The following is a 115,343-nucleotide window of genomic DNA, read 5'->3' on the forward strand; positions in this document are numbered from 1 at the left end:
ATCTTTACTGGAGAAAGCTATCGATACCGTAATTCTAGTATTCGAAAATAAGTAAAAATAGTGTTGGCAAGTGGTCGCAAAATTAATGACCATTTATTACATTTTTTGATTGCCAAATGCAATTTGAGATACTTCAAACATACAATTTACAGATTCTAAATAGTTTTCACTTATAAGCAAAATTACATGATCAGTTATTTTTATTTTTTTCATAAACTCCATAATATCAGATGAATGAGTGAGTTTATCGCGGTCGCGTATTACATGTTTCAAATTGTTCTAATTTCCTTTGAACTAAATTAGCTTCCTCACTATCATTCCAACTATAAGATAGAAATATTTGCTTAGATTCAACCACGTAGAACACCTCATTTTTTTGTTTATCAAATAATTTTCTCAATAGTTATCAGAATCGGCTTCAGCAAAAAAATCGCCTCAATTTTGACTATATGTACATTGTAGCTTGCTTCTACCTAAATTACAAAATAAGGTAAAATAAATCCAACGAAATTCACTACTAATATTCCAACATAATAGCGAAAGGATATGATTCAATTGAAAATTACTCGAACTTCACTTTATGAAAAAATCTGGACCATTGGCGTTTCTAAAACCGCTAATGAACTACGGGTACCTTACAATAAGCTAAAAATCGCCTGTACAGAGCACAATATTCCACTTCCAACGCAAGCTTATTGGGGACTACTGTATATGGGGAACGAGAAACCCGATAGAACGCCTTTACCGAATCCAGAATATGATTCCGTCATCTTTATAGAAACTGTAAGAAACGCCATTAAAAAAGATTTTATAGCTCCAGCTTCTGACGAACAAACAGTAACTGTGCCAGCACCACCAAAAGAAACCAAAACTAATAATCCATTACCAATTGCATTTGAATATTTTACACCCGAAGAACAAAATGTTTTACTGACTGCATACCATTCATTAAAAATGACAAAGTCACTATCTGCAAAGCCTCATAAGGAAATCATTAAATATAAAAGTTTGATTAAAAATAGAGGTAAATTTTATAATCGCCAATCATTTAAGGCATTAATCCAATCTGGAGCTGATGATATTTTTCCAGAAGCCCTGATTTTTATAGATAGCTTATTTAAAGCACTTGAAAAAGCAAATGCAACGATTGTTGTAAACGGTAACGAAACTAAAGTTCACTATAAACACTATTTATTTACATTAAGATTTAGAGCACCTTCTACAAAAGTCACTCTAACACCTGATGACAAAGAATATGAATCCCGTAGAACTTTTAAATATGTTGTAAAAGGAATCTTAAACATCGAAATCGATCGAAATGAGCGTGGGCATACAAACTTTCCTCGGACTACTACTGTTACACAGAAAGTTAATGAGCCTTTCGATGAACTACTAAAAAAATTATTTATTAAAATCTTTTCTCTTGCACCAATTGACGATGAAGTACGACGATTGCGTTTAATAGAAGATGCGGATGAACAAAAATGGTTAGAAGAAAAAGCACGTCTAAAAGCAATTCATGCAAATGAATTAGCTAAAACAGAATCACTTATTACTAATAGCATAAATTATTTTTTATTCAAATTAATCAAATCTTACATTAATGCTGAGATAGACACCGATTCAGAGGAATATGATTGGGCCGTTAATAAAGCCAATTGGATTAAAAATTCTGCTGAGCGACCTGATAAAATCCTTGGAGAAGAAGATAAAATCAAATTAATAAATCTATTTGTAAACGGTGGATTAAAATAAAATCTTCATCTCAGAAAATTTCTTAATCTTAAGGTTAGTGGCATTTATCTGTCTGGTTTCTGTCGCTTTTCTGTCCTTAATTTATATTCAATATGCTTTTACAATGAAATCATCAAATTAGTTAGGAGGAAAACAACAATGAATATTGGCAAAAAAATTCAAGCATTAAGAAATTCAAAACTTTGGACTCAAGAGCAATTAGCAGAAATGGCTGGCGTTAGCGAACGTACAATTAGTAGACTGGAGAACGGTGAAAAGATTGGAAAGTTCAGCCTCCAAAAAATTATGGATACTTTGAACACAACATTAGAGGCACTTGAAGAAATGACAGTTGAAAATGAGCAACCCACTATTCCAACTGAAGTTAATATTTCATACCGCATAAATAACGCAAGAGAGCTAATGCGTCTTATACCCGATACGCATATGTATGGGTATGATTATCACGACTGCATCACAGAAGAACAAGTTGAAATAGCGCAAAATTTTCTAACATCTGTTGGAGATGCAATCGATATTTGGAGCATGCTTGAATTAGCAGAACGATTCAATCTTGAAAATCTTTTAGGTGAATTAATGACTGATTTGGAGAAATTAGACCTTTGGGTATTCGGAAGTAGAAAGGTTAATAAAGATGATTGGGCTACTACAATTATAGAAATTTACTCTAAAGATAATCCATTAATTCAAAAAGCGCATTTAGATGCAAGTTTGATTACTAAATAAAAATATTCATGTAAATAAAAGCAGAAAGTTCATTGAAATTATCACTTGAATTTTCTGCTTATTTTAAATGAAATCAACCTTTTGTTCTATTTAATCTAAAATGAGGTTAAACATTGGGAATTTATATTTTTCTCCCACCAGCAAATATTTCTACTCTGTTCCTATGTTTTAAAATTTGCGGGTTAGATTTCTTTATTTCCTCAATTAATTCAAATTTTTCTTCGGAAGTATAAATTTGTTTATAAGAATCTTTTATTTGTAGCCAGTTATAGAAATTCACATTTTCACCATTGAGTTCAGTAAAAGTATTCTCTATATCCTCAAAATCTTTAAAGTATTCTCTTTCTCTGATAATAATAATTAACTCTTCACTAATTGGAAAAGCAATTTCAATTCCTTGTGATGCAATTCCTGAATTACTTCTAAAAGACTCATTCTTATGAGGATATCTGACAACAGGATTATCTGACGTGTAAAATGGCGTATTACTTCTATTTATCCCTATAAACCATATATGTTTATTTAAAGTCAATGATAATTCTGGTAAAGCATCACTAAAGATGAAAGAAGCATGAGTTAAACTATTATATTTTTCATTTCTATCTACTTGAAATGATCCTAACTTGTAATCAGGAATATCATTTTTAGCAAATTCATCTACTAAATATTGTGTAAATCTTTGCTCCATATCCAAATAAGTATCTCTAAAATCTCTCGTTCTCATTAATTGAAAAATTAAATGGTGAGATAGCTTAAATTTTTCTAATAAGTTAATTGCAAGCGATTCTTCTGGTTTAGGACAAAGTTTAAATCTACTGCGAAGATTATTTAATAAGCCATGGAACTCACCTTCTAATTCAGAAAAATGTTTCTCTACAGGCTGTTCGTCTATTTCTCCAAGTTCTGTAATCTTTTCATTTGCAGTTATTTCATCCATTTCTTCCATTAGATCTTCTTTAATTTCTTCTAATTCAGGAAAATCATAAAAAAATCGAGATGAAGCAACACCCTCTATATTTGAAGAAAAATATTTATCGTTCTCTTTATCGTATACATTAATCTGATAAGCCTTATTCTTTTTATTCGCAAAATATTTCAAATAAGACCTTGGCACATAATGTTGATTTTTAACTTTCCCCATATTATCACCTCATTTTTTATATGTAATATTTTTACATACAACTTACACTTTCACCACAAAATTGTCTATATGTAAAATCTTTTTTCTTAATTCCTACTATGTATTCCTGTAATTAAGTCCTTCCCTCCCCCAAAACCCCACCAACCCCTTACCACTACAGGCTTCAAGGCTATTTTTCTTACATTTAATCTGTAATTAAGTTCGTACCCGAAATAGGCTTAAGATTGAAGATTTTAGAGCTTAGCACGGTCATTTTTAGGGGCAAAAATGATATTAAGTTCTTCCCTGAGTATGGATAAGATTTTAGCGCTTAGATAATAGCAGAGAGCTACGCTCTTGCACCTACAATCGTTGATATACCAATAAAAAAAGGACCACACCGCGCACAATAAATTGTACGAGTATGATCCTTATTTTGCTTCCAATCTAACCTCTTACCCTTACTTCGGGTACCAACTTAGTATCAGCAGGTACCAACTTTAGAAGATGGGGAAAGACTTAGTTACGGAAAGATACTTATTATTTCGCAGCAGCAAATTTTTCTGCTACAACATCCCAGTTTACTACATTCCAGAATGCAGAAATGTAGTCAGGACGACGGTTTTGGTAGTTTAAGTAGTAAGCATGCTCCCAAACGTCTAAACCTAAGATAGGTGTTTTACCTTCCATAACAGGAGAATCTTGGTTTGGTGTTGAAGTGATAGCAAGTTCGCCACCATCTACTACTAACCAAGCCCAACCTGAACCGAAACGGCCAGCCGCTGCTTTAGCAAATTCATCTTTGAATGCATCTAAGCTACCGAATTTAGATTCGATTGCAGAAGCTAATTCGCCAGAAGGTGTGTTAGAACCACCTGGAGCTAGGATTTCCCAGAATAATGTGTGGTTAGCATGGCCACCACCGTTATTACGAACTGCTGTTTGTTTGTCAGCAGGAAGCGCATCAATATTAGAAATTAAATCTAGTAAATCTTTGCTAGCAAATTCAGTTCCTTCTACTGCTGCATTTAAGTTTGTTACATAAGTATTGTGATGTTTAGAGTGGTGAATCTCCATAGTTTTAGCATCGATGTGTGGTTCTAATGCATCATATGCGTAAGGTAATTGTGGTAATTCAAAAGCCATAATATATTTCCTCCCTTAAATAAATCAATGTTGATTACCTTTCTAGGTTATCAAACTTTAGTAATCCATTCAATTATTTTACACCGAACATTAACAATTCAGCCTTTTGACGGAAAAGATGGTGTCTATTAACTGGATGGTCTCTAATGAATGACACTCCCTACATAATTTAGGCTGATATAATTAAACTTAAACCTTTAAAATGTCAAATTGTAATAAAAAATATAACAATCATGATGACTTGGATTACTCCCTTGGTTGCAACTGAAGTTAAAAAACCGACAAGTGATCCAATTCCTGACTTTAGTGCAGCTTTAAACTCAGATTTTGTCACAAATAATTCTCCAATGACTGCACCTAAAAATGGCCCAATTAAAATACCTACAACCGGGATAATAAATGGTCCTACTAATAAACCAATTGTGCTTCCCCACATTCCGGCTTTTGTTCCACCAAATTTTTTTACTCCAATTAAGTTGGAAATTGAATCTGCTGCAAATAAAAGTATGACAAATAAAATTTCAACGGACCAAAATAACCAACCGAGTTCTGTAAATGAAAAGAACATTCCATAAACAATAAAGCCTAATAAAATAAATAACACAGATGGAATAATTGGGTAGATTAATCCTACAAAGGCAATGACGAAACTTAAAATAATAATTATCCAAGCGATTATTTCCAAAAAAACATCTCCTATTTTAATTTACCACTTATTTACGAAATAGTAAGAAGAAAAGATTCATTCGATTATTTATTTAACCTTGCCATTGTTCATGGTACACTTCTTTTTGGAGGAGAATTTATGGTTAAACATTCACAACTTTTCATTGATAGCTTATTACATCCCAAAAAATTAGCAGCTTACCGGCTATTATCCATTGGTAAAACCATTCAATATGTATTTTTATTAATAGCATTAGTTACTATTTTTTCTTTTATTCAATTTCTTACTGGTGTTTCAACTATTTCCTATAGTATAGAAGGTTTAACAGAATACATAGAAGATATTCAGTGGTTACTCTATCCATTTGCGATTTTATTTTTAATTTTAACTACTACTGTTCTATTATTTGGAAGAATTAGTATTTACGCCTTTGTTGGAGTAGTTATTTTAAAAGTAACGAATCGCCGAGGGGAATATCGTCACATGTGGCGAACTGCTGCATTGGCGAACACTTGGTCAACACTGTTATCCATTATATTTACAACCCTACAATTTACTGGCACGATCCCTACTTTAATAGGAATCGTAATCACGATTATCCTACTGTTTATCGCTTCTACTAAATATCCAAAAATACCAAAAAAATAGTATGCATGAATCCCCCTTCTCTTCATATAGTGAGAGAAAGGAGGGATTTTAATGAGATTTCTAATATTTACAGTTGTTTTCTTTCTAGTAGCAGCTGTGATTAAAATAGATTTAACAGAAGGAACTGTTCCTCTTGCAGCTTTTGATGACTCGCAAGATTTAATATGTAATGAACAAATCTCAGTTCAATCCATTTCAGTCCTTACAACTGAAGGTGAATCCGTACAAAGTTTATTTGCTGCATATCCATCAGAAGTGAAAATCTCACTTCCTGAACGTATGGCGCATTTTTATAAATTAAACCCACATCTAAAAAAACAAGCGATGGTTCCAGGTGAACTAGTAAAAGTCCCTATTTATCATCAACGTGTTCAAGAGTGCTCCAGATAGCGAAACTTTTATGAATTAATTAACGTCCTTTATTTTAAATTAATATGACAATAGTAACTTTATAGCGAACATTATTATGTTACTTTTTCTTCATAGAAAAAAATATAGCGTTTCTTCCTTGTCCTTGTTTACCTACACTGATAAAATAACTAAAGTGTGGTACGACATTTCTTTAAAATACGTACCTTTATAAAAGGAGAGAATCTTCATGAGTGAACTAATTCACCGTTCAAAAACGCGTCCTGTACGTGTAGGTAATTTAACGATTGGTGGTAGTAATGAACTATTCATCCAAAGTATGTGTACAACAAAAACACATGACGTTGAAGCAACGGTAGCTGAAATTCTTCGTTTAGAAGAAGCAGGTTGTCAAATTGTTCGCGTAGCTGTTCCTGATGAACGTGCTGCAGATGCAATTGCTGAAATTAAAAAACGTATCCATATTCCGTTAGTAGCGGATATTCATTTTGACTATAAGCTAGCTTTAAAGGCAATTGAAAATGGAATTGATAAAGTACGTATCAATCCAGGAAATATCGGTCGCCGTGAAAAAGTTGAAGCAGTAGTAAATGCTGCAAAAGCTAAAAATATTCCAATTCGTATTGGTGTAAATGCTGGTTCATTAGAGCGTCACATATTAGAAAAATATGGTTACCCTACTGCTGATGGAATGGTAGAATCAGCTCTACACCATATTAAAATATTAGAAGACTTAGATTTCCACGATATTATCGTATCAATGAAAGCTTCGGATGTTAACTTAGCAATTGAAGCTTATGAAAAAGCTGCAAAAGCTTTTGATTACCCATTACACTTAGGTATTACAGAATCAGGTACTTTATTTGCAGGTACAGTAAAATCTGCTGCTGGACTTGGAGCAATTTTATCAAAAGGTATTGGTAATACATTACGTATTTCCCTATCAGCTGATCCAGTAGAAGAAGTAAAAGTTGCACGTGAACTATTAAAGTCATTTGGTTTAGCTTCTAATATGGCAACATTAATTTCTTGCCCTACTTGTGGCCGTATCGAAATTGATTTAATCTCCATTGCAAATGAAGTAGAAGAATATATTTCTAAACTTAATGTTCCACTAAAAGTTGCTGTTCTTGGTTGTGCCGTAAACGGACCAGGTGAAGCACGTGAAGCAGATATCGGTATTGCTGGTGCTCGCGGAGAAGGACTTTTATTTATGAAAGGTAAAACTGTTCGTAAAGTTCCTGAAGCAACAATGGTAGAAGAATTGAAAAAAGAAATTGATAAATTAGCAGCAGAAATGGCTGAAAAGCGAGCTGAAGAAGAAAAATCTCTAAACTAGGAGGTTTTTATTATGTCACAATTTAAATCTCGTTTTGGTATCGATATTGATGGTACTGTGACAACACCTGATACACTTATTCCACATATTAACAAGCAATATAATACAAATATTGTGTTAGACGATGTGATTGAATATGATTTTCTAAGTGCTTTCCCTCATCCTGTCGATCGAAAAGAATTTGCTAAATGGTTTAAGGAAAATGAAGGATATATGTACTCCGTTAGTCATATCGCAAAAGATGCCAAAAAGATTTTAGACCAATGGCAACACCAATATGAGCTAATTTATATTTCGGCCAGAGATACAAGTGTTTTTCCAATTACACAAAAATGGTTTGAAGATCATCAAGTACCTTTCCATCATATTGATTTAATTGGTAGCCATGACAAACTTGAAGCTGCAAAAAAGCATCAAGTTGAAGTGTTTTTTGAAGACAAGCACGATAATGCTGTCATGTTAGCGGAAGAGTTAAAAATCCCAGTTATCTTATTTGATACACCATATAATCGGAAAGCTATTCCCAATAATGTCGTTCGGGTTAACAATTGGCTCGAAGCGAATAAATGGATTAAACAACATTTCTAATAAAAGGAGGTGTCCAAAAAGTAATAATTTTTTGGACACCTCTTTTCTTTCTTGATAAATATCTCTTATGAATTATTGTTCCTGCGGTGGTTGTCACCATCCTCGTCGCAATTTATCTGTGACGAAAGCGGTAGCGTCAGTTACAAAGGAGTTGTCTCAAAATGACTTTTCAGACAACTCCTTTTTCTATGCCTCTATATATTCCTCTAATATCCCTTTTTTCCATCGTTCTACAAACGTTTCAAATGGTATACCGTAAAGATTATAAATATCAAAATAGACAAAATACACACCTAATTTTTCTAAAACATCATCATCAATTTTCATTTCATCTTCCCTTCAAAACCTTTCTAAATTCTTTAAAGCTTGTACTAATTGCTGTTACAAAAAATTCATAATCGTCGATAATTCGATTCATTTAAAGTGGTACATTTCCGATAAGATAAAATTAACTTAGGATACTTTGGAGGTTTTAGTTATGCGAAAATTAATATCAATACTATTAACATCTATTTGTCTATTATTTCTAACAGCTTGTACTAACCAACTAACCGAAATAAAGAAAGCGATTTCAGGTATCGATTCTACTGCTAATAAAGCTGCCAATGCAATTTCAAAGGATGCTCATACTGTTCGTGCGATAGAAATTGAATATAAAAATGAAATATTTACAATCAATGATTTATTTGAATCTATTTTACGCGACATACAATGGGAATATGAAAATTTTAATGAACTACAAGAATTAAAAGTAAGAGGAACATGGAAAGAAAATCTATTCGAAAGTTATCAATTTACCGAAGAACAAAAGTCAAAATTAATAACAGAAGGAAAAGTTACAGTAGAATTTCAACTTATTGATAACCAAATCTCTTCTGATTCAGCAGTAGTAAAATTATCGTTAAATGGGGAAAAACTCGTAGATGAAACTGGGGAAAAAGCGCTAGAATTATTATATGATTCATATATTTCTACCCATTAAGTCTTAGTACCATAATTATCTATAGTTGATAAAATTTAAACTATTTTCAAATAATTCCCCTTTCCAATTACTAATTCTGATATACTTACTATACAATAGTTTAGCCTGTTTTTTGGGAGGAGAAGAATAATGGGTAATTCATACATGCCATTAAACAAGGAACAATTATTTTCATTCCTCTGTAATATTAGTGAACAATATCATATTGGAATAGCTATTGTTGATATAAATGACCCAAACTACCCGATTGTTTTTCTCAACAATGCATTTTTACACTTAACTGGATATGATAAAGATGAATTAATTGGAAGAAATATCACAACCCTTAAAGGTCAAAAAACGAGCGAGGAATCGCAAGAAGAATTTGAATATCATTTACTACATAAAAAACCATTCCGTCTTAATATATTACATTATCGTAAAGATAAAGTAGCCTTTTGGAATCATATAGCCTGCGAACCAATTAAAGATAATAAAGGGCACATTCAATATGCAGTACTTCATTGTAATGATATAACAGAATCGATGCTAGGAAAAATGCTCTCTAAATTAGAGCATGAAGTATATACTGATTTAGAAAAAGGCGTTGAGTTAGTAAATATATGTAAATTGATTACTAAACAAGTAGAACGTTATTATATCCGAGATATATTTAGTTCCATACATTTTGTTACAAGTCCTGATGAGATAAACCCGATTGCGAGTGGCTCTTTGTCATTAGAATGGGTAATGGAAAATCATAAAATGGACATTAACTCCACAGCGAGTTGTAATGAACGTGCCATTTACATTCAAAAACTAACAAATCATTCGAATCAATATATTGAAAGCGATGTAACATGTTGGACAAAACCCATCTATAATAATGAACAACAATTATTAGGGTACTTTTCAATGTATTTAAAAAATCATTCTGAACTTAGACAAGCTGATATTGACTTTTTAAATAAACTTTCTCCAATCATAGGATTATCGATAAAGTATGCTGAACAAAAACAACAGCTACAGAAACTTGCTTATTTCGATCTTTCTTCAGGAATCCCGAATTATAATTATTTTTATACAAAATTAAAAGAATGGGCAGAAGAAGGTATTAAAGGACATATTTTATTAATTCAACCAAGAGAGTATTCAAGCATAGTAGATTTATTTGGTAGGAGTATTGGTGATGAATTAATTGGTCAATTAATTCAAAGGCTAGAAAAGCATTATAATATCGATAATATCATTTATGGGCGTTTTTCTAATTCTACCTTCATCATCGCAACAAAATCATCATCAGAAGAAATTGATAACTTAGTTAAGAGACTATTTGAAATTACAAGTACGCCCTTTTCAATTGCGAAACGAGAGATTTTCATTTCCTTAAAAATTGGAATTGCTAATTTTGATGAAACAATTTCAATTGATGAAAGTATTCGTAGATCAGATATCGCCCTTACAAAATCTCGAAACCAAAAAGATGTAGAGGTTGCATACTTTGAGCCAGAAACTGATGAAAAAATTCAAAGAGAACTTGAGATTGTTAACCAACTAACATATGGACTTCAAAATGATGAATTTACTATCCATTTGCAACCTAAAGTTAACTTAATTACAGCTGAAATCGAAGGGTTTGAAGCGTTAGCACGTTGGTATTCTCCTGTATTAGGACCAATTTCACCAGCAGAATTTATTCCAATCGCTGAACATACAGGGAAAATTAGCCAACTCGATAATGTCATACTTAAGAAAGTGTTAAAGTTCCAAAATGAACGTAAAACAAAAGGTCTAAAAATAGTCCCGATATCCGTAAATATTTCTCCAGTCCATTTTTATCGCGAGTCTTTTGTAGAGGACTTCATTTCTTACGTTAATAAGTATGAAATAAGCCCAGAGTTCATAAAAATCGAAGTAACTGAAAGCGTTGAATTATTCGATTATCAAAAAGCGAAGGAAATATTAAGTGAGTTAAGAAAATTTGGATACGAAAGTTCGATAGATGATTTCGGTGTTGGTTTTTCAAGTTTGAGTTACTTACAACAATTACCGTTTTCTGAAATCAAAATCGACCGGAGTTTTATTAATGGCATTGAGGATAATGCCATGTATGCTGTAGTGCAAACAATTGTACAACTTGCTTCCAACTTAAAAATGCATGCAGTTGCTGAAGGAATTGAAACATTAGAACAGTATCAATTACTGCAAAAAATGGGTTGTCGCACTGGACAAGGCTATTACTTCCATAAACCAATGGCTATTAATGAAGCAGAAAGATTATTAGATACTATTAAATAAATTAAAACCGTAGTGTGATCGATTTCTCACTACGGTTCTTTTTCTAGTTTTTCAAATCTTCCTGAATAAACGTCACAAAGTCTGTTAAATTTTCTGGAGTAACCCCATGACCATCTGGGTAGGTTTTATACGTCACTTCCATTCCCTGTTCTTCAAAGAAGTTTCGACTATTTTCTCCCCAAGTAATTGGATAAACATAGTCAAATTCACCGTGAGAAATGAAAATTTTCGATTGCTGTGACGGCATTTTTGCATATTCAGACGTTACAAAGTCTGGAATAAACCCACTTAAAGAAACAGTTCCTCGGATAACATTTCCTAAAACGACAGTTAGAGTTTGTGCAACTACTGCCCCTTGATTAAATCCAACTAAATAAATTTTATCTTTATTTAAGTTAAACTCTTTAATTGCCTCTAAAATAAAATCCTTAGTATAAACAATCATCTGATCGAATACTTTTCGTTCAGGTTTTCCTTCTTCAGCAAATGTATAAAATGCGTAACCTGGAGAATGAGTAATCGGTCCTCTTAAACTAAAAATATGACATTTACCTTTAAATTGTTCAACTAGTTGAAGTAAATCATCTTCATTACTTCCTAAACCATGAAATAAAAAAATAGCAGGTATATTTCCCTCATTAGTATTAGGTTTTAAATGTTTAAATGTATATGGTGAATTCATTTGAGTAAACTTCCCTTTCGCTTTTAACTGAACTAATATTTCTATTTTAACAAAATAAATCTATTCATGCGATGGAAAACAAACTCGTTGAATAATGAATAAAAAGTAATGAATTCCTCATCATAAAATACAAGAAAAAATTAGGGGGATGGCTATTGTTTACTATAATCAATGTAATAGTATTATTACTAATCATATTATTTTTACAATATTTAAATAAAAAGCATGTTAAATTTTCGAATCGAGTCTTCATTGCGCTTATTTTAGGTATTATTTTAGGCCTTGTCCTTCAACTGATTTATGGCGCAACCTCTGAAGAAATTACTAATACCGTTGCGTGGTATAACATTATTGGAACTGGCTATGTAAAATTACTTCAAATGGTTGCAATGCCACTAGTTTTTATTTCAATATTATCTGCATTTACAAAATTAAAATTAGGTAATAATCTTGGAAAAATTGCGGGTCTCATACTACTTATTTTAGTTGGTACTACTGCAATCTCTGCTGGTGTTGGAATAACATCTGCATCCATCTTTAATTTGAATGCTTCAGAATTAGTGCAGGGAGATGCAGAAAAAGAGAGAGGTGCTTCATTAGAAGAAAAGTCTGCTGAAGTGACAACTTTACCTGAGCAAATTATTGAACTATTACCTGCTAACCCATTTTTAGATTTAACAGGTGCGAGGTCTACATCTACCATTGCAGTTGTAATCTTTGCTGCCTTTTTAGGATTCTCCTATTTACGTGTTGTTCGAAAAGATGAAGAAACATCTAAAACAATAAAGAAATTAATTGAGTCAATCTACTCATTAGTTATGGGTGTAGTTACGATTGTTTTACGTTTAACGCCATTTGGAATCTTGGCAATTATGGCTAGAACCGTAGCAACAAGTGATTTTGCTGCCATTTACAATTTAGGAAAGTTTGTTCTTGCTTCCTATGTTGCTCTGATCGTAGTATTTTTCATACATTTACTAATTATTTCACTTTCAGGATTAAGTCCAATCATGTATATTAAAAAATCCGCAGAAACATTATTATTTGCATTCACTTCACGCTCTAGTGCAGGGACATTGCCTTTAAATTTAAAAACACAAATCGATCGTTTTGGGGTACCCGATGGAATCGCAAACTTTGCAGGTTCCTTTGGATTATCAATTGGTCAAAATGGATGTGCAGGTGTGTATCCAGCAATGTTAGCGGTTATGATCGCGCCAACTGTTGGCATTAATCCACTTAATCCTTCTTTTATACTCACGGTTATTTTTGTAGTCGCCATCAGTTCATTTGGTGTTGCAGGAGTTGGTGGAGGGGCTACATTTGCAGCGATTATCGTGCTTTCCGCTCTCGATTTACCTATTGCATTAGCAGGTGTATTAATTTCGGTTGAGCCGTTAATTGATATGGGACGCACTGCACTGAATGTAAGTGGATCAATGGTTGCTGGAATTACGACATCCAGAGTAACTGGCGAATTAAATAAAGAAACGTATCAGAACCCCGTATTAAAGGAACTTGGAGAAGCGTAATTATTATAGAGCTGTTTAAACACTTTTTTCTAAAATGTTTAAACAGCTTTTTCACTTACAACCATACTCCCTCTTAAAAGAATCTCACAAAATTATATGAGTTAAATTACATAGCGAATTTTTGCTTATCATATTCTTTTCGATTAATTACTACATAAAATCACATTTTTACAACATTCATTTCACCCATATTTAGTTTTTTACTACTATATTTATCCCAATTTTTATTTAACGTGATTTCAAACTAGTTATTTAGTCTATATTTTGGTTTTTATGATTGTCAACCAATATCTATTTTAGGTAAACTGTTTAATAGATACTAAAATATTACATTTTTTAGATTTATTACTTACTATATAAAGGGGTGTTTATGATGTATCACGAAATCACTGTTGATAGAAGTCTATTTTATATCGAACAACATCATGTTGACACTTTCCTATCAATAGCAGAGAAATTAAAAGACTATTCTTATATCGTTAAAGACGGCGCAATGCCTCAGGAAGATGCTTGGATAGTAGCTTTTAATGCTTGGTTATTGTTACTTCCTGATGATCATATTATTATTCAATCCGTTGAAAAATCTCTTTATTATACATCAAACTATATTATTTATAATGCTTTAATAAAAGATGTTCATTTTCAAAATTTAAAACAACGGAAAGATGCTACCCCTGAATTTCTATACATAGTCTCTTTATTCTTGGCCTCCTCCTTAAACGATTGGATTTTATTCGTTATGGATAAATATAATTTATCCTACATGGCAGAGAAGAATAGAGAATTAAAATATTTTGATGCACTACAAGGAACAGAAAGTGAGATTCAAGATTTCTTAAAGGATCAATCCCTTTTTGTGAAAGCAGCGATTTTAGAATTGAAAACGGATTCTTTCTCTCAAATGCTAAAAAAATGCTCAGATGATGCTTATTTCTTTTATTTAGAAAATCTAATGAAACAAAAGATTTAAATTAAAAAGTCGCCTCAAAATGAATTGAGACGACCTTTTATTTTTATTTTGAAATTGTAGACACAATCTCTGCTACGACGATTTGGCTACTAATTACTGGGCTATTCGGATTTGGTCCATCAGAAGGACGTTTATGTGCTTCTTTAAAAGCATCACTATTTTTCCAAGCTTCAAAACCTTCCATATTTTCCCAAAACATCATTACACTTAACTCATCGTATTCTTCAAATTGAGTACTTACATGAACTTCTACTTTAATAAATCCTTCAAATTGTTGTAATGGACCTGGTTTTGTGAAATTAGGTGCCATTTTATGAGCCATTCCTTTTTTAACATTTATACGGTTAGTTACTGAATACATTTCATTCTCTCCTTAGACGATGATTATTTTATAATAAGCTTTTCGATTGGTGCTGTAATTGTATCAAAAAATTGACCTAGTTGTTCTCTATCAACGGCTACAATAACACAAGTTGATGGACCACCTGATTTTTCTAAAGGCAATGCACATTCAATTTCATTGTTTTTAAAAATTTTCTTACATTCCGCCTTAATTCCTTTAGAACCGACTGGCCATACATGTTTAATAATCCCGATTTTGATTAGTAGAATAAGTTCATTTAACTTTGCCACATCGGCCGGATTCATCACAACTTCTTCCCCTACTAGAGGTCGTCCAACAATAAACCAATCACAGTTTTCCTCATTTATTTCAAATGCTTTTTTTCCCACGACTGTTAAACTTAGTCCAGATTGCATTGAAGTGAAATTCGATTCTGTGGAACCATTTAGTGGGGGCATTTTTTCGCCTATTTCTTCAAACGCCTTTGCGAATCCTTTTTGATAATCAGCCCATGCGTCTTCACTTGTAAAGTTAGCTAAAAACAAATGTGTGGGCTGTGCTCCCGCGCACCATTGCTCTAATATTGAGACGCGTGCGGAGTAGTAGGCCGCTAATTCGTTAGGAACCTTAACGCAATCATGCTCTTTTTCACCGATACAACCAGAATTATCAATGGTTATTATCGTATCCCTATCAATTTTAATTGCATTTCTCATATATGTTTTACCTTTCCATTATTCAAAATTTTAACTAAAATTGGCATTATGATTAATACAATTATAACATTAATAACTGTTGCAACAAGTAAACTAGGTAATGCTGAGAAATAAAAAGCAGGTGAAATAATAAAGTAAAATGGCAATGGTGAGAGAATCCCATTGGCAACAATTAAAAAGATCCACTTTAAAATGGTGAAACCTTTTTTATGTAAAACATTAAATAAAGAAACAATGATAAACATTTCGATTGCAATTAAGATATGTAATGGCCCAAATGGAAATCCTGATGAATAGGCGGTTGCAAGGTGTCCTAAACCTCCAGCTAACCCAGAATAAATCGGTGGTAGGAATGCTACACTCATAAATGCTGGTGCCGAGTCTAATGCAGCTGTTGTAATAATTCCAGGCACTTTTATAAAGCTACCAATTACTGATAATGCTGCAATTAAAGCGGTTAATATCATTAATTTCAATTTCGAATTATTCATTAACATGACACTCCTTTATTATTTGTGGTATCCCGTACCATATACGAACAATTGAATTACTTTCTTCAAATAATCTTTGATATAATCTTCCACACGTATCCCTTAATTTACGTTGTTCTTTTTCTATAGGGACAACTCCTCTGCCAAGATCATTGCAAATACAAATGACATTCGTCTGTTTATCCAATTTTTTAATTGCCTCTAATAATTGATTTGCAATTTCATCCTCATCGAAATCAGTCATTCCTAAAATAATTTTCTCAAAATTACTTATTACTACATAGGCTTCTTTCGTGAATTGTGTTGAAGGTATTTCCCCATCAAAAAAATGAATAAATTTTTGATCAATATGTAGCAACGAATTTTTTACATAGGCCTTTTTTCCATTATAGGCTCCACCAATAATGACTCGCATCGTAGCCCTCCTTTTATTAAGTTAGGATTTGACCATTTTAATGTATAAATTGTGCGATGATTAACAGCAATTTCATTAAATGTTTGTTTAGATGGTCCAAATTCAGATAAAAGCAGTCGAATAACTCCCCCATGAACAACGAACGTGTATTCATGAGGTTGATTAACGATTTGTTTAAAACAAGCTAACACTCGATGTTTGAAATGTTTGAAGTTTTCTCCATTAGGTGGTGTAATTTGTTGTGGGCAATCAATCCATTCACGGTAAATAAGTAAATTTTTCAACTGATCATAAGTTTTCATTTCAAAATCGCCAAAATTAAGTTCACGTAATGGTGAAAAAGCTTTATATTCTGCAATAGGAAAATATAATTTTGCTGTCTCAACACATCTTTTTAAATCACTGCCATACACCAATTTAGACTGAAATGGAATGTGAAACGATTCGTGAATATCAAGTATCGATTCATCCGTCCATCCCAAATATTTTCTCATTGTATTTGCTTCCGTTTTCTCATGACGAATTAAATGAACAATAACAGAATTCCCCACAAAATTAACTCCATTCCTTCATATAGTGCACCCATTAAATCACCAGTCATGCCACCAAAATTCTTTAGTGTCCAAATTCGATAGATTGCTATAACACCAATCATCGATAGATATAAAATAAAGACAAGAGGCATTGAAAAATATGTAAAAATTGCAACTAATAGAATCGTATAAATTACAATTGCAGTCCACACATGTTTATTAATTACTTGCGACTTAAAATAAGCAGCTAAACCTGTTTGTTTGACGTTTTTCATTGTTAAGAAATAAATTAATATAGATATTCGACCTAAAAATGGAATGACTACAAAATAAACTAAATGATTCTCTAAATCTCTATTAAATAATTCATATAAAAAAGCCACTTTAAGAAGTAGTAACACAACTAAACAAATTGCCCCAAAAGCACCCACTCTGGAGTCTTCTAAAATTTCTAATCTCCGCTTTTGATCTTGGTAAGAAAAAAAAGCATCCCCAAGATCAATCCAACCATCTAAATGCAACCCACCAGTCATTACAATATTAGCTACAACTAGAATGATTGCTAAAAATAATGGTGAAAAATGAAAATACGAACCATTTAAGTAAACGATAAGTAAATTTGTACATCCCATTAATACACCCATAACTGGCATTAAAGCATACATCGAAGTCACTGTTTGTCGATCCATTGTCAATTGTTTTCGAACAGGTATTGAAGTGAAAAATTGAAATGTAAGTAGTAGACCTACCAAACTATTTTTCATTTAGGACACCACCTTATTTCCAACGTCTTATAATACTATAATCAATCTCATAAGCTTCATCACTTTGTGAGACAATCCACTGATGAAGTTCCCCTAGGAGTTTGCGGAACATGTTTACTTCTGCAAAATTAGATTGGGGCTCATCTAATACTTCATTTGACACAATGATTAATTTTATTTGTTTCTCATTCCAATGGGTTACATAGGACTTGAACCGATTTATATATTGATTAATTTTGATTATACGTTGTTGTTGTGAATGTTCGGTTTTAAATAACACGTTAGTCACCCATGTCGTAATGCAATCCCATACAACAACGTCATTTTGTTTGAATCCCATCATTTCTGGAGGAAAATCATCGGGGACTTCAATGGTTTGCCATACTTCATTTGACTTTGATCGATCTTCTTGATGACGCTTGATTCTCTTTTTCATTTCATCATCAAAGGCTACTCCAGAGGCAATATAAAAAAGGGATGCTCCCTCTTGCTTATTAAAAATTTCTAAAGCATATTTTTCTGCAAATGCACTTTTTCCACTTCTTACGCCACCTGTAATAAAAATAATTGTCATTGTTATCTCCTAAAATTTCCTTTGAATAGTTCTGCAAAAATATTATTCCTCAAATAAATCAGGATAAATGGATTTTGCAATAAGCTCGACTGCTTCGCCAATACGTGGACCTGGTCGATCTACAATATCTGCATTCAAATAGTATACTTCTTTTTTCTGTACAGCAGTAATCACATTCCAACCTGAACGAGATAAAATTTCAGTTACAGGATCTTCAATGTTAACTGTCGTAATTATTGCTTCTGGATTGCGATGTATTAAATCTTCTTCACTTACTGCAAACCAACCTTGTTGATCCCCATATAAATTTTCAACACCAGCACTTGTAATTAGTTCTTGTTGGAATGTTCCAGACCCTATCGACCAAATATCTGGTGCAGATGAAATTTCGAAATAAACTTTTTTCTTATCATCTATATTAGCTGTTTTCTCTTGAACAGCAGTTATTTTTGATTGAATAGTATCTACTACCTTCTGCCCCTCTTCTTCAACATCCATGACTTCAGAAATTTGTTTAATATCACCATAAACATCCTCTATTGTAGATGCAGCATCAATAACGAATACTTTCATTCCAACACTTTCTAATTGTTCCACTTGTGCATCATCACCTATTGAATAAGCGAAAATAACATCAGGGTTTAACTCTATAACTCGTTCATTATTTACAGTCAGTGTATCAGATACCCGTTCAATTTCTTTTGCTTGTTCAGGATATGTATCATAATCTGTAACACCGATTACTTTATCCCCCACACCTAATTCAAACAATATTTCTGTATTGCTCGGTTGAAGTGAGATAACTTTTTCTGGAACCGTTTCAAACGTTACATCCACACCACGGTCATCCTGAACAGTATAGGAACTTTCATTAGATGTAGATGTTGAGTCATTTTTTGCATTTTCATCAGTCTTTTCATTTGCACATCCTGCTAAAACTAGAGAGATGGCTATAGGAGCCAGCCATTTTTTATATTTTTTCATATTCAATTCCTCTTTCTCTTTTACTACATAATAAAAAAGCCACCCAAGAATGGATGGCATAACTCATAGAATATTTAAATGGTAATCTATATTCGAAAAATTTGCCGTACATTCTCTTTAGTTCCGAAGAGGGGTGTTACGATTAGAAAAAGGATGGTCTCCTGGCTCGTGTTTTTTTGAGAAATTTTTTATCTTTCTTATAATAAAACACATACAGTTGCGGACACAGCTTCGGCATCTCACCGAATTCCCCATTAAGCATGATTGTGCACCTTTTTCCTGCAAGAATATTCAATTATTAACTACTGTAACATATGAATTTTCAAAAAAATATAATTTTAACACAACTAATCATATTACGGTACTTTCGAGTAATTACTGGCACTCTGGACATTTACCGTAAATTTCAAACTTGTGGGATTCAATCGAATAATTTGGTAATTTTTCGTTCATCATCTCCATTGGACAAACTGGAATTTCTTTTACATTTCCACAATCCATACAAATAAAATGGTGATGATGATGCTCTGATTCACACTGCATACGGAAATTTCGTTCACCGTTTAATTCCGTTTCTTCTAAGATTCCTAACTCAACAAATGTAGCTAAATTTCGATAGATTGTATCAAAACTCATACCAGGATAATCTTTCTTTAAAACCGTTAACAAGTCCCGAGCCGTTAAATACTTATCGGATTCAGCAAACATATTTAATATTAATTCTCTTTTATCTGTTTTTTTATACCCGTTATTTTTTAAGATTTCCCATGCCCGTGTAATATTCACAATAACTTAGACCCTTTCTGCTTTCATTTTCATCGCTGCTTTTTTACCTAGTATCACAATTAATAAGATAAGGATGGATGTTACAACAATTGTTCCTCCTGGAGCGAGATTTAAATAAAACGCACTCACTAATCCTAAAATCACCGCGGCCTCACCAAAGAGAATGGAAAAAAGGATGGTTTGTTTAAAGCCTTTTGCAATACGCATACTTGCAGCTACTGGTAAAGTAATTAATGAAGAAACAAGCAAAATCCCCACAATCCGCATACTTGCAGCAATTACTAAAGCTACAACGACCATAAACAACAGATGAATCGTTTTCGCTGGTAAGCCACTTGCTTTTGCAAATTCTTCATCAAAAGATAAAACGAACATTTCTTTAAAGAAAGTATATAGAAAAAGAAAAACAACGATTGTAATGGCAATTACTACCCATAAATCTTGCCTCGATACTGCCGAAACAGAGCCAAATAAATAGCTCATAATATCTGTATTAAATCCACTAGCTAATGAAATGAAGATAGCACTTAATCCAATACCTCCTGACATAATAATCGGTATTGCAAGCTCTTCATAATGTTTGTATAACGTTCGAAGTCGTTCAATTAAAATTGATCCACTTACTGATGCTACAATACCTAAATAGATAGGATTAATAAGCGCTAACACAGTGAAGGTTTGACTTAAATATAAACTTCCTGCTATCCCTGCTAATGTTACGTGGGAAAGTGCATCTGCAATAAGTGACATTCTACGAACAACAATGAAAACTCCTAACAATGGAGCAATGATTCCTATAAGAAGCCCGGAGAAAAAAGCGTTTTGTAAAAACTCATAATTTATTATCGCATCTATCATATTGCCTTCTCCTCTTTAATGAATCTTTCTAACTGCATGGCCTTGCCATTTGTCTAATTGTTCTTGCGATATTTCATCAAACTCTTGTTTATATCCATGGAAATGTATTGTTTGATTTAAACATGCTACATGGCTTATTCGATTTGAGACTGTGTCAACATCATGTGTTACTAAAATAATTGTTATATTTTGTTCCTTGTTTAAGGAGTACAACATATCATAAAACGATTGGACATTTTCATGGTCAATTCCAACAGTAGGTTCATCCATTACTAAAATCTTAGGCTTAGCAATTAATGCTCTTGCAATAAAAACACGCTGTTGCTGACCACCAGAAAGTTCTCCAATATTTTTCTTGCTGAATCTTTCCATCCCAACTGCTTTTAAAGCATCTTGAACTTGTAATAGCGCATCTTTCGGGATACGTTTAAACATACCGACTTTTTTAGTAAGCCCACTTTTTACAACTTCTTCAACGGTAGCAGGAAAACCTGAGTTAAATGCATTGGACTTTTGTGAAACATAACCGATCCATTCTCTTTGACGAAAAGTTTCATTTGGTTGTCCGAAAAGTTTAATCTCTCCGGATTGGGGCTTTAATAACCCTAGTAATATTTTTAATAGAGTCGACTTCCCAGATCCATTTGGTCCAAGAATTGCAAGAAAATCCCCTTCATTTACCTTAAAAGAAATATTATTTAAAACTTGCGTATATTCATATTGAAAAGATACATTTTTCATTTCAATTATTGGTTCGCTCATTTAATCGCTTCTTTCTAATTCATAATCATTACGATTTACATTTTGATAGTATAGTTGATTATAAATTAAAAGTAAAGTATAGTAACTTGAAATTTTTGGCTTTCTTGAATTTTGCTTATTTTGAAAGGATGAAAATGTGAAGCAATTCGAATTAATTGAAGCTTTTTTATCGATGTCAGATAGGGAGATTGTCAAGTTTGCACGGCAATATGATGTGGATTTAACCATTGAAGAGGTAGTTAAATTACGTCCATTAGTAAATAAAGCAAATATTACTTGGGTTTTTACAGGTATCCCAAAATCCTTTTTAAAAGAAGTTGAAAAAATAATCGGAAAGAAAAAATTAAAAAAACTTCTACAATATTATGATTTATATAAACAAAGTTGAGGTTTACCTAAAATGGTAAACCTCAATTCTTTTTAATACAGTTGATAGATTTTCTTTACAACTGTATCAATATTACTTATTTTACTTGATGATTGATTTTGAGTCATAATTGCAAAGGCAAATGTACGACCGCTTTTAGCAGTAATATAGCCTGCTAGTGTATAAACTCCTGTAATGCTTCCTGTTTTTGCATGTACTTTACTTATGTAAGGTGCTTGAGTAAAACGTTTTTTTAGAGAGCCTCCAACTAAGCGTTCTTTTTGTCCCCCTACTGGTAATGCATTATAAAATATATTGTAATTTTGTTCATCGCGTACTTTTAGTAATAAAGATGTTAACTCATTGGTAGAAATACGGTTTTTATGGGACATCCCCGAGCCGTCTTCAAAATTCCAATTCCCCATATTTAAACCAAGTGTATTTCCATAGTCATTTAATACTTTCAATCCATAATTGATATGGCCTTTTCCGTATACTTCATGTCCCATTGTTTTCACTAAAATATCTGCAATACTGTTATTACTTAGCTTTAAGAATGGATTCATTAAAGTTTTTAATGGAATAGACGATTTTGTATAAAGTAATGTCGCATTTTCTGGAACTACTTTTCTCATTACATTACTTCTCTTTGAAAATTTTAAACCCGTACTCTCAAGTGCAATTTTAATTGAATGCAATGTATTGATCGTTGGGTCTTGTAACGATACCCAGTCTTTCGCAGAACTTCCAACAGGTAGACTACCAGTAATAACGATTTGATTTGTACGATATTTCCGTACGATTTTCACTGTATTTTTTTGACCTTTCCCAACCGTTTTCGCCTTATTTACAACTTGCATTCCACTTAAATTAGGCTCTGCAGATACAACTGGCGCACGGCCTACACTCGATGCTTTCACATTTACGATGATCGTACCAGAGTCATAATCGTCATTCGGTGACATGGTTAATGCTGATGTCCGAGCTCCATAATAATAGGTTTCATCTTCAGCTACTACACCAGGTGAAAGCTGAGACCCTGAAAATAGTGTGTCGTCTCCATAAATATTACCATTAATTGTTCGAATTCCATGACGTTTAAGTGTAACGGCAAAAGTCGAGAAGTCTTTTTTATTTAAAGTTGGGTCGCCCCCACCTTTTATGTATAAATTACCATTTAATACGTTATTATTTACTTCACCATCTATGTAAAGTTCTGTTTTAAACCGGTAATCTGGGCCCAATGTATCTAGTGCTGCTGATGCAGTTAATAGTTTCATTGTGGATGCAGGCTTTCGACCAATATCTCCGTTTCTTTCATATAATACTTTTCCTGATTCCAATGATCGTAAAGTAACACTAATGTTTGAGTTTCCTAAAGTACTTTGAACTGTAGCATCTAAACTACTTGCAGCTTGTGCATTATTTGCAAAAACTAAATTGCTTAGTAAGAGTGCAAATATAAGCATGTACATGGTAAGTCTCTTTTTCATAGCAACCTCCTATTTATTTAATATGACAGGGTTAAAAAATTTGAAATTTCATCTTTTTTATAAGAAGATTCCAATAATTTTTATAGCATAATATTACCATAGTTGATAGATTATAAATCTTTTTTACAAAAATTTGCATAAAAAAAGACCTAAAAGATAGTTTATTCAACATCCTTTAGGTATCAGTACTTAGCAATAATAGTTTTTACAACTTCATCAATCGAGTTTAGTGCAGGAGTAGATTGATTTTGCGTCATAATTGTAAATGCGTAGGTTTTCCCACTGTTTGCTTTTACATACCCTGCTAATGTATAAACTCCCGAAATACTACCCGTTTTTGCAACTACATGATTTTTATAGGGTTCAGTCAGAAATCGTTTTCTTAAAGAACCACCTATTAAACGGTCCTTACTACCTCCTACTGGTAAGCTATCGTAGAAAATTTTAAAACTTGGTTCATCTTTTACTTTTACTAGTAAGTGTGAAAGTTCATTAGCCGTAACTCTATTTTCATGAGAAATGCCAGAACCATCTTCTAAATACCAACGCTCCATGTTAAGCCCCATGGCAGTACCATATGCATTAAGAGCCTTTACTCCGTAATCCGTTCTTCCTTTCCCATAGGTTTCTTTTCCTATTGTTTTCACTAAAATATCTGCAATACTGTTATTACTAAGTTTTAAAAATGGAACAATTAAGTTTTTTAATGGAACTGAATGTTTAGCATAAATCAATTGTGCATCAATTGGTACCTTTCCCCTTTTTATTACATTTTGTGAAGTAAAGGTTATTCCCTTTTCCTCAAAAGTTTCTTTTATAGCATATAGTGTATTTATAGTTGGATCATATAAAGTGACCCAATCTTTAAATGGTTTTCCTAAAGGAATATTACCAGTGACGACAATTGTATCAGTTCGATATTGCCTTTCAATCTCGATGGTCGTTTCTTCACCTGCTACTACCGTTTTAGCTTGATTAATAAGATTCATTCCACTTAAACTTGGATCTGCTTGTATAATGGGCGCTTTTCCAATTGCAGAAGGTGTCACATGAATAATAATTGATCCAGCATCAAAATCATTATCCGGTGACATCGTTAACGCAGTTGTCCGCGCTGCATAATAATAGCTTTCATCTGAAGTTGCAACACCAGGCGTTAATTGTGAACCCGAAAAAACTGTGTCATCGCCATAAAGATTTCCTGTTACACTTTCAATTCCATAATGTTTTAATGCGTCTGCAAAGGCTTCGAAGTTGTGTTTTTGTAAGGTTGGATCCCCTTCACCTTTAATGTAAATATCCCCTTCTAACATCTTACCTTTCATTTCTCCATCAATATAAAGTTTCGTGTGAAAACGATAATTTGAACCGAGAATATCTAAGGCTGCTGCTGCAGTAAGCAACTTTAATGTGGATGCAGGTTTCATCGCTACTTCTCCATTTTTTTCATATAGAATTTCACCAGTTACTACATCCCGAACTGAAACACTAATATCGCTATTGCCTAATTGATTTTGAACAACAGGTTCCAAGTTTAATTTTGCAAGAGTAATGTTACTAGGTACGGTCAAAAGAAGTAATAAGCAAAGTATTATAATGCTCTTTTTCATCTATACCTCCTACAATAAAAAAATGCACTAAGCTTATTGTGCTCAGTGCATTTTTTATTAATCATTTAAGCTTTCAATTTCTTCTGGTTTATAATTTCCAGTTCGTAGCATTTCGATTTCGTATTTATATGGTGCTTTTTTATTTTTTGCATCCGATCCAACCCATGGTGTTTCTAAAATTTTTGGTATATCTTTAAACACTTCGTGGTGAACAATATTGTGTAGAGCTTCAAATCCGATATGACCAAAGCCGATATTTTCATGTCGATCTTTTCCTGCCCCACAAACGTTTTTACTATCGTTTACGTGAACCACTTTTATTCGGTCTAATCCAATAATTTTATCGAATTGCTCTAATACACCATCAAAATCGTTCACAATATCATAGCCAGCATCGTGGGTATGACATGTATCAAAACAAACAGAAAGACGTTCATTATGTGTAACACCGTCTATAATTTGAGCAAGTTCTTCAAAAGTTCTCCCTATTTCAGAGCCTTTTCCTGCCATCGTTTCTAAAGCAATTTGTACTGGGTGTTCTGTTGCTAACACTTCATTCAATCCTTCAATAATTTTGGCAATTCCTGCTTCCACTCCTGCGCCAACATGTGCACCTGGATGTAGAACGATTTGAGTTGCACCGATTGCGGCTGTACGTTCGATTTCTTTCTGTAAAAAATCTACACCTAATGCGAAAGTTTCTGGTTTTGTTGTATTTGCAATATTGATAATATAAGGTGCATGAACAACAATATTTGATAAGCCATTTTCTTTCATATGAGTAAGGCCAGCTTCTATGTTTAATTCTTCTATTGGTTTACGGCGAGTGTTTTGAGGTGCACCAGTATAGATCATAAAAGTAGATGCACCGTAAGAAGCAGCTTCTTTACTTGATCCAAGAAGCATATCTTTCCCACTCATCGAAACGTGTGAACCAATCAACATTCTCATTTCCTCCTATTACTTCATACGATTACGTTTTTTACGTTCTTTCTTCTTAATTTTTTCCATTTCCCATTTCATTGCACGTTTATAGCCTGGTTTAACTTTTTTAGGTTTATGAACTCGGATTTTAGCGATTTTATCAATTTCATTTTCATGTTTTACTCGATTTTTACGCGCATGACGTTCTTTTAGTTCAATCCATTCACCTTTTTTTACATCTTTTTGTTCAAAAGGAATGCCCATTTTTTCAATACGAACAATTGCATCTTCGTCTTCTGGTTCAAATAATGTTATTGCTACACCTTTATTTCCTGCACGGGCAGTACGTCCTACACGGTGAACGAAAAATTCCAGGTCTTCTGGTATTTCATAGTTAATGACATGAGAAATTCCTTGAATATCAATTCCACGTGCAGCTAAATCTGTCGCAACAATATATTGGAATTCTAAATCACGAATTTGTTTCATCATTTTTTTACGATCACGTGGGCTTAAGTCGCCATGAATTTGTCCTGCACGAATACCTTGTTCTGCTAAATATGCTGCAACAGACTCTGCATTTTTTCTCGTGTTACAGAAAATAACAGCTAAGTATGGATTAATCCCTTCAATTACATCAAGTAATCGTTTATTACGTGATTTTGAACGTACTGGTACTAATACAAACTCAATGTTTTCTGCTACAGGTCGTTTATCGTTCATTTGAATATGGATTGGTGATTCCATATATTTTTTTAAGAATGGTTGTAATTTAACTGGAATTGTTGCCGAGAACACGTACATTTCTAATGTTTCTGGCATAACCGATGCAAATCCATCAATATCTTCAATAAATCCCATATCAAAAGCTAAATCAGCTTCATCAACTACTAAAATGGAAGCAGTGTGAACTAATAATGCGCCTTCTTTCACTAAATCACGAATTCGTCCTGGCGTACCAACTACAATTTGTGGTTGCGTTTTTAACTTGTCAATTGCACGTTGTTTATCTGTACCACCAATAAATAATTTAGCTTGAATAGAAGTTTCTTCAATAAGTTGATTTAACGCATCAAAAATTTGTTGCGCTAATTCACGAGTTGGTGACGTGATTACTGCTTGCACTTCTTGTTTTTCTTCTACGATTCTTTGCACAATTGGTAATAAAAAACTATGTGTTTTTCCTGTGCCCGTATGTGCTTGTCCAATCGCACTTTTACCCTTCAAAATTAATGGAATCATTTCCTTTTGAATTGGTGTTGGTTCTATAAAGCCAAGTTTCTCAATTGCTTCTCTCAAAAATGGCTTAAAATCATAATCCGAATACTTCGACATTTTTCGTACCTCCTAATATGTTTCATATTGTACCATTATGGAAATATAAAGCACAACAAAACACCTGTATAACTCCACCTATATCAAGGGTTTTAGAAAATTCACAAAACGATGCATTTACAATTTAAAAATTTTTATTTAACCCAACAAAGTAAAAAACCAGGATAAAATCTATCCTGGTCGTTTAACAGTTTTTAGTTTGGTAATATTTTTTCAACAGGTTTTGGCTCTTTAATTTTTGGTAAAATCTTATCTAATGTAACGGTACGATTAATTTCATGGGTAGCAGGATCTTCAGGATTAAATTTTTCTAAAAACGTAATGACTTCCTTCACAATTGGTGTTGGCGTAGAAGCACCAGCCGTAACAGCAATTGTATTTATTCCTTTTAACCATTCAATTTTCAGCTCGGAAATATCAGCAATTCGATATGATGGCGTACCTGCAATCTCCTCTGATACTTGTGTTAATCGATTTGAATTGTTAGAGCGTGGGTCGCCTACTACAATCAATAAATCCGCTTTACCAGCTTGTTCGGCAACGGCTTCTTGACGTACTTGTGTTGCTTGGCAGATTTCTTCATGAACTTCAATGTGTGTGAATTTCTCTTTTAGCATATCCATTAGATGTTTTACATCCCATTGACTCATCGTTGTTTGATTTGTAACTAATAATTTATCATTCTTTAAATCTAGCTTATTAACGTCATCTGCATTTTGAACTAAGTGAACATGGTCAGGTGCAACTCCGATAGCTCCTTCAGGTTCAGGATGCCCTTTTTTACCAATGTAGATAATATCATAGCCTTTTGCAGACTTTTCACTAATCAAGTCGTGGGTTACCGTTACGTCAGGACAAGTTGCGTCAATTGCAACAAGACCTTTCTTTTTAGCAATTTCTCGAATTTCTGGAGAAACACCGTGAGCCGTAAAAATAACCGTCCCCTGTTCAACTTGTTCAATAATTTCTCTGCGATTCTCACCATCTAATGTAATAATACCTTCTTTTTCAAAAGCATCGGTTACATGTTTATTATGAACGATCATACCTAATATATAGATTGGTCTTGGTAATGTTTTATCTAATGAGGCATTCCGTGCAATGACCATGGCATCGACAACACCATAGCAGTAGCCTCGTGGATTTATTTTAATGACTTGCATCATGCCAACTCCTTTTGTTGTTACATAGACATATTATAACGGAGTGACACGTTTAATACAAAACATCATTCTACTTTTCTAATCAAAATGGTAAGGAGGTTGGAATATTCGTGGCATGGATGGTTGGGAAGTGATTGGCTTTGGTTTTGGCCTTGATTTTGACCTAGGTTTTTGTTCTATTTGTTCAGCACGTTGTTCAGAACGCACCCTTCTAGCAGATTTTTCTCGTCTTCTTTTTGGTCTTTCAGGTTCAACGATTGGTTCATCTTCGAATTCTTCATCATAATATTCATCATCTAGTTCATCATCAACAAATTCTTGTTCCTCATTTTTGGGTGAAGATTGAAATCCTTTGTATAATTTCCACAAAGCCGGTAAATTTTGAAGCATCGGTGTAGCTTGTTGTATTAGAGGTTGAAAGCTTTGTGCTGTAGCTAACCATTTATTCGCTGTATTCATAAATGAGTCCAATTTCGGAGTTTGGGTAGGTGCTTGCTGTAGTCCTTGTTGTAATGCTTGCTGAAAACCAGGTTGAGGTCTAGGTTGAAATCCTGGTGGCGGCATCATTCCTGGTTGAAAAGCTCCTGGTGGTCGATACCCAAAGTTTGGCATCGGACCACGTGGCATAGGTCCTGGTACGTTTCTAGGGAATGGAGGGAAATTTTGACCACGCGGTATATTATTAAAACTGGATGGACGCATACTAATCTCCTTTCTTGCAACTTAAACGTAGGTTGTTCTAAAATCTATCATATGCAAATAGGCTAATAAATGTACGAATCGTTCTGCGCAACTTATTATGAAGAATTTGTTTCTAAAAAATAAAAAATACACCCGCTTTATACAGGTGTAAATGTTAGAAAACATATTTAAACAAAATAATGATTTATTGGACGTCCAACACCGCCATAATGAACATCAACTTTAATAAAATTCTGTTTTTCAAGGAAATCTAAATATCTTCTTGCAGTTACCCGCGCAACGCCAATTGCAGCCGCAACATCATCGGCAGATGCTCCTTCTTTTGAATCTTTGATATAAGTTAAAACTTTATTTAGTGTAGAACGGTTAAAACCCTTTGGTAATTCCATTCTTATATTTATATCATTTTCGTTGTTTTCTTCTACTTCACGATAAGGATGAATCATCTCATCTAATTCTTTTTGAGTTACATCCTGTGCACCATTTGCTAGTCGTTTAAAATTTTTATAGTTTAAAAGTGTCTGTTGCATTCTTTCAAAAGTGAAAGGCTTCATTATGTAATCATACACACCTAAATGTAAAATCTGATGAATTGTTTGCATATCATTAGCTGCAGTTACTGTGATGACATCGACAGGTAAGTTATTTGTTCGTATTTTACGTAGAGTTACTAATCCATCTTGTTCCGGCATAAAAATATCCATTATGACTAGATCTGGTTTTAACTCAATAATTTTGTTATATCCATCAACGCCATTATTACCCATTGCAATCACTTGAAAATCTTCAACTCGTTCAATAAACTGTCGATTCACTTCTCTCACCATAGGATCGTCTTCAACTAATAAAACTTTTATCATGACGTCCCCTCCTCTCTATAATTCAAATGTAATTAAAAATGTTGTCCCCTTGTTTAATTCACTAATGACTTCTATTGTTCCGTTCCCTTTATTTACAATTTCATTTACTAAGAATAAACCAATTCCTCGATTTTCTTTCGATTTTGTTGAGAACCATTTCTCAAATATTTTTTCTTTTACATCATCAGACATTCCTGTACCATTATCACTTACTAAAATCGCTAATACCCCATCGTTATCATCGATAGAGATAGTTATTTCCTTATCCTCTTTATCAACCTGAACTAAGGAATCGAAGGCATTCTCTATAAGATTCCCAAAAAGTATAACAAAATCGTGGTGGTCTAGTTTTTCTGGGAACTTAGTAAATCTGCTTTCTTTATCGATATTTACCGTTATCCCTAGTTCTTTCCCTCTACTAATTTTACTTAATAATAATCCCGAAATATTTTCGTTATAAATTCGTTCATTTAAAAATTTTGTAACGTTATCATGTTCCTCTTTTACTTGGGATAGGTATTCTAATGCTTGTTTTGTATGTCCAAGATGAAGTAATCCTGCAATGGTATGTAGTTTGTTCTTGTATTCATGTGTTTGAACTCGCAAAGCTTGTACAAATGCTTTTACACCCGTTAATTCCTCGGCAAGTTGTTTAACTGTAGTTAAATCCTTGAAAACAGCTACTGCTCCCACTTTCTCACCATTTACTAGAATCGGAACACGATTACTTAAAATGCTGTGTTCATTAACGAGGATTTCTTGGTCAAAAACAGGTTTTCCTGAAAAGAAGATTTCAGGTAATCTTGTATCTGGTAAAACCTCATAAATATTTCTACCAATCTTTTCAGACGGATTTCCAGATACACCTAAAATTTCGCTCGCTTTTTGATTAAAAACGGTAATAATTAAATCTTTATCAACTGCAATAATACCATCATGCATTGCATTGAAGGTTTCTGATCTTTCTACATAAAGTCTCGAGATTTCTTCTGGTTCTAGGCCAAACATTTGTTTTTTTATATGTCTACCTAACGTCAGGGCTCCCCAAATACTAAATACAATCGTCAATGCAATTGTAATTAATAGTTCCTTTTGAAATTGCAAAATAAATTTTGTAAAAGATGGTAATTTAAACCCTACTAATGCGACACCAATTTGAACATTCTTTTCATCCATTATTGGTACAAAAGCCCGTATTGTTGTTCCTTTATCCCCTTTAGCTTTTGATATGTAATAATGTTCTGCAAATGCAGCATCCAAATCAGATGATTTGCTTATTTTTCCTATTTCCTTTTTGGATGGATGTGAAAATTTTTTCCGTTCCATATTCATTATAACAATGTAATCTGCTCGATTAATAAAACGTATTTCTTCAACGATTTCATTAATTTTTGTTGATCCAATTGTAAAGTCGTCATTTCCTAAACCACTCCTCACTTCTGGTAAGTTAGCAACTGTACGAGCAACTAACATTGCTTCATAACCTATATTTTCCTCTTGTTTTTTTAATACACTGCCAATAACAAATGTTCCAGCTATTATAAAGGATAAGGCAATAATGAAAAACGTTAACAACATAATTTTCCCATTCATAGATAATTTTCGTTTGTACATGTAACCCCTCCTTTATAAAATCTGTGTCTATTATCATTTTTTGTTTATAATAAAAAATAAAAATAAAATGGTGAATATGTTATGAAATATTTTTTATCTGGTTCCGTTATTATCATCCTAATATTAATCGCATTATTTGGATATCGTCAAAATATTTTCTCATATAATACTTTACCCTATGATGACGAACAGCATGGTTTAGATGACCAAATTATTATTAACTTTAGTCATGTTGTGGCAGAAAATACGCCAAAAGGGATGGCTGCTGAAAAATTTGCTCAGTTGGTTGAAGAAAAGAGCGAAGGCCGTGTAATTGTTAAAATTTATCCAAACGGAATGCTTTACAATGATGAAACGGAAATCGAAGCCCTTCGAGAAAATGAAATTCAAATGATTGCCCCAACTTTCTCTAAAATGACCGATTTACTACCTAATTGGCAAGTTCTTGATTTACCTTTTATTATTGATAATAATGAAGAATTAAAAACTGTCTTAACCGGTCCATTAAGCAAAAAATTATTACAAGAACTAAACAGCATTAATATTAAAGGTCTGACATTTTGGAATAATGGTTTTAAACAAATTGCTTCGACTTCCCCAATTTTCAAAGTTGAGGATTTTTATGAAAAAAGAGTTCGTATGATGCCGAGTAATATTTTGAAACAGCAATTTCTACTTCTAGGAGCAGAACCAATTCCAACTTCCTTTGGTAATGTTTATTATGATCTACAAAACAAGCAAGTTGATGCCCAAGAAAATACAATCTCAAATATTTATTCAAAACGTTTTTATACGATGGAAAACCATATTACCCTCTCAAATCATGGAATACTTTGCTATGCTGTAATGATGAATGAAGATTTTTGGAATAATTTAGATGAAGATATTAAAGCGATTATTCTACAGTCTTTAGAAGAAATTCAAGATTGGCAATTTGAGCAAGCTCAACAGATGAATGAAAAAGAATTAAACAGTTTAATGCAAATGAAGGATGTTAAAATTTACAAATTACAAGATTCAGATAGAAAGCAATGGAAAGCGAAGATTCAACCAATATACGAAGTTTATAGAAAACAGTATAATGAAAACTATTTAAATGAATTTTTAGAGGAACTAAAAAAAGAACAAATTATCAAATAATGAACAAAACGAACAAAAAAGAGTTATCTATGAAAATAGGTAGCTCTTTTTAATTTTGTACTACAACAACTTAACCTAATAATAGAACAGTAATATAACAGGTTAAACGTTGGTATTATTGGATTTTCAATATAAATCACAAGAAAATGAACAAAATGAACGATATATTCTTTAAAAACTAAACAGCAATTTCAGAAAATTTTCCGTTATGATAGTTTTCAAGTGAAAGCGATATCATAAATTGCTTACTTTAAATAAATGGAGGATGTGAGAATATGAAACTAGTAAAAAATCTAACTTTCCAAGTTATTTTCGCAATTGTTTTAGGTATTATTGTTGGGGCTATTTGGCCAGAATTTGGAGCAGGTTTAAAAGTTTTAGCAGATCTATTTATTAAATTAATTAAAATGTTAATTGCTCCTATTATCTTCTTAACAGTCGTAATCGGTATTGGCGGTATGGGAGATATGAAAAAAGTCGGTAAAATTGGTGGTAAAGCATTATTATACTTCGAGATTGTATCAACAATCGCATTAGCAATTGGTATTGGGGTAGCTCTAATAGTAAATGCAGGTGATGGTATCGATACATCAGCAGCAGGTGACGCAGATGTATCTAAATATACAACTGCTGCTTCTGAAACGGAACACGGTATTGGAGCATTCATAGGAAGTATTATTCCTGATAACTTTGTAGGTGCTCTTGCAAATGGTGAATTATTACCAACTTTATTTGCAGCGGTATTATTTGGTATGGCTGCAGCAGCACTTGGTGAAAAATCTAGACCAGTCATTTCTTTCTTTGAACAAGTTTCTGAAATCTTTTTCAGAATTGTAGGAATGGTTATGAAATTCTCTCCAATTGGTGCCTTTGGTGCGATGGCTTACACAATTGGAAACTTTGGTTTGAGCACTTTAGGTAACCTTGGTCAATTAATGGGTGCTGTATACATTACTATGTTCTTATTTATCGTATTTGTCTTAGGTTCAATCGCTGCTTATTATCGTGTAAATATCTTTAAATTTATCTCTTATATAAAAGAAGAAATCTTTTTAGTAGTTGGTACTTCTTCTTCTGAATCTGCATTACCATCTTTAATGCGTAAATTAGAACGTTTCGGATGTTCTAAACAAACGGTTGGTTTAGTGGTTCCAACTGGGTATTCATTCAACCTTGATGGTACAGCAATCTATTTATCAATGGCAGCTCTTTTCATTGCACAAGCATACGGTGTTGATTTAACTTGGATTCAAATTTTAACGCTTCTAGGAATCTTAATGATTACTTCTAAAGGGGCTGCAGGGGTAACAGGTTCAGGTTTCATTACGTTAGCTGCAACTTTAGCTGCCTTCCCTATGATTCCTGTTGAAGGTATCGCATTATTAATTGGGGTTGACCGCTTCATGTCTGAGGCTCGTGCTGTAACAAACTTAATCGGAAATGGTCTTGCTACAGTTGTTATATCAAAATCTGAAAAAGAATTCGATCAAGCTCAATACGAAGCATTAAAAGCTGAGCGTGCTCATTAATCAAACGAAAAGAATATTAATAGGGCTGTGCGTTGTGCACAGCCCTTAAATTTATTTATTACATTTAAATTCATATGATGTTGTAATGATGAAGCCACCTTTTTCAACAATAGCTTCTCCCCCATCATTTTCACAATTTGTTACGAGTTGATTGATTTGTTTTTCTGACACAATCGAGAAGATAATTTGAAATACAACTCCGATTATTACCATTAAAACACCAATCATAACCCACACTTTTCCGTTATTACTCACTTTTACACTTCCTAAAATCACCTATAAAAATATAAACGGCTCTGTATTAATTTCAGATTGGATAAATTGTACTGCCAATTTCTTTTCGAAGCATAACTGCTCCATCTTTTCAGCCACACCTTTAATCATAACCTTTTCCACATGATGACCTGGGTCGACAATATTTAATCCAATACTTTGTGCATCCTGCGCGACGTGGAAATACATATCACCTGTTACAAACACATCTGCTCCCGCACGTTTAGCAGAGTGGATATATTTATTTCCGTCTCCTCCAACAACAGCTACTTTGGAAACGATCTCATCTGTATTACCTACGACACGTACACATGGCACATTTAAACTCTTTTTTACATGCTCAGCAAACTCACGTAAAGTCATTGGTTGTTGTAAGGTTCCAATTCGACCTAAGCCCATTATGTTCGTCTCAACGGCTAACGTGTAAATGTCGTAAGCAGGTTCTTCATATGGATGTGCATTTAATAAAGCTTTTAACACTTTATTTTTAATAGAATGTGGGAATACGACTTCAATTTTTTCTTCATCAGTTTTTTCCATTTCACCTATATCCCCAATAAAAGGATTTGCTCCTTCCAATGCTCTAAAACGACCTTGTCCGTTCGTTGAGAAACTACAAGAATCATAATTGCCGATTTTCCCTGCTCCAGCTTTTGAAAGTGCAACACGAACCTTATCCGCATAGTCATCAGGAACGAAAACAGCAAGCTTCATTAAATACTCATTATACGTTTTCTCTAAAATTTCTCGATTTTCAAGTTTTAAAGCGTCTGCTAATAAGTCATTTACTCCACCTACTGCAACATCTAAGTTCGTATGTGCAGCATACACCGCAATATCGTTTTTAATTAATTTCTCGTATAACTTACCAGCCGGTGTGTCAGTACGTAAATTAGAGAGTTTACGGAAGATTGGTGGATGATGGGCAATGATTAATTGACATCCCTTGTTAATCGCTTCATCCGCCACTTGTTCATTGACATCAAGAGTTACAAGTACTTTTGTAATTTCTTTATTTAAAGTACCAATAGCAAGGCCAATTGGATCATTCTCCATACACGCAATCTTTTTTGGAGACCAACTTTCAAATAGCTGGATTATCTCATTTCCATTTGGATTCTTCATTACTTAATAGCCTCCTCAACAAGACTTATTAAATGTACAAGCTCTTTCTTTTTTTGGACGATTTCTGGTGTTTGCTCTGCTTGTTCAATGGACTGTAGTACACGTTTCCAATTGTCGATTTCTCTTGTCCATTTTTTCATGAAAGTATTAGATTTTTGAGCCACTAAATGGGGGCCTAAAATAATTTGCTGTTCATTTAATTTCATTTTGCCCCGTTGCAATACTAACACTTCATAAATTTTCTCATCTTCTTCCAAAATCACTTCATCTAATATTGCCCACTCATTACGCAATGCCCATTCTCTAATTACTTTTGCATGAATATTCGGCTGTAGAATGAGGCGTGTCACCGATGTTAATGCTTCTGGATTTTTCTCTAAAATCGATACGATTAATGGACCACCCATACCTGCAATTGTAATGGTATCAACTTGATCATTGTCTTCTATCGCTTGTAGACCGTCTGCTAAACGAACAATAACTTTATCTTCTAATCCTTCAAGTTTAACTTGTCTTAAAGCCGATTCATAAGGACCTTTTACTACTTCACCAGCAACAGCTTTATTCACGATATTTTGATGAACTAAGTAACATGGTAAATATGCATGGTCACTCCCGATATCTGCAACAATTGCGCCAGTTGGTACGAAAGAAGCTACAGTTTCTAATCGTTTTGATAATTTTTGTGCGTTCATAACTTACCGCCTTTTTCTATATTTGCCACTCTATTATATAAAAAAACAAAGGGAGTGTCTGATATCTTGTTTAAGACACTCCCTTTGCGACGAGGATAGTCGAAATTTAGTTCGACTACCACAGGAGCAAAGCTATTATTTAAATTTTTATTATATGAGAAGAAGGCTGTTCAGTAAAGTTTACTTACTAAACAGCCCTTTGCGAAAAAATTATTATTCTAATGAAGAAATGTACTCAGCGATTGCTTGTGCTTCGTCTGGAGTTTTTAGACCTGGAGTCATTGGAGTACCTTCAATACCGTTTGTTAATACGTCAACGATATGATCAGCTTCTAAACCAACAAGGCTTGGCCCCACACCACCAGTTAAGTCACCACCGTGACATCCGATACAAGCGCTTACTAATGCTTCACCATCAGCACCACCAGCTGTTTCGCCGCCTTCTTCAGTTCCTTCGTGTCCGCCAGCGATTTCTTCTTTGTTCCCTACACCTTCTAATGACATGAAGAAGATAAGTCCGATACCGAATACCATGATTAGAATATAAGGAATAATTGGATTGTTTTTCATTGGTTACCCTCCCTTTTATTATCAATTTTTCTACATCTATTAATATAGAATCTAGTCAACAATCATTATTGTACTGCATATTTCCAAAAACGAAAAGACCTAAACGACAACTTTTACAGGGTTTGACACAAATTCGACAATTAAAAGTCAAAGTTGTAAAATTTGTCTAGCTATTACCAACTTTTGGACCTCTGAAGTGCCTTCACCAATCTCTGTTAATTTAGCGTCCCTTAAATATCTTTCCACTTCATACTCTTTAATATACCCATAACCACCATGAATTTGAATAGCTTCGTCACAAACTTCCATCGCAATTTCTGATGCATAGTATTTGGCCATGGATGCTTCCTTACTAAATGGTCTACCTTGATCTTTTAACCACGCTGCTTTATACATCATATTGCGAGCTAGCTCAATTTTCACTGCCATATCAGCTAATTTAAATTGTGTGGCTTGGAAATCTGCTAATGTTTTTCCGAATTGTTTTCTCTGCTTAGAATAGCTAATTGCCTTATCAAAAGCCGCTTGTGCTATTCCTACAGCCATTGCAGCAATCCCTATTCTTCCCCCATCTAACGTTATTAAAAACTGTTTAAATCCATCGCCTCTTTTTCCCAAAAGGTTTTCTTTTGGAACTTTCACATTTTCAAATACTAATTCAGTTGTATTTGAAGCATTAAGACCCATTTTTTCATAGTCACTTTTAATTGTGAATCCTTCAGCATCGGTTGGTACAATAATTGCACTGATTTCTTTTTTTCCATTATTCATGCCGGTAATTGCTGTAATCGCAACATGCTTTGCAAAACTCGCATTCGTAATAAAAACTTTCGATCCATTAATGAGATAGTAATCACCCTTATCTTCTGCTTTTGTCTCTGTTCCCCCTGCATCTGACCCTGCATTAGGTTCTGTTAATCCAAAAGCACCAAAGGATTCTCCTGTACAAATTGGCACTAAATATTTTTCTTTTTGTTCTTTTGTACCGAAAAGGGATATAGGCGCACCACCTAGCGATATATGTGCCGAATAAGTGATTCCTGTTGAAGCACAAGCGCGGCTTAACTGCTCCGTAACAATGGCAAAACTAATAGTGTCTGCCCCTGCTCCACCAAATTCCTCAGGAAATGGTAGACCCATAATCCCCATTTCAGCTAACTGTTTAAAAACTTCAATTGGAAATGTTTTTGTGCGATCTCTTTCAGCCGCACCTGGAGCAACGACTTGATCTGCAAAATCTCGAATCATTTTATATAACATCGTTTGTTCTTCTGTCAGGTCGAAATTCAATATAAGTCACCCCTAGTTAAGGAAATTTTTCAATATCATAATAGATATATTCTTTCAACTATCGAAAAATTAGCTTAACATTTGGGGAACTTAAGAAGTTTGAATTTAAACAAGTATATAAATTTGATATCCAATTAAAATGACTAGTCCTAAAACACCAGATAGTGTAAAATACATCAATTTTAATTTAATACCTGAAACAAGCCACATTACACAATTCACAATAAGTAGTATATACAGAATGACTAATTGATCCGTAAAATATGTAAGACTTACCTTTATAGAGAGAGCTAAAATGAGCAATGCGGCTATTACTTGCAAGATGGGCGTAATAAGAGCATTTTTCTTTGCTAGGAGATATGCACTAATGATAAATGCACATGCAGCAACTCCAGTTAATAAGATAATTATCCAAACATAACTCGTAATGAACAATACGAGAGCAATAAGTACCAACGCGATAGTAGACAAGGAAATACTTAGTGTAATATGTTTGCGTTTCTCCTTAGCTTTTACTGCCTTTTTATGGCTAATTTCCTCTTCAGTTTCAACCTCATTCCCTTCTGAGTAGAGAGTCATGAGAAAATCACAATAGTGCTCAGGTAACAGTTTATTTTGTTTCCAAAAAAGCACTTCATTTAGAATAATTTTTTTTCTATTATTTGGCATAATCTTTTTCTCCAAATATGTTTAATTATGTATATTAATTATTTTATCTTAAATTTTCCATCTACACATGCATATAAAGTCGTGGTCTGGAAAATTTTACAGCAACATTTCCTATTACCATTTTCACTATAAATGTAAAAAAGAAAGGCATCCAAAATTTTGGATGCCTTCTCAATATTATTCTAAGAAATCTTTTAGACGTTTACTTCTAGATGGATGACGAAGTTTTCTTAATGCTTTCGCTTCAATTTGGCGAATACGTTCACGCGTTACACCGAAGACTTTTCCTACCTCTTCTAATGTACGAGTACGACCATCATCTAAACCAAATCGAAGGCGAAGTACATTTTCTTCTCGATCCGTTAAAGTATCTAGCACATCTTCTAATTGCTCTTTTAGTAACTCATAAGCAGCATGATCAGAAGGTGATTGTGCTTCGTGGTCTTCAATGAAGTCTCCTAAATGTGAATCGTCTTCTTCCCCAATTGGCGTTTCAAGTGAAACAGGTTCTTGAGCAATTTTTAAGATTTCACGAACTTTTTCAGGAGTTAAATCCATTTCTTCTCCAATTTCTTCAGGAGTTGGTTCGCGCCCTAAATCTTGAAGTAATTGACGTTGCACACGGATTAATTTATTGATTGTTTCAACCATGTGCACAGGGATACGTATTGTACGGGCTTGGTCAGCGATTGCACGAGTAATTGCTTGACGAATCCACCATGTCGCATACGTAGAAAATTTAAATCCTTTTCGATAGTCAAATTTCTCAACAGCTTTAATAAGCCCCATATTACCTTCTTGAATTAAATCAAGGAACAACATCCCTCTACCAACATAACGTTTCGCAATCGATACAACTAAACGTAAGTTCGCTTCAGCTAAACGTTTACGCGCCTCTTCATCGCCATTTTCAATACGTTCTGCAAGACTAATTTCTTCTTCTGCAGATAATAAATCAACTCGACCTATCTCTTTTAGGTACATACGAACCGGGTCATTAATTTTAACACCAGGAGGAACACTTAAGTCATTTAAATCAAATGCTTCTTCACTTTCTTCGTGTTTTGCAAGCACTTCATCTTCAAATTCTTCTTTTCCTTCAACTTGAATACCATAGCTTTTCTCTATGTCTTCAGCAAAGTGGAAAATCTCCTCATTCTCCAACTCATATTGTGCAAGATTATTTGAAATTTCCTTCATTGAAATTTCATTATTCATTTTTGCTTTTTCTTGAAGAATTGTTTTTACTTCTTCAACTGTAAGTCCATTCACAACTTCTTTTGATTGTTCTGACTTGTCCGCCATAAACCTTCCTCCTTAAACAAAACGAATCGGTTTAAATTGCCGATAATGATTTCTTTAATTGAATAATTTGCATTGCGATTTCAAGAGCGCGTCTATGCTCGTGCAATTTTTCCGCTTCTTGGGATTCATGAAGTAATTTTTTAATTTGCATTTCAATTTTATGTTTTTTTAATTGTTTTAGACAGTCTGCAATTTCAGCTTCAGCATGTTCAGGATCTCTTTCAACTAGTGCTGCTTCCATCGCAATTTTCCTTAAAGCAGGGTCTTCGATAATTTCCAAAAACCTTTGATAATCTGCTGATGAATGTTCTTCATAAAATCCAATTAGTCGTACAAATACTGCCGCATAATCATCCTTTGCAAAGGGCTGCGGGTCTTCACTTTTTAAGATTTTATCTACAACTTCATAATTACTTAACATATGAGACAATAATAATCGTTCAGCGCGATCTGTAGCAGATAAGGTTTTTTTCTGCTGTATTTCAAATGGTTTTGTTTGATTTCTTTGTTCAGCTCGTTTAAAATTTTTCTCATTATCAGCTGTAAATTTTCGAAATTGTGCTTTAATTGCTTCTTCGGATATATTAGTTTCACTTGATAGCTGTTTTATATACAAATCACGTTCAATTGGAGAAGATCTCCCTACAAGTTGCTCTAACACTTCCTGAATATATTGAAGAACATCATTTTCAAACTGAAAATTTTTATTTCGCCTTGCATGCATCATCATAAAAGAAATATATGCATGAGGTTTTTCTAAAATTTGTTTTGCAAAAGATTCTGATCCAAATTTTCGGATATATTCGTCTGGATCTAATTCTTGTGGTAATACAGCGACTTCTACTTTAAAGTTTTCCGTATATAGCATCTCTGCAGCTCTTTTTGCAGCATCCCAACCTGCATTATCACCGTCATAACAAATAATAATTTGCTCACTTAAGCGTTTCAACTTTGTGATATGTTGCCCGGTTAACGATGTACCCATTGTTGCTACAGCATTGTATACACCAGCTTGATTTGCTGCCAGTACGTCCATAAAACCTTCCATCAAGATAGTTTGACGCTTTTTACGAATATAAGTTCTTGCCTTATCCAAATTAAAAAGAACTTGGCTTTTATGAAAAATTGGTGACTCGGGACTATTTAAATACTTCGCATCATCTGAAGAATCAATTATTCGCCCAGAAAATGCAATTACCTTTCCATTTTCATCCCGAATAGGAAACATGACTCGGTTTCTAAATCGATCAAAGTAAGTATGGTCACTTTCCTTCTGTATGATGAGTCCGCACTCAGCCATTTCTTCTAAGTCATAGCCATTTCTTTTTAACAAAACTGACAATGTATCCCACGATGGCATTGACCAACCTATACCATTCGTTTCGATAAGTTCCTTAGTAAATCCTCTTTTTAGGAGATAATTTAGCGCTTTTTCACCGTCTTCCGTATTCATCAACAAATGATGATAAAATTGCGCAGCAAATTCATGTGCCTCAATCATTTTTTCTTCTTTTTTTGAATAAGTTTGGCTATCTTTGTTCATACTATCGTATTGGATGTCTAAATGAATACCGACACGTTCCCCTAGTTTTGCAACGGCATTTGGAAACGGAATGTTCTCAATATCCATAACAAAAGTGATAGCATTTCCACCCGCGCTACATCCAAAGCAATGGAAAATTTGTTTATCTTGAGACACAGAAAATGAAGGTGTATTTTCTCCGTGAAATGGGCATAATCCAAACCAGTTACGTCCTCTTTTTGTTAACTGCATGTAATCACTAATTACATCCACAATATCTACTTGAGAACGAATTTGTTCTATCATTTCCTCAGGTATTTTCCCGTTCACTTTAACCACCAACTTCATTTGCTAATAACAATATTCGCGATGAATTTTAAAAATCCTCTATTTTACGACAAAAAATAGCGAATTAAAAAATCATGATTTCTTAATAATATTTTTACCACAATTCTTTTATTATAAAACAATTTCTGCATATTTTCCACTTTTTTATGAAAAAAATTAATAAATACACGTTAATTCACAACAAAAAACCCCTCTTATGTTATAAGAGGTGGTTTTTGTCATTTATTATGTTCAATTCGTTCAATAATATCGTTTGCAGTTTCTTCTACCGCTTTATTCGTTACATCAATTACTGCACAACCAATTCGTTCTACCACTTTATTAAAATGTGCTATTTCTTGTTTAATCCGTTCTTGTTTAGCATAAATCGCATCATCATTTAAACCTAGTGCAATTAATCGCTCTTTTCGAATAATATTTAATTTTTCAGGTGAAATCACTAACCCAAAACATTTTTTAGGATCTACTAAAAAAAGTTCTTCGGGTGGATTTATTTCTGGAACGAGTGGAACATTTGCAACTTTATATCGTTTATGTGCTAAATATTGGGACAGTGGAGTTTTAGATGTTCGTGAAACACCTACAAGAACAACATCTGCCAATAATAATCCCCTTGGATCACGTCCATCATCATATTTCACGGCAAACTCGACTGCCTCGATTTTTCTAAAATAGTCATCATCTAACTTATGGACAAGTCCCGCTTCTTCTAATGGTAGTTCCCCTATTTTATCTTGAACTACTTGGATAACTGGACCTAATAAATCCACTGATTGAATATTATTTTGTTGACATTGCCCATGCATTTTCTGTCTCATTATTTCTTCAGCCAATGTATAAACAATTAGTGCATCTTGAGCTTTAGCAATTTCGACAATATTTTTAATCTGATCTTCGTTTTCTATATGAGGAAATCTTCTAATTACTGTGTCTTCAAAGTTAGGTCTAAATTGGGCTACAACAGCTTTTACAACATGCTCTCCTGTTTCACCTACAGAATCCGAAACAACAAATACTTTTAAACTCTTCAAATTAGCACTCCTTATAAGTCATGGGTTTCAGCTAAAGAAATAAATGCTTTCGTTATATTGGTTTTTGTAAGTCGGCCTACAATTTCTAAACCTTTATCAGTCTCATGAACTACTGGTAAGGAGTCGACTTGTCGTTCAATTAATTTTTTAGCAGCAACAATTAATGAATCCGTTTTTTTACAATAAACAATGTTCGGCATTCTAGTCATAATAATATGAACCGGTATTGTATTTAAGTCTTGGCTCCCTATACTTGTTCTTAATAAATCTTTTCTGGACAATACACCCTGTAACATTGTGTTTTCATCTACAACAAACAAAGTACCGACATCTTCTAAAAACATATGTACAATCGCATCGTACACAGTCATATTTTCAGAAACAACTACTGGTAATGACTGAAAATCCTTTACTTTTAAGTTCATCATCGACTCTGTAACCGTAGTCATCGTTTTCTTACCAGAGTAAAAATAACCGACACGGGGCCTTGCGTCTAAAAAGCCAGCCATTGTTAAAATAGCTAAATCTGGTCTAAGCGTTGCCCTAGTCAAATTAAGGCGCTCAGCTATTTGCTCACCCGTTATTGGACCGTTCTCCTTAACTATTTGCAGAATTGTATCCTGCCGTTTATTGAGTTCTATTGGACTCACCCACTTCAAATAGTGTTATACTGATTACCTAATTATTATATACTATTCTGCGTAATATTGCGAAAAAAAGTGTTGGTGCTACAATATTGACACAGTTACAATACTTAACATAAAATATCATATAGAACTTAATATTAGGCAATGAGAGGAAATATAAGTACCTTTTCAACAAAAGCGAGTAGGAACTGGTGAAAGCCTACAAGAAAAGCGAAACGGCACCCTTGAGCCAATTTTTATAAAAGAGGTTTAAAACTGTTTGTAATCGATTAGCATTTGGATAAACGCTGTTCAGGAATCAAAACTGATTGAAAGCGTTTGTCAATCAAGGAACGAGAAACAGCACAACCGGAGCGAACATTATAGTTCGTGAGGATTGGGATGATTCGAGTGACGCAGAGTGCGAACGCTTGCTAACAGTTTTGACAAGCGGGGTGGAACCGCGGGTGTGAGCACTCGTCCCCGGGCATTCAAACGCCCGGAGACGGGTGCTTTTATTATTAATACATGGAGGAATTATTATGACACAAAAATCAATGGAAACAATCGTAAGCCTAGCAAAACATCGTGGTTTTGTATTCCCGGGTTCTGAAATTTACGGTGGTCTTGCAAACACTTGGGATTATGGTCCGCTAGGTGTGGAATTAAAAAACAATGTAAAAAAAGCTTGGTGGCAAAAATTCGTTCAAGAATCTGAATACAATGTTGGTCTTGATGCAGCAATTCTTATGAACCCTCGTACTTGGGTAGCTTCAGGCCATGTTGGAAACTTTAATGACCCAATGATTGATTGTAAATCTTGTAAAGCTCGCCACCGCGCAGATAAATTAATCGAAGAAGCATCATTAGAAAAAACAGGTAAAGAAATTATTGTGGATGGTATGAGCTTCGATCAAATGAAAGCGAAAATGGAAGAACTATCTGTTACTTGTCCAGAATGTGGTAAAAATGATTTTACTGATATTCGTCAGTTCAATTTAATGTTTAAAACATTCCAAGGTGTAACAGAAAGCTCTGCTAACGAAATTTTCCTTCGTCCGGAAACAGCACAAGGTATCTTCGTTAACTTTAAAAATGTACAACGTTCAATGCGCAAACGTACACCATTTGGTATTGCCCAAATCGGTAAGTCTTTCCGTAACGAAATTACTCCAGGGAACTTTACTTTCCGTACTCGTGAATTCGAGCAAATGGAACTTGAGTTCTTCTGTAAACCTGGTGAAGATCTACAATGGCAAGAATATTGGAAAGAATTCTGTAAAAACTGGTTATTAAATTTAGGTATGAAAGAAGATAGTATTCGTCTACGTGATCATGAAGAAGATGAACTTTCACACTATTCAAATGCAACAACAGATATCGAATTCCGCTTCCCATTCGGTTGGGGTGAATTATGGGGTATCGCTGACCGCACAGACTATGACTTAAAACAACATATGGAACATTCAGGTGAAGATTTCACTTATATTGATCCTGTATCAAATGAACGTTATGTACCTTATTGTATTGAACCATCTTTAGGGGCAGACCGTGTTACATTAGCATTCCTATGTGATGCTTATGATGAAGAGGAATTAGAAGGTGGCGACTCTCGTACTGTTCTTCGTTTCCACCCAGCATTAGCTCCGTTTAAAGCGGCGGTTCTTCCTTTATCGAAAAAACTTGGTGATGAAGCTGCTGAAGTTTGGGCAGAGTTACGTAAATCATTCCCAGTTGATTATGATGAATCACAATCAATCGGAAAACGTTACCGCCGTCAAGACGAAATTGGTACACCATTCTGTATCACTTATGACTTTGACTCGAAAGAAGACGGCCAAGTAACTGTACGTCACCGCGACTCAATGGAACAAACTCGTATGCCTATCACTGAAGTAAAGGCTTATATTGAAAAACATTTACAATTCTAATAAGCGTAAAATTGAAGGCACTGAACATACAAACCCGTATGTTCAGTGCCTTTTTATTTCAAAAAAGTTAATTTTGTTCATTTAGTTCAATTTATTCGTGATTTGTTAGAATATTTAGATTATAATGTAAACAAAAAAGAGGTGAAGATTGATGTTCATTCAAACGTTATTTAAACAAGAGCGAAAAGATACTTCTCTAGAAAAAACTCCTGCAGATAAGTTATTAGAAATTATCTTAACATTACTAAATAAAGAATTACCTCAACATCAATCCCAACACCATATATTATTTACAGCGAATTCCAATTTAGAGTATTTAAAAAATCTATTAAACTATCATCGTAAACAAATAAATCCAGATTTCCATACCGGTCAATATCATCAAAACGTATATGCGCAATTACAAAAACAAATAAGTCAATTACAAATGTTAGTAGATGGTTACATGGAACTAAGTATCGATATTCAACAAATGAATCATCGTCTACATTTCCACCACGATGCAATTCATTATTTATATAACAACTATAAACAAACTAAAGAACAAAACTTTTATAAGGAAACGGAACCAATGTTTTGGCAATGTCTTAAAGAGGATGTGTTAGAAATCATAAAAAAAATGCTTTAGTTTTCTTTATCCTCACTTTGTTTACGCGTTAGCAGTGGGGTTCTTTCTAATTGTTCAATGAAAGAACGAGATTTTAAACGCATGCCTGTTTGTTCTTCGTAAATAGTTGTTACGATTTTTTTAATAAATTGTTTAGTTTCTCGCTTTAAATCTAACTTACCTACTTGCTCAATAGGTACACTATAAAACATTCTAATTAACTTTAACTGCTTGGGAGATAGTCGAATAATATAAGGGTCGACATGAAAACAGCGGTGACATAAAAATCCTCCTTGTGAAAACGAGAAAGCAAATTCACCTGCTACTTCACCACAAGCTGCACATGCATGTAAAATTGGCTGTACTCCTGTAAACGGTAATAACTTCCAATCTACAAAAAGGGTGATTGCTTCTGGATCATATCCTTCTTCAATTGCTTGTAGAGCTTGATATAAAACATCATAGGCAAATGGTTCAGGTCTACCTTCTTCAACGAGTCGATCTATGAGCTCTACAATATAACTAGCATATGCTGTTGATATAATATCCGTCTGTAAATTTCGCATCGAGCTAATATGTTCTCCTTGCTGAAGCGTTCCCATACCCGAAGTTCTTTGCACCATGAACATTGCATGCATAAAAGTTTGTGTCACTCCTGCTAACCTACTCGTTGGTTTTTTTGCACCACGAGCCATAACCGCCACTTTGCCTGCTTCTCTAGTCATAATTGTTACGATTTTATTGGATTCTCCATAAGGACGGGTCTTTAAAACAATGCCTTCCCATTTGTTTAACATTTTGGCGGCACTTCCTTTTCATTATTTCCTTTCACCATTATACAATAGAAAACTTATCCTATTATCACTTTTGATTTGGCACAAAAAAAGAATACCTACATCTATGCAAGTATTCTTTCTTTATCATTAGTATTCGTCTTCTCGGTATCCAAAATCTCGTAAATGTGTCATCTTATTACGCCAGTCTTTTTGTACTTTTACCCATAACTCTAAGAATACTTTTGAACCTAATAGCATTTCAATATCTTTTCTTGCTAGGGTACCAACTTCTTTTAATAAAGCACCACGTTTACCGATTACGATACCTTTTTGAGAATCGCGCTCAACCATGATTGTTGCCTGAACGCGAATCATATTTTCGTTTTCTTCATCACGTTTAATTTTGTCGATCACAACGGCAATTGAATGAGGTATTTCTTCTCTAGTTAAATGAAGAACTTTTTCTCGAATCAATTCAGAAATGATAAAACGTTCTGGATGGTCCGTTATTTGGTCAGCTGGATAATATTGTGGTCCTTCAGGTAAATAATTTTCAATCGTAGCTAATAGATTTTCAATATTATTTCCTTCTAGAGCTGAAATTGGAATAATCTCGGCAAAATCAAATTTTCCTTTATAAGAATCGATGATGCCAATTAATTCATCAGGATGTATTTGATCGATTTTGTTAATGACCAGAAAGACAGGAGTTTTCGTTCCTTCTAGAAGTTCTAGAATAAATTCATCTCCCTTACCAATCGCTTGTTCAGCGTTCACCATAAACATAATCACATCGACTTCTCGCAACGTATTTTTCGATACTTTAATCATAAATTCGCCAAGTTTATGCTTTGGTTTATGAATTCCAGGAGTATCAATAAATACCATTTGTGATTGTTCTCGTGTTAAAACACCTTGAATTTTATTTCGTGTAGTTTGTGGTTTATCTGACATAATAGCGATCTTTTGGCCAATTACTCTATTTAAAAATGTTGATTTCCCAACATTTGGTCGACCAATAATAGAAATAAATCCTGATTTATAGTTACTGATGTTTTCCTGCATTATCTAAATCCTCCGGTGTAAAGGCGCTTGGTAAAAGTTCGCCTACTGTTGTATGTTGTATATCGCCTTTTAAGTTTGTTAAGTAGACAGGCATGTCAGGTGCACAAAACTCGGAAATTACTTGTCGACAAGCACCACATGGAGAACAAGGACCCACAGTATCAGCTACGATAGCGATTGCTGCAAATCTTTTAACTCCTTCTGAAACTGCTTTAAAAATCGCTGTACGTTCTGCACAGTTCGCAAGGCCGTAACTAGAATTTTCAATATTACATCCATGATAAACCTTGCCGTCTTCTGTTAATAGAGCAGCACCTACTTTAAATTTTGAATAAGGAACATATGCATTTTCCCTTGCAACTTTTGATTGAGCAATTAAATCATTAATATCAATTTTCATAATATCCCCCACTTCTCTTGCTACTCTTTATTGTTCAAACCATTTCGGTATAAAAATCAATAACCCGATGATAGCACTTGCAATCGCAAATACCAGTACTGCCCCAGCAGCTACATCCTTAGCTTTTTTTGCTAGGGGATGAAATTCTGGGGAAACTAAGTTTACAACTGTCTCAATTGCAGTATTGACCATTTCTGTACTAATTACTAATGCAATTAGAAGAATAATCACTAACCACTCAAAAATGCTCAAACCTGTAAATAATCCCGTAATAATGACAACTACTGCACTAACAAAATGAATTTTCATATTTTGTTCTGTTAGTGCAGTAAATATGCCGTAAAATGCGTATCGAAAAGATTTGACTAATTTATGAAGGTCCACTTAATCACGACCTAAACCAAAAGATGAAAGAATTTCGTCTTGCTTTCCAAACATAACTTTTTCATCCTCAGGAGTCATATGGTCATAACCTAATAGATGTAAAAAACCATGAACAGCTAAGAATCCTAATTCTCGTTCAAAGGAATGTCCATATTCTTCAGCTTGTTCCCGTGTACGGTCAATGGAAATAATTATATCTCCCAATATTCTTGGCAAATCTTCACCTACAATTTCAATTTCACCTTCACCCATTTCTTCTAACGCAAAGGAAATGACGTCTGTAGGCTGATCTTTATCACGATATTCTCGATTGATTTCATGGATCGCTTCGTTCGTTACAAACGTAATAGAAACTTCACTACCATCTTCTATCGATAATTCATTTGCCGCATGTTGAAGTAATTTCTCAACAAGTTCAATATGACTCTCCTGTACTTGATTTGTTTCATCTAAAAAATCAATATTTAACATTATGTCCTCCTACTTTTCATCTTTCGGATATTCAATTCTTGAGTGGAATATTCCATTTAACGTTTCACATAATACTTTTTCAATTTTCTTTAACTCTCTTAAGGATACATCACATTCATCAAATTGATGTTCTTGAACCCGGCCTTGAATGATTGAATGTACAAGTTTTTGAATTTTTTCTGCATTAGGTTGCTTCATAGAACGAACTGCAGCTTCTACACTATCTGCAATACTAATTACAGCTGCCTCTTTTGTTTGTGGTTTTGGTCCAGGGTAAGAAAATACTTTTTCATCAATTTCTCTACCTTCTTCTTTAGCTTTATGTAAGAAGTATTTTAATGTACTAGTACCATGATGTTGTAAGGCAATATCAATAATTTCCTTAGGCATTTTATATTGACGTAATAAATTTGCTCCATCAGTAGTATGTGCAATAATAATTTCAGCACTTCTTTCAGGTGGTAAAGAATCGTGAGGGTTAATCCCCGACATTTGATTTTCAATGAAAAAGGCAGGTCTTTTAGTTTTACCTAAGTCATGATAATAACAGCCAACCCTCGCTAGTAATCCATCAGCGCCTATAGCTTCACATGCTGCTTCTGCCAAGTTTGCAACCATTACACTATGATGGTAAGTCCCCGGTGTTTCAGTTAATAATTTTTTCAATAATGGATGATTTGGGTTTGATAGTTCAATTAATTTCATTGTCGACAAAATTCCAAATGCTGATTCAAAGAATGGTAATAATCCCATTGTTAATGCACCAGAAAGCATACCTGATGTAATACCAGCAACACCGTAAAATACTAACTCACTTAAACCATAATCAGATTGAGACATTAATAAGTAGAATGCTATAAATAAAATATTGACGATTGAAACGACTCCACAAGCTTTTAACAAATCAGATCGTTTTTCAATATTACGCATAAAGTAAATACTTGCGAGTCCACCAAAAATGATATATAAAGCAATATCCATTTGAAGAACAGCAGCATACCCTTCATGGAACATAATCCCTGCAGATGCAGCAGTTAATACTGTTACTAGTGCTGCTGCTTTTTCATTTGCCAATAGTCTTACGAGCATTGTGGCTAGGGCAGTAGGATAAAGGAAAGTAATCGTTTCATCAAATTGGTCTATTAACTGACTTAATATTTTCATTACAACAATAGACATGGAATAAACAATTGCTGTAACAAACACCGTATTACGTCTTTTTTCAAGTTCGACTTTTGATCGTTCAAACAATATAAACATAAAGGACATTTGCAAAATAACTAAAATTGCTAATCCGATAACTGGTTTTACAGTTGTATCATTATTTAACAGGCCAAGAAGTTCCAGCTGTCTGTATACTTCACGATTAACCAATTCCCCTTCTGAAACAATGATTTGCCCCTGTAATATACGTGTAGGCTCCACTTCTTCTCGAGCTTGGTGAATTAATTCTTTGGTTTTTTCTTCATCCAACATTTCTGTTTCAACGACTGCAGCTCTTCCGATGACAATTACCGCATTTAATATATTTTCATCAATATTCGTTGATTGGCGAATTTTTGATTCAATTTCGTTCCTTTTTAATGTTACTTCTTCTACTCGTATTGGCTCACTTAAAATTGTCTCTATTAAATCAGTCAATACTTTTGTTGCGTTATAGATTGCAGAATCCTGTACTGTTAATAGTGAGTGTAACTGACTATTTGTAAAAACTAATTGCGATTGACTATCCGTAATTTCTTTAAGTTTGTTTCGTAATTGACCTACTTGTGTTTCAGTAATTTTGTCAGATTTTATTTCTTTTCGAAAATCAGAAATAATTTCAAATATAGAATTCGCTAATGCAACCCGATGTTCAGCCGTTTCTTTATTAAAGACATATACCGGCTCCACATTATTCTCAGCATTGTCTCGATCTTGTTCAGTTTTCAATGTATCCTCAACGGTTTTAACGGCACGAATTGTTTCTGGCGCTAATTGAAATGCCTGGATATCGTAGGTTGTACCCCGAACATTGCCCAGCATTAATAAAAACTGAAGCAATCCTGTAAATAGTAGTACAACTATTAATAACGTTCGAAAACTTATCATATCTATAATTTTTTTATAGTGCTTACTCATTATGCACCCCCAAAAAATTCTATATATAATAGTTTACCAATTTATTAATATAATTTCATGAAATGTTACAAGAAAAAGAAAAAAATGTGTACGATTTACGCACACATTTTTCCATCTAAGTGTTATCAGGAAAAAACTATTCATTACTGTAGAGTCTTCCAAAGTTAAACGTGTAGCTTCAATTTTTTATAATTCCTGGTCCGTGTATGCTTGAATAATTTTCGCAACAAGAGGGTGACGTACAACATCACCAGCTTCTAAGATTTGGAAATTAATATCTTTGACATATTTCAATGTGCGTTCAGCAACAATTAATCCAGATTCAGTATTTTTTGGTAAGTCGATTTGGGATTTATCCCCAGTAATCACCATTTTAGACCCAAAACCTAAACGTGTTAAAAACATTTTCATTTGTGCATGAGTCGTATTTTGAGCCTCATCAAGTATAACAAAAGCATCATCAAGTGTACGACCGCGCATATAGGCTAACGGTGCAATTTCAATTGTACCACGCTCGATTAGTCGTTGTGTTTGTTCCGGCCCGTAAATATCATGCAATGCATCATATAACGGTCTAAGATAAGGATCTACTTTTTCTTTTAAATCACCAGGTAGAAACCCTAATGATTCACCTGCTTCTACAGCAGGTCGCGTTAAAATGATTCGTTTCACGTGTCCATTTTTTAAACTTTGTGTTGCCATTACTACAGCTAAATAAGTTTTACCAGTACCAGCAGGCCCAATTCCAAATACAAGGTCATTATGACGAATCGCTTTTATGTACTCGCGTTGACCAATTGTTTTTGCTCGTATTGGCTTCCCTTTGTAGTTTCTGGCAATTTCTTCTTGATATAATTCAGCAAAATATTCGATTGTCCCTTTATTTACCATTTCTATTGCAGTCGAAACATCACGTAAATCAATATTAATACCTTTTCGAATGACTTTTAATAATGCATGAAGAAGACTTGTAACTTGTTCTTTCTTTTCAGCTTCCCCTGCAATTTGAATTACTTCACCACGGGTAATAATTTGAACTTGAAATGTTTCTTCGATTAACTTTAGATTAGCATCACTCATTCCAAGTAACATTACAGCTTCGTTTGGGTTTTCTACTTGTAATTCTGATAATTGTTCTGTCATAATCAATCTCCTTGGACAATAGGGTAGTTTTTAGCAATATTTTCATTTACCAAAAATAGGACTTTCCCTTTAACTTTATCATCATCGAATGTAACGTGCAAAATGTTTTCTTTTTTTATAATCGTTTTCGGTGGTAAAGATTTTAATATTTTTTCGTGCAATAGCGGCAAAATGAACGATTCTAGTCGTTCTTCGGTAATCTCTTCCGTTACTGTAGTGTACTTTTGAGTCTTTTTGATTTCGATAAATTTTGAAAGCCACTCTGGCAAATCGACTTTTTGAAACGATTTTCCTTGCTCCTTTTCATTATTTATTTTGAAATCAAATACCCACTCCCGATTACTAGCTGAAATATATGTTACTTTCCTTGGTATACTAAATTCTGTTTCAAGCCAGTAATCTGCATAAACTTCTCCAGAAGCCCCTATTACAATCGATTTATCTCCAACTGTAATAACACCTGATACCAGTGTATCCCCTTTATATACAGTTGTATTCGGTAATACACGACGTTCTCCACTCGCGATTTCAAAATGTGTTATGACACCACTTTTAGCAGCTACTAAATGATTTTTGCCTTTTGTTTTATTTTCTTTATTATCTGTAATAGGTGCGAGCTGTGGAACGATCGTCATGCTACTACCTGTTTTTATTATATGCACCCAAGACAAGTCTCTTAACTGTTCCATGATAGTTTGACGTATTTCAAAATCTGATTTTACTTTTCCTTTGAGTGTTGGATAATCAAAATCTAAATTTTCTTTAATAACTTTTTCGACTGCCACACGAAGTTCAGGTGTTTCTGCTTCAACTTTCACATCCCATATAAATCGAGAGAAAAGAATAGGTATGCAAATTAAAAACAATAACCCTAAAGCTGTCCAACTATTTTTTTGTAAGATTCGCGATTCTTGTAAATAGCGAATCTTAACTTTCAAACGATATTTCTTTCTCGAAGCTCGAATAATCGGTATATCTTTTCGTGTCACTTCAAAGCGGATTTCTTGATCAAGATGTGCTAAATTTTTTATTTTCACATTTTTAACATGTAGATGTTGGATAAAAGCGTTTGCCCCGCTACCTTTATTTATACGAATTTCAACAGGTCGATTATCGTATTTTTTCATAGTCATTCACCTGTCTCTTCATTTCAAAACTTTGTAGTCCTTCTACATGGATAATGAATTCTTCCTCTTTTAATACATCTATATGTACTTCCTCCGCTTTTATTAAAATTGAAAAATCCTCATATAAAAATGCACAATGTCTATCAGAAGCTTCTAGAAATTTATATGTTCCAATCAATCTTAATTGGCGACAATTTGATATTTCAATTAATGGATCACTTTGGAATAATTTTTTCAAATTAAAATGCCCCCTTTCGCAAAGTATATGCTTATGCGAAAAGGGACATGATTTCAAATTCACGATTTGGTATTTTATTAAATAGATTTTACATTTAATAAAATTAGCGCTGTTTTGCCTTAGGAGGACCTAATATTTCTGAAGTGATAATCGCCTGTACAAGAGATTCTCTATCTTTGGGAATAATGCTTCCAATTTCTTTACTTTTAATTGGATCTTGGAGCTTAGCTTCTTTTCCTTTAGAGATTTGTTTAGTAGAACGATTTACATCAAATTTAGGTCTTGAATTTTCCTTTTTTTCAATAACTACTGGTTTTTCTATTTTCACTTCTGGTTCTGGTTGAACGGTTGGATTTGCCTTTTCATTAAGTTGTTGAAAGATTTCACTAGCAAAATCCTCTAATGTTCTAGCTTTTTTAGGTTGATGTTGTTTTTGGTCAAAAACTGGTTCTTTTTTATTATTAAATGGTGGCATCCCTTTTTGTTCTTTACTTTTTTTATTACCACTAAATAAAGAACTAATGATGAAAAGTACCACCATCATGATTATACCTTCCAAATTCGTACACTCCCTTCATGAGGTGTGTGAAAATTTCTATTTATCTGGTGTATCATTTTTTTCATTTGTTACTTTTGCAATGGAATCACGCATAGATGTATCTGCTTGAATATTTTTATAGTTCATATAATCCATAATTCCAAAGTTTCCAGAACGTAATGCTTCTGCCATCGCCATTGGTACTTCAGCCTCTGCTTCTACTACTTTTGCTTTCATTTCCTGAACTTTTGCTACCATCTCTTGCTCTTTTGCTACGGCCATTGCACGGCGTTCTTCCGCTTTCGCTTGTGCAATATTTTTATCAGCTTGTGCTTGCTCGATTTGTAATTCAGCACCGATATTTTTACCAACATCAACGTCCGCAATATCAATGGATAAGATTTCAAAGGCCGTTCCTGAATCTAAACCTTTTGCAAGTACTGTTTGAGAAATTAAATCTGGATTTTCTAAAACTTTTGAATGGCTTTCACTTGAACCAATTGTCGATACAATCCCCTCACCTACACGGGCGATGATTGTATCTTCCCCGGCACCACCAACAAGGCGATCTAAGTTTGCGCGTACAGTAATACGAGCTTTCGCTTTTACTTCAATCCCGTTAATTGCAACCCCTGCAATAAATGGCGTTTCAATAACTTTAGGGTTAACAGACATTTGCACTGCCTCTAATACATCACGACCAGCTAAGTCAATAGCTGCACAACGTTCAAAAGATAACTCAATATTTGCACGTTGAGCGGCAATTAAAGCATTAATTACTCGGTCTACATTACCACCTGCTAAGTAATGGGACTCTAATTGGTTAATTGTCACATCAAGTCCAGCTTTATGCGCCTTAATTAAAGGATTCACTACTCTTGCTGGAATTACTCGACGTAATCTCATCCCAATTAAAGTAAAGATACTAACTCTAACACCTGCTGCTATAGCACTAATCCATAGCGCTACCGGTACAAATGTAAAGAATACTGATAAAACAATAATAACTACAACTATGCCGATAATTAAACTAATGGCTGCTGCATCAAAAATCATACTTCTTCCACTCCTTTTTTCAGTTCTCTCACTACTATTCTTGACCCTTCAACTCGAATTACTTCAATTTTTTTATTTACATCAATATAGCTACCCTCTGACACAACATCAATTCGTTCATTTCCAATTAAAACTGTTCCCGCAGGACGAAGAGGTGTAATTGTGTCACCGATTTTTCCTAGTAACTCAATACGGTTCACATTCGATACATACCCTTCTTCCGTTGTCGTGGCATCTCTTAAAATAAGCTTGTTGAAAACATGAAGATTTTTTCCGAAGAATTTCATTAGTACCACCATTCCTATAACAGAAATAATCAGTGCGATTAAAATCGAATACGCCATATGAACCACACTTTCTCCTGCAAATAATAAACTTATAATCATCAATGCGCCACCAATAATACCAACAATACCACCTGGTACAAATAGTTCTGCAATTAATAATATAAAGCCTATTGCAAAAATCAATATTGATTCATACCCTGCAAATCCGGCAATAAAATGTCCAAAGAAAAATGCTGCAAACGAAGTAAGTCCAACAATACCCGGTATGCCAAATCCTGGTGAAAATAATTCAATCACTAACCCAAAACTCGCAATTGTTAATAGCAACGTTACAACAATTGGATTTGTTATAAATCGAGCTAGTTTTTCAGCAAAAGTTGGTTCAATGGACACAACTTCACTTTTTGACAAACCAAGTTCAGCGAGAAGTTCATTTAAATTAGCAACTGTACCATCTGAATAACCTACTTCAAGTGCTTCTTCCGCGGATAAAGTTAATAGTTTTCCAATTGGTGCTCGAAATTTTGGTAAATTAATTGATTCATCTGCCATGGCTTGTGCATAAAGCGGATCCTTACCAGAAGATTCTGCAGCAGCCCTCATTTCTGCAATCCACGCACTATTTGCTTTTTTACTAGCTGCATTTCCTGCACTATCAATAATAGCTGCCGCCCCAATTGTTCCATTCGGCACCATGTAGATTTTATCAGCGTGTAAGCTTAAATAGGCTCCTGCTGAATGCGCTTTCGAATTTACAAAAGCGATAATATTCAATGGTGTACTATCCATAAGTTTCGCTATATCCTCAGCGGCATCTGTAAAACCTCCTGGGGTATGTATCTCTAATATGACTGTTTTAGCCTTTGCTTCAACGGCTTCATCAAATGCACGCTTTAAATAGGCATGTAACCCTTTTTCCACTTCATCTTCCAGCAGAATATGATACACTCGGTCATTTGCATGTACTGTTAAACTCGGTAAGAAAAGAACGAATGATAGCAACAACATTATAGTCCAGCTAAACATTCTCCCTTTGTTCATTGTTCCACCTCCCTTTATGTAGCAGTTTTTCATTTGTTATCTTATTTACGAATGAATGATAGGAAAGTTTCAAAATTTAATCAAATAATGTTTTATTTATGTATAAAAAATTTTTCAACCATTAGAATATTATTATCTCATGTATTTTCCCACTTTTGAAATATTTCAATTAATCCTTATAAAAATAAGAAAAAGTACATATAATACACTTTGTAAAAAAGTCCAAAAAAGTAAAATACCCCAGTATCTGTATAATTACAAATACTAGGGTATATCATTTTTTGTCCTCAGTGAATCATAAAATTGCGTGTTATGAACGTAGGGATTGTTAGGAAATTACCACTTACGTTTACGTGCAGCTTCTGATTTCTTTTTACGTTTTACGCTCGGTTTTTCATAAAATTCGCGTTTTCTAACCTCTTGAATTGTACCACTTTTAGATACAGTACGTTTGAAGCGGCGAAGAGCATCTTCAAGCGATTCGTTTTTTCTAACGACAGTTTTTGACATCTCTCTTTCCCTCCCTCCGAACACACGTCAATACACCAATAACAACTTTCCGTTACTTGTGTACTAAAGAATTATAACGTATAGTTTTTAATCAGTCAATAGAAAGAATTATAATTAATAGTTAGAATCGGAAATTAATCCTTGCATGATCGCAACACCTGAACTTGCACCTATTCTTGTTGCCCCTGCTTCAACCATTTTTTTCATATCTTCTAATGAGCGTACCCCACCAGAAGCCTTCACTCCGATAGTAGGTCCAACAGTTTTTCTCATTAATGCAACATCCTCAACTGTCGCTCCACCAGTTGAAAAACCTGTAGATGTTTTTACGAAGTCAGCACCTGCTTCAACAGATAGTTCACAAGCTTTTACCTTTTCTTCGTCTGTTAATAACGAAGTTTCAATAATTACTTTTACTAGAGTACCATTCGCTGCTGCTACAACTGCTTTAATATCGTCACGGACAATATCGTATTGACCTTCTTTTAATGCTCCAATATTGATAACCATATCAATTTCTTCAGCACCATTTTCAATCGCATTTTTAGTTTCAAAAGCTTTTACTTCAGATGTAGTTGCACCTAAAGGAAATCCGATAACCGTACATACTTTTACATTTGTACCTTTTAATAATGTAGAGCTTAAGTTAACCCAAGTTGGATTTACACAAACTGATGCAAACTCATATTTTTTTGCTTCATCACAGATTTTTTCAATTTGTGACTTTGTTGCTTCTGGTTTCAGTAAAGTATGATCAATCATCGATGCATAATTTTTTGACATGAAAATTACTCCTTTTACAATTTAAGTTGTACGTACCTCTTAATAATACCATTAAAAATGAAATTATCGAATTTACAGATTGTTTATTTTCTTATTTTGTCCCAAACAGAAAAAATAAAAAGCGACAAAACCGTTTTATTGTTTTGTCGCTTAAAATTATTGTACTTGTTCTGCTAAAACTCTAACAAATTGTCCTTCATTATAAGGATAACCTGCTTTTAAAATTTTTACTTTAATTAATTTTCCAATAAGGTCTTCTGAACCTTCAAATACAACACGTAAATAGTTATCTGTATAACCTACGAAAAGATTTGGATTGTCACTTTCTTTATAGTGCTCTTCTGGAATAATTTCTAATACTTCACCTTCAAAACGAGATGCATATTCTTTTGCAAGTTGGTCGTTTAACGTTAATAAACGGTGTACTCGCTCATTTTTTACATCTTCATCGATTTGGTCTTCCATTCGCGCTGCCGGTGTTCCAGTACGTTTAGAGAATGGGAATACATGAAGTTCAGCAAATTTATGTTTCGCAATAAAATTATAAGTCTCCATGAATTCTTCTTCAGTTTCACCAGGGAAACCAACAATTACATCAGAAGTAATCGCTAAATCTGGTAACGCATCATTTAAACGCTCTAGACGTTCTGCAAAGAAGTCCATCGTATATTTACGACGCATACGCTTTAATACTGTATCTGAACCAGATTGAATTGGAATGTGTAAATGGCGAACAACAATATTTGAATTTTTTAATACATCTATCACTTCATCTGTTAATTGAGATGCTTCAATCGATGAAATACGTAAACGTTTAAGCCCCTTAACGTTTGCTTCTAAATCTCGTAAAAGTTGAGCTAAGTTATAATCTTTGAAATCTTGTCCATATCCACCTGTATGGATACCTGTTAATACAATTTCAAGATATCCTGCATCTACAAGTTGTTGTGCCTGTTTAATTACTTCTTGTGGGTCACGTGAACGCATTAAACCACGTGCCCATGGAATAATACAGAACGTACAGAAGTTATTACAGCCTTCTTGGATTTTTAAAGATGCTCTCGTACGGTCAGTAAAATACGGCACATCTAATTCTTCATATACACGGTTTTTCATGATATTACGAACCGCGTTGATTGGTTGACGTTCTTGTCTATATTGATCTATGTAACCCAACATTTTCTGACGATCTTGAGTACCTACAACAATATCAACACCTGGTATTGCCATGATCTCAGCTGGAGAAGTTTGTGCATAACAGCCTGTTACACAAATTACTGCATCTGGATTTTGACGTACTGCACGACGTATTACTTGGCGTGATTTTTTATCACCAGTATTTGTTACAGTACATGTATTAATAACATAAACGTCCGCTTGGTGTTCAAAATCAGTACGTTCATATCCATGCTCTTTAAAAAGTTGCCATATTGCTTCTGTTTCATAATGGTTTACTTTACAGCCTAATGTATGAAAAGCCACCGTTGACATTTATTTAACACCTCTTTCATTCAAATTCATATGAAATAGCAGAAAGCGCATATAATGGCGCAGTTTCTGCTCGTAATATTCGAGGTCCAAGAGACATAGTTTCACTACCAGCTTCTATTAAGCTTTTTGCCTCATTACGAGATATTCCACCTTCAGGACCGAAAATTAATAAAATAGACTTCGATTCATTATCATACACTTTTTTTAGTTTATCCGCAAATCTTGTACGTATTTCTTGTTTGGCATCTTCTTCATCTGCAATAAAAACTGCATCATAATTCGGGATAATCGATAATAATTGTTTAAATGAGATAGGACTCATAATTTCAGGTATTTGTGTTCGGTGTGATTGTTCAGCAGCTTCTTTTGCAATTTTTTGTAATCGCTCTGTCTTCTTTTCACCCTTTTTGTCATCCCATTTCACGATCGAACGTTCAGCTGCAAAAGGAATCAAGGCATGCATACCGAGTTCTGTTCCTTTTTGAGTAATTAAATCTAGTTTATCCCCTTTTGGTAAACCACAAGCAATCGTTACTTGGACAGGCATCTCCGGTGAAGGAATTGTTTCTCCCGTTTGCTTTACGATAACATTTTGTCCCACTGATACAATTTTGCAAATATAGGCAGTATTATTTTGTACAACAATCAATGATTCGCCGATTTCCATTCGCATCACTTTTAAAATGTGTTTCGCATTTTCCCCTGTTATAATCACTTCATTTTGGTCGTTAAATTGTTCATCTATGAAATAACGCTGCATTTTGCACCTCAGTCGAAAGTAATATGTAATGAAAAAGAAGGAGTTGACCCACGGGTTTGGGACAACTCCTGTACATTATGGTCGTCTTGCAATAATTGCTACCCAATCTTCCATCATTAATACTTCCTCAATTACAAATCCTGATTTGATAAGAGCTGATTTTACATCTTCTTTTTTAGCACCGATAATACCCGATGTTACGTATAGCCCACCAGGTTTTACAATTGAGAAGGCATCATCTGTGAAAGTCATAATAATTTCAGCAAGGATATTTGCTACTACCACATCAGCTGGATCTGATACAGTTTCTAGTAAATTGCCATGAAAAACTTCCGCAATATGTTGCACTTTATTTAATTCGATATTTTCTCGAGCTGATTTGACCGCAACTTCATCTAAATCAAGGGCATGAACTTTTTTTGCTCCTAACATCGCTGCAGCAATCGCTAGAACACCAGAACCAGTACCAACATCGACAACAACATCATCAGGTTTCACGACTTTTTCTAAGGCTTGTAAACACATAACTGTCGTTGGATGTGTACCAGTACCAAAAGCCATGCCTGGATCTAGTTCGATCATTAATTCATCCGTGTTAACTGGAGTATAGTCTTCCCAAGTTGGAACAATTGTAAAACGCTCCGAAATTTTCACTGGATGATAGTACTGCTTCCAAGCTGTTGCCCAATCTTCTTCATTAACTTCAGTTGTCGTAAAGTTATTTTCCCCAATATTTATATCAAAATTACTTAGATTTGCGATTGCAAGCTTTATTTCTTCAACTGTTTCAGCTAAAAAACTAGACGCAGGTAAATAAGCTTTTACCACTACTCCACTTGTTGGGTAATCATTTGGATTCAATGCATATATTTCTCCAAATTGATCTACCCTCTCTTTTCCTAATTCAGTTGAATCTTCTATGACAACACCACTCGCGCCTGCTTCATGTAGAATATTTGAAATAGCCTCAACCGCTTCGTTTGTTGTTAATATAGACAGTTCTGTCCATGTCACTTGCAATCAGCTCCTCCTAAAATTTGTAATACATTTTGAATCTTATTCACCTTTGAATGTTTTTTTAATTTTATCAAATAGTGAACTACTTTGTTCTTCTGGGATATCTCCGCTTATTTCAGCAAAGTCACGTAATAATTGCTTTTGTTTTTCAGTTAATTTAGTAGGTGTAACAACTTTTACAATGACATATTGGTGTCCTGTACCATAACCATGTACATTTTTTACACCTTTATCTTTAATTCGGAATTGTGCACCAGATTGTGTACCTGCTGGAATTTTTAATTTTACTTTCCCATGGACTGTAGGAACTTCAATTTCATCACCAAGAGCAGCTTGTGGGAATGTTAGTTTTAATTCGTAATAAATATCATCGCCGTCACGTTCAAAGTATGGATGCTCTTTTACATTGAAGACAATATATAAGTCACCTGCTGGACCACCGTTAATTCCTGGTTCACCTTGACCAGAAACACGTAATTGTTGGCCATCATCTACACCTGCAGGAATTGTAACTTTAATTTTCTTACGTTTTTGAACTGTACCTGCACCATGACAAGTTGAACATTTTTCCACAATAATTTTCCCGTTACCACGGCATGTGCTACATGTGCGTCTGTTTACCATACGGCCGAATGGCGTTTCAACAGTTTGATTAATTTGACCAGTTCCACTACATGTTGTACATGTTTTTGGATTAGTTCCTGGTTTTGCACCAGATCCTTTACATGTATCACATGTTTCATCTTTTGGAATTTCTATTTCTGTTTGTTTACCGAAGACCGCATCTTCAAATGAAATATTCATGCGATATTGTAAGTCATCACCTTTTCTAGGTGCGTTAGGGTCTTGTCGACGACTACCCCCACCAAAGAAGGAACTGAAAATATCTTCAAATCCACCGAATCCAGAGCCTCCGAAGCCTCCAAAACCACCTTGACTTGGACCTTCATGGCCGAATTGATCATATTGGGCACGTTTGTTTTGATCACTTAATACTTCATACGCTTCTGCAATTTCTTTAAATTTTTCATCTGCACCAGGTTCTTTATTGATATCAGGATGATATTGTTTTGACAGCTTACGATATGCCTTCTTGATTTCATCTTGGCTCGCAGTTTTGCTGACACCTAGTACTTCATAATAATCCCGTTTACTCATACCTCACACTCCGCTCTATTACATAACCAATATTGTATCATAGAATATACTTCATCTGTGCAATGAAAAAGTCAAAGACAAATTCGGTCTTTGACTTTTTACTTTCCTAATTTATACGAATAATCATTGTATTGCTACTATGGTTAGCTACTAGTCATTCTACTTCGTCAGTAAGTGCTGCAAACAACACTTCTAATATTCGAGACTAGTCGCTTTTAGCACATTCGTGATTATTTATCGTCTTTTACTTCTTCAAAGTCAGCATCTACTACACCGTCATCTTTTTTACCAGCATCAGCGTTAGCATCTGAGCCACCTTGTGCTGCTTGAGCAGCTGCTGCAGCTTGTTCGTAAACTTTCATAACAAGTGGTTGTAGGATACCTTCTAATTTTTCTTTAGCAGATTTGATTCCTCCGATTTCACCCGCTTCTAATGCTTTTTTCAATTCTTCTTTTGCATCTTCAACAGATTTTTTCTCATCTTCTGAGATTTGTTCACCAAGATCAGTAATTGTTTTATCTACTTGGAATACTAATTGATCTGCTTCGTTTCGTAATTCCGCTTCTTCTTTACGTTTCGCATCTGCTTCTGCGTTCGCTTCAGCATCTTTTACCATACGTTCGATTTCTTCGTCTGTTAAACCAGAATCAGATTGAATAACGATTGTTTGTTCTTTTTGAGTACCTAAGTCTTTTGCTTTTACAGAAACAATACCGTTTTTATCAATATCGAACGTTACTTCAATTTGAGGTACTCCACGTGGAGCTGGTGGAATGTCAGCTAATTGGAAACGACCAAGTGTTTTGTTATCTGCAGCCATTGGACGTTCACCTTGTAACACGTGAATATCTACTGCTGGTTGGTTGTCAGCTGCTGTAGAGAATACTTGTGATTTAGATGTTGGAATTGTAGTATTTCGGTCGATTAATTTCGTGAATACTCCACCCATTGTTTCAATACCAAGAGAAAGTGGTGTTACGTCAAGTAATACGATATCTTTCACATCACCAGTTAATACCCCACCTTGAACTGCTGCACCCATTGCAACTACTTCGTCTGGGTTAACACCTTTGTGTGGCTCTTGGTTTGTTTCTCTCTTCACAGCTTCTTGTACTGCTGGAATACGAGTAGATCCACCTACTAGAATTACTTTGTCTAAATCTGAAGCAGAAAGACCGGCATCAGATAACGCTTGACGTGTTGGAATAATTGTACGTTCTACTAAGTCACGAGTGATTTCATCAAATTTCGCACGAGTTAAGTTAAGTTCTAAGTGTAATGGACCATCAGCACCAGCTGTGATGAATGGTAATGAAATTTGAGTTGATGTTACACCAGATAAATCTTTTTTCGCTTTTTCTGCTGCATCTTTTAAACGTTGCATTGCCATTTTATCTTTTGATAAATCAATGCCGTTTTCTTTTTTGAACTCTTCAACTAAATAATCCATTACCTTTTGGTCGAAGTCGTCCCCACCTAGTTTGTTATCACCAGCTGTTGCTAAAACTTCAAATACACCGTCACCTAATTCTAGGATAGATACGTCAAACGTACCACCACCAAGGTCAAATACTAGGATTTTTTGATCTACGTCTTGTTTGTCTAAACCATATGCTAATGCAGCAGCTGTTGGTTCGTTAATGATACGCTCTACTTCAAGACCTGCAATTTTACCAGCGTCTTTTGTTGCTTGACGTTGAGCATCGTTAAAGTAAGCGGGAACTGTAATAACCGCTTTTGTTACTTTTTCACCTAAGTAGTCTTCAGCATAACCTTTTAAGTATTGTAAAATCATTGCTGATACTTCTTGTGGAGTATATTCTTTATCTTCAATTTTAACTTTTTCAGAAGTACCCATTTTTGATTTAATAGACAAAATAGTATTTGGGTTTGTGATTGATTGACGTTTTGCTACTTCACCAACTTGACGTTCGCCATTTTTAAATGAAACAGCAGAAGGAGTAGTACGGTTTCCTTCTGGGTTTGGAATTACTTTTGGTTCGCCGCCTTCTAATACAGCTACACAAGAGTTTGTTGTTCCTAAGTCAATACCAATAATTTTGCTCATATTAAATTTTTCCTCCTATTATTAAAAAAACAACTAAGTTATTTTCTAAAATTACTATTATTCATTTACTGAAACCATTGAAGGTCGCAGTACACGATCTTTTAATTTATAACCTTTTTGAAGCTCACGAAGTACAATTCCAGATTCTTTTTCTGAATCTGCTTCCTGCATAACAGCTTGGTGTACTGTAGGATCAAAGACTTGACCTTCAGCTGGAATAACCTCCAAGCCTTCTTGTTTTGTAGCTTCAATAAATGTTTTATAAACCATTTCAATTCCTTTATATAAAGCTTGAGCATCATCAGAACTTACTTCTACTTGTAATGCACGTTCGAAGTTATCGATTACCGGCAATAGATCTGTTAAAAGCTTTTGAGCGCGATATTTTTCCGCTGCTTCGCGATCTAATTGTGTTCTTCGACGTAAGTTATCAAAATCAGCTCTGAGGCGAAGGAAACGATTTTCTTCTTCTTCTAATTTTGCTTTCAATTCAGCCACTTCTGCACTAAGTTTTTCTTCAGCAGTCAGTTCTACCTCATTTGTTTGCTCATCTTGTGCATTGTTCTCATTATTTAATTCTGTTTCAGTAGTTTGAGAAATTTGCTGCTCTTGCTGCTCTTTGTTTTCTGTCGTTTCAGACACCTGTATATCCTCCTTATAACCCATCATTAAGTTTATTTGAAAGTACACGAGATAGCCCATTACGCATAACGTCTAGTAATGTAATAACACGCTGATAATCCATTCGAGTTGGACCAATGATTGCAATGGATCCTTCTTGATCTTTGCCAACAGAATAACTTGCGGTAATGACGCTTAAATCGTCCATTGCTAAGTGATTATTTTCAGAACCAATTCGAATATGAATACCTGAATTACTCGGTTGGAATAGTGAAATCACTTGACTTTCCTTATCCATTAACTCCATTAGTGCGCGGACTTTATTTAAATCGTGAAACTCGGGTTGATTTAACATATTAGTTTTACCGCCAAAGTAAATTTTGTTTTCATTTTGAACGGCAGTAACATTTTTTAAAGATTGGAAAATTGCATCTGCTGTATGAATATGTTGTTTTAATACTTCAAATGTCTCCAATTCTAGTTTGGATTGTAGCTCTAATAATGGAACACCAACTAAACGTTCGTTTAAGATATTAACTGTTTTTTCAATATCTGATGGATTAAATCCTTCTGGTAACGTGATTGTACGGTTTTCAACGTGACCATTATCCGTGACGATAATTGCTACAGCAGTGTCTCTAGATAAAGGTACAATTTGAAACCTTTTTACTCGATGCTTCCCAACATTTGGTCCAAGTAAAATCGTTGTATATGAAGTTAAATCAGACAAAATGTTAGCAGATTCACGAATTACTTGTTCCATTTCTACAATTTGACTTTTAAAAATTGATTGAATTAAACCAATATCTTCAAAGGACATTGATTTGGGTTGTAACAAGTGGTCAACATAAAAACGATATCCTTTTTCAGATGGGACACGACCAGAAGAAGTGTGGGTTTTTTCTAAATAACCTAACTCCTCTAAATCCGCCATCTCGTTGCGAATTGTCGCAGGACTAAAAGGAATCCATTCTTTTTTTGAAATTTGACGTGACCCTACTGGCTGAGCTGAAATAACAAAATCATCAACGATTACCTGCAATATTTGTAATTGTCGATTTGTTAACATGTCTTCACCTCTGTTAGCACTCGTTTATTCAGAGTGCTAATACTTATTTTAAATTATCAAATCTCTAAAATTATGTCAACGAAAACAACCTTAATCTTAAAGTAAAAATTGCTGAAACACTTCATTACCAATAAAACGACCTTTTCTTGATAACCTGACAAACCGTCCATCATCAATCAATAAACCATTATTCACTAATTGCTGAATTGTATCAACGAATAAACTTTTTAAAGGAGTACCGAATTTCCTTTCAAACTCATCAAATGAAACACCTTCATTTTTCCTTAAACCTAAAAACATCTGTTCCTCAATCATTTCTTCCTTGGTTACTTTATGAGTACTTAATAATGGACGACTCGAATCATTAATTGAAGAAATGTATTTTTTAATCGGTCCAATGTTTGAATACCGATCTCCATTTAAATAACCATGGGCCCCAGCTCCGAATCCTGCATATTCATCATTATCCCAATAAATTTTATTATGTGTAGATTGGTAACCATCTAACGCAAAATTACTAATTTCATACTGTTTAAGGCCATTCTGTTCCATTTTATTCATTAGTAGATCATACATATCCGCCTCTAATTCTTCTGTTGGTAGATTTAACTTTCCTTTAGCATAGCGAATATAAAAAATCGTCTTTGGTTCAACAATTAAAGAATATGCTGAATAATGTGGGAGTTTTAATTGGAAAGCTTTATTTAAAGTGTCTTCCCACTGTTCCATTGTTTGACCAGGTAACCCATACATTAGATCGATACTAATATTTTCAAAACCAACTGCTTTAGCGTGCTCTATCGTTTCATAAACATGTTCATTTGAATGAGTTCTACCTAATTTTTTTAATAATTGTTCATCAAAGGATTGAACTCCCATGCTTAATCGATTAACTCCACCACTTTTTAAAGCTTTTAATTTATCAATAGTCAATTCATCAGGATTTGCTTCAGAACTGAATTCAATTACCTTATTTGTTGGCAAGTATTTAGCAATTAAATCTAGTAGACGTTTGATTTGTTCTGCTGATAAAGCAGTTGGCGTTCCTCCACCTAAGAAAATTGTTTCGATGTTATCAAATTTCCCCGGCATCTGTTGAACGACCAATTCCATTTCTTTTCCGACTGCTTCAATATATTCATCGACTGGCTGATTTTTAAAGAATACTTTATTAAAATCACAGTAATTACAAATTTGATGACAGAAAGGAATATGTATATAGACACCGCGCGCCATTTGTTTCCCTTCTTTCCTTAATTTCTAGTGCTAACCTTTATTGTACCCTTAGACTATAAAAATTCAATTTAATCGCACATAAAATAACAAAATACAACATTTAACTGTAGAAAACTATAGTACTTCACTGATTCTAAATGGGTAACTTTTTTAAAAAGTTCATCCTTATTGGTAGTGTAACAGCACTATATAACTTGTCCTAATCAAAAAAGCCCCAATAATTTGCTTATAGGCAAACTTGGGGACATTTCAAATTAAATCGCATATGCAACTTGTTCACTGTGAAGTTTATGTAATAATTCAACTGCGCTTATTGTAGAAAATTTTTCTGAAAAATCTAGTGCTTCATTTTGTGTTTTAAAAGTAAATGAGCCTAATTCTTTTTCAATATTAAATTTATCGTTATCTAATTTTATTAAATATACACGGATTCTAGGACGATATGGTTTTTCAAGATTAATATTATCACTTGCAATTAATGTGCCAAATGTCGGATTTTTCTCATTAATTATTGTGTTAATTACAACCAAATCATCTAGTTCAAACCAACTTGGAATATTGACTACTACGTTACTCATTGTTCATAACTCCTCCCTGTTGTTCTTCACATGAAGCTAAACACCCATAAATATCCATTTTCCAGATATTCACTCACCTTCCACTAATAATATTGTACTATATTTGTTTAGGTTGAGGGAAGGAATTTTTGAAATATTCCACCAATTCAAAATTTCTATTTTAAAAAAACCGCCACATTTTCGTGACGGTTCCATTTTTTACTTTTTATTCGTGTCATCCATTTTCAACACAGCCATGAATGCTTCTTGTGGTACTTCTACAGAACCAACTTGCTTCATACGTTTTTTACCTTCTTTTTGTTTATCAAGAAGTTTACGTTTACGCGAAATGTCACCACCGTAACATTTTGCTAATACGTTTTTACGTATTGCTTTAATTGTTGAACGAGCAATAATTTTTTGACCAACAGCCGCTTGAACTGGGACTTCAAATTGTTGACGTGGGATTAGCTCCTTCAATTTCTCTACGATTACTTTTCCTCGTTCATAAGCAAAGTCACGGTGTACGATAAAGCTTAATGCATCGACTTGTTCACCGTTAAGTAGAATATCCATTTTACTTAACTTAGAAGGCTTGTACCCTGCTAATTCATAATCGAAGGATGCATAACCTTTTGTATTTGATTTTAAATAATCGAAGAAGTCATATACGATTTCCGCTAACGGCATATCATATTGAATGCTTACACGCGTTGAATCAATATAGTCCATACCGATGAAATTACCACGCTTTAATTGACAAAGTTCCATAACAGCACCAACAAAATCGTTTGGTACCATAATTGTCGCTTTTACATAAGGTTCTTCAATGCGATCAATTTTTTGTGGGTCTGGCATCATAGATGGGTTATCGATTTTAATTGATGTTCCATCTGTTAAGAATACTTCATAAATTACGGATGGAGCTGTCGTAATTAAATCAATGTTAAATTCACGTTCAATACGCTCTTGAATGATTTCCATGTGTAATAATCCTAAAAAACCACAACGGAAACCAAAGCCTAATGCTTGTGAAGTTTCTGGTTCATATTGTAATGCTGAGTCATTTAACTCCAATTTTTCTAGTGCCTCACGTAAGTCATTGTAACGTGCTGTATCAATCGGATATAGACCACAATATACCATTGGATTTAATTTACGGTATCCTGGTAACGGTGCTGCAGCAGGATTAGTTGCAGATGTTACTGTGTCCCCTACACGTGTATCTCCTACATTTTTAATAGATGCAGTTAAATAACCAACATCCCCAACAGTTAATTCTGTTTGAGGTACAGCTTTTGGTGTGTGGATACCCACTTCAACAACTTCAAACTCTGCACCTGTTGCCATCATACGAATTGTATCGCCTGGTTTTACAGTACCATTTACAATACGTATAGAAATAATTACACCTTTATAAGGGTCATATAAAGAGTCGAAAATTAGTGCTTGCAATGGTGCATCTGGATCCCCACTTGGCGCAGGAACTTTTTCAACAATTTGTTCTAAAATTTCTTCTATACCGATACCTGCTTTTGCAGAAGCTAAAACTGCTTCTGAAGCGTCTAGCCCAATCACATCTTCTATTTCTTGGCGTACACGTTCAGGATCAGCAGCAGGTAAATCAATTTTATTAATAACAGGTAAAATTTCTAAATCATTATCTAATGCAAGGTAAACATTCGCTAATGTTTGAGCCTCGATTCCTTGAGCAGCATCAACTACTAATATTGCACCTTCACATGCTGCTAATGAACGAGATACTTCATAAGTAAAATCGACGTGTCCTGGTGTGTCGATTAGATGGAATGTATATGTTTCGCCATCTTTTGCTTTGTACTTTAATTGTACGGCATTTAATTTAATTGTAATTCCTCGTTCACGCTCTAAATCCATCGAGTCCAATAATTGAGCTTTCATTTCACGTTGCGTAACCGATTTTGTCTGCTCTAAAATACGGTCAGCTAAAGTAGATTTACCGTGATCGATATGTGCAATTATAGAAAAATTTCGTATGTTTTCTTGGCGTTTTAAACGTTCTTCCCGATTCATGTTATGTCCACTCCCAATCAAATACGCCTCCCGCGCTTATTCTACATACTTGTAGAAATAATGCCTGTAAATACAATCTTAGGCATGCGCTGGAGGCTTTAACCTTTATCAGTATAAATTTTACTAATAAATTATTTTAGAAACTTTCTTGTGAGAAAGTTTTTATTACTATTTTAAAAAAGGCTAAACTAATTTGAATTATAGCAGTGAGACATAACCTTTAGCAATGTTGAGTGAGAAAAAAATTTACAAACAAATAAATACACAGTTATTTTTTAGCTATTTGCTGATTGACGAAAGATTTTGAGATTGCCTGTGCCAAAACAGCAATTGTTCGATATACTTCATCTTCTGTGTTATCAATACCACCAATTTCGATTAAAAGCAGGGATTTAGATAAGTCTTGATTATAAACCCCGTCTACTCCGGCACCTTTCTTTTCGATAATGCCTCTTGATAGATTCGGAACGATTTTATTTAATGTTTGACTCAGAGTATTTGCATAAGAAAGGTTTGACTTATAATTTGGATTTTCCGCACCAATAACAAAGGCTACCTTAGCATACTTCACCTTATTATGCGTAATAGTGGATTTATCAGCACCTGTTGCATCCCTATGAATATCTAATATGAGGTCATAACTATTTTGTTCCAATTCCTTACTAATATAAGGTCGAACTGTTTTGTATGCTGATGCCATTGTCACGCCCTTTTGTTTCATTACTGACATAACATCAACATCAAGAGTCTTTGCATTAAGCCCGTTTAGCCGAAAATAATCTTCCATCACTTGGGACATGGTAAACAAATTTGTTTGATCATCATAAACAGCTACCTTGCCCTTTTCGGTTTTTACAAATGGCTTATAGGTTTCATGAGAATGCGTAAATACAAATAATACATCAAAAGAATCTACTGAAGGGGTAACGTCTGTTTCCGTTTGGGTTTGCTCCTCGGGTGTAATCTCTACAGGTGTGTCTGTTGGAGAAGCTTCTTGTGTACTAACATCCGCTGATGCAAAGACGACTTGCTTTTCTTCAACTTGAGGAGGTTCATATTTTTCGTTGTTTGGAAAAGGCAATAGTCCTGCAATGATGGGTAACATAAAAAAGAAGAATAAAAAAACTGCTAGAACTTGAACTTTTTTTAACATGACATCCTCTCCTTCCACTACATTATGGAGAGAAGAGGATGTTTAGAACTACTTTGATTTTTTAACTTTTTGATCCAACCAACTAAATAAACATTTACTAATTAATAGAGAATATTTAGTAATCCATACGTCTACTTCTTTAGGAGTTACAATCAATCTTTCAGGATGAGATGCAAAAGCTTCTTCAAATAATTGAAGTCGATCATTTGTAGACCATGTAGACCATTCACCAAAAATAGGTTTAATTAAATCTAAATTTACTTGAGCATTTGGGTCTGGAGTCCATGAGCGAACAGACAATTTACCAGAAGGCTTATTTTTTTCCTCAATTCTTGCAGCTATGGATCTAAATACATGGTCAATTGCATCAGCAATAATGACTGTCGCATCAACTACAGTAGGAACACCAATCGCTGTTACAGGTACTCCCATTACTTCCTTTGAAACTTCTGTTCGTTGATTCCCTACCCCTGAACCTGGATGGATACCAGTGTCTGTAATTTGAATCGTTTTACATAACCTTGAGCTACCTCTTGTTGCTAAAGCATCGATTACCAGAACAAGGGATGGTTTTATTTTTTCTGTTAAGGCAAGAATAAAATCACTTGTTTCAAAACCAGTTTGACCAGTTACTCCAGGTGCGTACATAACGAAATGGTCACTAGGATTTTCCGAATGCTCCGTTTGCATCGCATCAATAGCAAATGGCCCAACTGCATCAGGTGTAATTGTCTTATTACCAAGACCTACAACAAGAATTTTACTATCTTGTTTAATTTCAATATCTTTATGGATATCATCTAAATATTTTGTGAAGGCTTTTTCTAATTGTTCAAAACCATTTTGGTCATCTATTGTTAAAGTCGGAACAGAGAGCGTAATATATTTCCCTTCTTTTTTACCAATTTGCTCCTGCCCTATTTTATCTACATTAACTCTAGTTATTTTGACTCGACCTTCGTTAAATTCCTCAATATTGACACCGCTCGATTGTTGTAATCTTTCCTTCTGTTGCTTGGTCTGATGCTCAACTACCTCTTTAGATTCATCAATTAAATCGGTTCTGCTCCAGTTAACTTCTATCATTATTAATCACCTCATAAATATGTTGGTCAAACTGTCAAGTAAATATTCTTTGCATTTATGTATTGCAATTATTCTCATGGTTTGGTAGAATGATTTTTGTTGTATTGACAAACGCAATAGTTGAGAAGATACTCATCTCGTACCTTATTTAGGAGGTGAAAGATATGCCAAACATTAAATCTGCAATTAAACGTGTTAAAGTTGCTGAAAAAGCAAACGTTGCTAACTCTCAAGCAAAATCTGCAATGCGTACTACAGTGAAAAAAGCTGAACAAGCTATCGCTACAGGCGCTGATAACGCTAAAGAATTAGTTGTAGCAGCTTCTAAAGCTCTTGACACAGCAGCTTCTAAAGGTCTTATCCACAAAAATGCAGCTGCTCGTAAAAAATCACGTCTAGCTAAAAAAGCTAACTAATGAAACTGCGAAGATCAATTCTCTTATGGGAATTGATCTTTTTTCATTTGGCAATTTCTCCAAAATCCATCATAAGAAACAAAAAACCACCCTCTTAAGGATGGTCTTTTTCATTGGTCTTTATAGAGCTCTTAATAAAAACATTTCTAATAATCGCTCTCGATTTCCCCCAGTAGATTTTAATTTCAAATCGATTTCAGCTAAATTATGTAACGCTTTTAGTAATCTTTCTTCACTTGGTCGATTACGATTTTCCAACATCAACTTTACACGGTAAGGATGTATTTTTAATTGTTTTGAAATTTGAGTTGGGTGATAGCCCTTTTTTTGCAAGTAATAAACATTGTTCATTGTACGAATATTAGATGAAAGAAGACCAACAAGCATAATAGGCTCTTCCTTTTGGCGAAGTAAATCATGATAAATCTGTACAGCCTCTGCATTTTGACGGGACAAATAAGCATTTAACATTTTAAAAGCATCATGCTCCAACGTTTTGGCAACAAGATTTTCTACAATATCTACTGTAATATAACTCTCTTCTCCTAAATACAAACATATTTTTTCAATTTCAGTCTGTAATTGAAGCATATTTGCTCCAACCATTTCTACCAATTTATCAACTGCTTCGTCATAAATATTTTTATTAAAGCGACTTACTTCTGTTCGAATCCAAACTGCCAAATCGTTTTCTTTCGGTGTTTCTGCATGAAGCATCACACTTTTTTCTTTCATTAATTTTGTTATTTTCTTCCGTTCATCTAATTTTTCATAAGGAGCAATCAGAATTGTTATTGAAAAATCAGATGGGTGGTTTAACCAGTTTTCAAGCCGTTTTAAATCATGTTCTATCTTCTCTTTACCTTTTTCAGCTGCTTTTAAAAATGAAGCATTTTTAGCAATCACAAGTTTTCTTTCTGAGAAAAAAGGAAATGTATCAGCTTCATCCATCATCAAATCAACAGGAGACTCTTCTAAATCAAAAATGGATGTTTCAACTTCTTCTGTAGTACTTAAAGCATTCTTTATACGTTTTACAGTTTCATCTACAAAATAGGATTCCTCACCATAGATGCAATAAACAGGAGCGATTTGTCCATTATTAATATCTTTCCATACTTTTGTAAACATTTTGTGCACTCCTTATTGTTATACTAATATTAGTATACATGTTTTTTTATTTTTGGTCGTAGGTATGTATAAATTGTGTCAACAATACAAAAGGTAGTTAATAGAATTTGGCAGATTCTATATAGATTTTTACTATGTATTGACTTATAATTACTTTGAGTAGGAGGGATAGGTATGGCTTCACATAATGAAAACGTTGTAACACACAATCCTTTTGAAGGTAAAAATGGCGCTTCAATGCGTAACCAAGCAACAGATGCTGCAGTAGGATTTGGTGTTTCTTTCGTATTCTTCGCACTTATGTTTATTATTGCAACAATTATTGATGTAGCATCTTAATGCTATTAGGAAAAAGGACTTCTCTTTTCGAGATGTCCTTTTTTCTCTTATTTAGGATAACTGATATCCATTTGGTTATCCTTAACTGATACTTCGATAGTTCCTACTTCACCGGTTGTTAGTATATTCAAATTTAGCTTTTGAAATCTTTCTACTACTTCATTATGAGGATGTCCGTAACGATTATTTTCACCTGCACTGAAGATTGTTAAATTAGGTTTTAAATTCGAAACAAATTCTTCACTACTTGATGTTTTACTGCCATGATGTCCTGCTTTTAATAGCTGAATATCTTTTAAATAAGGGTACAGTCGTAACATCACTTCTTCCCCCTCTTTCTCAAGGTCACCTGTAAATAAACCTCGAAATGCCCCGCTTGTAATTAAAAGCACAAGAGAATCATTATTCCCTTCATAATTAGTCTCTACTGGCCATAGATAACTAAATGAAATCTCATCAATTTTCCAAGAGTTGGATGCCATTTGTTCTTTAACCGGAACCTTTTGATTTTTAGCTTCTGCTAATAAGTCCTTCATCACGTCTTTATGATAAGAATTAGGACTAATGTGTATCTCTCCTATTCTAATCTCTTCTAAAACCTCCTCTGCACCTTCAACATGGTCTGCATCCGCATGGGTAATAATTAACTTATCTATTTTTGTTATTCCCTTCCCTTTTAAATAGGGTACTACGACTTGTCTCCCCACTTCATATGGGCGATTATTTACTTTCCAAGCATCTTGATCAAATCTTAATAATCCACCAGTATCAATCATGTAAACGGCCTTTCTCCGTGGCAATTCCACAAGAATACAATCCCCTTGTCCAACATTAATAAAAGTTATTTTCAAATCGCTAAATAGCTTTCCTGAGAAATGGAGTATTACTAGCGGTATACACAATAGCAAAATAGTTTTAATTAATTTTGATTCGTTCTCTAGCATATAAAAAATGATAAAAATTGATAGATATGCCACAATCATTAATACAACTGTTGGTTTCCCTGGGTTCCACATTTGATAGGGAAGGCTTTGTAAGAAATTAATGATATTAGTTAATAACTCCCGAATAGGTTCATATAATGTGAATAATAAATTAGACAATAACCTTGGAGCAAATGATGCGACTAATAAAAGTATATTAATAGGTAAAATAACAAAACTAAATAGAGGTACAAAGAGAATATTAACAAAAAAGGATGAGATACTTATCTCATAAAAGTGGAAAAGTAAAAGAGGATAAACGAGTAACTGACATACAAAAGTAATGAAAAAAGACTGTACAAGCCAAGAAGAAAATCGTTGAAGAATTTTTCCTGAATAAATTAAACTTGCTGTCGCTAAATAAGACAGTTGAAATCCTATCTGGAAAATAGACCATGGCTCAATAAATACAAATAGAATAAACGTTATCGATAATGCATCATCCACTGATAAACGCCATTTTAAACGGCTTATGAGTAGTAGCTCGACTACAGTTACTGCCCGCCAAACGGAAGGGGCACCACCGGCAAGTATGCCGTATATCGGAAGGATAACTAGAAGAATCAACGTTGCGAATTCTCTTCTTATTCTTAAACGTATTAATCCTTGAAAAAATATGAGTGTTACAATAGCAACATGTAGCCCAGAAATCGCAAATAAATGGGTGATCCCAAGCTTTTGGTAAGCTCTAGTCATCTCATCATCAACTTGTTCTTGTAACCCTATGAGCAAGGCTTGTGCTTCGCCTATAAGGGATTCAGGAAATGCTTGTTCTATATGCATTTTTAGTTTAAAACGTTGTTGATTTATTTTCTGAGCGATGGATTTTTTTGTACCAACATAAGACCATTTTGATATTTCTAGAGTCCCGATAGCACCCTTACTTTTTAAATATTTTTTCATATTAAAAGCATATTGATGTGCTTGTCTATTTGGCTCTACAAGTTCACCAGAGACTATAAATTGTTCTCCAGCTAATGAAATATGTTTATATTGTTCTATTTCGTTTTCAGAGGTAAAAGTATACACTACATAAATCTTTCTACCTTGTGAGTCTTCCATAAAACCGCGCAATTTATTACCACTAAATTTATATTCATGTGTCCAAGTTAGATTTTCCGGCAAAGGTAGTGGCATTTCTAATTTCCTTACCTCATCTGAAACATAATAATAGAATACGAAACAAGTGATGAAAACACCGATTATATGTGCAAAATGCAATCTCTTATAGATGAGAAATAAAACTAGAAGAATTAGTATAAACAAAAGCCTCACCGATTCGAAGGCTGCTATTATGGCAACTAGAATTGATAAGGCATAGTAAATCCATTTACATTTGAACGATATCAAATAACGATTTCACCTTCTCTTCAAAAGGTTTTAATTCTACTTCTGATGCACCAAGACTCCGAAGTTTCGTTAGCATCTCAATAGCTAAATCTAACTTTTCATCCTTTAAAAAATCGATTTTTGACTCTTCAAAAGGAATTTGAACGACATTTACTTTTGCTTTTTCAAATAGTTCCATAGCATATGGACTATTTTTGTAATCGTTGGCATAGTAAACATTTTTAATTCCTGCTTGAATGATGGTCTTTGTACAATGTAGACATGGAAAATGTGTAACATAAATATCAGCACCATTCGATGATGTTCCATATTTTGCACATTGTAATAATGCGTTCGTTTCTGCATGTATAGTACGAACACAATGATTATCTACGACATAACACCCTTTTTCAATGCAATGTTCATCGCCTGAAATCGACCCGTTGTAGCCGCCACCAATAATTCTTTTATCTCGAACTATCGTTGCCCCAACAGCAAGTCTTGTACAAGTGCTTCGTAAAGCTAATAAATGACTTTGTGCCATAAAAAACTGATCCCAAGTAATTCGCTCCATATGACTACCTCCAAACTCTATTACATTTAGTTTAGATGTAAAAAAAGAATCATGCAATGTCATATCTACTTAATATCTATTAATTCTTTTAATTTTTCGAAGGTTTTGTCACCAATACCAGAGACATTTGTCAAATCTTCAATATTTTTAAATGAACCAGTTTCTTCTCTGTAAGCTATTATCGCTTGAGCTTTAGATGGTCCGATGCCAGGAAGAGTTGTAAGTTGTGATTCATCTGCTGTATTAATATTTATTTTCCCGGCCGAATTTTTTGATGCTTGTCCGCTCGTAACAGTTTGTTCTATTGGAAGATCTGCTAGTTCTTCTCCCTTTTTAGGTATATAGATGACCATTTCATCTTGAAGTTTTTGTGCATGATTTACTAGGTTTGTTTCTGCTTCATTTGTATATCCACCAGCAAGTTGGATTGCATCAATTACTCGATCTTCCGTTGTTAACTCGTATACACCAGGAGAAACTACTTCACCTTTCACATCAACCATAATATTCAAAATAGTAGGCTGTTCATCGATTTTATTGTCAGTATTAAATTGTTCGCTTTGTTGTTGTGGAATTGTTGTTATACTTTCAAAGGATTCTTCCTTTGAGTCTTGTTGAAGGTAATAAAAAAGGATAAGGATTAAAACAAAGCCGGGGAATAGCAGTGTTTTAGTATATTTTTGCAAAAGATGCTTAAACATAAAAACACCTCACAACAGAAGGTGTCATATGGAGTATACAAATAATATACATAATTTCCCTTCTGTTGAAAAGGTGTTTTTTTATTTAATTGCACGTATAAAGATTCGTTCACTTTCATCTGTTGGATTTTCATTATGCCAATCAGCTGTAATTTCAACTTTAGAAAAGCCAATATTCGTCAACCATTCAACATATGTCTCTAATGGAAAAGTTCTTTGAAAATGTTCTTCGTCAAACCGTTCAAAAAGTTCTGTCGTTTCATCTTTTACAAAGAAAGTCATCTGATGATAAACCGAATGTTCATAATCAGCAGGTTCAGTATACCAAATATAAGTAATATTTCCATCATCATAAGTAAAAGGACTATCCATGAAAATTTCATCCATCTTATAAAGGGAATGCACATCAAAAAATAATTGTCCACCATCCCGTAAAATGGTATAGATTCTTTTCAATGTTTCTACTACCGAACTTTCCTCATGTAAATAGTTAATTGAATCAATCGGTATCGTAACAACATCTATTTCTGAAAAACCTTCAATTTGGTCCATCGACATTGCAAACAGAGGTATTGAAACCCCTACCTCTTGAAAGCGATCATTTGCAACAGCCAACATTTCCTCAGATAAATCAATGCCTGTTACATCATATCCAGCTTGATGAAATTGTAAGGTAAGAGTACCTGTACCACAGCCCACATCTATTAAAGTCGGGTAGTCATTACTTGGTGCATATTTCATAACCCAATTGACATATTCATCGTAAGGTATATCTTGCATTAGCTCATCATAAATATGAGCGAATCGTTGATAACTACTTTGTGACATAATTATTGAATATCCAATTGAGGAGCATCTCCCCAAAGTCTTTCTAAATTGTAAAATGCTCGTTCATCTTTATGGAAGATGTGTACAACTATATCTCCAAGATCGACTAAAATCCAACGAGCTGAATCAAATCCTTCCACTCGTTTAATGCTATAACCATTTTCTTCAGCTTTTTCTTGAACTTCTCTTGCAATAGCTTGAAGTTGACGGTCTGAATTACCGTGACAAATAATGAAATAATCTGCTAATAAGGAGATATTTTGCATATTTAGGACAACAATATCTTCCCCATGTTTATCGTCTATTGCTTTATAAGCTATTTGTAATAAGTTTTCTGACATTCTTCACTGTTCCTCTCTTTTATGCGTTCATCATTTCAAATTTTTAGGAAATGATGTCGTTAAAGCATTCAACTGATACTGGAAAAATTGGTTGCTTTGTTTGCACTAAAAATGTTAATGAGTGACTAACACAAGCTTCCAAAGCTAAATCTAAATTATCCTTTGCAATTTGGCGCAAATTCTCAACACCTGGAAATTTACGATTTGGTTCAATCATATCTGCAATGTAAATAATTTTTTCCAACTTTGACATTCCAGCTCTACCTGTTGTATGGAAACGAATCGCATTCAAAATATCTTCGTTAGTAATATTAAATTCATGTTGCGCTATCCATGCTCCTACAGGGCCATGCAAAATTTCTGAACCCCATTCGAGGAGTCTAGAATCAAGTCCATTCGTTTGAACTATCTCACGCATCCAATCTTCATCTGCGTATTTTGCAATATCATGTAAAATGGCTGCAGTTTCAGCTTTTTTTTCATCTTCACCGTATTGTTTTGCTAAAGATATAGCTGTTTCCATTACACCAATAGTATGAATATATCTTTTTTCAGGCATACGTGTTTTCACGATAGCTAAATAATCATCTCGCTCCATACAAACCTTCCTCTCGAATATATTCTTGAACACCTTCTGGCAACAAAAATTTTAACGTTCCACCATTTTTTAACCGTTTCCGAATTAACGTGGAAGATAAATTCAGCTCTGGAGCCTCTACCATCGTGATGTCATAGGAAGTTGTAGATTTCGTACCAGGTCGCTTTAAACCTACAAACTTAACAATTTGAACTAATTCATCGATATTGTGCCAAGTATGGAGGGAGTCGATCATATCGCCGCCAATAATAAAATAAAACTGAACATCCGGCTCTCTTCTACATAATTCAACCATTGTTTGATATGTATAAGAAATGCCTCCCATTTCTAACTCAATTGTTTCCATTTTAAAATGTTCATACGGTTCGATTGCAATTTCAACCATACGCAATCGGTTTTCCATAGAGGCATCCTCAATCATCTGCTTATGTGGAGCAATAGCATTTGGCATAAAACGGACTTCATCTAGTTGCAAAGCATCGTACGCCTCATTTGCCATTATTAAATGTCCAATATGAGGAGGATTAAATGTTCCTCCCAAAATGCCAACTTTTTTCATCCGATAATACACCTTACTTTTGGCTCGGTTTTGGTAATACAATTTTTTTATTATTTCGTGATTCCTTATAAAGCACAACAGTTAAACCAATTAATTGAACTAACTCAGCACCTGTTCCTGCTGCAAGAGCTTCTGCAACATCATCTTTTTCTTCTTCACAATTGTCTAGAATACGTACTTTTATTAACTCGCGAGCTTCCAATGCATCACGTAATTGACAGAGCATTTGATCATTTACCCCACCTTTTCCAACTTGAAAAATTGGTGTTAAATGATGAGCCTCAGCTCGTAAAAATCTTTTTTGTTTGCCAGTTAGCAATTTTAGTTCCTCCTAAATTTAACAGGTTGTTACCTGTAATTCATCTATTAATTTTTTCGTTGTATGTTCTGTGTTAGGGTATTGTCCTAACCAATGATTAAAGGCAATCGCTCCTTGATGAACGAACATCCCTAGCCCAGTTACAACAATTGCATCTTTCTTTTGAGCTTCCAATAAAAATGGCGTCATTAAAGGATTATACACAATATCAGCCACAATTGTCCCTTGTTGTAATTTTTCTAAAGAAAGTGGTAGGCTAAATTCACCATTTGCTAAGCCAGCAGAAGTACATTGAATTATAATACCAAACTCGTCTAATCTTTGTTCTGCATCAGCTAATGATAATGCTTGTCCTTCACCTAGTTCATGAATGATTTCTTCAGCCTTTGCAACGGTACGATTTGTTATGGCAAGATTGCGATAACCATAATATTGAAGAGCAAACGCAATCCCTCTTGCAGCCCCACCAGCTCCAATTAACAGTACTGGTTTTTCCTTTTGACCATCCCCAACTGCTTCTTCAAGAGAATGAACAAAACCTGAACCATCTGTATTGTAGCCCTTTAATTTCCCATCAGCAGTACGAACAACTGTATTAACAGCCCCCATTTTTTCCGCCATTTCGTCCAGTTCATCTAGAAATGGAATAATCGCCTGTTTATGAGGAATCGTCACGTTCCAACCACTTGCTCCTAAAGTTTTTAAAGAAGCGATTGCATGTTCTAATTGCTCACTCTTTACATGAATTGGAATATAGGTTGCATCAATATTCAGTTCATCAAACCAACCATTATGCATGGCTGGTGATTTCGAATGCGCTATTGGATCCCCAATAACAGCAAACCATCTCTTCATAATCATCAAACCCCTTTATATAGAAATGCGGAGCGCGTTCGTTCAGCCGTGAAAGAAACTGGCCGACAAAACGCCACATCCTGTGTCATTGTCGGCACTCGTACATCCTTGTACTTCGGAGACTTCTGACAAGTGTGCTTGCACACGTAGGAAGAAGTTGAAGTTTCCGAACGGCTAACGCGCGGAGCTAGACATCTCCGAAATGCGGAGAACGCTTGCCCAGCTCTGACAACAACTGGAGGAATCGACAAAAGGGCGCTTTTTGCCCTTGAAGGCGATTCTGAAGTTGTCGAAGAGCTAGCGTTCGCAGCTAGACATCTCCGAAATGCGGAAGCGGCTCGTTTAGGCTCGACACGCGCTGGAAACTTCGACAAGAAGGCGCTTTTTGCCTTCGTAGGAGAAGTTGAAGCGTCGCGAGAGCCTAGCCGCTGTAGCTAGACAATCCGAAATGCGGAGCGCGTTCGTTCAGCCGTGAAAGAAACTGGCCGACAAAACGCCACATCCTGTGTCATTGTCGGCACTCGTACATCCTTGTACTTCGGAGACTTCTGACAAGTGTGCTTGCATCTGTCGCTACGCTTTCGATGCAGATAAATCGCACACGTAGGAAGAAGTTGAAGTTTCCAAGGAGCTAGTAGCTGTAACTGTACACTCAGAAATGTAGTAGCGGCTCGTGCACTCCGAAAGAACAGTTCAAATTACCCCATTATATTAACGAAGGACGAATAAACACTTCTACCCCTTTTGGAGCATGGGCTGCAACGACTACATTCGGATGTTGAACCGTAATCCAGCCAAGTCCCGAAATAACAACATCCGTTTTTCCATCCTTCACTGCAAATTCATGACGAACAAGCTCAGGTAGTTGATCAATATACTTTTCAGATGGTGGTGACAGTAATACACCTTTATGTTCTTCATATAAGGCATCGGCTTTTTCAAGTTTTGTCCGATGAATTGGTAAATCATTTGCGACATAAACTGTAAAAGCAGAACGTTCGCCTTTAATGAAATCAAATCTTGCAAGTGCGCCGATATATAAAGTTTGACCTGCGTTTTGTTGATAAACTTTTGGTTTGATTTCTTTTTTCGGTGTAATGTATTTTAATTCACTATTATCTATATGATGTGCCATTTGGTGATGATTAATTATACCAGGTGTGTCAAATAGTGAAGCGCCATCATCTAATGGAATTTCAATCATATCAAGAGTAGTACCAGGGAAATGAGATGTCGTAATTACATTTCCTTCTCCAGTTGCATGTTTAATAATTCGGTTAATGAACGTTGATTTACCTACATTTGTACAACCAACAACAAATACATTTTTACCTTCACGATAATTTTCAATGGCATCAACAACTTCTCTCATACCCATTCCTTTGTGAGCACTTACTAACATAACATCAATAGGTTGTAGTCCTAAATTTTTTGCTTCACGTTTTAGCCAATTGATTACCTTCTTTGGTTTTACCGACTTTGGTAATAAGTCTGCTTTATTCGCAACAAGTAAAACTGGATTTTTTCCAACGAATCGATGCAAACCAGGCAACCAACTACCGTTAAAGTCAAATATATCTACAATTTTTACGATTAAGCCATTTTGCTCACCTAGTCCATTTAAAATTCGTAGAAAATCATCATCCGTTAAACTTACTGGTTGAATTTCATTATAATTTTTCAAACGGAAACAACGTTGGCATATTACTGTTTCTTTCTCAAGAGAAGAAGCCGGAGCATAGCCAACTTCTTTCGGATTTTCTGTTTGAATTACTGCTCCACAGCCAATACAATTTGGCATTTCATTCATTTTTGTTCCTCCCAAGTCTTAATTCCTTTACGCTTTAACATATTAAATACTCGACGTTCTACAAAACGATTAAAAAGCGTAACAAAACCATCCGACTCTGCAACAGGTCGGACTAAGAAAGTATATAAGTTTAAACGATTGGCACCCATAATATCCGTTAACAATTGATCTCCCACCATGGCAACCTCATTTGTTTTTAAACGGATCTCTTTTAATGCTGCATAATAGGCATTTCCCAATGGTTTTCTCGCACGGTAAATAAAAGGAATACCTAATGGTTCTGCAAACCTTTTAACACGTTCCTCATTGTTATTTGATGCAATAATTACTCGAATGCCAGCTTCCTGTAATATGCCTAGCCATTCTGCAATTTCTTCTGTTGCATCAGGTCTGTCCCATTCAATGAGCGTATTATCTAAGTCTGTAATAATTCCACGTATTCCTAGTTTTTCAAGTTTTTCTGGTGTAATTTCAAAAACAGTATTTACATATTCATTCGGCAATAGAAAATTATACAACACTTTAACCCCTTAATTAAATTTTTTCACAATACTGACTTAAAAAGCTTTGAAAGTTTTATTAATCAGTAGTTCGTTTAAATACGTTTCAATGAGGAAAATAATGCCCTCAAATCATAAATTTGGTTAACTTTTATTTTTCGATTATATCATAATTGCTATTCGTTCACCCATTTTCACTTCATTGCCATGTTGGATGTTTTCTGTGAAGGATATCGTATTCTCCTCAAAAAACATGACTACCGTTGAACCAAAAGCAAAATAACCAATTTCTTCGCCTTTTTTCCACTGCTTAGACGTATTCGTTAATTTGATACTATTTACAAACATTGCTCCTACTTTTACTAAAGTAAAATTTTTATTATTTTGGTATTGTAACTCACTAATCATACGATAGTTATGGCTTAATGGTGTTTTTCCATATGTTAACCCCATTTTGTTGACTGGGTATGACTTGTTCCCTAAAACATATTGACGAATAACGGCAGCATCTAAAGGGCTATGAATGCGATGATAATTTGCTGGGCTTAAATAAAAGACAATATAACTACCGTTTATATATTTCTTAGCCAATTCTTCCTTACCAAACAGATCCGTTAATGTGTATGGTTTCTCTTTTACAGTAAAAACCGCATTTTCACGGATTGTACCAAAGGATTCAATTTTCGCATCAACCGGACTTACAAACGTTTTATCGTTAGCATCTATAGGTCTAGCATCAGTTTTTAGTTGTCTGGTGAAAAAATCTTGTAAACTTGTAAAACTGTTTATTTCCTTTGAAACTTCTTCAAGTTGTATTTCGTATACTTTACTATACTCTCGAATAAGCTTCTTACTAAATGAAGAGGTTACGAGTCGTTTTAACAAAAAGGAGCTATATTTTCCATTTGTTAATTCGATTAATCGTTGATATATTTTTTCTTTCATTGGTACCTCCAAGTTCTATAGAACCAAATATCCAAATAATTTAAAAGAATATAACATTTATAGGATATTTTGATTTACTTACAATTTATTATTTTTCGAAGTATAATATAAAAATACTAAGAGCGTAAAGGAGTGTTCCCCCATGTTTCTTATTCATATGGTGGATTCCACGATTAAAAAAGTAAAATCGAACGCTGCTAATTTAATTACCATTTGTAATTTGTCATTTGGTGGTGCCTCTATTTTGGCCACATTAAATGAATCTTATAGTTATAGCGTATTATTTATTTTTGTTGCGGCTTTTCTGGACCGTTATGACGGGAAAGTAGCACGAAAATTTAATCTAGAATCAGAATTAGGAAAACAATTAGACTCTATGGGTGATATTATATCATTTGGGGTTGCACCCGCCCTACTAATGTATGAAAATATCATGACGGATTTTGGTATGGTTGGAATGATTTTAACGATTTTGTACATTGCTTGTGGAGCTTTTCGTTTAGCACGATTTAATATAATGGATACTAAAGGATATTTCATTGGCTTACCAATTACTGTAGCCGGTACTTTCCTAACATTTTCTTACTTCTTCACAAAACTCGTAGAACCCCAAAGTTATTTATTTTTATTCCCAATCCTATCAATTTTAATGATTAGCACATTTAAATTAAAAAAAGTGTAAATTCGATCGATGCATCATCTATACGTATGCATCGGTCATTTTTTTACTATAAAATATTAATCATTTTCTATAAGAGTTTATCATATAATGTCGAAAAAGGCAGAAAGGATGACGTAATTTGAGCGGTATTTTTGCGTCACTCATGCAGCTCTGGCTCGATATTCCATCATTTTTAGGCTACTTAAAGGGGCAGGCATTTCATCGTCCTTTCACAAAAGAAGAAGAAGCAAAATGTATCGAACGATTTATGGCAGGAGACGAACAAGCGCGGCTTGATTTGATTGAACGAAATATGAGATTGGTCGCCCATGTCGTTAAAAAATTCCATCCACAACACGAACAATTAGATGATTATATATCAATTGGTACAATTGGATTAATGAAAGCAGTTAGCAGTTATACACCAGATAAAAAAACAAGACTTGCAACGTATGCTGCACGATGTATTGAAAACGAAATACTGATGCATTTAAGAGCACAAAAGAAAGTTCAAAAAGATGTATCGCTATTCGAACCAATTGGAGTGGATAAAGAAGGACAATCATTGCAAATTCGAGACCTGTTGCAACTTGATGAACAACCAGCAATCGATAAAATTGAACAAAAAGAGAGTTTCGAACAACTTTATGAATATTTAGGAACACTTGAACCACGGGAATTAGAAATAATTGTCTATCGCTATGGATTAAATAATAATGAACCATTAACGCAAAAAGAGATCGCTAAAAAATTGAAGATTTCTCGTAGTTATGTTTCACGTATTGAAAAAAGAGCACTTGTTAAACTGTATCAACAATTCAAACATAACCAGGCTGAACGTGAAAATAAAAAAAATGAAAATGAATTACGTTTCTCAAAGATTGATTAAATCCTTGGTAAAACTGAAAAAATAAAAGCTCATTTAATCTGTTTTGCAGGTTAAATGAGCTTTTTGATTAATGATTTGTTGATTGGCTATTTGCACCGAAGTAAATAAGAATTCCTAGAAGTGCTGTAATTGCTACTGACCCACCCATTAATAATAACATTGCGTAGACCTCCTTATTGTCTTTTTTACCTGCTTTTAATTACCATTCTATCTTACTTGCATTTTTTCAATTTCTCAAGTGCGTTTGTAAATATGCATAAGCTTATAATTTTTCGATTGTTTTTAAAACAATTTCTGTAGAATGTTTTGCTGCAATTGGTAAAAATTCATCGAAACTGATATTTGACTCTTTTCCAGCTATATCAGATAACGCACGAATTACAACAAATGGTGTATTAAATTGATAGCATACTTGCGCTACTGCAGCAGCTTCCATTTCAACAGCTTTCATTTGTGGGAAATAAGATCTTACTTTCTCAACTCGTTCTGGATCATTCATAAATGAATCTCCTGAACAAACTAATCCAACACCAACTTGATGCTCTCCAATTTCTTTTACAGCTTCTTGAGCCATTTTCATTAGTGTTTCATCGGATTTAAAAGCTGGAGGCATTTGTGGGACTTGCCCCATTTCATAATCAAAAATCGTTACATCAACATCGTGATGACGTACTTCATCAGATATAACAATTGCTCCTACATCCAAGCTAGGATCATACCCACCAGCAGAGCCAGTATTAATTACAACATCAGGTTTGTATTCGTGTAATAAAATTGTTGTTGACATTGCTGCATTGACTTTACCAATACCGCTTTTTAATAAAATAACTTCTTTATTTTGATATGTACCTATCGTATATTCACTATTAGCAATTGTCGTTACTTCTGGATTTTCTATTGCTTTGCGTAATAGTTCTACTTCTTCTTCCATTGCTCCAATTACTGCGATTTTCATAATTTCCTCCATTCTGCATCAACTTAACGATATATATTTTTCCACATTACGTCAATATTATTAATAGGAATTTGCTAGTTGATTTAGTTTTTCTACTTTTATAGGTTTCCATCCCTCATTTTCAATCCATTCAATATGAATACGATATTTATAAGCACGATTAGAATCATTTGAGGAAATAACTGCAACAGAGGAATTTGGATTCCCATTATTTTTTATTGACCAATAAATAACCTCATCTTCACTAAGTCCTACAACATTGCGGAATGTTTCCTTTTTCTCTTCGTAATCAATATGTCCTTCTTCATAAGCAGATACATGTTCACCTGTTTGTTTTGTCGGCGTAACTTGCCAGCTTGGGTTGACGATTACCTCGTCCACAATTGGATCATTTGATGGTTGAACAATTTGCTCACTTGCACTTACTACATACACATTTTCATTTTCATCAGACATATTTTCTGTTGAATAGTCATTGTTTGTTGGCTCATCATCTTCTGATTTATCAGTAACAACTTCCTTGGAGTCATCATTTTTTTTACTTTCAGTCACCTGATTTGTTTCTTTTACATTTTGTTTTTTGTCATCCCCCGTAAAAATACTTACCAAGTTCAGCACAATCAAAATCGAAACGATAGCGATAAGTACATTTAGAAGGCGATCCATCTTTTTACGTGGCTTTTTAGCTTTATAACGTTGTCTTTTTTCATGACGTGTAGAATTTTCAGACTTACCATTATTCATTAGATTGAAACCTCCTTCACATCTTAAATATACTATATTTTATCAATAATCGACCTATCATTTCCATTGTAAGCCCTGCATTTAATATAACTGTTACAAAATTGAAAAAGTCGACAAAATCAAATTGTTGATTTGTCGACTATAAATTAAATGGCTATGTATGAAAAGTTAGCCAAATCAATTATGAAATTATTTTGCAGCGCTAATTGAAACGATGCGAACTTCCATATCTCCACCTGGAGTTGTTAATTTTACGATATCATCTACTTTACGTCCTAATAATGCTTTTGCAATTGGTGAGTCATTTGAGATTCGGCCTTCGAAAGGATCTGCTTCAGCTGAACCAACAATTGTATATTCTTCTTCCTCACCATCAGGTAACTCGATAAATGTAACTGTTTTCCCTAAAGTGACGATATCGCTTGTACCTGCAGTTTCTTCTATAATGATTGCATTACGCAACATTGATTCAATAGCAGAAATACGACCTTCAACGAAGCCTTGTTCTTCTTTTGCTGAATCGTATTCAGAGTTCTCTGATAGGTCTCCAAAACTACGAGCTATTTTAATACGCTCTACTACTTCTTTTCGTTTAACTGTTTTAAGGTACTCTAATTCCTCTTCTAATTTTTGTTTTCCTGCTAATGTCATTGGGTACTGTTTTTCATTTGACAAGACAATCACTCCTTAAATACTCGCAATAAATTTATACGAAACAATACTATACACCTTATTTCGAAAAACGCAATCGTTTTCATTTTTGCGTTTATCAAAGGGTAGAATTTGTTTCATTTGTTTCATTCGGTTTTTAATATTGCTCCAACAGTATATACTTCGTTGAACAATATTAAAAAATCTAATAATAAAACCCGGTTAGTAGTTAAGCATATGAGACACTTACTTCAAATAGAAGCAATATTGTCAACTTAACTAGTAACCGAATTTTACATTTCACATATTAAATATCAATTAGTAATTGTAATTAATACCAACTGTAACACATCATATTACACATTGGTCATAGTTTCAAGAATTGTTTTAATTTTTGTAACCATTAAATCGATTGCGACTTCATTTTCTCCACCTTCTGGGATAATAACGTCAGCATATCTCTTTGTTGGCTCAATAAATAAATTATGCATTGGACGGACAGCAGTCAAATATTGTTCTATAACAGAATCAATTGTTCTACCACGTTCCTTAATATCCCGCTCTATACGACGAATTATACGTAAATCCGCATCGGTATCAACAAAGAGTTTAATATCCATTAATTCTCGTAAACGACTATCTTCTAAAACGAGAATACCTTCTAATATAATTACATCTTTTGGTTCAACATGGATAACTTCCTCTGCACGAGTATGATTAACATAATCATATACCGGCTTTTCGATAGCTTGACGATTCAATAAGCGATTCAAGTGCTCGATTAGTAAATCATTATCGAAGGCTAATGGGTGGTCATAATTTGTTTTTAAACGCTCTTCAAATGTTAGATGACTTTGATTTTTATAATAGAAATCTTGTTCAATGACAACAACAGAATGCTCTCTGAAAACATCATAAATGGCATGGGTTACACTCGTTTTACCCGAGCATGAGCCTCCTGCAATCCCTATTACTAGAGGACGCTTCTTTGACATTTATTTATTCTCCTTCCGCATCATGTTGAACTTGAACAACGGACGATCTACTTTAAACTTCACAATTTGTAATGGATGATTTGCTACTTCAATTTCTTGACCCTCTTCATCCCAAATTTGACCAACTTCCATTTTGAATGAATCAATTTCAGGACCGAAAAATTCAATTGTGTCCCCCGGTTTGAAGTAATTTCGTTGTTGTAATGTCACCATGTTAGTTTCTTCATCATAATCAAGGACTAGTCCTGCAAAATCCCATTTCATTTTTGGTGCATGGAATCCAAACATTTGTTGTTTATAACTTGGTTCACCTTCAAAGAAAGCCGATGCAGTTGCACGATTCGCACAACGATCAAGTTCCTCTAACCATTCTTTTTTGATTTTAAAGTTTTCTGGGTCTGCACAATATGCATCAATCACTTTACGGTATACAGAAATAACTGTTGCCACATAGTGAATAGATTTCATACGACCTTCAACTTTTAATGAATCTATACCTAACTCAATCATGTGAGGAATAGATTCGATTAATTTTAAATCTTTAGGACTCATCGCAAATGGCGCGTCACCTTCATTGAATAACGCTTTTTCTTCTCCATCTACATTTTCATAAAGATCATAGTCCCAACGACAACTTTGACAACATCCACCACGGTTGGAGTCACGAGCAGTCATATGGTTTGATAATACACAACGTCCAGAATACGCAATACACATTGCTCCGTGAACAAATGCTTCAATTTCTATATCCACTTCTTCTTTCATTTTCAGCATTTCTTCTGCACCGACTTCACGTGCTAAAACGACACGATGCAAACCTTCTTGCTTCCAATACTTTACTGCTTTCCAGTTAGATAAAGATTGCTGAGTAGAAAGGTGGATTTCGAGATTAGGTGCTACACGACGACAAGTTTCGATAATTAATGGATCGGCAACAATGATACCTTTAACTCCAGCACCTTCGATGGCTTGTAAGTATTCTTCAAGACCATCCATATTTTCATTATGAGCGAAAATATTTGTTGTAACATAAATTACGGCACCGTATTTATTTGCAAATTCGACACCTTCACGCATTTCTTCAATTGAGAAGTTGTCCGCATTTGAACGCAAGCCGAATTCTTGACCACCAATAAAAACTGCATCTGCCCCATAATGTACTGCAACTTTTAACTTTTCTAAACTTCCAGCTGGTGCTAATAGCTCAGGCTTTTTTGTGATAACAGTTTTTCCATTAACAACTTCACGTATATTTTTATTTTCAATTAGTTGTAACAAGTCGTACCCTCCGTTCTTAATACACTGTTTCTTTGTAGATGAATCCTGTATCTAACGGACGAATAGCAGGTTGAATTTCTTTAATTTTTTCTAATAGTTCGTCCTTAATTTCATCATACGCATCTTCACCGTTATCGAAGTATGCATCAATTGCTTGACGATAACACTTTGTAACAGTCGTAATATATTCTTCAGTTTGTAGAACACCATCAAATTTTAATGAATCAATTCCCGCTTCAAAAAGGTCCGTTAATTCATCAATTAGGCACATATCATTTGGCGAGAAAATATGTGTACCATTTAAGTCTTCATAAATTGGATATTTATTTTTTCTCTCTTTATCATGTAAAAACATATTTTTATTTTCTTTACGGTTCTCAATCTCCATTACTTCACCGCGATATAAGAAATAGTTTCCTAGTAGTGAACGCTTTGATTGGAACATCGCCGTCATACCATGAATTTGGACTTCAATTTCAGCTTTTGCATTTTCTTTTATTTCTACTACTTCATCCAATGACAACTCGCGTGCTAGAACCGCACGTTTTGCACCGCGTTCGTTCCAGTAGTTTACTTGGAACCAGTTCGTTGCAATTGTTTCAGGATTCCAATGAAGTGGAATAGTAATGCCTAGTTCACGAACAGCCATTACAACCGCAGGATCACCGAATAAAAGTGCATCAACACCAATTCGTTGCATTTCTTTTAAATATTCATCTAAATCATCTAATCGATCGTTATGGAATATAGCATTTACAGCAACATACACTTTTTTACCAGCTTCATGAATAATTGTTGTTGCTTGTTCTACATCATTTACAGAAAATTCTCCAGCTAAACGTAAGCCAAATTTTTGTTCACCAATCACAAATGCGTCTGCACCAGCTTCAATAAGTGCTTTAATATGATCTACAGATTTTGGTGTAACTAATAATTCTGGTTTTTTCAATTCATTCACCTCTTCAAACAAATTAACAATCCATCACCAATTGGGAAAAATGTACTTTCATAGTCTGGATGGTTCATAATCCAATCGGTAAAATTTTTCAAATTACGTATCATCGTTCTTTTACGACGAGGAACATCTTTTAAATCTAAATCAGATAAGCCGTGCATGTACATATTATCAATATACAAAATTCCTCCTGATGGTACTAGAGGAGAGTACTTTTCAAAAAATCGTTGGTATTGACCTTTTGCGGCATCTATAAAAATTGCTTCAAAAGTAGAGTGTATCGATTCCACATCTACTTCTAATGCATCCCCTTCAATGACTGTAATTCGGTTACCTTCTACAGAACGAGATAGAAAATGTTTTGCCATTGTTACTCGTTCAGGATCCCTTTCAACAGTTACAATTTTACAATCAGGTAAAGCAATAGCCATTCGTAATGCTGAATAACCAATTGCTGTACCTATCTCTAAAATATTTGATGGCTTTTGTATACGAAGAATTTGGTTCAATGCATCAATTGCAGGCAATTGCATAATCGGAACATGATGAATTCTTGCATACTCTTCCATCTCCATTAATAATTCATTACGTGGTTGAACTAAGGATTCTATATAAGCATCTGAAAATTCCATTGACGAACCCCTTTTATACATAATCTTCCGCCGAACTATGTCTGAAAAAGAAAAAAAACCAAACATGAAAGTTGGCACAATAAATTTAATAGTTTATGACAAAAAAATCACAATTTATAATATCACGAAAATAGAAGGAAAGCGAATAAACTTTATTAATTCTCTAGTAAAAAGTTTAAAAGTCAAACTTTTTTACAGAAATAATAAATTACACAATCCTTCTATCTCACAATTACTTTATATATTTTTCAACATTCACAAGGTGTTCATCATATGTTTTTGCAAAATGATTGTTACCTTCACTATCAGCTAAGAAATATAAATATTCTGTATTAGTTGGACTAAGGGCAGCTTCGATAGATATTTTCCCTGCATTAGCAATTGGCCCAGGTGGTAGCCCTTGGTTTACATAAGTATTATATGGATTATCCACTTCCAAATCTTCATATAATACACGATCTTTATGTGATCCTAAAGCATATAACACAGTTGGGTCCGTTTGTAATGGCATATTAATTTCCAAACGATTATAGAAAACACTAGCAATTGTTTCTCGGTCCGTTTTTGCCGTTGCTTCTTCTTCTAGAAGTGAGGCAAAGGTTAATAATTCATGAACAGACATTTCTTTTTCTTCAAGCATAGGTTTGTATTCGACAAGTATATCATTTGTTTGTGAAATCATTGTCGATATTATTTCCTCTAATGTAGGATTTTCTTCATAAAATGGATACGTTGCAGGATACAAATATCCTTCAAGAGCATAGCGAATATTACCATCTAATACTTCTTCTGTGATTAAATCCGGATACGTTGCCATCATATTTTGAATAAACTGTGGATCAACTATCTTATCCATAAATTGCTTAGCGGTATATTCTGTTTTCTTTTCAACTCTTTTTGCAATTTGCTCTAAAGTAAGTCCTTCAGGAATTGTTAATGCAAAGATTGGTTCACGGTATACTTTGCCCGTTTTTAAACTTTCAATAATTTCATCGAAAGTCATTGCCTGGGTCATTGAATAATTACCTGCTTGAAAGCTAGATTCATTTTTAAACTTTGTATAATACTTAAATATCCGCGCATCTTTAATAATCTCTTTTTCTTCAAGGATAGATGAGATTGCACTTATACCAGAACCCATTGGAATCTCCACTGCTATTTCTTTTGTAGATTCTGGATCAATAGGTTTTAATGCAGATTTCACATAAAAATAACCACTAACACCAACTATAAGTACGATTAATAAAACTACAAGTGTCACCATCGAAACTATACGGCGTACTATTTTTCCTTCTTTTTTACGCTGCTTCATTTTATCCATCATTTCTATTTTTTTTGCTTCATTATCCACCGACTTACCCCCTTGTATCTTTTAATATGATACAAGAAAACACAAATTGTGACAACAAAACCTGACACAAGGACTTGTGTCAGGTTTTGTCTGCACCGAAAGCGATAGCGGCAGGCGCAATACACTCTATTGGAAAGAGTTCCAAATTATGGAATAGAGGCGTGTTGTATCTGCACCGAAAGCGTAGCGACAGGTGCAACATTTCACTATTTCGATGCGAATCTGCTTTGTGTCAGGTTTTGTCTGCACCATAACCAGATACACAGTTGTTTAGTTCTTCAAGGTAATGTTACCAAATTCAAAATAAAAAGTGCTATGACACAAGGCCATAGCACAGAACTTTCACTATTATTGATTATTTAAAGAAGCTAGTTCTTTCTCAACATACTGCCATTCTTCATCGGTTTCAATTGGTAGAAGTTCTAACACTTCTCCCTTTTCTCCAGCAATGTATGCGGCAGCAAATATTTCGTTAATTTCCTCTTGATCTGCATAAGCATACAATATATACGATTTATTGTATTTTTCAATTTTAAATCGATGCAACACTTCGCAAACTATCTCTTCATCATCTTCGGAAGAAATTGTAAAGAAATCTTCAGCCCCATCAAACTCAGCAATTAACGTATTCATTACTTCATCGACCATATCCCATTCTTCCTCAGATTCAATGTCAGTGAAGTTCGTCATGTTGCCATTTTCATCTAACTCATATTTCAGAGCAGAGATGTCTCCACTTTCTTCATTGTTATCATTCACTAAGGAATAAAGGACATATGAATGTTCATCTGAATCAAAAGTGAAAATCACTTTACATCGTTGTTCTGAACCATCCTCTAATTGTACTGTGAAAAATTGCTCGTCCACACTAACACCTCCAAAAAAATAAAAGGTAGGCAATGCTTGTGCCTACCTAATATGTTCAAAAATTTAATTTTTACTCTTCTTCATCAAATTCATCTTCAAGAGAATTTAAGAAGTCTTCAATTATATCCCATTCTTCTTCAGTTTCGATTGGCTCTAACTCTCCATCTTCACCGTTTTCAGAAGGAACAAATGATGAAGCGAAAATTTCGATTTGACCATCTTCATCTTCTTCTGCACCAACTAATGAATATAAAACATATGATTTACCGAATTGTTCTGAATAGAATGTGTCGATAACCTCACATAGTTGCTCATTGCCATTTTCGTCTACAATTGTAATGTGTCGTTCTTCGTGTTCATGTCCCATAGATGGTCACCTCATCAAAATAGTTATAGTTCTTATGGAGTTCTATTAGTTTAAAAATTAATTTTTACTATCTAGATATCCTTGTAAGATCATTACTGCAGCCATTTTATCAATGACTTTTTTACGTTTTTTTCGGCTAACATCAGCTTCAATAAGCATTCGCTCCGCAGCCATTGTCGTTAACCGTTCGTCCCACAATTTTACTGGTAAGTTAAATGTTTCTTCTAGTAATTTTTTATAATTCTCAGAAGCTTCACCACGAGGTCCGACAGTGTTATTCATATTTTTTGGATATCCTACTACAAATTCTGTAATAGAATATTCCTTCACTAGTTCTTTTATACGTTCAATACCAAAATCGCCAGTTTCTTCGTTAATCTTAACGGTTTCGATACCTTGCGCTGTCCAGCCTAGTGCATCACTTATAGCTACACCGACTGTTTTTGAACCAACGTCTAATCCCATTACTCTCATGTTAATATTATGCCTCGTTATTCTTCCTAATATAAAATTTTACGAGCTCTTCTAGAATTTCATCGCGTTCGAGCTTGCGTATTAAGTTTCGTGCATCCTGATGGCGAGGGATGTATGCCGGATCACCAGATAAAAGATAACCTACAATTTGATTAGTAGGGTTATACCCTTTCTCTTCTAGTGAAGAGTACACCTTCAACATCACTTGCTTTACTTCTTGTTCCATTGATTCTTCGGGAAAACTAAATTTCATTGTTTTATCAAACGAACTCAAGACCAGCACCTCGCTTTCAGAAATATAGAGTTGAATCTCACATCTCCATTTTCTTTATTATAACCGATTATATGCTTCAATCAAATAATCAACAGTTATTTCTAACCAATAATTTCAAATATTATTAGATTGATTTAACGTAATCATACACAGAAGATAGTGCTTCTTCAAGTTTTGATGCATCTTTAGCGCCTGCCATCGCCATATCAGGACGACCGCCACCTTTACCGCCACAAGCTTCTGCTACTGTTTTAACAATGTTTCCAGCATGGAAGTTTCCACCTACTAAATCTTTTGTCACTCCAGCACATAACATTACTTTTTCGCCATCAACTGCACCAAGTACGATAACTGCAGATTGAAGTTTTTCTTTTAAATCATCCATCATTTGACGAAGTTGATTGTTATCTTTAGCATCAACACGTGTTGACAATACTGTTACATCGCCAATTTTTTGCGCTGCATCTAAAACTGCGCTACTTTGTGCATTGGCAATTTTTTGTGATAGTGAAGCATTTTCACGTTGTTGTTCTTTTAATTCTTGTTGTAGATTTTCAACTCGTAAAACTAAATCTTTCGGGTTTGCTTTTAATAGAGCAGCAGTTTCTTCTAAAATGCGTTGTTCTTCTTTTACAGCTTCATATGCTGCTTTACCAGTAACAGCTTCGATACGGCGAGTTCCTGCACCAATACCGCCTTCTGAAACAATTTTAAATAAACCAATTTCAGAAGTACTTCCTACATGGATACCACCACAAAGCTCAACAGAATAATCACTTACTTGAACTACACGTACAATATCTCCATATTTCTCACCGAATAACGCCATTGCACCCATTTCTTTTGCTTGTGCGATTGGCATTTCTTCAATGACTACTTTAATATCTTCCCAGATTTTTTCGTTTACAATACGTTCAATTTTCTCCAACTCTTCTTTAGTAGCTGGTCCGAAGTGAGAGAAGTCAAAACGTAGACGATCTGGTCCAACATAAGAACCTGCTTGGTTAACGTGTTCACCTAAAACATCTTTTAATGCGCGTTGCATGATATGAGTTGCTGTATGGTTTTTCACAATTAAGTTACGTTCATCACGATCAACTGTTGCTGTTACAAAATCGTTTAAATGTAATTCACCTGATTCAATTGTAATAGTATGAAGGGATTGTCCATTTGGTGCTTTTTGTACGTCTTTCACAAATGCTTTACATGTATCATTTACAATCGTACCATGGTCAGCTACTTGTCCACCCATTTCAGCGTAGAATGGAGTTTCAGCTAAAATTACTAGAACTTCTTCCCCTTCAGAAGCTACTTCAATATTTTGACCATTACCAACCATAGCAACTACTTTTGTTTCAGTTTCTAATGTGTCATATCCTACAAAGTTTGATTCTACTGTAATATTTGCTAACACTTCAGATTGAACTTGCATTGAATCAACATCAGCACGAGCATTCCGAGCACGTTCACGTTGTTCTTCCATTGCTGCTTCAAATCCTTCAAGGTCAACTGTCATACCAGCTTCTGCTGCATATTCTTCTGTTAACTCTACTGGGAAACCATATGTGTCATATAAACGGAATGCATCGCTACCTGGAATTGTGTTTAGTCCAGCTGCCTTTTCTTTTTCGATAACTTCAGAAAGGATTGCTAAACCACCATCTAATGTTTCATGGAAACGATTTTCTTCATTTTTAATCACACGTTGGATAAATTCTGTTTTCTCTTTTACTTCTGGGTAGAAATCTTGCATAATTTCGCCAACAGTTGGAACTAATTCAAACATAAATGGTTTTTCAATTCCGATTTGTTTTGCATAACGTACTGCGCGGCGAAGTAAACGACGTAATACATATCCACGACCTTCATTTGAAGGAAGTGCACCGTCACCGATTGCAAATGCAACTGTACGAATATGGTCTGCAATTACTTTGAATGGTGTGTTTACATCTTCTTCACTACCAAAAATTTCTTTTAAATCAATTTCCCCTGGACGCATATATTTACGGTTAGCAAATTCTTCAATCTTCTCGATGATTGGCATAAACAAGTCTGTATCAAAGTTTGTAGGAACGTTTTGTACAACAGATGCCATACGTTCTAATCCCATACCTGTATCGATGTTTTGTTTTGGTAGTGGTGTATACGTTCCATCAGGATTATGGTTAAATTGAGAAAATACTAAGTTCCATACTTCTAAATAACGTTCATTTTCCCCACCTGGATATAATTCAGGGTCGTTTTCATCATTACCATATTCAGGACCACGATCGTAGAAGATTTCTGAGTTTGGACCAGATGGACCTTCTCCAATATCCCAGAAGTTCCCTTCAATACGAATTAAACGATCTTCCGGAATACCAATTTCATTTTTCCAAACGTCGTACGCTTCTTGGTCTTCAGGATGTAGTGTGATCGATAACTTTTCTGGATCAAAGCCCATCCATTTAGGGTCAGTTAAATATTCCCAAGCAAAATGAATGGCTTCTTTTTTAAAGTAATCGCCAATTGAGAAGTTCCCTAGCATTTCGAAGAACGTATGGTGACGAGCAGTTTTCCCTACATTTTCAATATCGTTTGTACGGATTGATTTTTGCGCATTTGTAATTCGTGGATTATCTGGAATAACGCGTCCATCAAAATATTTCTTAAGTGTTGCAACACCTGAGTTAATCCAAAGTAGAGATGGGTCGTTAATTGGAACAAGTGGTGCGGATGGTTCTTGTGCATGTCCTTTTTCAATGAAAAATTCTAAATACTTTTTGCGTATTTCTGATGCCTTCATTAATTATATCCTCCTAAAATTGCGTTCAATGATGGTGTAAGTATAGTTTTCGTTGAATGTTATCCGCCAAAATATTAAAATATCCGCCTATCTTGTAAACAAAATAAAAAAGCCCCCATCCCATGAAGGGACGAGGACGTAATCTCGCGGTACCACCCTAATTTATAAATCGGCTAGCCAAATATATATAAGCCAACTTATATCTCAAGCACTGTAACGTAAGTGAACGGCAGGGATTAGCTGCACTCTGGAGTAGCATTCAGTTAAAACTCGACGTAAGATTCTTGCAGCCTATGGAATCTCTTTCTTCAACGCTTGTTTAAACTTACTTTTTCCATCATCGTTTTAATTTATTCTGTTGTAAATTATATGAGAATGCAACTGCCCTGTCAATTATAACTAGCTTCTAAAATAATTTGGACAACATATAATGTCACATCTAACAGTATAAAAATAGAAAGGGTGTGGTAATATTGGAGATTTTATCTGTAGAATTTTTTACAGCGCTAATGTCGATTATTTTTATTGATCTGGTTCTTGCAGGTGATAATGCATTATTAATTGGTCTTGTCGCAAAAAACTTACCGCGTAAACAACAAAAAGCCATCATTATTTGGGGAACAGCTGGGGCGATTGCGATTCGAATTGCCTTAACATTAATTGCAGTTCAATTATTACAGTATGATGGACTACTTCTGGTCGGGGGCATATTGTTAGTATATATATCTTATAAATTATTACTTACTGAAGAAGAAGTAAATGTCAACCCAGGAAAAAAGACTTTTCTAGGAGCAATTGGCACCATCCTGTTAGCAGATTTATTAATGGGTATGGATAATATTATCGCAGTAGCAGGAGCAGCTCAAGGCGATATGCTACTAGTTGCCATTGGATTACTTATTTCTATACCAATTGTTGTGTGGGGAAGCACAATAGTTACTCGTTTAATGGAACGATTTCCAATTATTATTGTTGCTGGTGCAGCGGTTCTAGCATGGACTGCAGCAAAAATGATTGTCAAAGATGCTTATGTAGATCAGTTTTTTCAAACAAAAACAGAAATTTTTACATTTGAAGCAATTCTCGTCATTATCGTTATTTCAATCGGCTTAGTAGTAAAAGGATTCACACAACGAAAAAAACAAACAGAAGAGTCCGTCTGAAAAGCATTTTGAGACGAACACTTTGTGACTGACGCTTACGCTTTCGTCACAGATAATAAGTGACGCAATCACCTCAGGAACAAAGCTTTGTCTTAAAATTTTAATATAAATAAAAGTTTGGGACAAAAAGTGTTCTTTTAAATTTATTTAGAAATATTAGTAATGAAAATCTATTATTTAGAAAAAGTTGATTGGAATGGAGTGTGGCTGACTCCTGCGGGAATAGCATGAGCCGAAAATCCATTTTTGCCGGCCATAGACGGCAAAAATTAGTTGAGGCCATGCCCGCGGAAAGCGTCCACACGGAATGGAAATCAACTTTCCCCACATCAAAAAAATCAACATTTCTATTTAAGAGAAATGTTGATTTTTTTGTTTTGTCCCAGACTCTCTCTTTTAATATTGATATTTTTTCCTAGTGGCATAAATGATTAACACAGCAGGGATCGTAAATACAATCATGCCTAAAAACGAAAGACCCGGTTGAATTTCGTATAAAAAACCACCAAACAAAGTTAACAGTGCAGCACTTAAACTCATTCCTAATGCGGAATAAACACCTTGAGCATTTGATAGCTGTTGTTTTGGTAATGTTTTTGAGATGTACTGGATAAAAGCAAAATGAGCCATCGCAAAGGACAATGAATGCAAAGTTTGAGAGATAATAAATGCCCAAACATTTGGAAATACGAAAATCATTATCCATCGAACTGTTGAAGCAATGCCTGCAACAATTAATAATTTAGAAGTTTTCCAATGCCCAAATCGATCAGCTTTCAATAAGTAAATAATCTCAGAGATAACAGCTATATTAAGGATAATCCCAATATATAAAGGATTAACATCTAAATATTGTTGTAAATATAAATAACTATAATTGTAATAGGATGCCATTGAGCCTTGTAGTAAAACCACTACTAATAGAATAATTGAAAATCCCTTTATTTTAAATAAACCTATCATGGAGGAGGATTTTCCACGGTCCTCTGCTGTAGGTTTTACTAATAACACAGCTGGCGTAGGAAGTGTTTGCATCAAGAGCATAATAGAAAGAAATGCAATCATGCACCATAAGATTGCTCTTTCCCCAGCAATACCAACGATGAAACTTATAATTAAAACTGCAATGACAAAACCAATCGACCCATAAGAACGGCTTTTCCCATAATTAATTTGGCTAGTTTGCATAAGTGTTGTTGCACTGTTTTCTATCGCGGGTAACAATGCGGGATAATTTAAACTAAATAAAAACGTAATCATTAATATTGTTTCAAAAGAATTCGCCGGTAAATATAATAGTGTAACAACAAGGGAGGCAACAACTAAAACAAGGATTAATTTTTTCCCACTCAAAAATTTTGTCGCAAAGGGAAATGCAAACATAGTTGCAACTGCTCGTGCAATCAGACCAATTCCCATAATATAACCAACTTGGGATGCTGTTAATCCTTTCGCTTCACTAAGCCAACCTGACCAATATTGTAAATACACGCCCCATGTAAAGAAAAATATAAAGTAGCTTTGTGAGAGCCAACGTTGATTGTTCATGTAGATATTAATCCTCCAATTACTGCAAAATCATTGTAGTTAAGAAGTTTATTGCGAATGTAAACCCCACACTAATGTCAGTACACCATAGTTATCAGATTCAATAGAATTCTTTTATATTAACCGAAAACAAATAAAAAGACTAGTTCTTAGGTTTAGACCTAACAACCAGCCTTAAATCGTTTTAAGCGTATCTTGCAATCGTTTGTCTTAAGATTTCCCCCAAATTATGTAAATCTGATTGAGAAATCGTCATACGTACATGTGTTTCATCAGCATCTAATGCTTCCGCTAAGAAACCTACTAACCCACGGGCTTTACGGTCCACTTGCATAATAACATCTACTGATGATTCTGACTGAGAAACAAAGACTATTTCAAGCTCATCTAAACGGCCTCTAAACGTGCCGCCAACTGGAACAAATTCAAACTCTTGAATAAATGGGTATTTGCTACGATATTTATAAGAAGCTTGCTCACATTCTGCTTCTCGAAGTCTAAATCCTAGAGATTGAATTTCATCAAAAATTCTAGATGCGATTTTCGATGGTCGAATTTCAATATAGTCTTTATCTGTCGAGTCAACCCCACTACGAATATCTAATTCTGTTGCAACCCAAACTTTAGTTCTTCCGACAGTGATTGGTAAGTCAACTGGTAAATGGAATGAAAATGGGATGATTTTCGTTTCATTTGCACTAATTGTAAATGGTTCACTTACTTTAAATTTTTCTATCGGTGCTTTTGAAGTATATTTTTTATCATCCACTTCTTTAATGTATGTTGTATAAAGTGTTAAGTAGATAGCATCAATTTGCTGGTCTACATTACCACCGTAAATTTCAACTTCACCACGAAGTAATTCCCCAGCTACATAACTTGATTTTTCTAGTTTCGTATCAACTTTTGCTGAACCTACACCAATACTTGCTAGCATTTTATTGAAAAAAGACAAATTCAACACCCCTTAACAATTGTATGGTTAGTATTACGTGTAATAAATGTTAAAAGTTTCAATTATTAGGATACATTTTTTGTAAGAACCTAATAGATTGTGTGATTAAAGATCTTAATACCTCTATGTCTACATCCGCTAACTTGTTTATATATACACAAGCTTTTCCCGTAGTATGTTTTCCAAACTTCTCTAATAAATTTTCCCTTTCCGTATCGCCCGTTGCAAAATAAAGACTTATTTTTGCTTTTCGAGGGGAAAACCCTACGAGTGGTGCGTCTCCTTCATGACCTGTTTCATATTTGTAATGATACGATCCAAATCCAATAATACTAGGGCCCCACATCTTCGCTTCAAATCCCGATGTCTCTTCGAAAATTTGCAACAATTTATAAGCATCTTCACGTTTTTTAGGACTATCTACAGATTCAATAAATTCAATAACACTTGCATCAGTTTCTTTTGTTTTTTGTTCGTACTTTGCCATAGTGTTTCCTCCGTTTAATATTGATATTTCACCCTAAGAGTAGCCTCAATCATAATCGTTCCTTGTTCAATGGGAGTCGAACCCATTTCAGCTGACATAGAAACAGTTTTATATAATATTGGCCCGCTAACACTTTCCTCCACAATTTCAATTGCTAGTGGTAAATGGGATAATCGTAAAGATACTGCAAGAGCTTGAGCCTTCTCATTTGCGTTTTGGAGTGCTAATTGAAGAGCACCTTTATAATAATTCTCTTCATTTTCCAATTTAAACGTAAGTTGAGAAGTCGCATTTGCCCCATTTTTTATCGCTGTATCAATTACAACCCCTACTTCAGTGATATTGCGAATTTTAACTGTAATCGCATTTGTTACTTCATAACCCCTAAAAATTCGCTTACCTTCTACGTAATCATAAGCCGGAGTAACATTGTAAAACGAGGTTTGTATGTCATTTCGATCAATATTTAACGCTAATAATGATTGAATTACTTGATTCATCTTTGCTGCATTTTGCCTTTGTGCCTCAGAGACATCTCTTGATTCTGTTCTAACTTCGATTTGCAGCTCTGCATAATCTGGTTTTGTCTCCAATTTTCCATTTCCCGTAACAGTAATCGTCCTAAATCGATGCGAACCATGATGGGCATTAGAATAATCCAATTTTTCCACCTTTCGTTTTGTTCATCTACTAACTATATGCACGAAAAGTATACTATTTGTCACAGGATTAATTCATCAATGTTCGTCATCCATAAAATCATAAGGCGATACCCCATTCATACCAATCATCGGATGAATGTATGGAGCCGTTTCAGCATTTAACACAGGTTCAATAATTTGATCTCCTACAAACATTGATTCTTGTTGTACTTCTTTAGAAGATGTAATCGATACTTCCTTTTCAGTTGTTTGAACAATTTCTATTTCAACAGCCTCTTCTTGCATTGGATTTAACCGCGCTTTTAAGCTGGTGAAACGTTGCAAGTCATCAGTTTTTGAGAGACCATTCGCAAATTCATCCGGATCTCCACATAATATTAAAAAGTTTTTAGCCCGAGTAATCCCTGTATATAGCAAGTTTCGGCGTAACATTTTCGAATAGCTTCGAACAATTGGCATGATAACTGTTTGATACTCACTACCTTGAGATTTATGAATGGAGCAACAGTACGCTAAAGTAATTTGATTTAAGTCTCCTCTGTTGTATGTGACCTCATTTCCATCATATGAGACAACTAATTGATCTTGTTTTTCGATGGTTTCCTTTGCTTTAAAAATGGCTATAACTTCACCCATATCACCATTAAATATATTGCTTTCAGGTTGATTCACCAGTTGTAGCACTTTATCCCCAATACGATAGACAACATCGCCAAAGACTAATTCTTTCCGTGATCCATCTGTATTGGGATTCACTAGTTCTTGAATCTGTTTATTCAACATATCAATTCCCGCAGGACCTTTATACATAGGTGCTAATACTTGGATATCTCGTATTGATTGTCCCTTTGACATGGCACTTTTCACTACTTGTGTGACAACACTTGCTACTTGTTCTGCTGAAGCTTTAATAAAAGAGCGATCTGTCGTCTTTTCAGCTAATGTATTAGGGATATTGCCCTTTTTAATTTGATGGGCTAATTCAATAATAGTAGAACCTTCTGCTTGTCGATAAACATCCTTTAGTTCTACAGTTGGTACCTGTTGTGAAGCTAATAAATCTTTTAAAACTTGTCCAGGTCCAACTGGTGGTAATTGATCTTGGTCTCCAACTAACACTACTTGAACATCTTCTTTTAAACTTTTTAACAACTGATGAGCTAACCATGTATCGACCATAGACATTTCATCAATGATAATAAGTCTACCTTCTACTTCTCTATCTGTTTCTTCCTCTTTTTCTTGACCATTAAACCCTAATAATCGATGAATTGTCATTGCCGGTAATTCTGTTGACTCGGCAAGACGTTTAGCAGCTCTTCCTGTCGGGGCTGCAAGGACAATTGGGAATGGTTCTTCTTTTTGCGCGTAGGTTTTTGGATTTAACGAAAGTCCATGGAGTTCAGCATAAGCCTCAACTAACCCACGAATTACAGTTGTCTTTCCTGTACCTGGACCTCCAGTTAAAATCATAATGGAGGAATTTAGAGCACACTCAATTGCTTTCGCTTGAGTTTCTGCATAGGATACCTCTAGTCGTTCTTCTACTTCACCAATTGCTTTTCGAATTTCGTCATTCGTAAATCGTTGATGTTTATCATTTTGTTGAAGTAACTCTAAAATTTTCGATGCTATTCCAATTTCGCTAAAATAAAGGGATGGTAAATAAAGCCTTGTTTCTTCCCCACATATTTTACTTTCTTCCCGCATTTCTATGATTGCCGATGAAATTTTATCGTAGGGAATATCAACACGTTGGCTTTGTTCTAGCATCGATTTTGCTAACGGCAATACATGTTCCGCATCTAAGTAAACATGCCCTTCTGAAAGTGCAGAATTCGTTAAAATATGCAAGATTGCCGCTTTTATTCGATCTGGATGGGCTCCTGTAATGCCTAGTCTACTTCCTAATTCATCCGCGCGGCCAAACCCTACCCCTTCAACATCTTCAATTAAACGATAAGGATTTTCCGTAAGAAGTTGAATGGTTTCTTCTTGGTAAGTTTGATAAATCTTCATTGCCAATTGTGGTCCAAAACCCCACTCATTTAATTGGATCATTACTCTTTCAAGGCCAAGGTTTTGTTCCAAATTTTGACGAATAAGTTCTTTCTTATCGTTAGATAATCGAGGGACAGCATCTAATGCATTTGGATCTTCTAATATTTTTTTAAATGTATCTAGACCTAATGTTTGAACAATCGTTTCAGCAGTTTTTCGTCCAACACCCGGAAACAAATCGCTCGATAAATAGTGGATAATTCCTTGTTCAGTTGCAGGTACTTCTTTCACAAAAGTTTCAACTTGAAATTGCTGTCCGTACTTTGGATGATTTTTTAAAATACCTGTAAATCGATATAGTTCTTCTTCATTTAAAGGCGGAAAATATCCAACAACAATTATTTCTTTATCATCATATTGTAAATTCGTTTCTTGTATTTTAACTCGAACAATCGAGTACATATTTGTTGCATTATGAAAAATAGAAACAATTGGACGGCCAAGTATAAATAACTTATTGACTTCGAATAAATCATAGTTTTCTGCCATCCTACAAACTCCTTTATGTACATAATTTATTTCGATTTTATCATATGTAAGAGACACTGTCTTACTTAATCCCACCTAAATGGAAACTCGATATTTTTAATGCCTAATGATATGATGAGTATAATCTGTTATTGATAAAGAAGGGATTCGTGAATGTTATGGAATTTAGACCTTGTATCGATTTACATAATGGGCAAGTAAAACAAATTGTCGGTAGCACTTTAGGACATAGTAACCAAGAAGTAGTTGAAAACTTTATTTCTGAGAAAGATTCATCCTATTATGCAAATATGTTTAGAGAGGATCAATTAACAGGTGGGCATGTGATTATGCTTGGCCCTGGGAATGAAGAAGCTGCATTACTGGCTTTAAAAACGTATCCAAATGGGTTACAAGTTGGAGGCGGAATTAATGCTGAAAATGCAAAAAAATATATCGATGCTGGAGCAACCCATGTAATCGTTACATCATATATTTTCCATGACGGTAAATTGGACATGGAACGATTAACACAACTAATTGAGGCAGTAGGTAAAGAGCATATAGTAATTGATTTAAGTTGTCGCAAGCGTGATGGAAAGTGGTTCGTTGTAACAGATAAATGGACAAAATTTAGTGACTTTGAAGTTAATGAAAAAACAATACCTTACATAGAACAATTTTGTGATGAATTGCTCATTCACGCAGTAGATGTCGAAGGAAAACGTAGTGGTATGCAAGAAGAATTAGTCCAAGATTTAGCAAATTGGACGTCAATTCCGACTACTTATGCTGGTGGCGTTCGGTCATTAGAGGATTTAGAGAAATTCGAGAAAATATCAAATGGCAAACTTCATGTTACAATTGGAAGTGCACTTGATATTTTTGGCGGAGACCTACCTTATCAGGATGTCGTTTCTTATTGTAAAGATAAATAATAAAGGAAGGCGTATATACTAAACAAAAGTTATACGCCTTGTTTCGTTCTAATTTTTCCTCACTACTCTTCACAAAGAAAAAGCCTACCTCAAAATAAGGTCGACTTAATTTACACGTTGGCTTACCATATCATAAATATATTTTGCTTGATCGAATTTTGGTTCGATTGTAAATGCTTCTTTCAAATGATGCATTGCCGCCTCCGTATTGTCAGTTGAAACTGCATATAACACACCTAAATTATAATGTGCATCCGCATTTTTCGGATCTTTTTCTAACACAAATTCAAGTTCAGTCTTTGCATAATCAAACATTTCTAATGTGCAAAGTAAAATTCCATAGGAAAGTCTTATTTGTAAATCTCCAGGTGCAAGCTCTGCTGCTCGTTGCATATATGGTAGGGCTAATTTTTGCTTTTCATCTTTTTCAAATGATTTTGCTAGCATATAATATGCATCTGCACCTTGAATGCCATGTTCAATTGATTTTTGATAAAGCTTTGCCGCTTCTACAAAACGCTCAGCATTATAATATAAATTTGCTAAACCGTAATAAGCAGTAGCCGTACTTTCATCAATTGTAATCGCTTTTTGGAAAAAACGTTCTGCTCTCTCTGCATCATTCATTGCCGCTAATAAATTCCCAAAATTCACGTAACCAATGGCATCATCTGGATTGTTTTCAATTGCTTCTGTGAAAGCTTTTGCAGCATCTTCATATCGTTTTTCTTGAAATGCTTTAATTCCGATTTCATTAAAGTTCATTAAATTTACACCTCAAAATCAAAATGATAGACGACCAAATTGGCCGCCTATAAATTATCCAACATACGTTAATTTTTCATTTTCTTTAAATACTTCATCAATAGTACCGCCACCAAGACAAACTTCCCCATCATATAATACAACTGCTTGACCTGGAGTGATTGCTCGTACAGGTTCAGCAAATGTAATATGAGCTGTTCCATTTTCTAAAAGTTCCACTTCAACAGGTGAATCTTCTTGGCGATAACGGAATTTTGCCGTACAGCTAAATTTAGACGGTTTCGGTTTGTTTGATGTGAAGCTCATCTTAACAGCTTTTAGAGAAGTTGAGTATAATGCATCATGATGGAAACCTTGTCCAACATATAACACATTGCGCTTCAAATCTTTCCCAAGTACAAACCATGGATCCCCATCGCCACCAATACCTAAGCCATGGCGTTGACCAATTGTGTAATACATTAATCCATCGTGAGTACCCATTACACGTCCATCAAAGGTTTCCATTTTGCCTGGTTGAGCCGGTAAATATTGACTTAAAAATTCTTTAAAATTACGCTCCCCAATAAAACAAATACCTGTAGAATCTTTTTTCTTTGCCGTTGCAAGACCAGCTTCTTCCGCGATTTTTCGAACTTCCGGTTTCGCAATATGACCAATTGGGAACATAACATGCTTTAACTGCTCTTGGGATAATTGATTTAAAAAGTACGTTTGGTCTTTATTATTATCAATACCACGAAGCATCAGCACTTCTCCATCACATTCTTCCACACGAGCATAATGACCTGTAGCTAGGTAATCTGCTCCTAATTTCATCGCATGTTCTAAAAATGCTTTGAATTTTATCTCTTTATTGCACATTACATCCGGATTTGGTGTGCGGCCAGCTTTATATTCTTCAAGGAAATAAGTAAATACTTTATCCCAATATTGCTTTTCGAAGTTTACTGCATAATAAGGGATGCCAATTTGGTTACAAACTTTAATTACGTCTTCGTAATCTTCAGTTGCTGTACATACACCAAATTCATCTGTGTCATCCCAGTTTTTCATAAATATTCCGATTACGTCATAACCTTGTTGTTTTAACAAATAGGCAGCAACTGACGAATCTACCCCACCAGACATTCCGACAACTACACGAATTTGTGATGGGTCTTTCGTTTCTACCATTCTCGTTCACCTTTTCTAACTTTAATTCGTAAGTCTTTGTACTATTTTAGCAGTACGTTTTGCTGCTTCTATCACTAACTCTTCAGTTAAACCAAGTCCGAAACTAAAACGAATTGAATTGCGAAGTTCTTCTGCTCCTGATCCAAACATTGCAACTAGTACGTGAGACGGATCTATTGAACCTGCAGTACATGCAGAGCCACTAGAAGCGTACACATTATTCATATCTAAATTTACTAAAAACGATTCAACATCCATTCCTTTAAAGCTGATATTTAATACATGCTGTAAAGAATTATCTCTGTTACCGTTTACATGGTACACGATGTTTTCTTCATCTAAAATTGATAAAAATAACCCTCGGAAATTTTGATAACTTTCGCGTTTTGATTCCATTTCGGCTTGCGCAATTTCTACTGCCTTTGCAAACCCAACTGCTGCAGGGACATTTTCTGTACCTGCACGTCTTTTCTTCTCTTGTGATCCACCAAGAAAAGTCGCATTCAAAGGCGTACCTGTTCTTTGATAAAGGAAGCCAATCCCTTTAGGACCGTTCAATTTATGACTTGATACACTTAATAAATCGACTTTTAACTCTTCAACATTTAGTCGTTCAATTCCAAAAGCTTGAACAGCATCTGTATGAAAAATTGCTTGATGATCTTTTAAAATTTCACCTATTTCTGCAATCGGTTGGATCGTGCCTACTTCATTATTTCCATACATAATTGTTACAAGAATTGTATCTTCACGTAACGCATTCTTAAATGTATCAATTGAAATACGACCGCTTTCATCAACAGGCAAGTAGGTAACTTCAAAGCCATCTTTTTCAAGTTTTTCACATGCATGTAATACAGCATGATGTTCAATTTGAGTTGTAATGATATGTTTGCCTTTTGATTGTAAGGCTTGACTTACTCCAAAAATTGCAGAATTATCAGCTTCCGTACCACCACTTGTAAAAATAATCTCGTTATCTTTAGCACCGATTGCACGTGCTAGAGTTGTGCGAGCATCATCTAAAACCTTTCGCGCTTGTCTTCCTGCTGTATGGATGCTTGAAGGATTTCCAAAAATCGTTTCGAAAGCCTTCGTCATCTCTTTTATTACTTCGGGGTGCATTGGTGAAGTCGCTGCATGGTCTAGATAAATTAATTCCATGAAAATATTACTCCTTTAAATTGAATCGTTTTGATAAGGTTAAATATAGAACATATAACCATCAACTTCTGATGGATCATTGTATTTTGCTAAATCTTCAATTGTTGTTGTATCAAGAACATGCTTAACTGCATCTCGAATACGCATCCACAATTGTTGTTGTGGCGCTTCTTCATTTTCAATACCTTCTACTGGTTGAATTGGCCCTTCAAGCACTTTAATTACATCCGCAGCAGAAATCTTGCTAGGTGGTATTGCTAATAAATATCCACCATAAGCTCCTCGAACACTTTTTACTAACCCAGCAATTCGAAGTGGTGAAACTAATTGTTCTAAATAAGCTTCCGATAAGTCTTTTTCCGCAGCAATTTGTCTTAACGGAATAGGTCCTTCACCATAATGCTTCGCTAATTCAATCATAATCGTTAGTCCGTATCTACCCTTTGTAGAAATTTTCATTATAACACCTCATGTTTCTTTGTCCATAATTTAGCTTAAGTATACCATAACTCCTTTTATTCCACTCGGAAAAGGGCTAATATTAATTAATAAAAAGTATATTTGGAGGATTGCGACAATGCAAAATGAACCGTTAGCTTTCCGAATGCGTCCGCGCAATATTACCGAAATCATTGGGCAACAACATATTATCGGAGAACATACAACTTTATATAAAATGATTCAAAATGGTCATGTTCCTTCAATGCTTTTATATGGGGAGCCAGGCATAGGAAAAACATCTATTGCCTACGCGATTGCAGGCAGCTCAAAGTTACCATTTTTTGCTCTAAATGCAACACATGCTGGAAAAAAAGATGTAGAACAAATAGTTACAGAAGCAAGAATCTCAGGTAAAGTACTACTTTTTTTGGATGAAATTCATCGTTTTAACAAGCTACAGCAAGATACATTGCTTCCCCATGTAGAAAATGGGTCAATTGTATTAATTGGGGCAACTACTGAAAATCCCTTTCACGATGTAAACCCGGCAATTCGTTCTCGTTGCGGGGAAATTTTACAGCTAAAACGTCACGAGCAAAAAGATATCGTCCAACTCATTACAGTTGCTTTACAAGATAAAGAGAGAGGACTAGGAAAATATACTATAAAAATTTCAGATAGCCAAATTGAAAGAATCGCACTTGCTTCAAATGGTGATGCAAGAAAAGCATTAACATTGCTCGAATCAATCTATTACGCTTCAGATGAAGTGGAAGGTGAAACTATTGTGGTGGATTCAACCATCGAACACCTTTCAAATCGTATTGGGGTTTATGGAGATAAAGGCGGTTCCCACTTCTACAATTTACTTTCTGCACTGCAAAAATCTGTTCGTGGAAGTGATACAAATGCCGCACTTTATTATTTAGCCCATTTGCTTGAAAATGGAGATTTAATTGCTGTATGCAGACGTTTATTAGTGATGGCATATGAAGATATCGGCCTTGCTAACCCTTCTGTAGGTGCCCATGTCTATGCTGCATGTGAATCCGCTAAAGTTTTAGGTTTACCAGAAGCTCGCATCCCATTAGCAAATGCGGTGATTGAAATGTGTTTATCACCCAAATCAAATTCTGCCTACTCTGCCCTTGATGCAGCAATTAATGCAATCCATGAAGGGAAAACTGGTGATATCCCATCCCATTTAAAAGACGCTCATTACGCTGGTGCAAAAACATTAGGACATGTTGGTTATAAATATCCCCACGACTATCCAATTGGTACATTTGGTGGTTGGGTAGACCAACAATATTTACCCGATAATGTGAACCTTGAATTTTATAAACCTGTCATAGCTGGCGAAGAGAAAAAGATGGCCGCAATTTATGATAAATTAAAGACCTTTAAAAAATGATAAAACTGGTGAAGAAGAGTTAATCTCTCTCCACCAGTTTTTTATTGTTGGTCAATATGAAACTTTGATACGGTTTGTGCCAAAGTTCCAACTAATAAAGAGCTTCGTTCAGTATCATGTTGGGCACCTCTTATTAATTCAACCATTCGTTTCATTGAATCCTCAACAATTTCAACAACTCTTACATTCTGTTCGCTTCCTGCAGCAATATTTTGAATAATATCTCTCATTTGTTCTGTTACATTAATTTGATTTGAAGGTGCATTGGTCATTGAAGATAATACTTCTTTAACAACGCCAATATACTCAGAACCTTTTTCAACTTCTTGACTATTATTTTCAATGGCATTTTGAATTAATCTGGAGTTACTTTCGATTAAATGTAATGTTTCATCAATTTCTTCCGTTGCATGCTTAGTTTGTAAAGCAAGTTTTCGTATTTCCTCAGCCACAACCGCAAAACCTTTACCATGTTCCCCTGCTCTAGCTGCTTCAATGGATGCATTTAAAGCAAGTAAATTCGTTTGTTCTGCAATTGCATTGATTGTCACTACCACTTTACTAATACTAGTAGAAGATTCCATGAAGGTCTCTGTTAAATGTAACGTTTCTCGAACTTTTTCAACAATTCCATTCATTTTCTCATCAATACCAACCACTTGATCTTGCGCTGCACATAATTGTTCTGTTGATTGCTGTTCCATATGTTCCATAGTTTTACTAATTTGATCAACTTGTAACATAGCATTTCGAACATCATCGAGCTGATGTTGAATGGTTAAAAACATCTCTTCCATTTGAGCGATTAACTCATTCGAACTATATTCTACGTTTTTCGTTTGTTGTTGTAGGTTGGTGTTCGTTAATTGTACATCAGAAGTAGATTTCTGAACTTTCTGAATAAGGGAAGCTTGAGAATCTACAAAATTATTAATCCAGCGTCCCATTTCCCCGGTTTCATCATTCTCAAGTAGTGACTTATCGATTCGAATCGTTAAGTCTCCCTCTCCTTCTGCTATGGTTTGTATCATGGATGTAACTTTATTAATTCGATCGATAATTGGTTTTAATCGTTTCCTAGTAAAATAAAACGTACCTATAATTCCGTAAATAACATTAATTGCAAGAATGATTAAAGGATGAAGAAAATGAAATGCATTTAATACTTGGAATAATAAAATATTCATCATCATAAATGAGATAAAACTAATTCCTAATCGAAAGCCTATTGAACGCGTACGATACACTTCTTCTAAGTCCGCCTCACACATCATACCCCAAACGTCCGGACAGTGGGGCATTTGGAACGTAACACCCTTCCCAATAACTGGTATGTGACGATAGTCTGAATATCCTGGGAACTCTACAAATAAATTCGATCCGTTTTTTATCGTATTCGCAACACCTGGATGCAACTCCTTAGTAGCAGGGTCTGTAAATCGAATTTCAAATTCTGTGTGACGTTTTATTTTTACCGTTCCCCAATGTTTTGTGTTAACACCCGCTTTTAAATTTTCTCCTAAAGTAAACGTTTCATCTTCAAAACGGCTGCGGGATAAGGCAGTTCCAGGTTGAATAAGAGGATCCAAAACAGATTTTGTCATAAATAAATAGTTATCACCAGAATCTTCATAAATATGGCCTGCTTCTCGTTGAATCAAATCAGAAATTACATCATTTGGTACTCGAGCAGCAAGAATAAATTGCACTACATTATCTCGAAAAACTGGTTGTAAAAATAAAAGCGTTACTTCATCATGAAATTTCGATGTTCTTGGTCCAATATCTAAAGTAATTGGATCAATAAATGGCCCATATAAAAGAGGTTTACCTGATTGCCAAACTGAAGCTACAGCTTTTTCATATACTTGTGTATTTTTATAGCTTGTCCCAATGTGTGTTGGAAAACTTGATGCAAATACTTCAATATCTTTATTAAGTAAAAAAAGTTCCGTAAAGTAAGTACTCTTATTTTTAGATTCTACTAAGTATTGGTTCAAGTAATTCGGTGCAATATTCAGGATTTCATAAGCTCGAGTGTCCAAAGAAGCCCAACGATCCTTTGTCCACCCTTGTAATAAATTCACACGAGTTCTCGCAATACTCTCAAAAATCTCTTCCTTTTGTTGTACCGTTCCTTTATTTAATTTAAATGACCACCATAATGGTAATCCTTCTTTAAAATTAAGCCAGCCAAATACACCCATTAACATACCTCCTCAAAACAAACCATTATCAAACAATTAAATTGCACCTTATGTTATAATAGTTTACATGAAAAACCCAAAAACTTACAATACCGAACATACATACGAAACCATCATATCCCTTACAAAGAGGCATTTTTCCAGCTATTCTAGAAACTTTTAACTAAATAAAATTTGTTCAAAAATACATAACCATGTTACAAAACGTAACAATTCTTCTCATTTACGTAGGTTTCATTACAAAAAAAGTGAACCCGACATTTCGGATTCACCTTAAATCTTTTATTTTTTTAATAATTGAACAAATTTCGAAAAATGCTCAAAACAAGTTTGAGGTTTATTATTTTGATTTAATATCGTTCTTTCAAATGATCCCTCTTTAACATTCAAAAGTTCTAATTCTTCATAGCTACTTGCAATTTCATTTAAAAATTGTGCATTAACAATTTTTTGTACATTCGGTATACAATTTGCAGCAATTGTAAATAACTCTTTAACTTCCTCAATTACCTTAACAGATTTTTCAGTTTGCATTTTATAATACGAAAGACTATGGAAAAAAATTAGTTTTGAACTTATATCTAAAAACATCATCCAAAATGTATTTTCTTTAGGGGACTCATCATTTGCCACAGCAGTATTATAATAGTCTACAAAACGTTCTAATAGTTCACCAAGACTTAAATAGGCTCTTTCCCAATTTTGAGATGTATCAATATCATTGAATATTATTTCATCCATCTTTTCCTTCAATCGAATTAACTTCACAGCTTCATTCGTCATTGGAACCTTTGTTGTCATAACTAATCCTCCCATGCTCCGT

Annotated in this window: 120 protein-coding genes, 1 riboswitch and 1 other annotated feature; of the genes, 22 read left to right on the forward strand and 98 right to left on the reverse strand. The window is 34.5% G+C overall.

The annotated features are described in order from the left end of the window. Nucleotides 1–96: 96 nt before the first annotated feature. Complete coding sequence (locus tag D8M03_RS17630) at nt 97–273, reverse strand: toll/interleukin-1 receptor domain-containing protein (RefSeq protein WP_170148373.1); 177 nt, start codon at nt 271–273, stop codon at nt 97–99. A gap of 282 nt (nt 274–555) precedes the next feature. On the opposite strand from D8M03_RS17630, the gene D8M03_RS03390 reads away from it, so the two are divergent. Beyond that, nucleotides 556–1,755, forward strand: coding sequence for a hypothetical protein (locus tag D8M03_RS03390; RefSeq protein ID WP_147404811.1), 1,200 nt, complete (start codon nt 556–558; stop codon nt 1,753–1,755). Between the two features lie 138 nt (nt 1,756–1,893). Continuing rightward, complete coding sequence (locus D8M03_RS03395; protein ID WP_121213272.1) at nt 1,894–2,481, forward strand: helix-turn-helix domain-containing protein; 588 nt, start codon at nt 1,894–1,896, stop codon at nt 2,479–2,481. Nucleotides 2,482–2,602: 121 nt separating this feature from the next. Here the strand turns inward: D8M03_RS03395 and D8M03_RS03400 are convergent, their stop codons facing one another. The 3 genes from D8M03_RS03400 to D8M03_RS03410 all read right to left on the reverse strand — a co-directional run bounded on the left by D8M03_RS03400 (nt 2,603) and on the right by D8M03_RS03410 (nt 5,432). After that, nucleotides 2,603–3,622 carry a DUF4238 domain-containing protein gene (locus D8M03_RS03400; protein WP_121213273.1) on the reverse strand — a complete coding sequence of 340 codons (1,020 nt, stop codon included), beginning with the start codon at nt 3,620–3,622 and terminating at the stop codon, nt 2,603–2,605. 519 nt (nt 3,623–4,141) lie between these two features. Next, a complete protein-coding gene (locus D8M03_RS03405; protein ID WP_121213274.1) occupies nt 4,142–4,747 on the reverse strand; it encodes a superoxide dismutase in 606 nt (201 codons plus the stop codon). A 205-nt stretch (nt 4,748–4,952) separates the two neighbouring features. Then, nucleotides 4,953–5,432 carry a DUF456 domain-containing protein gene (locus D8M03_RS03410; protein ID WP_121213275.1) on the reverse strand — a complete coding sequence of 160 codons (480 nt, stop codon included), beginning with the start codon at nt 5,430–5,432 and terminating at the stop codon, nt 4,953–4,955. Nucleotides 5,433–5,552: 120 nt separating this feature from the next. On the opposite strand from D8M03_RS03410, the gene D8M03_RS03415 reads away from it, so the two are divergent. The 4 genes from D8M03_RS03415 to D8M03_RS03430 all read left to right on the forward strand — a co-directional run bounded on the left by D8M03_RS03415 (nt 5,553) and on the right by D8M03_RS03430 (nt 8,358). Further along, on the forward strand, nt 5,553–6,062 hold the full coding sequence (locus tag D8M03_RS03415) for a DUF1189 family protein (protein WP_121213276.1): 510 nt from the start codon (nt 5,553–5,555) through the stop codon (nt 6,060–6,062). A gap of 51 nt (nt 6,063–6,113) precedes the next feature. Further along, on the forward strand, nt 6,114–6,452 hold the full coding sequence (locus D8M03_RS03420) for a hypothetical protein (RefSeq protein ID WP_121213277.1): 339 nt from the start codon (nt 6,114–6,116) through the stop codon (nt 6,450–6,452). Between the two features lie 208 nt (nt 6,453–6,660). Beyond that, complete coding sequence (ispG, locus tag D8M03_RS03425; protein WP_121213278.1) at nt 6,661–7,770, forward strand: flavodoxin-dependent (E)-4-hydroxy-3-methylbut-2-enyl-diphosphate synthase; 1,110 nt, start codon at nt 6,661–6,663, stop codon at nt 7,768–7,770. A gap of 12 nt (nt 7,771–7,782) precedes the next feature. Continuing rightward, a complete protein-coding gene (locus D8M03_RS03430) occupies nt 7,783–8,358 on the forward strand; it encodes a hypothetical protein (RefSeq protein ID WP_121213279.1) in 576 nt (191 codons plus the stop codon). A gap of 186 nt (nt 8,359–8,544) precedes the next feature. On the opposite strand, the gene D8M03_RS17635 is transcribed toward D8M03_RS03430, so the two are convergent. After that, on the reverse strand, nt 8,545–8,685 hold the full coding sequence (locus tag D8M03_RS17635) for a hypothetical protein (protein WP_170148374.1): 141 nt from the start codon (nt 8,683–8,685) through the stop codon (nt 8,545–8,547). Between the two features lie 151 nt (nt 8,686–8,836). Here D8M03_RS17635 and D8M03_RS03435 point away from each other — a divergent pair, with 151 nt between their 5' ends. Together D8M03_RS03435 and D8M03_RS03440 are read left to right on the forward strand one after the other, a co-directional pair. After that, nucleotides 8,837–9,340 carry a hypothetical protein gene (locus tag D8M03_RS03435; RefSeq protein WP_121213280.1) on the forward strand — a complete coding sequence of 168 codons (504 nt, stop codon included), beginning with the start codon at nt 8,837–8,839 and terminating at the stop codon, nt 9,338–9,340. Nucleotides 9,341–9,469: 129 nt separating this feature from the next. Next, nucleotides 9,470–11,617 carry a putative bifunctional diguanylate cyclase/phosphodiesterase gene (locus tag D8M03_RS03440; protein WP_121213281.1) on the forward strand — a complete coding sequence of 716 codons (2,148 nt, stop codon included), beginning with the start codon at nt 9,470–9,472 and terminating at the stop codon, nt 11,615–11,617. A 43-nt stretch (nt 11,618–11,660) separates the two neighbouring features. On the opposite strand, the gene D8M03_RS03445 is transcribed toward D8M03_RS03440, so the two are convergent. After that, complete coding sequence (locus D8M03_RS03445; protein ID WP_121213282.1) at nt 11,661–12,299, reverse strand: alpha/beta hydrolase; 639 nt, start codon at nt 12,297–12,299, stop codon at nt 11,661–11,663. A 155-nt stretch (nt 12,300–12,454) separates the two neighbouring features. Between D8M03_RS03445 and D8M03_RS03450 the strand changes: the two genes are divergently transcribed. After that, nucleotides 12,455–13,831, forward strand: a complete 1,377-nt coding sequence (locus D8M03_RS03450; protein ID WP_121213283.1) for an L-cystine transporter — start codon at nt 12,455–12,457, stop codon at nt 13,829–13,831. Nucleotides 13,832–14,201: 370 nt separating this feature from the next. After that, nucleotides 14,202–14,801: a hypothetical protein gene (locus D8M03_RS03455; protein ID WP_147404812.1), complete on the forward strand. Its 600-nt coding sequence runs from the start codon at nt 14,202–14,204 to the stop codon at nt 14,799–14,801. Nucleotides 14,802–14,844: 43 nt separating this feature from the next. Here D8M03_RS03455 and D8M03_RS03460 read toward each other — a convergent pair whose 3' ends face one another. From D8M03_RS03460 to D8M03_RS03510, 11 genes are all read right to left on the reverse strand, one after another. After that, nucleotides 14,845–15,162, reverse strand: coding sequence for a heme oxygenase (locus D8M03_RS03460; RefSeq protein ID WP_121213285.1), 318 nt, complete (start codon nt 15,160–15,162; stop codon nt 14,845–14,847). Nucleotides 15,163–15,185: 23 nt separating this feature from the next. Further along, nucleotides 15,186–15,860 (reverse strand): hypothetical protein, encoded by a 675-nt coding sequence (locus D8M03_RS03465; protein ID WP_121213286.1) that lies wholly within the window; start codon nt 15,858–15,860, stop codon nt 15,186–15,188. After that, a complete protein-coding gene (locus D8M03_RS03470; RefSeq protein WP_121213287.1) occupies nt 15,857–16,351 on the reverse strand; it encodes an ECF transporter S component in 495 nt (164 codons plus the stop codon). Before D8M03_RS03470 ends, D8M03_RS03465 begins: the two co-directional genes overlap by 4 nt. Next, a complete protein-coding gene (locus tag D8M03_RS03475; protein ID WP_121213288.1) occupies nt 16,344–16,766 on the reverse strand; it encodes a bifunctional adenosylcobinamide kinase/adenosylcobinamide-phosphate guanylyltransferase in 423 nt (140 codons plus the stop codon). The genes D8M03_RS03470 and D8M03_RS03475 overlap by 8 nt, the downstream gene beginning before the upstream one ends. Next, nucleotides 16,718–17,317, reverse strand: a complete 600-nt coding sequence (locus tag D8M03_RS03480) for a histidine phosphatase family protein (RefSeq protein ID WP_121213289.1) — start codon at nt 17,315–17,317, stop codon at nt 16,718–16,720. Before D8M03_RS03480 ends, D8M03_RS03475 begins: the two co-directional genes overlap by 49 nt. Further along, on the reverse strand, nt 17,290–18,063 hold the full coding sequence (gene cobS, locus D8M03_RS03485; protein ID WP_121213290.1) for an adenosylcobinamide-GDP ribazoletransferase: 774 nt from the start codon (nt 18,061–18,063) through the stop codon (nt 17,290–17,292). The genes D8M03_RS03480 and cobS overlap by 28 nt, the downstream gene beginning before the upstream one ends. A 13-nt stretch (nt 18,064–18,076) precedes the next feature. Beyond that, complete coding sequence (locus D8M03_RS03490; protein ID WP_121213291.1) at nt 18,077–18,637, reverse strand: bifunctional adenosylcobinamide kinase/adenosylcobinamide-phosphate guanylyltransferase; 561 nt, start codon at nt 18,635–18,637, stop codon at nt 18,077–18,079. A gap of 42 nt (nt 18,638–18,679) precedes the next feature. After that, entirely contained in the window at nt 18,680–19,621 is a 942-nt protein-coding gene (locus D8M03_RS03495; protein ID WP_121213292.1) for an ABC transporter substrate-binding protein, read from the reverse strand. Between the two features lie 134 nt (nt 19,622–19,755). Beyond that, a riboswitch (cobalamin riboswitch) is annotated at nt 19,756–19,912 on the reverse strand. 84 nt (nt 19,913–19,996) lie between these two features. Beyond that, complete coding sequence (locus tag D8M03_RS03500) at nt 19,997–20,407, reverse strand: Fur family transcriptional regulator (RefSeq protein ID WP_121213293.1); 411 nt, start codon at nt 20,405–20,407, stop codon at nt 19,997–19,999. 6 nt (nt 20,408–20,413) lie between these two features. Next, nucleotides 20,414–21,265, reverse strand: a complete 852-nt coding sequence (locus D8M03_RS03505) for a metal ABC transporter permease (protein ID WP_121213294.1) — start codon at nt 21,263–21,265, stop codon at nt 20,414–20,416. Between the two features lie 15 nt (nt 21,266–21,280). Then, complete coding sequence (locus D8M03_RS03510; RefSeq protein ID WP_121213295.1) at nt 21,281–22,027, reverse strand: metal ABC transporter ATP-binding protein; 747 nt, start codon at nt 22,025–22,027, stop codon at nt 21,281–21,283. A 136-nt stretch (nt 22,028–22,163) separates the two neighbouring features. Here D8M03_RS03510 and D8M03_RS03515 point away from each other — a divergent pair, with 136 nt between their 5' ends. Further along, nucleotides 22,164–22,415 carry a DUF2624 family protein gene (locus D8M03_RS03515; protein ID WP_121213296.1) on the forward strand — a complete coding sequence of 84 codons (252 nt, stop codon included), beginning with the start codon at nt 22,164–22,166 and terminating at the stop codon, nt 22,413–22,415. Nucleotides 22,416–22,447: 32 nt separating this feature from the next. Here the strand turns inward: D8M03_RS03515 and dacB (D8M03_RS03520) are convergent, their stop codons facing one another. The 8 genes from dacB (D8M03_RS03520) to D8M03_RS03555 form a co-directional block, all read right to left on the reverse strand. Further along, complete coding sequence (dacB, locus tag D8M03_RS03520) at nt 22,448–23,887, reverse strand: D-alanyl-D-alanine carboxypeptidase/D-alanyl-D-alanine endopeptidase (protein WP_245987443.1); 1,440 nt, start codon at nt 23,885–23,887, stop codon at nt 22,448–22,450. 182 nt (nt 23,888–24,069) lie between these two features. Further along, the gene (gene dacB / locus D8M03_RS03525) at nt 24,070–25,497 is read right to left on the reverse strand and encodes a D-alanyl-D-alanine carboxypeptidase/D-alanyl-D-alanine endopeptidase (RefSeq protein WP_121213297.1); all 1,428 of its coding nucleotides are present in this window, start codon (nt 25,495–25,497) and stop codon (nt 24,070–24,072) included. 57 nt (nt 25,498–25,554) lie between these two features. Continuing rightward, the gene (locus D8M03_RS03530) at nt 25,555–26,442 is read right to left on the reverse strand and encodes a deoxyribonuclease IV (RefSeq protein ID WP_121213298.1); all 888 of its coding nucleotides are present in this window, start codon (nt 26,440–26,442) and stop codon (nt 25,555–25,557) included. A gap of 15 nt (nt 26,443–26,457) precedes the next feature. Beyond that, a complete protein-coding gene (locus tag D8M03_RS03535; RefSeq protein ID WP_121213299.1) occupies nt 26,458–27,756 on the reverse strand; it encodes a DEAD/DEAH box helicase in 1,299 nt (432 codons plus the stop codon). 194 nt (nt 27,757–27,950) lie between these two features. Continuing rightward, nucleotides 27,951–28,919: a 4-hydroxy-3-methylbut-2-enyl diphosphate reductase gene (locus D8M03_RS03540; protein WP_121213300.1), complete on the reverse strand. Its 969-nt coding sequence runs from the start codon at nt 28,917–28,919 to the stop codon at nt 27,951–27,953. Nucleotides 28,920–28,997: 78 nt separating this feature from the next. Beyond that, nucleotides 28,998–29,621 (reverse strand): VrrA/YqfQ family protein, encoded by a 624-nt coding sequence (gene vrrA, locus D8M03_RS03545; protein WP_121213301.1) that lies wholly within the window; start codon nt 29,619–29,621, stop codon nt 28,998–29,000. A gap of 167 nt (nt 29,622–29,788) precedes the next feature. Next, nucleotides 29,789–30,481: a response regulator gene (locus tag D8M03_RS03550; protein ID WP_121213302.1), complete on the reverse strand. Its 693-nt coding sequence runs from the start codon at nt 30,479–30,481 to the stop codon at nt 29,789–29,791. A gap of 15 nt (nt 30,482–30,496) precedes the next feature. Next, nucleotides 30,497–32,095: an ATP-binding protein gene (locus D8M03_RS03555; RefSeq protein WP_121213303.1), complete on the reverse strand. Its 1,599-nt coding sequence runs from the start codon at nt 32,093–32,095 to the stop codon at nt 30,497–30,499. 81 nt (nt 32,096–32,176) lie between these two features. On the opposite strand from D8M03_RS03555, the gene D8M03_RS03560 reads away from it, so the two are divergent. Beyond that, a complete protein-coding gene (locus D8M03_RS03560; protein ID WP_121213304.1) occupies nt 32,177–33,235 on the forward strand; it encodes a DctP family TRAP transporter solute-binding subunit in 1,059 nt (352 codons plus the stop codon). A 275-nt stretch (nt 33,236–33,510) separates the two neighbouring features. Further along, nucleotides 33,511–34,764 (forward strand): dicarboxylate/amino acid:cation symporter, encoded by a 1,254-nt coding sequence (locus tag D8M03_RS03565; RefSeq protein WP_121213305.1) that lies wholly within the window; start codon nt 33,511–33,513, stop codon nt 34,762–34,764. Nucleotides 34,765–34,815: 51 nt separating this feature from the next. Here D8M03_RS03565 and D8M03_RS03570 read toward each other — a convergent pair whose 3' ends face one another. The 10 genes from D8M03_RS03570 to ccpN all read right to left on the reverse strand — a co-directional run bounded on the left by D8M03_RS03570 (nt 34,816) and on the right by ccpN (nt 44,242). Next, entirely contained in the window at nt 34,816–35,019 is a 204-nt protein-coding gene (locus D8M03_RS03570; protein WP_121213306.1) for a hypothetical protein, read from the reverse strand. A 21-nt stretch (nt 35,020–35,040) separates the two neighbouring features. Then, nucleotides 35,041–36,162 (reverse strand): Nif3-like dinuclear metal center hexameric protein, encoded by a 1,122-nt coding sequence (locus tag D8M03_RS03575; protein ID WP_121213307.1) that lies wholly within the window; start codon nt 36,160–36,162, stop codon nt 35,041–35,043. Next, nucleotides 36,162–36,857 (reverse strand): tRNA (adenine(22)-N(1))-methyltransferase, encoded by a 696-nt coding sequence (locus D8M03_RS03580; protein ID WP_121213308.1) that lies wholly within the window; start codon nt 36,855–36,857, stop codon nt 36,162–36,164. Before D8M03_RS03580 ends, D8M03_RS03575 begins: the two co-directional genes overlap by 1 nt. Nucleotides 36,858–37,070: 213 nt before the next feature. Next, on the reverse strand, nt 37,071–37,427 hold the full coding sequence (gene cccA / locus D8M03_RS03585; protein WP_121213309.1) for a cytochrome c550: 357 nt from the start codon (nt 37,425–37,427) through the stop codon (nt 37,071–37,073). Between the two features lie 147 nt (nt 37,428–37,574). Then, nucleotides 37,575–38,717 (reverse strand): acyl-CoA dehydrogenase family protein, encoded by a 1,143-nt coding sequence (locus tag D8M03_RS03590; RefSeq protein ID WP_121213310.1) that lies wholly within the window; start codon nt 38,715–38,717, stop codon nt 37,575–37,577. A 105-nt stretch (nt 38,718–38,822) separates the two neighbouring features. Continuing rightward, nucleotides 38,823–39,386: a hypothetical protein gene (locus tag D8M03_RS03595; RefSeq protein WP_121213311.1), complete on the reverse strand. Its 564-nt coding sequence runs from the start codon at nt 39,384–39,386 to the stop codon at nt 38,823–38,825. 177 nt (nt 39,387–39,563) lie between these two features. Continuing rightward, nucleotides 39,564–40,691 carry an RNA polymerase sigma factor RpoD gene (gene rpoD / locus D8M03_RS03600; protein WP_121213312.1) on the reverse strand — a complete coding sequence of 376 codons (1,128 nt, stop codon included), beginning with the start codon at nt 40,689–40,691 and terminating at the stop codon, nt 39,564–39,566. Nucleotides 40,692–40,722: 31 nt separating this feature from the next. After that, nucleotides 40,723–42,543 carry a DNA primase gene (gene dnaG, locus D8M03_RS03605; protein WP_121213313.1) on the reverse strand — a complete coding sequence of 607 codons (1,821 nt, stop codon included), beginning with the start codon at nt 42,541–42,543 and terminating at the stop codon, nt 40,723–40,725. A gap of 236 nt (nt 42,544–42,779) precedes the next feature. After that, complete coding sequence (locus D8M03_RS03610; RefSeq protein WP_121213314.1) at nt 42,780–43,592, reverse strand: pyruvate, water dikinase regulatory protein; 813 nt, start codon at nt 43,590–43,592, stop codon at nt 42,780–42,782. An 11-nt stretch (nt 43,593–43,603) separates the two neighbouring features. After that, nucleotides 43,604–44,242: a transcriptional regulator CcpN gene (ccpN, locus tag D8M03_RS03615; protein ID WP_121213315.1), complete on the reverse strand. Its 639-nt coding sequence runs from the start codon at nt 44,240–44,242 to the stop codon at nt 43,604–43,606. A 518-nt stretch (nt 44,243–44,760) separates the two neighbouring features. Between ccpN and D8M03_RS03620 the strand changes: the two genes are divergently transcribed. Both D8M03_RS03620 and D8M03_RS03625 read left to right on the forward strand, forming a co-directional pair. Then, on the forward strand, nt 44,761–46,149 hold the full coding sequence (locus tag D8M03_RS03620) for a glycine--tRNA ligase (protein ID WP_121213316.1): 1,389 nt from the start codon (nt 44,761–44,763) through the stop codon (nt 46,147–46,149). 151 nt (nt 46,150–46,300) lie between these two features. Further along, entirely contained in the window at nt 46,301–46,777 is a 477-nt protein-coding gene (locus tag D8M03_RS03625) for a hypothetical protein (RefSeq protein WP_121213317.1), read from the forward strand. Here the strand turns inward: D8M03_RS03625 and recO are convergent. The 26 genes from recO to gpr all read right to left on the reverse strand — a co-directional run bounded on the left by recO (nt 46,774) and on the right by gpr (nt 72,965). Then, entirely contained in the window at nt 46,774–47,553 is a 780-nt protein-coding gene (gene recO, locus D8M03_RS03630) for a DNA repair protein RecO (protein ID WP_121213318.1), read from the reverse strand. The two genes, D8M03_RS03625 and recO, sit on opposite strands and share 4 nt — an antisense overlap. A 126-nt stretch (nt 47,554–47,679) precedes the next feature. Beyond that, complete coding sequence (gene era / locus D8M03_RS03635; protein ID WP_121213319.1) at nt 47,680–48,597, reverse strand: GTPase Era; 918 nt, start codon at nt 48,595–48,597, stop codon at nt 47,680–47,682. Further along, nucleotides 48,578–48,997 carry a cytidine deaminase gene (locus D8M03_RS03640; RefSeq protein WP_211330859.1) on the reverse strand — a complete coding sequence of 140 codons (420 nt, stop codon included), beginning with the start codon at nt 48,995–48,997 and terminating at the stop codon, nt 48,578–48,580. Before D8M03_RS03640 ends, era begins: the two co-directional genes overlap by 20 nt. A gap of 27 nt (nt 48,998–49,024) precedes the next feature. After that, a complete protein-coding gene (locus tag D8M03_RS03645) occupies nt 49,025–49,381 on the reverse strand; it encodes a diacylglycerol kinase family protein (protein WP_121213320.1) in 357 nt (118 codons plus the stop codon). Beyond that, nucleotides 49,382–49,855 carry an rRNA maturation RNase YbeY gene (gene ybeY / locus D8M03_RS03650; RefSeq protein WP_170148376.1) on the reverse strand — a complete coding sequence of 158 codons (474 nt, stop codon included), beginning with the start codon at nt 49,853–49,855 and terminating at the stop codon, nt 49,382–49,384. A gap of 6 nt (nt 49,856–49,861) precedes the next feature. Continuing rightward, nucleotides 49,862–51,973, reverse strand: a complete 2,112-nt coding sequence (locus tag D8M03_RS03655) for an HD family phosphohydrolase (RefSeq protein ID WP_121213322.1) — start codon at nt 51,971–51,973, stop codon at nt 49,862–49,864. A 186-nt stretch (nt 51,974–52,159) separates the two neighbouring features. Beyond that, nucleotides 52,160–53,116: a PhoH family protein gene (locus D8M03_RS03660; RefSeq protein ID WP_121213323.1), complete on the reverse strand. Its 957-nt coding sequence runs from the start codon at nt 53,114–53,116 to the stop codon at nt 52,160–52,162. Nucleotides 53,117–53,118: 2 nt separating this feature from the next. Continuing rightward, a complete protein-coding gene (locus tag D8M03_RS03665) occupies nt 53,119–54,243 on the reverse strand; it encodes a sporulation protein YqfD (protein WP_170148375.1) in 1,125 nt (374 codons plus the stop codon). Beyond that, entirely contained in the window at nt 54,227–54,481 is a 255-nt protein-coding gene (locus D8M03_RS03670; RefSeq protein ID WP_121213325.1) for a hypothetical protein, read from the reverse strand. The genes D8M03_RS03665 and D8M03_RS03670 overlap by 17 nt, the downstream gene beginning before the upstream one ends. A gap of 103 nt (nt 54,482–54,584) precedes the next feature. Next, nucleotides 54,585–55,025: a hypothetical protein gene (locus D8M03_RS03675; protein ID WP_147404813.1), complete on the reverse strand. Its 441-nt coding sequence runs from the start codon at nt 55,023–55,025 to the stop codon at nt 54,585–54,587. A gap of 51 nt (nt 55,026–55,076) precedes the next feature. Next, nucleotides 55,077–56,075 (reverse strand): flotillin-like protein FloA, encoded by a 999-nt coding sequence (gene floA / locus D8M03_RS03680; protein WP_121213327.1) that lies wholly within the window; start codon nt 56,073–56,075, stop codon nt 55,077–55,079. After that, nucleotides 56,072–57,403: an NfeD family protein gene (locus tag D8M03_RS03685; RefSeq protein WP_121213328.1), complete on the reverse strand. Its 1,332-nt coding sequence runs from the start codon at nt 57,401–57,403 to the stop codon at nt 56,072–56,074. The genes floA and D8M03_RS03685 overlap by 4 nt, the downstream gene beginning before the upstream one ends. Nucleotides 57,404–57,739: 336 nt before the next feature. Next, nucleotides 57,740–57,913 (reverse strand): 30S ribosomal protein S21, encoded by a 174-nt coding sequence (gene rpsU / locus D8M03_RS03690; RefSeq protein WP_004227078.1) that lies wholly within the window; start codon nt 57,911–57,913, stop codon nt 57,740–57,742. A 114-nt stretch (nt 57,914–58,027) separates the two neighbouring features. Then, nucleotides 58,028–58,696: a deoxyribose-phosphate aldolase gene (gene deoC, locus D8M03_RS03695; protein WP_121213329.1), complete on the reverse strand. Its 669-nt coding sequence runs from the start codon at nt 58,694–58,696 to the stop codon at nt 58,028–58,030. A 156-nt stretch (nt 58,697–58,852) separates the two neighbouring features. Beyond that, the gene (gene mtaB, locus D8M03_RS03700; protein WP_121213330.1) at nt 58,853–60,187 is read right to left on the reverse strand and encodes a tRNA (N(6)-L-threonylcarbamoyladenosine(37)-C(2))-methylthiotransferase MtaB; all 1,335 of its coding nucleotides are present in this window, start codon (nt 60,185–60,187) and stop codon (nt 58,853–58,855) included. Nucleotides 60,188–60,203: 16 nt separating this feature from the next. After that, on the reverse strand, nt 60,204–60,947 hold the full coding sequence (locus tag D8M03_RS03705; protein ID WP_121213331.1) for a 16S rRNA (uracil(1498)-N(3))-methyltransferase: 744 nt from the start codon (nt 60,945–60,947) through the stop codon (nt 60,204–60,206). 75 nt (nt 60,948–61,022) lie between these two features. Then, a complete protein-coding gene (gene prmA, locus D8M03_RS03710) occupies nt 61,023–61,961 on the reverse strand; it encodes a 50S ribosomal protein L11 methyltransferase (protein ID WP_121213397.1) in 939 nt (312 codons plus the stop codon). Between the two features lie 42 nt (nt 61,962–62,003). After that, complete coding sequence (dnaJ, locus tag D8M03_RS03715) at nt 62,004–63,122, reverse strand: molecular chaperone DnaJ (RefSeq protein WP_121213332.1); 1,119 nt, start codon at nt 63,120–63,122, stop codon at nt 62,004–62,006. Nucleotides 63,123–63,352: 230 nt separating this feature from the next. Beyond that, complete coding sequence (gene dnaK / locus D8M03_RS03720; RefSeq protein ID WP_121213333.1) at nt 63,353–65,191, reverse strand: molecular chaperone DnaK; 1,839 nt, start codon at nt 65,189–65,191, stop codon at nt 63,353–63,355. A gap of 57 nt (nt 65,192–65,248) precedes the next feature. Next, nucleotides 65,249–65,860 carry a nucleotide exchange factor GrpE gene (gene grpE / locus D8M03_RS03725; protein ID WP_414674143.1) on the reverse strand — a complete coding sequence of 204 codons (612 nt, stop codon included), beginning with the start codon at nt 65,858–65,860 and terminating at the stop codon, nt 65,249–65,251. Next, nucleotides 65,847–66,881 carry a heat-inducible transcriptional repressor HrcA gene (hrcA, locus tag D8M03_RS03730; protein ID WP_121213335.1) on the reverse strand — a complete coding sequence of 345 codons (1,035 nt, stop codon included), beginning with the start codon at nt 66,879–66,881 and terminating at the stop codon, nt 65,847–65,849. Before hrcA ends, grpE begins: the two co-directional genes overlap by 14 nt. 96 nt (nt 66,882–66,977) lie before the next feature. After that, a complete protein-coding gene (hemW, locus tag D8M03_RS03735; protein ID WP_121213336.1) occupies nt 66,978–68,117 on the reverse strand; it encodes a radical SAM family heme chaperone HemW in 1,140 nt (379 codons plus the stop codon). A gap of 254 nt (nt 68,118–68,371) precedes the next feature. Next, nucleotides 68,372–68,695 (reverse strand): hypothetical protein, encoded by a 324-nt coding sequence (locus D8M03_RS03740; RefSeq protein WP_121213337.1) that lies wholly within the window; start codon nt 68,693–68,695, stop codon nt 68,372–68,374. 198 nt (nt 68,696–68,893) lie between these two features. Further along, nucleotides 68,894–70,726, reverse strand: coding sequence for a translation elongation factor 4 (gene lepA, locus D8M03_RS03745; protein ID WP_121213399.1), 1,833 nt, complete (start codon nt 70,724–70,726; stop codon nt 68,894–68,896). Between the two features lie 268 nt (nt 70,727–70,994). Then, nucleotides 70,995–71,879, reverse strand: a complete 885-nt coding sequence (spoIIP, locus tag D8M03_RS03750; RefSeq protein ID WP_121213338.1) for a stage II sporulation protein P — start codon at nt 71,877–71,879, stop codon at nt 70,995–70,997. A 48-nt stretch (nt 71,880–71,927) separates the two neighbouring features. Next, nucleotides 71,928–72,965: a GPR endopeptidase gene (gpr, locus tag D8M03_RS03755; RefSeq protein ID WP_121213339.1), complete on the reverse strand. Its 1,038-nt coding sequence runs from the start codon at nt 72,963–72,965 to the stop codon at nt 71,928–71,930. Between the two features lie 164 nt (nt 72,966–73,129). Here gpr and rpsT point away from each other — a divergent pair, with 164 nt between their 5' ends. Then, nucleotides 73,130–73,381 carry a 30S ribosomal protein S20 gene (gene rpsT / locus D8M03_RS03760; protein WP_121213340.1) on the forward strand — a complete coding sequence of 84 codons (252 nt, stop codon included), beginning with the start codon at nt 73,130–73,132 and terminating at the stop codon, nt 73,379–73,381. Between the two features lie 120 nt (nt 73,382–73,501). Here rpsT and holA read toward each other — a convergent pair whose 3' ends face one another. Further along, complete coding sequence (holA, locus tag D8M03_RS03765; RefSeq protein ID WP_121213341.1) at nt 73,502–74,512, reverse strand: DNA polymerase III subunit delta; 1,011 nt, start codon at nt 74,510–74,512, stop codon at nt 73,502–73,504. A gap of 174 nt (nt 74,513–74,686) precedes the next feature. Between holA and D8M03_RS03770 the strand changes: the two genes are divergently transcribed. Beyond that, nucleotides 74,687–74,851, forward strand: coding sequence for a YqzM family protein (locus D8M03_RS03770; protein ID WP_121213342.1), 165 nt, complete (start codon nt 74,687–74,689; stop codon nt 74,849–74,851). Nucleotides 74,852–74,898: 47 nt separating this feature from the next. Here D8M03_RS03770 and D8M03_RS03775 read toward each other — a convergent pair whose 3' ends face one another. The 12 genes from D8M03_RS03775 to D8M03_RS03830 form a co-directional block, all read right to left on the reverse strand. After that, entirely contained in the window at nt 74,899–76,971 is a 2,073-nt protein-coding gene (locus D8M03_RS03775) for a DNA internalization-related competence protein ComEC/Rec2 (protein WP_245987445.1), read from the reverse strand. A gap of 193 nt (nt 76,972–77,164) precedes the next feature. After that, nucleotides 77,165–77,737: a ComE operon protein 2 gene (locus D8M03_RS03780; RefSeq protein ID WP_121213343.1), complete on the reverse strand. Its 573-nt coding sequence runs from the start codon at nt 77,735–77,737 to the stop codon at nt 77,165–77,167. Between the two features lie 65 nt (nt 77,738–77,802). Next, nucleotides 77,803–78,438: a helix-hairpin-helix domain-containing protein gene (locus D8M03_RS03785; protein WP_121213344.1), complete on the reverse strand. Its 636-nt coding sequence runs from the start codon at nt 78,436–78,438 to the stop codon at nt 77,803–77,805. A gap of 81 nt (nt 78,439–78,519) precedes the next feature. Continuing rightward, complete coding sequence (locus D8M03_RS03790; RefSeq protein WP_121213345.1) at nt 78,520–79,266, reverse strand: class I SAM-dependent DNA methyltransferase; 747 nt, start codon at nt 79,264–79,266, stop codon at nt 78,520–78,522. 2 nt (nt 79,267–79,268) lie between these two features. Then, nucleotides 79,269–79,607, reverse strand: a complete 339-nt coding sequence (rsfS, locus tag D8M03_RS03795) for a ribosome silencing factor (protein ID WP_121213346.1) — start codon at nt 79,605–79,607, stop codon at nt 79,269–79,271. 43 nt (nt 79,608–79,650) lie between these two features. Continuing rightward, the gene (yqeK, locus tag D8M03_RS03800) at nt 79,651–80,205 is read right to left on the reverse strand and encodes a bis(5'-nucleosyl)-tetraphosphatase (symmetrical) YqeK (protein WP_121213347.1); all 555 of its coding nucleotides are present in this window, start codon (nt 80,203–80,205) and stop codon (nt 79,651–79,653) included. Beyond that, nucleotides 80,192–80,764: a nicotinate-nucleotide adenylyltransferase gene (locus D8M03_RS03805; RefSeq protein ID WP_121213348.1), complete on the reverse strand. Its 573-nt coding sequence runs from the start codon at nt 80,762–80,764 to the stop codon at nt 80,192–80,194. Before D8M03_RS03805 ends, yqeK begins: the two co-directional genes overlap by 14 nt. A 13-nt stretch (nt 80,765–80,777) precedes the next feature. Continuing rightward, the gene (gene yhbY, locus D8M03_RS03810; protein WP_121213349.1) at nt 80,778–81,083 is read right to left on the reverse strand and encodes a ribosome assembly RNA-binding protein YhbY; all 306 of its coding nucleotides are present in this window, start codon (nt 81,081–81,083) and stop codon (nt 80,778–80,780) included. 18 nt (nt 81,084–81,101) lie between these two features. Beyond that, nucleotides 81,102–81,938, reverse strand: coding sequence for a shikimate dehydrogenase (gene aroE / locus D8M03_RS03815; RefSeq protein WP_121213350.1), 837 nt, complete (start codon nt 81,936–81,938; stop codon nt 81,102–81,104). Nucleotides 81,939–82,644: 706 nt separating this feature from the next. Further along, nucleotides 82,645–83,748 carry a ribosome biogenesis GTPase YqeH gene (yqeH, locus tag D8M03_RS03820; RefSeq protein WP_121213351.1) on the reverse strand — a complete coding sequence of 368 codons (1,104 nt, stop codon included), beginning with the start codon at nt 83,746–83,748 and terminating at the stop codon, nt 82,645–82,647. Next, the gene (locus tag D8M03_RS03825; protein ID WP_245987446.1) at nt 83,745–84,269 is read right to left on the reverse strand and encodes a YqeG family HAD IIIA-type phosphatase; all 525 of its coding nucleotides are present in this window, start codon (nt 84,267–84,269) and stop codon (nt 83,745–83,747) included. Before D8M03_RS03825 ends, yqeH begins: the two co-directional genes overlap by 4 nt. A 141-nt stretch (nt 84,270–84,410) precedes the next feature. Continuing rightward, a complete protein-coding gene (locus tag D8M03_RS03830; RefSeq protein ID WP_121213353.1) occupies nt 84,411–85,193 on the reverse strand; it encodes a phosphatidylserine decarboxylase in 783 nt (260 codons plus the stop codon). Between the two features lie 142 nt (nt 85,194–85,335). On the opposite strand from D8M03_RS03830, the gene pssA reads away from it, so the two are divergent. Both pssA and sigK read left to right on the forward strand, forming a co-directional pair. Continuing rightward, nucleotides 85,336–85,875: a CDP-diacylglycerol--serine O-phosphatidyltransferase gene (gene pssA, locus D8M03_RS03835; RefSeq protein ID WP_121213354.1), complete on the forward strand. Its 540-nt coding sequence runs from the start codon at nt 85,336–85,338 to the stop codon at nt 85,873–85,875. A 118-nt stretch (nt 85,876–85,993) separates the two neighbouring features. Continuing rightward, nucleotides 85,994–86,743, forward strand: coding sequence for an RNA polymerase sporulation sigma factor SigK (gene sigK / locus D8M03_RS03840; RefSeq protein WP_121213355.1), 750 nt, complete (start codon nt 85,994–85,996; stop codon nt 86,741–86,743). Nucleotides 86,744–87,005: 262 nt separating this feature from the next. Here sigK and mtnN read toward each other — a convergent pair whose 3' ends face one another. The 13 genes from mtnN to alaS all read right to left on the reverse strand — a co-directional run bounded on the left by mtnN (nt 87,006) and on the right by alaS (nt 99,071). Further along, a complete protein-coding gene (gene mtnN, locus D8M03_RS03845) occupies nt 87,006–87,698 on the reverse strand; it encodes a 5'-methylthioadenosine/S-adenosylhomocysteine nucleosidase (protein WP_121213356.1) in 693 nt (230 codons plus the stop codon). Between the two features lie 60 nt (nt 87,699–87,758). Beyond that, nucleotides 87,759–88,442: a YrrS family protein gene (locus D8M03_RS03850; protein WP_121213357.1), complete on the reverse strand. Its 684-nt coding sequence runs from the start codon at nt 88,440–88,442 to the stop codon at nt 87,759–87,761. 189 nt (nt 88,443–88,631) lie between these two features. Further along, nucleotides 88,632–89,117 carry a transcription elongation factor GreA gene (gene greA, locus D8M03_RS03855; protein ID WP_121213358.1) on the reverse strand — a complete coding sequence of 162 codons (486 nt, stop codon included), beginning with the start codon at nt 89,115–89,117 and terminating at the stop codon, nt 88,632–88,634. A 332-nt stretch (nt 89,118–89,449) separates the two neighbouring features. Continuing rightward, entirely contained in the window at nt 89,450–90,088 is a 639-nt protein-coding gene (udk, locus tag D8M03_RS03860) for a uridine kinase (protein ID WP_121213359.1), read from the reverse strand. Then, nucleotides 90,089–91,354, reverse strand: a complete 1,266-nt coding sequence (locus tag D8M03_RS03865) for a peptidase U32 family protein (protein WP_211330861.1) — start codon at nt 91,352–91,354, stop codon at nt 90,089–90,091. It lies immediately after the preceding gene. A gap of 28 nt (nt 91,355–91,382) precedes the next feature. Next, nucleotides 91,383–92,315, reverse strand: a complete 933-nt coding sequence (locus tag D8M03_RS03870) for a peptidase U32 family protein (protein ID WP_121213361.1) — start codon at nt 92,313–92,315, stop codon at nt 91,383–91,385. Nucleotides 92,316–92,320: 5 nt separating this feature from the next. Beyond that, the gene (locus D8M03_RS03875; protein WP_121213362.1) at nt 92,321–92,953 is read right to left on the reverse strand and encodes an O-methyltransferase; all 633 of its coding nucleotides are present in this window, start codon (nt 92,951–92,953) and stop codon (nt 92,321–92,323) included. Between the two features lie 232 nt (nt 92,954–93,185). Further along, a complete protein-coding gene (gene mltG / locus D8M03_RS03880; protein WP_121213363.1) occupies nt 93,186–94,304 on the reverse strand; it encodes an endolytic transglycosylase MltG in 1,119 nt (372 codons plus the stop codon). Between the two features lie 348 nt (nt 94,305–94,652). Further along, the gene (locus tag D8M03_RS03885; protein ID WP_121213364.1) at nt 94,653–95,171 is read right to left on the reverse strand and encodes a DUF1292 domain-containing protein; all 519 of its coding nucleotides are present in this window, start codon (nt 95,169–95,171) and stop codon (nt 94,653–94,655) included. 70 nt (nt 95,172–95,241) lie between these two features. Next, entirely contained in the window at nt 95,242–95,538 is a 297-nt protein-coding gene (locus D8M03_RS03890) for a DUF1292 domain-containing protein (RefSeq protein ID WP_121213365.1), read from the reverse strand. Nucleotides 95,539–95,595: 57 nt separating this feature from the next. Continuing rightward, entirely contained in the window at nt 95,596–96,012 is a 417-nt protein-coding gene (gene ruvX, locus D8M03_RS03895; protein ID WP_097072701.1) for a Holliday junction resolvase RuvX, read from the reverse strand. Between the two features lie 7 nt (nt 96,013–96,019). Then, nucleotides 96,020–96,286 carry an IreB family regulatory phosphoprotein gene (locus tag D8M03_RS03900; protein ID WP_036176121.1) on the reverse strand — a complete coding sequence of 89 codons (267 nt, stop codon included), beginning with the start codon at nt 96,284–96,286 and terminating at the stop codon, nt 96,020–96,022. 124 nt (nt 96,287–96,410) lie between these two features. Then, nucleotides 96,411–99,071, reverse strand: a complete 2,661-nt coding sequence (gene alaS / locus D8M03_RS03905) for an alanine--tRNA ligase (RefSeq protein ID WP_121213366.1) — start codon at nt 99,069–99,071, stop codon at nt 96,411–96,413. 123 nt (nt 99,072–99,194) lie between these two features. Continuing rightward, nucleotides 99,195–99,421, reverse strand: a binding site (T-box leader). A 123-nt stretch (nt 99,422–99,544) separates the two neighbouring features. On the opposite strand from alaS, the gene D8M03_RS03910 reads away from it, so the two are divergent. Beyond that, nucleotides 99,545–100,234, forward strand: coding sequence for a TerC family protein (locus D8M03_RS03910; RefSeq protein WP_121213367.1), 690 nt, complete (start codon nt 99,545–99,547; stop codon nt 100,232–100,234). Between the two features lie 396 nt (nt 100,235–100,630). Here the strand turns inward: D8M03_RS03910 and D8M03_RS03915 are convergent, their stop codons facing one another. The 5 genes from D8M03_RS03915 to recD2 form a co-directional block, all read right to left on the reverse strand. Next, a complete protein-coding gene (locus tag D8M03_RS03915) occupies nt 100,631–101,782 on the reverse strand; it encodes an MFS transporter (RefSeq protein WP_121213368.1) in 1,152 nt (383 codons plus the stop codon). Nucleotides 101,783–101,966: 184 nt separating this feature from the next. Beyond that, nucleotides 101,967–102,737, reverse strand: coding sequence for a sporulation protein (locus tag D8M03_RS03920; protein WP_121213370.1), 771 nt, complete (start codon nt 102,735–102,737; stop codon nt 101,967–101,969). Between the two features lie 58 nt (nt 102,738–102,795). Beyond that, the gene (locus D8M03_RS03925; RefSeq protein WP_121213372.1) at nt 102,796–103,224 is read right to left on the reverse strand and encodes a DUF1801 domain-containing protein; all 429 of its coding nucleotides are present in this window, start codon (nt 103,222–103,224) and stop codon (nt 102,796–102,798) included. A gap of 14 nt (nt 103,225–103,238) precedes the next feature. Next, nucleotides 103,239–103,886, reverse strand: coding sequence for an SIMPL domain-containing protein (locus tag D8M03_RS03930; RefSeq protein WP_121213374.1), 648 nt, complete (start codon nt 103,884–103,886; stop codon nt 103,239–103,241). 75 nt (nt 103,887–103,961) lie between these two features. Beyond that, complete coding sequence (gene recD2, locus D8M03_RS03935; protein WP_121213376.1) at nt 103,962–106,436, reverse strand: SF1B family DNA helicase RecD2; 2,475 nt, start codon at nt 106,434–106,436, stop codon at nt 103,962–103,964. Nucleotides 106,437–106,594: 158 nt separating this feature from the next. On the opposite strand from recD2, the gene hisA reads away from it, so the two are divergent. Then, on the forward strand, nt 106,595–107,353 hold the full coding sequence (gene hisA, locus D8M03_RS03940) for a phosphoribosylformimino-5-aminoimidazole carboxamide ribotide isomerase (RefSeq protein WP_121213402.1): 759 nt from the start codon (nt 106,595–106,597) through the stop codon (nt 107,351–107,353). Between the two features lie 105 nt (nt 107,354–107,458). Here hisA and D8M03_RS03945 read toward each other — a convergent pair whose 3' ends face one another. From D8M03_RS03945 to cymR, 4 genes are read right to left on the reverse strand one after another with little or no spacing between them, the layout of a single operon-like run. Then, complete coding sequence (locus D8M03_RS03945; RefSeq protein ID WP_121213378.1) at nt 107,459–108,118, reverse strand: tetratricopeptide repeat protein; 660 nt, start codon at nt 108,116–108,118, stop codon at nt 107,459–107,461. A gap of 54 nt (nt 108,119–108,172) precedes the next feature. After that, nucleotides 108,173–109,294: a tRNA 2-thiouridine(34) synthase MnmA gene (gene mnmA, locus D8M03_RS03950; RefSeq protein ID WP_121213380.1), complete on the reverse strand. Its 1,122-nt coding sequence runs from the start codon at nt 109,292–109,294 to the stop codon at nt 108,173–108,175. Between the two features lie 21 nt (nt 109,295–109,315). Next, on the reverse strand, nt 109,316–110,458 hold the full coding sequence (locus tag D8M03_RS03955) for a cysteine desulfurase family protein (RefSeq protein WP_121213382.1): 1,143 nt from the start codon (nt 110,456–110,458) through the stop codon (nt 109,316–109,318). Between the two features lie 39 nt (nt 110,459–110,497). Continuing rightward, nucleotides 110,498–110,917, reverse strand: coding sequence for a cysteine metabolism transcriptional regulator CymR (cymR, locus tag D8M03_RS03960; RefSeq protein WP_121213383.1), 420 nt, complete (start codon nt 110,915–110,917; stop codon nt 110,498–110,500). A gap of 118 nt (nt 110,918–111,035) precedes the next feature. Here cymR and D8M03_RS03965 point away from each other — a divergent pair, with 118 nt between their 5' ends. After that, complete coding sequence (locus D8M03_RS03965; protein ID WP_121213385.1) at nt 111,036–112,313, forward strand: replication-associated recombination protein A; 1,278 nt, start codon at nt 111,036–111,038, stop codon at nt 112,311–112,313. Between the two features lie 41 nt (nt 112,314–112,354). On the opposite strand, the gene D8M03_RS03970 is transcribed toward D8M03_RS03965, so the two are convergent. Next, a complete protein-coding gene (locus D8M03_RS03970) occupies nt 112,355–114,520 on the reverse strand; it encodes a methyl-accepting chemotaxis protein (RefSeq protein ID WP_121213387.1) in 2,166 nt (721 codons plus the stop codon). A gap of 282 nt (nt 114,521–114,802) precedes the next feature. Continuing rightward, nucleotides 114,803–115,321: a hypothetical protein gene (locus D8M03_RS03975; RefSeq protein WP_121213389.1), complete on the reverse strand. Its 519-nt coding sequence runs from the start codon at nt 115,319–115,321 to the stop codon at nt 114,803–114,805. Between the last annotated feature and the right edge of the window lie 22 nt (nt 115,322–115,343).

Origin of the sequence: Ureibacillus endophyticus (assembly GCF_003628435.1) — a bacterium.
Lineage (GTDB): Bacteria > Bacillota > Bacilli > Bacillales_A > Planococcaceae > Ureibacillus > Ureibacillus endophyticus.

Coding starts and splice junctions, on each gene's coding strand:
- D8M03_RS03395 (WP_121213272.1), top strand. CDS start 1,894: ATGAATATTGGCAAAAAAATTCAAGCATTAAGAAATTCAAAACTTTGG.
- D8M03_RS03400 (WP_121213273.1), bottom strand. CDS start 3,622: ATGGGGAAAGTTAAAAATCAACATTATGTGCCAAGGTCTTATTTGAAA.
- D8M03_RS03405 (WP_121213274.1), bottom strand. CDS start 4,747: ATGGCTTTTGAATTACCACAATTACCTTACGCATATGATGCATTAGAA.
- D8M03_RS03415 (WP_121213276.1), top strand. CDS start 5,553: ATGGTTAAACATTCACAACTTTTCATTGATAGCTTATTACATCCCAAA.
- D8M03_RS03420 (WP_121213277.1), top strand. CDS start 6,114: ATGAGATTTCTAATATTTACAGTTGTTTTCTTTCTAGTAGCAGCTGTG.
- ispG (WP_121213278.1), top strand. CDS start 6,661: ATGAGTGAACTAATTCACCGTTCAAAAACGCGTCCTGTACGTGTAGGT.
- D8M03_RS03430 (WP_121213279.1), top strand. CDS start 7,783: ATGTCACAATTTAAATCTCGTTTTGGTATCGATATTGATGGTACTGTG.
- D8M03_RS17635 (WP_170148374.1), bottom strand. CDS start 8,685: ATGAAAATTGATGATGATGTTTTAGAAAAATTAGGTGTGTATTTTGTC.
- D8M03_RS03435 (WP_121213280.1), top strand. CDS start 8,837: ATGCGAAAATTAATATCAATACTATTAACATCTATTTGTCTATTATTT.
- D8M03_RS03440 (WP_121213281.1), top strand. CDS start 9,470: ATGGGTAATTCATACATGCCATTAAACAAGGAACAATTATTTTCATTC.
- D8M03_RS03445 (WP_121213282.1), bottom strand. CDS start 12,299: ATGAATTCACCATATACATTTAAACATTTAAAACCTAATACTAATGAG.
- D8M03_RS03455 (WP_147404812.1), top strand. CDS start 14,202: ATGATGTATCACGAAATCACTGTTGATAGAAGTCTATTTTATATCGAA.
- D8M03_RS03460 (WP_121213285.1), bottom strand. CDS start 15,162: ATGTATTCAGTAACTAACCGTATAAATGTTAAAAAAGGAATGGCTCAT.
- D8M03_RS03465 (WP_121213286.1), bottom strand. CDS start 15,860: ATGAGAAATGCAATTAAAATTGATAGGGATACGATAATAACCATTGAT.
- D8M03_RS03470 (WP_121213287.1), bottom strand. CDS start 16,351: ATGAATAATTCGAAATTGAAATTAATGATATTAACCGCTTTAATTGCA.
- D8M03_RS03475 (WP_121213288.1), bottom strand. CDS start 16,766: ATGCGAGTCATTATTGGTGGAGCCTATAATGGAAAAAAGGCCTATGTA.
- cobS (WP_121213290.1), bottom strand. CDS start 18,063: ATGAAAAATAGTTTGGTAGGTCTACTACTTACATTTCAATTTTTCACT.
- D8M03_RS03490 (WP_121213291.1), bottom strand. CDS start 18,637: ATGACAATTATTTTTATTACAGGTGGCGTAAGAAGTGGAAAAAGTGCA.
- D8M03_RS03495 (WP_121213292.1), bottom strand. CDS start 19,621: ATGAAAAAATATAAAAAATGGCTGGCTCCTATAGCCATCTCTCTAGTT.
- D8M03_RS03505 (WP_121213294.1), bottom strand. CDS start 21,265: ATGATAGATGCGATAATAAATTATGAGTTTTTACAAAACGCTTTTTTC.
- D8M03_RS03510 (WP_121213295.1), bottom strand. CDS start 22,027: ATGAGCGAACCAATAATTGAAATGAAAAATGTATCTTTTCAATATGAA.
- dacB (WP_245987443.1), bottom strand. CDS start 23,887: ATGAAAAAGAGACTTACCATGTACATGCTTATATTTGCACTCTTACTA.
- dacB (WP_121213297.1), bottom strand. CDS start 25,497: ATGAAAAAGAGCATTATAATACTTTGCTTATTACTTCTTTTGACCGTA.
- D8M03_RS03530 (WP_121213298.1), bottom strand. CDS start 26,442: ATGTTGATTGGTTCACACGTTTCGATGAGTGGGAAAGATATGCTTCTT.
- D8M03_RS03535 (WP_121213299.1), bottom strand. CDS start 27,756: ATGTCGAAGTATTCGGATTATGATTTTAAGCCATTTTTGAGAGAAGCA.
- D8M03_RS03540 (WP_121213300.1), bottom strand. CDS start 28,919: ATGCAAGTCATTAAAATAAATCCACGAGGCTACTGCTATGGTGTTGTC.
- vrrA (WP_121213301.1), bottom strand. CDS start 29,621: ATGCGTCCATCCAGTTTTAATAATATACCGCGTGGTCAAAATTTCCCT.
- D8M03_RS03550 (WP_121213302.1), bottom strand. CDS start 30,481: ATGATAAAAGTTTTATTAGTTGAAGACGATCCTATGGTGAGAGAAGTG.
- D8M03_RS03555 (WP_121213303.1), bottom strand. CDS start 32,095: ATGTACAAACGAAAATTATCTATGAATGGGAAAATTATGTTGTTAACG.
- D8M03_RS03560 (WP_121213304.1), top strand. CDS start 32,177: ATGAAATATTTTTTATCTGGTTCCGTTATTATCATCCTAATATTAATC.
- D8M03_RS03565 (WP_121213305.1), top strand. CDS start 33,511: ATGAAACTAGTAAAAAATCTAACTTTCCAAGTTATTTTCGCAATTGTT.
- D8M03_RS03575 (WP_121213307.1), bottom strand. CDS start 36,162: ATGAAGAATCCAAATGGAAATGAGATAATCCAGCTATTTGAAAGTTGG.
- D8M03_RS03580 (WP_121213308.1), bottom strand. CDS start 36,857: ATGAACGCACAAAAATTATCAAAACGATTAGAAACTGTAGCTTCTTTC.
- cccA (WP_121213309.1), bottom strand. CDS start 37,427: ATGAAAAACAATCCAATTATTCCTTATATTCTAATCATGGTATTCGGT.
- D8M03_RS03595 (WP_121213311.1), bottom strand. CDS start 39,386: ATGCCAAATAATAGAAAAAAAATTATTCTAAATGAAGTGCTTTTTTGG.
- rpoD (WP_121213312.1), bottom strand. CDS start 40,691: ATGGCGGACAAGTCAGAACAATCAAAAGAAGTTGTGAATGGACTTACA.
- D8M03_RS03620 (WP_121213316.1), top strand. CDS start 44,761: ATGACACAAAAATCAATGGAAACAATCGTAAGCCTAGCAAAACATCGT.
- D8M03_RS03625 (WP_121213317.1), top strand. CDS start 46,301: ATGTTCATTCAAACGTTATTTAAACAAGAGCGAAAAGATACTTCTCTA.
- recO (WP_121213318.1), bottom strand. CDS start 47,553: ATGTTAAACAAATGGGAAGGCATTGTTTTAAAGACCCGTCCTTATGGA.
- era (WP_121213319.1), bottom strand. CDS start 48,597: ATGCAGGAAAACATCAGTAACTATAAATCAGGATTTATTTCTATTATT.
- D8M03_RS03640 (WP_211330859.1), bottom strand. CDS start 48,997: ATGAAAATTGATATTAATGATTTAATTGCTCAATCAAAAGTTGCAAGG.
- D8M03_RS03655 (WP_121213322.1), bottom strand. CDS start 51,973: ATGAGTAAGCACTATAAAAAAATTATAGATATGATAAGTTTTCGAACG.
- D8M03_RS03660 (WP_121213323.1), bottom strand. CDS start 53,116: ATGACAGAACAATTATCAGAATTACAAGTAGAAAACCCAAACGAAGCT.
- D8M03_RS03665 (WP_170148375.1), bottom strand. CDS start 54,243: ATGAAAAAATACGATAATCGACCTGTTGAAATTCGTATAAATAAAGGT.
- D8M03_RS03675 (WP_147404813.1), bottom strand. CDS start 55,025: ATGATGGTGGTACTTTTCATCATTAGTTCTTTATTTAGTGGTAATAAA.
- floA (WP_121213327.1), bottom strand. CDS start 56,075: ATGATTTTTGATGCAGCAGCCATTAGTTTAATTATCGGCATAGTTGTA.
- D8M03_RS03685 (WP_121213328.1), bottom strand. CDS start 57,403: ATGAACAAAGGGAGAATGTTTAGCTGGACTATAATGTTGTTGCTATCA.
- rpsU (WP_004227078.1), bottom strand. CDS start 57,913: ATGTCAAAAACTGTCGTTAGAAAAAACGAATCGCTTGAAGATGCTCTT.
- deoC (WP_121213329.1), bottom strand. CDS start 58,696: ATGTCAAAAAATTATGCATCGATGATTGATCATACTTTACTGAAACCA.
- mtaB (WP_121213330.1), bottom strand. CDS start 60,187: ATGTCAACGGTGGCTTTTCATACATTAGGCTGTAAAGTAAACCATTAT.
- D8M03_RS03705 (WP_121213331.1), bottom strand. CDS start 60,947: ATGCAGCGTTATTTCATAGATGAACAATTTAACGACCAAAATGAAGTG.
- dnaJ (WP_121213332.1), bottom strand. CDS start 63,122: ATGAGTAAACGGGATTATTATGAAGTACTAGGTGTCAGCAAAACTGCG.
- dnaK (WP_121213333.1), bottom strand. CDS start 65,191: ATGAGCAAAATTATTGGTATTGACTTAGGAACAACAAACTCTTGTGTA.
- grpE (WP_414674143.1), bottom strand. CDS start 65,860: ATGATGGGTTATAAGGAGGATATACAGGTGTCTGAAACGACAGAAAAC.
- hrcA (WP_121213335.1), bottom strand. CDS start 66,881: ATGTTAACAAATCGACAATTACAAATATTGCAGGTAATCGTTGATGAT.
- hemW (WP_121213336.1), bottom strand. CDS start 68,117: ATGGCGCGCGGTGTCTATATACATATTCCTTTCTGTCATCAAATTTGT.
- D8M03_RS03740 (WP_121213337.1), bottom strand. CDS start 68,695: ATGAGTAACGTAGTAGTCAATATTCCAAGTTGGTTTGAACTAGATGAT.
- lepA (WP_121213399.1), bottom strand. CDS start 70,726: ATGAATCGGGAAGAACGTTTAAAACGCCAAGAAAACATACGAAATTTT.
- spoIIP (WP_121213338.1), bottom strand. CDS start 71,879: ATGTTAAAAAAAGTTCAAGTTCTAGCAGTTTTTTTATTCTTCTTTTTT.
- gpr (WP_121213339.1), bottom strand. CDS start 72,965: ATGATAGAAGTTAACTGGAGCAGAACCGATTTAATTGATGAATCTAAA.
- rpsT (WP_121213340.1), top strand. CDS start 73,130: ATGCCAAACATTAAATCTGCAATTAAACGTGTTAAAGTTGCTGAAAAA.
- holA (WP_121213341.1), bottom strand. CDS start 74,512: ATGTTTACAAAAGTATGGAAAGATATTAATAATGGACAAATCGCTCCT.
- D8M03_RS03770 (WP_121213342.1), top strand. CDS start 74,687: ATGGCTTCACATAATGAAAACGTTGTAACACACAATCCTTTTGAAGGT.
- D8M03_RS03775 (WP_245987445.1), bottom strand. CDS start 76,971: ATGCCACTACCTTTGCCGGAAAATCTAACTTGGACACATGAATATAAA.
- D8M03_RS03780 (WP_121213343.1), bottom strand. CDS start 77,737: ATGGAGCGAATTACTTGGGATCAGTTTTTTATGGCACAAAGTCATTTA.
- D8M03_RS03785 (WP_121213344.1), bottom strand. CDS start 78,438: ATGTTTAAGCATCTTTTGCAAAAATATACTAAAACACTGCTATTCCCC.
- D8M03_RS03790 (WP_121213345.1), bottom strand. CDS start 79,266: ATGTCACAAAGTAGTTATCAACGATTCGCTCATATTTATGATGAGCTA.
- rsfS (WP_121213346.1), bottom strand. CDS start 79,607: ATGTCAGAAAACTTATTACAAATAGCTTATAAAGCAATAGACGATAAA.
- yqeK (WP_121213347.1), bottom strand. CDS start 80,205: ATGGAGCGAGATGATTATTTAGCTATCGTGAAAACACGTATGCCTGAA.
- D8M03_RS03805 (WP_121213348.1), bottom strand. CDS start 80,764: ATGAAAAAAGTTGGCATTTTGGGAGGAACATTTAATCCTCCTCATATT.
- aroE (WP_121213350.1), bottom strand. CDS start 81,938: ATGAAGAGATGGTTTGCTGTTATTGGGGATCCAATAGCGCATTCGAAA.
- yqeH (WP_121213351.1), bottom strand. CDS start 83,748: ATGAATGAAATGCCAAATTGTATTGGCTGTGGAGCAGTAATTCAAACA.
- D8M03_RS03830 (WP_121213353.1), bottom strand. CDS start 85,193: ATGAAAGAAAAAATATATCAACGATTAATCGAATTAACAAATGGAAAA.
- pssA (WP_121213354.1), top strand. CDS start 85,336: ATGTTTCTTATTCATATGGTGGATTCCACGATTAAAAAAGTAAAATCG.
- mtnN (WP_121213356.1), bottom strand. CDS start 87,698: ATGAAAATCGCAGTAATTGGAGCAATGGAAGAAGAAGTAGAACTATTA.
- D8M03_RS03850 (WP_121213357.1), bottom strand. CDS start 88,442: ATGAATAATGGTAAGTCTGAAAATTCTACACGTCATGAAAAAAGACAA.
- udk (WP_121213359.1), bottom strand. CDS start 90,088: ATGTCAAAGAAGCGTCCTCTAGTAATAGGGATTGCAGGAGGCTCATGC.
- D8M03_RS03875 (WP_121213362.1), bottom strand. CDS start 92,953: ATGGAATTTTCAGATGCTTATATAGAATCCTTAGTTCAACCACGTAAT.
- D8M03_RS03890 (WP_121213365.1), bottom strand. CDS start 95,538: ATGGGACATGAACACGAAGAACGACACATTACAATTGTAGACGAAAAT.
- ruvX (WP_097072701.1), bottom strand. CDS start 96,012: ATGAGAGTAATGGGATTAGACGTTGGTTCAAAAACAGTCGGTGTAGCT.
- alaS (WP_121213366.1), bottom strand. CDS start 99,071: ATGAAGGCATCAGAAATACGCAAAAAGTATTTAGAATTTTTCATTGAA.
- D8M03_RS03915 (WP_121213368.1), bottom strand. CDS start 101,782: ATGAACAATCAACGTTGGCTCTCACAAAGCTACTTTATATTTTTCTTT.
- D8M03_RS03925 (WP_121213372.1), bottom strand. CDS start 103,224: ATGGCAAAGTACGAACAAAAAACAAAAGAAACTGATGCAAGTGTTATT.
- recD2 (WP_121213376.1), bottom strand. CDS start 106,436: ATGGCAGAAAACTATGATTTATTCGAAGTCAATAAGTTATTTATACTT.
- hisA (WP_121213402.1), top strand. CDS start 106,595: ATGGAATTTAGACCTTGTATCGATTTACATAATGGGCAAGTAAAACAA.
- D8M03_RS03945 (WP_121213378.1), bottom strand. CDS start 108,118: ATGAACTTTAATGAAATCGGAATTAAAGCATTTCAAGAAAAACGATAT.
- mnmA (WP_121213380.1), bottom strand. CDS start 109,294: ATGGTAGAAACGAAAGACCCATCACAAATTCGTGTAGTTGTCGGAATG.
- D8M03_RS03955 (WP_121213382.1), bottom strand. CDS start 110,458: ATGGAATTAATTTATCTAGACCATGCAGCGACTTCACCAATGCACCCC.
- cymR (WP_121213383.1), bottom strand. CDS start 110,917: ATGAAAATTTCTACAAAGGGTAGATACGGACTAACGATTATGATTGAA.
- D8M03_RS03965 (WP_121213385.1), top strand. CDS start 111,036: ATGCAAAATGAACCGTTAGCTTTCCGAATGCGTCCGCGCAATATTACC.
- D8M03_RS03970 (WP_121213387.1), bottom strand. CDS start 114,520: ATGGGTGTATTTGGCTGGCTTAATTTTAAAGAAGGATTACCATTATGG.
- D8M03_RS03975 (WP_121213389.1), bottom strand. CDS start 115,321: ATGACAACAAAGGTTCCAATGACGAATGAAGCTGTGAAGTTAATTCGA.